Annotated in this window: 88 protein-coding genes, 1 tRNA gene and 2 pseudogenes (1 of these 91 running past the window's edge); 61 read left to right on the forward strand and 30 right to left on the reverse strand. The window is 72.7% G+C overall.

The window, feature by feature from the left end; translation table 11 throughout:
- Positions 1-460: 460 nt before the first annotated feature.
- Positions 461-1,834 (reverse strand): hypothetical protein, encoded by a 1,374-nt coding sequence (locus SNR22_RS07010; protein WP_320065659.1) that lies wholly within the window; start codon positions 1,832-1,834, stop codon positions 461-463.
- Between the two features lie 188 nt (positions 1,835-2,022).
- On the opposite strand from SNR22_RS07010, the gene ndhC reads away from it, so the two are divergent.
- Positions 2,023-2,400: an NADH-quinone oxidoreductase subunit A gene (gene ndhC / locus SNR22_RS07015; RefSeq protein ID WP_320065660.1), complete on the forward strand. Its 378-nt coding sequence runs from the start codon at positions 2,023-2,025 to the stop codon at positions 2,398-2,400.
- Between the two features lie 91 nt (positions 2,401-2,491).
- Here ndhC and folP read toward each other — a convergent pair whose 3' ends face one another.
- Positions 2,492-3,361 (reverse strand): dihydropteroate synthase, encoded by an 870-nt coding sequence (gene folP, locus SNR22_RS07020; protein WP_320065661.1) that lies wholly within the window; start codon positions 3,359-3,361, stop codon positions 2,492-2,494.
- Positions 3,362-3,521: 160 nt separating this feature from the next.
- Between folP and SNR22_RS07025 the strand changes: the two genes are divergently transcribed.
- The 5 genes from SNR22_RS07025 to SNR22_RS07045 all read left to right on the forward strand — a co-directional run bounded on the left by SNR22_RS07025 (position 3,522) and on the right by SNR22_RS07045 (position 6,943).
- Complete coding sequence (locus SNR22_RS07025) at positions 3,522-4,157, forward strand: DivIVA domain-containing protein (protein ID WP_320065662.1); 636 nt, start codon at positions 3,522-3,524, stop codon at positions 4,155-4,157.
- Positions 4,154-4,651: an SRPBCC family protein gene (locus SNR22_RS07030; RefSeq protein WP_320065663.1), complete on the forward strand. Its 498-nt coding sequence runs from the start codon at positions 4,154-4,156 to the stop codon at positions 4,649-4,651. The genes SNR22_RS07025 and SNR22_RS07030 overlap by 4 nt, the downstream gene beginning before the upstream one ends.
- Positions 4,652-4,802: 151 nt before the next feature.
- Positions 4,803-5,384 (forward strand): DNA-3-methyladenine glycosylase I, encoded by a 582-nt coding sequence (locus SNR22_RS07035; protein WP_320065664.1) that lies wholly within the window; start codon positions 4,803-4,805, stop codon positions 5,382-5,384.
- A 13-nt stretch (positions 5,385-5,397) separates the two neighbouring features.
- A complete protein-coding gene (locus tag SNR22_RS07040; protein WP_320065665.1) occupies positions 5,398-6,123 on the forward strand; it encodes a hypothetical protein in 726 nt (241 codons plus the stop codon).
- A gap of 67 nt (positions 6,124-6,190) precedes the next feature.
- Entirely contained in the window at positions 6,191-6,943 is a 753-nt protein-coding gene (locus SNR22_RS07045; RefSeq protein ID WP_320065666.1) for an SDR family NAD(P)-dependent oxidoreductase, read from the forward strand.
- 104 nt (positions 6,944-7,047) lie between these two features.
- Here the strand turns inward: SNR22_RS07045 and SNR22_RS07050 are convergent, their stop codons facing one another.
- Positions 7,048-7,839: an enoyl-CoA hydratase-related protein gene (locus tag SNR22_RS07050; protein WP_320065667.1), complete on the reverse strand. Its 792-nt coding sequence runs from the start codon at positions 7,837-7,839 to the stop codon at positions 7,048-7,050.
- Between the two features lie 3 nt (positions 7,840-7,842).
- Complete coding sequence (locus tag SNR22_RS07055; RefSeq protein ID WP_320065668.1) at positions 7,843-8,661, reverse strand: PaaX family transcriptional regulator C-terminal domain-containing protein; 819 nt, start codon at positions 8,659-8,661, stop codon at positions 7,843-7,845.
- A gap of 190 nt (positions 8,662-8,851) precedes the next feature.
- Here SNR22_RS07055 and SNR22_RS07060 point away from each other — a divergent pair, with 190 nt between their 5' ends.
- Together SNR22_RS07060 and SNR22_RS07065 are read left to right on the forward strand one after the other, a co-directional pair.
- Complete coding sequence (locus SNR22_RS07060; RefSeq protein ID WP_007455245.1) at positions 8,852-9,019, forward strand: DUF3117 domain-containing protein; 168 nt, start codon at positions 8,852-8,854, stop codon at positions 9,017-9,019.
- 137 nt (positions 9,020-9,156) lie between these two features.
- Complete coding sequence (locus tag SNR22_RS07065) at positions 9,157-10,638, forward strand: leucyl aminopeptidase family protein (RefSeq protein ID WP_320065669.1); 1,482 nt, start codon at positions 9,157-9,159, stop codon at positions 10,636-10,638.
- Positions 10,639-10,677: 39 nt separating this feature from the next.
- Here the strand turns inward: SNR22_RS07065 and SNR22_RS07070 are convergent, their stop codons facing one another.
- A complete protein-coding gene (locus SNR22_RS07070) occupies positions 10,678-11,298 on the reverse strand; it encodes an O-methyltransferase (protein ID WP_320065670.1) in 621 nt (206 codons plus the stop codon).
- Between the two features lie 285 nt (positions 11,299-11,583).
- Here SNR22_RS07070 and SNR22_RS07075 point away from each other — a divergent pair, with 285 nt between their 5' ends.
- Both SNR22_RS07075 and SNR22_RS07080 read left to right on the forward strand, forming a co-directional pair.
- Positions 11,584-12,918 (forward strand): trypsin-like peptidase domain-containing protein, encoded by a 1,335-nt coding sequence (locus tag SNR22_RS07075; RefSeq protein WP_413775606.1) that lies wholly within the window; start codon positions 11,584-11,586, stop codon positions 12,916-12,918.
- A 74-nt stretch (positions 12,919-12,992) separates the two neighbouring features.
- Complete coding sequence (locus SNR22_RS07080; protein ID WP_320065671.1) at positions 12,993-13,427, forward strand: preprotein translocase subunit TatB; 435 nt, start codon at positions 12,993-12,995, stop codon at positions 13,425-13,427.
- A 75-nt stretch (positions 13,428-13,502) separates the two neighbouring features.
- Here the strand turns inward: SNR22_RS07080 and SNR22_RS07085 are convergent, their stop codons facing one another.
- From SNR22_RS07085 to SNR22_RS07095, 3 genes are all read right to left on the reverse strand, one after another.
- Positions 13,503-14,651: an Mrp/NBP35 family ATP-binding protein gene (locus SNR22_RS07085; protein WP_320065672.1), complete on the reverse strand. Its 1,149-nt coding sequence runs from the start codon at positions 14,649-14,651 to the stop codon at positions 13,503-13,505.
- A gap of 85 nt (positions 14,652-14,736) precedes the next feature.
- Complete coding sequence (locus tag SNR22_RS07090) at positions 14,737-15,390, reverse strand: DUF1003 domain-containing protein (RefSeq protein ID WP_320065673.1); 654 nt, start codon at positions 15,388-15,390, stop codon at positions 14,737-14,739.
- Positions 15,383-16,669, reverse strand: a complete 1,287-nt coding sequence (locus SNR22_RS07095) for a magnesium transporter MgtE N-terminal domain-containing protein (RefSeq protein ID WP_320065674.1) — start codon at positions 16,667-16,669, stop codon at positions 15,383-15,385. Before SNR22_RS07095 ends, SNR22_RS07090 begins: the two co-directional genes overlap by 8 nt.
- A gap of 33 nt (positions 16,670-16,702) precedes the next feature.
- Between SNR22_RS07095 and SNR22_RS07100 the strand changes: the two genes are divergently transcribed.
- Both SNR22_RS07100 and SNR22_RS07105 read left to right on the forward strand, forming a co-directional pair.
- Complete coding sequence (locus SNR22_RS07100) at positions 16,703-17,572, forward strand: PhzF family phenazine biosynthesis protein (protein WP_320065675.1); 870 nt, start codon at positions 16,703-16,705, stop codon at positions 17,570-17,572.
- Between the two features lie 49 nt (positions 17,573-17,621).
- Complete coding sequence (locus SNR22_RS07105) at positions 17,622-18,155, forward strand: hypothetical protein (protein WP_320065676.1); 534 nt, start codon at positions 17,622-17,624, stop codon at positions 18,153-18,155.
- Between the two features lie 46 nt (positions 18,156-18,201).
- Here SNR22_RS07105 and SNR22_RS07110 read toward each other — a convergent pair whose 3' ends face one another.
- Positions 18,202-18,900: an HAD family hydrolase gene (locus tag SNR22_RS07110; RefSeq protein WP_320065677.1), complete on the reverse strand. Its 699-nt coding sequence runs from the start codon at positions 18,898-18,900 to the stop codon at positions 18,202-18,204.
- A gap of 97 nt (positions 18,901-18,997) precedes the next feature.
- Here SNR22_RS07110 and SNR22_RS07115 point away from each other — a divergent pair, with 97 nt between their 5' ends.
- The 3 genes from SNR22_RS07115 (at position 18,998) to SNR22_RS07125 (ending at position 25,766) form a co-directional block, all read left to right on the forward strand.
- Positions 18,998-19,981: a DMT family transporter gene (locus tag SNR22_RS07115; RefSeq protein WP_320065678.1), complete on the forward strand. Its 984-nt coding sequence runs from the start codon at positions 18,998-19,000 to the stop codon at positions 19,979-19,981.
- Positions 19,982-20,067: 86 nt separating this feature from the next.
- The gene (locus SNR22_RS07120) at positions 20,068-22,323 is read left to right on the forward strand and encodes an APC family permease (RefSeq protein ID WP_320065679.1); all 2,256 of its coding nucleotides are present in this window, start codon (positions 20,068-20,070) and stop codon (positions 22,321-22,323) included.
- 467 nt (positions 22,324-22,790) lie between these two features.
- Complete coding sequence (locus SNR22_RS07125; protein WP_320065680.1) at positions 22,791-25,766, forward strand: fibronectin type III domain-containing protein; 2,976 nt, start codon at positions 22,791-22,793, stop codon at positions 25,764-25,766.
- 672 nt (positions 25,767-26,438) lie between these two features.
- On the opposite strand, the gene SNR22_RS07130 is transcribed toward SNR22_RS07125, so the two are convergent.
- The 3 genes from SNR22_RS07130 to SNR22_RS07140 all read right to left on the reverse strand — a co-directional run bounded on the left by SNR22_RS07130 (position 26,439) and on the right by SNR22_RS07140 (position 29,013).
- The gene (locus tag SNR22_RS07130; protein WP_320065681.1) at positions 26,439-27,404 is read right to left on the reverse strand and encodes a hypothetical protein; all 966 of its coding nucleotides are present in this window, start codon (positions 27,402-27,404) and stop codon (positions 26,439-26,441) included.
- A 61-nt stretch (positions 27,405-27,465) separates the two neighbouring features.
- A complete protein-coding gene (locus SNR22_RS07135; protein WP_320065682.1) occupies positions 27,466-28,011 on the reverse strand; it encodes a hypothetical protein in 546 nt (181 codons plus the stop codon).
- Positions 28,012-28,188: 177 nt separating this feature from the next.
- Positions 28,189-29,013, reverse strand: a complete 825-nt coding sequence (locus SNR22_RS07140) for an SDR family NAD(P)-dependent oxidoreductase (protein ID WP_320065683.1) — start codon at positions 29,011-29,013, stop codon at positions 28,189-28,191.
- A gap of 129 nt (positions 29,014-29,142) precedes the next feature.
- On the opposite strand from SNR22_RS07140, the gene SNR22_RS07145 reads away from it, so the two are divergent.
- Positions 29,143-30,096, forward strand: coding sequence for a CoA ester lyase (locus SNR22_RS07145; protein WP_320065684.1), 954 nt, complete (start codon positions 29,143-29,145; stop codon positions 30,094-30,096).
- Positions 30,097-30,156: 60 nt separating this feature from the next.
- Here the strand turns inward: SNR22_RS07145 and SNR22_RS07150 are convergent, their stop codons facing one another.
- Positions 30,157-30,684 carry a DUF4190 domain-containing protein gene (locus SNR22_RS07150; protein ID WP_320065685.1) on the reverse strand — a complete coding sequence of 176 codons (528 nt, stop codon included), beginning with the start codon at positions 30,682-30,684 and terminating at the stop codon, positions 30,157-30,159.
- 137 nt (positions 30,685-30,821) lie between these two features.
- Between SNR22_RS07150 and SNR22_RS07155 the strand changes: the two genes are divergently transcribed.
- Positions 30,822-31,724 carry an SDR family NAD(P)-dependent oxidoreductase gene (locus SNR22_RS07155; RefSeq protein ID WP_320065686.1) on the forward strand — a complete coding sequence of 301 codons (903 nt, stop codon included), beginning with the start codon at positions 30,822-30,824 and terminating at the stop codon, positions 31,722-31,724.
- 24 nt (positions 31,725-31,748) lie between these two features.
- Here the strand turns inward: SNR22_RS07155 and SNR22_RS07160 are convergent, their stop codons facing one another.
- Positions 31,749-32,138 carry a DUF4190 domain-containing protein gene (locus SNR22_RS07160; protein ID WP_320065687.1) on the reverse strand — a complete coding sequence of 130 codons (390 nt, stop codon included), beginning with the start codon at positions 32,136-32,138 and terminating at the stop codon, positions 31,749-31,751.
- A gap of 178 nt (positions 32,139-32,316) precedes the next feature.
- Here SNR22_RS07160 and SNR22_RS07165 point away from each other — a divergent pair, with 178 nt between their 5' ends.
- Positions 32,317-33,513: an acyl-CoA dehydrogenase family protein gene (locus SNR22_RS07165; RefSeq protein WP_320065688.1), complete on the forward strand. Its 1,197-nt coding sequence runs from the start codon at positions 32,317-32,319 to the stop codon at positions 33,511-33,513.
- Positions 33,514-33,541: 28 nt separating this feature from the next.
- Here the strand turns inward: SNR22_RS07165 and SNR22_RS07170 are convergent, their stop codons facing one another.
- Complete coding sequence (locus SNR22_RS07170) at positions 33,542-33,949, reverse strand: CoA-binding protein (RefSeq protein ID WP_320065689.1); 408 nt, start codon at positions 33,947-33,949, stop codon at positions 33,542-33,544.
- 252 nt (positions 33,950-34,201) lie between these two features.
- On the opposite strand from SNR22_RS07170, the pseudogene SNR22_RS07175 reads away from it, so the two are divergent.
- Positions 34,202-34,591, forward strand: a pseudogene (locus SNR22_RS07175) (thiol-disulfide oxidoreductase DCC family protein); the annotation flags it as partial.
- A gap of 306 nt (positions 34,592-34,897) precedes the next feature.
- Here the strand turns inward: SNR22_RS07175 and trxA are convergent.
- Positions 34,898-35,260, reverse strand: coding sequence for a thioredoxin (gene trxA / locus SNR22_RS07180; RefSeq protein WP_320065690.1), 363 nt, complete (start codon positions 35,258-35,260; stop codon positions 34,898-34,900).
- 539 nt (positions 35,261-35,799) lie between these two features.
- Here trxA and SNR22_RS07185 point away from each other — a divergent pair.
- From SNR22_RS07185 to SNR22_RS07235, 11 genes are all read left to right on the forward strand, one after another.
- Complete coding sequence (locus tag SNR22_RS07185) at positions 35,800-36,315, forward strand: MaoC family dehydratase (protein ID WP_320065691.1); 516 nt, start codon at positions 35,800-35,802, stop codon at positions 36,313-36,315.
- 73 nt (positions 36,316-36,388) lie between these two features.
- Positions 36,389-36,925 carry a hypothetical protein gene (locus tag SNR22_RS07190; protein ID WP_320065692.1) on the forward strand — a complete coding sequence of 179 codons (537 nt, stop codon included), beginning with the start codon at positions 36,389-36,391 and terminating at the stop codon, positions 36,923-36,925.
- An 85-nt stretch (positions 36,926-37,010) separates the two neighbouring features.
- On the forward strand, positions 37,011-37,634 hold the full coding sequence (locus SNR22_RS07195) for an RNA methyltransferase (protein WP_320065693.1): 624 nt from the start codon (positions 37,011-37,013) through the stop codon (positions 37,632-37,634).
- A gap of 125 nt (positions 37,635-37,759) precedes the next feature.
- Positions 37,760-38,443 carry a DUF6758 family protein gene (locus SNR22_RS07200; protein ID WP_320066003.1) on the forward strand — a complete coding sequence of 228 codons (684 nt, stop codon included), beginning with the start codon at positions 37,760-37,762 and terminating at the stop codon, positions 38,441-38,443.
- Between the two features lie 116 nt (positions 38,444-38,559).
- The gene (locus tag SNR22_RS07205; RefSeq protein ID WP_320065694.1) at positions 38,560-38,718 is read left to right on the forward strand and encodes a hypothetical protein; all 159 of its coding nucleotides are present in this window, start codon (positions 38,560-38,562) and stop codon (positions 38,716-38,718) included.
- A 6-nt stretch (positions 38,719-38,724) separates the two neighbouring features.
- On the forward strand, positions 38,725-39,597 hold the full coding sequence (locus SNR22_RS07210) for a PH domain-containing protein (protein WP_320065695.1): 873 nt from the start codon (positions 38,725-38,727) through the stop codon (positions 39,595-39,597).
- Between the two features lie 104 nt (positions 39,598-39,701).
- Complete coding sequence (locus tag SNR22_RS07215) at positions 39,702-40,529, forward strand: SigE family RNA polymerase sigma factor (protein ID WP_320065696.1); 828 nt, start codon at positions 39,702-39,704, stop codon at positions 40,527-40,529.
- A 5-nt stretch (positions 40,530-40,534) separates the two neighbouring features.
- On the forward strand, positions 40,535-41,818 hold the full coding sequence (locus SNR22_RS07220; protein ID WP_320065697.1) for a hypothetical protein: 1,284 nt from the start codon (positions 40,535-40,537) through the stop codon (positions 41,816-41,818).
- A gap of 72 nt (positions 41,819-41,890) precedes the next feature.
- Complete coding sequence (locus tag SNR22_RS07225) at positions 41,891-42,772, forward strand: PHP domain-containing protein (protein WP_320065698.1); 882 nt, start codon at positions 41,891-41,893, stop codon at positions 42,770-42,772.
- A 31-nt stretch (positions 42,773-42,803) separates the two neighbouring features.
- Positions 42,804-43,418: a MarC family protein gene (locus tag SNR22_RS07230; RefSeq protein ID WP_320065699.1), complete on the forward strand. Its 615-nt coding sequence runs from the start codon at positions 42,804-42,806 to the stop codon at positions 43,416-43,418.
- A 104-nt stretch (positions 43,419-43,522) separates the two neighbouring features.
- Positions 43,523-44,434 (forward strand): PD-(D/E)XK nuclease family protein, encoded by a 912-nt coding sequence (locus SNR22_RS07235; protein ID WP_320065700.1) that lies wholly within the window; start codon positions 43,523-43,525, stop codon positions 44,432-44,434.
- Positions 44,435-44,450: 16 nt separating this feature from the next.
- Here the strand turns inward: SNR22_RS07235 and SNR22_RS07240 are convergent, their stop codons facing one another.
- Positions 44,451-45,311, reverse strand: a complete 861-nt coding sequence (locus tag SNR22_RS07240) for an oxygenase MpaB family protein (protein WP_320065701.1) — start codon at positions 45,309-45,311, stop codon at positions 44,451-44,453.
- A 166-nt stretch (positions 45,312-45,477) separates the two neighbouring features.
- Here SNR22_RS07240 and SNR22_RS07245 point away from each other — a divergent pair, with 166 nt between their 5' ends.
- A complete protein-coding gene (locus SNR22_RS07245) occupies positions 45,478-45,960 on the forward strand; it encodes a DUF2231 domain-containing protein (protein ID WP_320066004.1) in 483 nt (160 codons plus the stop codon).
- Positions 45,961-45,985: 25 nt separating this feature from the next.
- Here SNR22_RS07245 and SNR22_RS07250 read toward each other — a convergent pair whose 3' ends face one another.
- The gene (locus tag SNR22_RS07250; protein ID WP_320065702.1) at positions 45,986-46,363 is read right to left on the reverse strand and encodes a hypothetical protein; all 378 of its coding nucleotides are present in this window, start codon (positions 46,361-46,363) and stop codon (positions 45,986-45,988) included.
- Positions 46,364-46,427: 64 nt separating this feature from the next.
- Between SNR22_RS07250 and SNR22_RS07255 the strand changes: the two genes are divergently transcribed.
- On the forward strand, positions 46,428-46,610 hold the full coding sequence (locus SNR22_RS07255; RefSeq protein ID WP_320065703.1) for a hypothetical protein: 183 nt from the start codon (positions 46,428-46,430) through the stop codon (positions 46,608-46,610).
- Positions 46,611-46,712: 102 nt separating this feature from the next.
- Here SNR22_RS07255 and SNR22_RS07260 read toward each other — a convergent pair whose 3' ends face one another.
- The 3 genes from SNR22_RS07260 to SNR22_RS07270 all read right to left on the reverse strand — a co-directional run bounded on the left by SNR22_RS07260 (position 46,713) and on the right by SNR22_RS07270 (position 48,586).
- Positions 46,713-47,234, reverse strand: coding sequence for a flagellar biosynthesis protein FlgA (locus tag SNR22_RS07260; RefSeq protein ID WP_320065704.1), 522 nt, complete (start codon positions 47,232-47,234; stop codon positions 46,713-46,715).
- A gap of 212 nt (positions 47,235-47,446) precedes the next feature.
- Positions 47,447-47,860 (reverse strand): FmdB family zinc ribbon protein, encoded by a 414-nt coding sequence (locus SNR22_RS07265; RefSeq protein ID WP_413775610.1) that lies wholly within the window; start codon positions 47,858-47,860, stop codon positions 47,447-47,449.
- 39 nt (positions 47,861-47,899) lie between these two features.
- Positions 47,900-48,586, reverse strand: a complete 687-nt coding sequence (locus tag SNR22_RS07270) for a 5-formyltetrahydrofolate cyclo-ligase (RefSeq protein WP_320065706.1) — start codon at positions 48,584-48,586, stop codon at positions 47,900-47,902.
- A gap of 82 nt (positions 48,587-48,668) precedes the next feature.
- Between SNR22_RS07270 and SNR22_RS07275 the strand changes: the two genes are divergently transcribed.
- From SNR22_RS07275 to SNR22_RS07315, 9 genes are all read left to right on the forward strand, one after another.
- The gene (locus SNR22_RS07275) at positions 48,669-50,939 is read left to right on the forward strand and encodes a diguanylate cyclase (protein WP_320065707.1); all 2,271 of its coding nucleotides are present in this window, start codon (positions 48,669-48,671) and stop codon (positions 50,937-50,939) included.
- A 9-nt stretch (positions 50,940-50,948) separates the two neighbouring features.
- Entirely contained in the window at positions 50,949-51,908 is a 960-nt protein-coding gene (locus SNR22_RS07280) for a UTP--glucose-1-phosphate uridylyltransferase (protein WP_320065708.1), read from the forward strand.
- A complete protein-coding gene (gene glp, locus SNR22_RS07285; protein WP_320065709.1) occupies positions 51,905-53,215 on the forward strand; it encodes a gephyrin-like molybdotransferase Glp in 1,311 nt (436 codons plus the stop codon). Before SNR22_RS07280 ends, glp begins: the two co-directional genes overlap by 4 nt.
- A 206-nt stretch (positions 53,216-53,421) precedes the next feature.
- Positions 53,422-54,030, forward strand: a complete 609-nt coding sequence (locus SNR22_RS07290) for a GNAT family protein (RefSeq protein ID WP_320066005.1) — start codon at positions 53,422-53,424, stop codon at positions 54,028-54,030.
- A 179-nt stretch (positions 54,031-54,209) separates the two neighbouring features.
- Entirely contained in the window at positions 54,210-55,004 is a 795-nt protein-coding gene (locus tag SNR22_RS07295) for a hypothetical protein (RefSeq protein ID WP_320065710.1), read from the forward strand.
- A 356-nt stretch (positions 55,005-55,360) separates the two neighbouring features.
- Positions 55,361-55,434, forward strand: a tRNA-Ala gene (locus tag SNR22_RS07300).
- 481 nt (positions 55,435-55,915) lie between these two features.
- Positions 55,916-57,151 (forward strand): M23 family metallopeptidase, encoded by a 1,236-nt coding sequence (locus SNR22_RS07305; protein WP_320065711.1) that lies wholly within the window; start codon positions 55,916-55,918, stop codon positions 57,149-57,151.
- A 1,091-nt stretch (positions 57,152-58,242) separates the two neighbouring features.
- Positions 58,243-61,395, forward strand: coding sequence for an AfsR/SARP family transcriptional regulator (locus tag SNR22_RS07310; RefSeq protein ID WP_320065712.1), 3,153 nt, complete (start codon positions 58,243-58,245; stop codon positions 61,393-61,395).
- A 654-nt stretch (positions 61,396-62,049) separates the two neighbouring features.
- The gene (locus tag SNR22_RS07315) at positions 62,050-62,385 is read left to right on the forward strand and encodes a hydroxyisourate hydrolase (protein WP_320065713.1); all 336 of its coding nucleotides are present in this window, start codon (positions 62,050-62,052) and stop codon (positions 62,383-62,385) included.
- A 79-nt stretch (positions 62,386-62,464) separates the two neighbouring features.
- Here the strand turns inward: SNR22_RS07315 and SNR22_RS07320 are convergent, their stop codons facing one another.
- Entirely contained in the window at positions 62,465-63,838 is a 1,374-nt protein-coding gene (locus SNR22_RS07320; protein WP_320065714.1) for a condensation domain-containing protein, read from the reverse strand.
- Positions 63,839-64,348: 510 nt separating this feature from the next.
- Here SNR22_RS07320 and SNR22_RS07325 point away from each other — a divergent pair.
- The 9 genes and pseudogenes from SNR22_RS07325 to SNR22_RS07365 all read left to right on the forward strand — a co-directional run bounded on the left by SNR22_RS07325 (position 64,349) and on the right by SNR22_RS07365 (position 92,492).
- Complete coding sequence (locus tag SNR22_RS07325; RefSeq protein WP_320065715.1) at positions 64,349-72,067, forward strand: SDR family NAD(P)-dependent oxidoreductase; 7,719 nt, start codon at positions 64,349-64,351, stop codon at positions 72,065-72,067.
- A 38-nt stretch (positions 72,068-72,105) separates the two neighbouring features.
- A pseudogene (locus tag SNR22_RS07330) lies at positions 72,106-77,553 on the forward strand (type I polyketide synthase); the annotation flags it as partial.
- Between the two features lie 47 nt (positions 77,554-77,600).
- Entirely contained in the window at positions 77,601-86,642 is a 9,042-nt protein-coding gene (locus SNR22_RS07335) for a polyketide synthase (protein WP_320065717.1), read from the forward strand.
- Between the two features lie 94 nt (positions 86,643-86,736).
- Positions 86,737-87,582, forward strand: coding sequence for a 3-hydroxyacyl-CoA dehydrogenase family protein (locus SNR22_RS07340; protein ID WP_320065718.1), 846 nt, complete (start codon positions 86,737-86,739; stop codon positions 87,580-87,582).
- A 19-nt stretch (positions 87,583-87,601) separates the two neighbouring features.
- Entirely contained in the window at positions 87,602-87,847 is a 246-nt protein-coding gene (locus tag SNR22_RS07345) for an acyl carrier protein (RefSeq protein ID WP_320065719.1), read from the forward strand.
- Positions 87,848-87,854: 7 nt separating this feature from the next.
- On the forward strand, positions 87,855-89,006 hold the full coding sequence (locus SNR22_RS07350; RefSeq protein ID WP_320065720.1) for an acyl-CoA dehydrogenase family protein: 1,152 nt from the start codon (positions 87,855-87,857) through the stop codon (positions 89,004-89,006).
- Positions 89,003-90,079 (forward strand): HAD-IIIC family phosphatase, encoded by a 1,077-nt coding sequence (locus tag SNR22_RS07355; protein WP_320065721.1) that lies wholly within the window; start codon positions 89,003-89,005, stop codon positions 90,077-90,079. The genes SNR22_RS07350 and SNR22_RS07355 overlap by 4 nt, the downstream gene beginning before the upstream one ends.
- Positions 90,076-90,861 carry a thioesterase II family protein gene (locus SNR22_RS07360; RefSeq protein ID WP_320065722.1) on the forward strand — a complete coding sequence of 262 codons (786 nt, stop codon included), beginning with the start codon at positions 90,076-90,078 and terminating at the stop codon, positions 90,859-90,861. Before SNR22_RS07355 ends, SNR22_RS07360 begins: the two co-directional genes overlap by 4 nt.
- The gene (locus SNR22_RS07365) at positions 90,858-92,492 is read left to right on the forward strand and encodes an AMP-binding protein (protein WP_320065723.1); all 1,635 of its coding nucleotides are present in this window, start codon (positions 90,858-90,860) and stop codon (positions 92,490-92,492) included. The genes SNR22_RS07360 and SNR22_RS07365 overlap by 4 nt, the downstream gene beginning before the upstream one ends.
- Positions 92,493-93,155: 663 nt before the next feature.
- Here SNR22_RS07365 and SNR22_RS07370 read toward each other — a convergent pair.
- The 7 genes from SNR22_RS07370 to SNR22_RS07400 all read right to left on the reverse strand — a co-directional run bounded on the left by SNR22_RS07370 (position 93,156) and on the right by SNR22_RS07400 (position 104,265).
- Positions 93,156-96,917 (reverse strand): type I polyketide synthase, encoded by a 3,762-nt coding sequence (locus SNR22_RS07370; RefSeq protein ID WP_320065724.1) that lies wholly within the window; start codon positions 96,915-96,917, stop codon positions 93,156-93,158.
- 55 nt (positions 96,918-96,972) lie between these two features.
- Complete coding sequence (locus SNR22_RS07375) at positions 96,973-97,734, reverse strand: ABC transporter permease (protein WP_320065725.1); 762 nt, start codon at positions 97,732-97,734, stop codon at positions 96,973-96,975.
- Complete coding sequence (locus SNR22_RS07380) at positions 97,724-98,620, reverse strand: ABC transporter ATP-binding protein (RefSeq protein ID WP_320065726.1); 897 nt, start codon at positions 98,618-98,620, stop codon at positions 97,724-97,726. Before SNR22_RS07380 ends, SNR22_RS07375 begins: the two co-directional genes overlap by 11 nt.
- Positions 98,621-98,640: 20 nt before the next feature.
- Positions 98,641-101,133 (reverse strand): BTAD domain-containing putative transcriptional regulator, encoded by a 2,493-nt coding sequence (locus SNR22_RS07385; RefSeq protein ID WP_320065727.1) that lies wholly within the window; start codon positions 101,131-101,133, stop codon positions 98,641-98,643.
- Positions 101,134-101,214: 81 nt separating this feature from the next.
- Positions 101,215-102,432, reverse strand: coding sequence for a pyridoxal-dependent decarboxylase, exosortase A system-associated (locus SNR22_RS07390; protein ID WP_320065728.1), 1,218 nt, complete (start codon positions 102,430-102,432; stop codon positions 101,215-101,217).
- Positions 102,429-104,018: an acyl-CoA ligase (AMP-forming), exosortase A system-associated gene (locus tag SNR22_RS07395; RefSeq protein WP_320065729.1), complete on the reverse strand. Its 1,590-nt coding sequence runs from the start codon at positions 104,016-104,018 to the stop codon at positions 102,429-102,431. The genes SNR22_RS07390 and SNR22_RS07395 overlap by 4 nt, the downstream gene beginning before the upstream one ends.
- Entirely contained in the window at positions 104,011-104,265 is a 255-nt protein-coding gene (locus SNR22_RS07400) for a phosphopantetheine-binding protein (RefSeq protein ID WP_320065730.1), read from the reverse strand. Before SNR22_RS07400 ends, SNR22_RS07395 begins: the two co-directional genes overlap by 8 nt.
- Positions 104,266-104,603: 338 nt before the next feature.
- Between SNR22_RS07400 and SNR22_RS07405 the strand changes: the two genes are divergently transcribed.
- Positions 104,604-105,683, forward strand: a complete 1,080-nt coding sequence (locus SNR22_RS07405; RefSeq protein WP_320065731.1) for a hypothetical protein — start codon at positions 104,604-104,606, stop codon at positions 105,681-105,683.
- 28 nt (positions 105,684-105,711) lie between these two features.
- Here SNR22_RS07405 and SNR22_RS07410 read toward each other — a convergent pair whose 3' ends face one another.
- Positions 105,712-107,586: a condensation domain-containing protein gene (locus SNR22_RS07410; RefSeq protein WP_320065732.1), complete on the reverse strand. Its 1,875-nt coding sequence runs from the start codon at positions 107,584-107,586 to the stop codon at positions 105,712-105,714.
- A gap of 232 nt (positions 107,587-107,818) precedes the next feature.
- Here SNR22_RS07410 and SNR22_RS07415 point away from each other — a divergent pair, with 232 nt between their 5' ends.
- The 10 genes from SNR22_RS07415 to SNR22_RS07460 form a co-directional block, all read left to right on the forward strand.
- On the forward strand, positions 107,819-107,947 hold the full coding sequence (locus SNR22_RS07415) for a hypothetical protein (protein WP_320065733.1): 129 nt from the start codon (positions 107,819-107,821) through the stop codon (positions 107,945-107,947).
- A gap of 94 nt (positions 107,948-108,041) precedes the next feature.
- Positions 108,042-108,308: an acyl carrier protein gene (locus tag SNR22_RS07420; protein WP_320065734.1), complete on the forward strand. Its 267-nt coding sequence runs from the start codon at positions 108,042-108,044 to the stop codon at positions 108,306-108,308.
- Between the two features lie 31 nt (positions 108,309-108,339).
- Positions 108,340-108,948 (forward strand): acyl-CoA dehydrogenase family protein, encoded by a 609-nt coding sequence (locus tag SNR22_RS07425; protein WP_320065735.1) that lies wholly within the window; start codon positions 108,340-108,342, stop codon positions 108,946-108,948.
- Positions 108,945-110,075, forward strand: coding sequence for an acyl-CoA dehydrogenase (locus SNR22_RS07430; RefSeq protein ID WP_320065736.1), 1,131 nt, complete (start codon positions 108,945-108,947; stop codon positions 110,073-110,075). Before SNR22_RS07425 ends, SNR22_RS07430 begins: the two co-directional genes overlap by 4 nt.
- Positions 110,072-110,590 carry a hypothetical protein gene (locus SNR22_RS07435; RefSeq protein ID WP_320065737.1) on the forward strand — a complete coding sequence of 173 codons (519 nt, stop codon included), beginning with the start codon at positions 110,072-110,074 and terminating at the stop codon, positions 110,588-110,590. Before SNR22_RS07430 ends, SNR22_RS07435 begins: the two co-directional genes overlap by 4 nt.
- Entirely contained in the window at positions 110,587-111,048 is a 462-nt protein-coding gene (locus tag SNR22_RS07440; protein WP_320065738.1) for a hypothetical protein, read from the forward strand. The genes SNR22_RS07435 and SNR22_RS07440 overlap by 4 nt, the downstream gene beginning before the upstream one ends.
- Positions 111,041-111,490, forward strand: coding sequence for a hypothetical protein (locus SNR22_RS07445; protein WP_320065739.1), 450 nt, complete (start codon positions 111,041-111,043; stop codon positions 111,488-111,490). Before SNR22_RS07440 ends, SNR22_RS07445 begins: the two co-directional genes overlap by 8 nt.
- The gene (locus SNR22_RS07450) at positions 111,478-112,062 is read left to right on the forward strand and encodes a hypothetical protein (protein WP_320065740.1); all 585 of its coding nucleotides are present in this window, start codon (positions 111,478-111,480) and stop codon (positions 112,060-112,062) included. Before SNR22_RS07445 ends, SNR22_RS07450 begins: the two co-directional genes overlap by 13 nt.
- Positions 112,059-115,295, forward strand: coding sequence for a S41 family peptidase (locus tag SNR22_RS07455; RefSeq protein WP_320065741.1), 3,237 nt, complete (start codon positions 112,059-112,061; stop codon positions 115,293-115,295). Before SNR22_RS07450 ends, SNR22_RS07455 begins: the two co-directional genes overlap by 4 nt.
- Positions 115,296-115,299: 4 nt before the next feature.
- Positions 115,300-115,343, forward strand: the 5' end (the start) of a protein-coding gene (locus tag SNR22_RS07460) for a 4'-phosphopantetheinyl transferase family protein (RefSeq protein WP_320065742.1). Its footprint extends 736 nt past the window's final position; 44 of the gene's 780 nt are visible here — the first part of the coding sequence; its start codon is at positions 115,300-115,302; its stop codon lies off the right edge, out of view.

Raw genomic sequence — 115,343 nt, forward strand, 5'->3', positions numbered from 1 at the left:
CCGTCTCGGAGGTAAACCGATCACCGGTCAGCTGCATACCATCACCGGAATCCCCGGCGAACCGGATCACCACCCGGTCAAGTTGACGAATCTGCTTGGTCACGCCTGCACCTCGCTTCGCTCAGCGCGGTGGCGCGGGCGGCTGAAATTGATGGTGACCTCGCCTTGCCCGGCCACGTAACCTCCTTGACGCACCGCTGCCCCGCACCGCCCGTGGCTGGTCCGGTCCGCTGTAGTTCCTCACCCGAGAGCCTACGTCCAGCGGGATGTGGAACTTGCCCTCTGGTCCGTTGGCTGGGATCGAAATCCGGGTGCTTATCCCCAATTTAATGCCCTTTTGGCCCTGTCGCCGTAATCAGAATCACCAGTCGCCACCCCTGCCGTCTCTTGACCCACGGCCGTCGTCCGGCCCGACCGCCGAGGACGACGCGGGTCAGGGCGGACGGCGGCCGCGACGGGCTCATTCCGGCGGAGCCGGCGCGTGGGCGGGATCCGCCGGGCCGCCCAGCCGGCGGCGCAGCGAGGTGGTGGCCAGCACCAGGGCCAGCGCGACCAACAGCACGGAGACCACGATCAGGGCCATCGCGGTGCGTTGCACCGAGGTGAAACCGTCGTCGGAGTCCGAACCCGCGCCGGCCGCGGCGAGCACGCCCTGGGAGCCGGCCGGTGCGGGGGTGGCGATCGGGGTGGACATCGCGGCCGCTGCGGTGATCCGGAAGCTCATCTGGAGCTGCCGGGCCCGCCCGCCGCGCGGGTCGATCCGGCCGACGACGGCACCCGCGAGCGGGGCCTCCCGCTGCGCCTCGGCGGAGGCGTTCACCGGGAGCCGGAGGGTGACGGCGTCGCCGGCGGGCACCGTGCCGGCGTCGCACCGGGTACGCCTGGCGCTCAGCGCGACGCAGCCGGCGGGTGGCGTCGGGACGGTGACCCCGTCGGGCAGCACCACCTCGATCCGGCCGGCGGCGTCGACCTTCCCCGTGTTGCCCAGTCGTATGCCCAGCTCGCTGGGGCCCCCGCTGATGTCGAAGGTGACCTCCTCGGCGTCCAGGGAGATGCCAGGCACCGGCGGTCCCGGCGGGAAGAGCACCGCGAAGCCCTCGTTGTCGTCGGCCGAGCCGGTCAGGCCGGGGGAGGTCGCGCTCACCCTGACCGTGCCACTGAGCGGCATCTGTCGCCAGGCCGCGCCGTCGACCCGTACCTGCACCAGAGTGCTGAACCGGGACCCGGCCGTGGTGGTCCACTCGCCGCAGCGGTGCTCGCCGCCGCCGGCCGGGGCGCAGCCGACGGTGCCGGCGTCGGTCAGCCCGGCCGGGAGGGTGTACGAGAGCCGAATCAGCTCGGCCACCGTGCCGGTGTTGGTGACGGTGACCCGCAGCGTGGTCGTCGTGCTCTCCGCGTTCCAGTACGCCTCCGTCAGCGTGACGTCCTCGGTGCTGACCCGCACGCCCAGGGGGCTCGGCGCCGGCGCGCCCGGCCCGGGGGCCGGCGGGTGGACCGTCGGGCCGGAGGTCGGCGGCGGCACCGATACCGGGGGAGCGGTGGTGGTCGGCGGGGTGCTGACCGGGGACGGGTCGGCGGGGCCGGCCGGGGTGGTGGCCGCGGGCTCGGTGGGCATGGGCACCGGGGCGGTGGTCTCCGGTGGTGGCGGCTCGGTCGACGGCGCCTCGGTGGGGGCCGGCTCGGTCGCGGTGGGCTCGACGACCGGCGGCGTCTCGTCGCCGGGCTCGCCGGCCGGATCCACGGGGGCAGCCGCCGAGCGGGCCAGGGTGGGAGCGGCGGCGGCCCAGCCGGGCAGCGCCGCAACCCCGAGCGCGAGGGCCGTCGCGAGCAGCACGACGACACGTCGGTCTGCCGCCCGCCGAACGGGGGGTACGTCCACGCGGGCCAGCTCTCTTCCGTGACTTCAGGGCACATTCATTATTCGGCAATGATTGCCATGCAGCACCAGTTCTGCAGGGAAACAGTTCTGTAACGTGTCCGGTACGTGTCCGTGCCCAGCCCGGCCCGGTAAGCTGACCGACCGTGACCGGTTACCTGGGCTCGTACGCGACGCTCGGGCTGTTGCTGCTCGCCGGCGTCCTCTTCTTCGTCGTGGCGTTCTCCGCCAACCGGGTGTTGCGCCCCGCCCGGCCGGCCGACCCGATCGGCAAACGGGCCAGCTACGAGTGCGGCCTCGACCCGGTGGGCGGCGACTGGGCGCAGATGCAGATCCGCTACTACGTCTACGCGTACCTGTACGTGCTGTTCGCCGTGGAGGCGGTCTTCCTCTTCCCGTGGGCGGTGGTCTTCGACCGGCCCGGCTTCGGGCTGGTCACGGTCGCCGAGATGGGGATCTTCGTGGCCGTGCTGGCGCTGGGCATCCTCTACGCCTGGCGCCGCGACATCCTCCGCTGGACCTGACTCGGCAGACCCGCCCCGCCCCGCCCGCCCCGCCCGCCTCGCCTCGGGTGACCGGGACGGGCTGCCCCGCCCGGGCCGCGTCGGCGGGTGCTCAGGCCAGGCCGCGGCGGGTCAGCGTCGGCGGCCGGTCGCCCCGGATCGACGCCACCATGTCCAGCACCCGGCGGGTGGGCAGCACCTGGTGGGCGCGGAACACCCGAGCGCCCAGCCAGGCCGACACCGCAGTCGCCGCGAGGGTGCCCTCCAGCCGCTCGGCGACCGGCAGGTCCAACGTCTCGCCGATGAAGTCCTTGTTGGACAGGGCCACCAGCAACGGCCAACCCGTGCCGGACAGCTCGTCGAGCCGCCGGGTGATCTCCAACGAGTGCCGGCTGTTCTTGCCGAAATCGTGGGCCGGGTCGATGAGGATGCCGTCGGGGCGTACCCCCAGGGCGACCGCGCGCTCGGCGAGGCCGGTCACCGTCGCGACCACGTCGGCCACCACGTCGTCGAAGGCGGCCCGGTGCGGGCGGGTGCGGGGGGCGAGCCCGCCGGCATGCGAACAGACCAGCCCCGCCCCGGTGCGCGCGGCGACCCGGGCGAGCGCCGGGTCCGCGCCGGACCAGGTGTCGTTGAGCAGATCGGCTCCGGCGGCGACCGCCTCCACCGCCACCTCGGCCCGCCACGTGTCGATGGAGATCACCACGTCCGGGAAGGCGGCCCGAACGGCGGCGATGGTGTCGACGGTGCGCCGAATCTCCTCGGCCACGTCGACCTCGTCGCCGGGGCCGGCCTTCACCCCGCCGATGTCGATGATCTCCGCGCCCTCGGTCACCGCCCGCTCCACCGCGCGCAACGCGCTGTCGGCGGCGAAGGTGGCGCCCCGGTCGAAGAACGAGTCCGGTGTGCGGTTGACGATGGCCATCACCACCAGCTCGCCCGGCACGAACGTACGACTTCCGAGCCGAAACGCCCCGGTCATGCCCGCCTCCCGATCTCGCGTCGGCCGTACGACCCGGCCCGCCCTGCCGACGCTAGCCGGTCGGGCGACGCCCGGCACGACCGCACCGATCCGCACCGATCTTTGTCAGGACCGCCCGGCGGGGTCGCTCCGGGCCCGTTCGCATGCCACGATCTCCTACATGGCTCAGGTGCTGCTCCTGCTGGTCGTCGCGCTCACGGTCGCGGCGGTGGTGTTCGGGGTGACGGTGCTGGTCACCGGCCGCGATCCCGGCCTGGCGCCGGTCGAGCCGGACGGGCGGGCCGTTCCGCTGCCCGGCAGCCGGCCGCTGCGCGAGTCCGACGTGGGCGATGTCCGTTTCGACACGACGCTGCGGGGGTACCGGATGGCGCAGGTCGACCAGGCGATGCGTCGGGCGGCCTACGACATCGGGTACAAGTCCGAGCTGATCGGCGTGTTGGAGGCGGAGGTCACCGCGTTGCGCGAGGGACGGACCGCCGACGCCGACGCCCTGGCCCGCACCCGCGAGCAGGCGGCGGCCGCCGCCGAGTCGCCGGACGACGCCACGGGCGCCGACGGCCGCGGGGCGGATCCCGTCGACGCCCCTTCCGCCCACGAGCCGGGCACGGTGACGGCGCGCGACGCCGACGCGCCGAACGCCGACCCGCCGAACACCGACGGAACGAACGCCGACATGACGAACGCCGACATGACGAACGCCGACATGACGAACACCGACGTGCCCGGGGCCGGTGACGGCGGGCCGGTGGACCCGGCCGGGGGGCGGGGGCCGGCGGTCCGGTCGGAGCCGGCGTGACCGGCGGGGCAGACGCCGACGGCCTGCGCGAGGCGGCCCAACCCGGGGCGGGCGAGGTCTCCGCGACGGTCATCGTCAACGCGCCGGCCGAGCGGGTTTTCGCCGCCCTGGTCGCCTGGGAGCGGCAGTCCGACTGGATCCCGTTCACCAAAGTCAAGGTGGTCGAGGGCGACGGCGGGGAGGGCAGCCTCGTGGAGGCGGTCACCACGCTGGGGCCGGCGGTCCTGCGGGACGAGATGCGGGTGGTCCGGGTCGACGCGCCCTACGAGGTCGGCGTGGTGCACTGCGGCAGGCTGCTGCGCGGCCCCGGGGTGCTGCGCTGCACGCAGATCGCGGGCGGCCGGACCCAGGTGGTCTGGCACGAGTGGTTCCACGTTCCCGGCGGCGCTGCCGGCCGGATGGCCTGGCCGGTGCTCTGGCCGGGCTCCAAGGTCGGCCTGACCCAGGCGCTGAAGAGGTTCGGCCGGCTGGTCGAGCGAGGCCGCCTGCCCTGACGCCCGAGGTGCCGCCCCGTGTGCCGTCCCGGGCACGGCCCGCCAGGTCAGTGACTGCGGTGTCCCGGTGTCCCGGTGTCCCGGTGTCCGACCCCCCCGTCACCGCGTCACGGGGGCGGTGTGTCGGCGTCGGCGGTCTAGCGTGTACGCCGTGACTGACCTGGTGATCGGCGCGGACGGGCTGGCCCGTTGCGCGTGGGGGGCGAGCACCCCGGACTACGCCGTCTACCACGATCTTGAGTGGGGGCGGCAACTGCGCGGCGACGACGCGCTCTACGAGCGGATGACCCTGGAGGCGTTCCAGTCGGGCCTCTCCTGGCTCACGATCCTGCGCAAGCGCCCTGCCTTCCGGTTGGCCTTCGACGACTTCCGCATCGAGGCCGTGGCGGGCTATGGCGAGTCCGACGTGGCCCGGCTGCTCGCCGACGCCGGCATCGTCCGGAACCGGGCCAAGATCGAGGCGGCGATCGCCAACGCCAGGGCCGCCCTGGAGTTGCCCGAGGGGCTCTCCGCCCTGCTCTGGTCGTACGCGCCGCCGTCGCGGGTCGCCCGCCCGGAGTCGTTCGCCCAGGTGCCGGCGCTGACCGCGGAGTCCACCACGCTGGCCAAGGCGCTCAAGAAGCGCGGGTTCCGGTTCGTCGGCCCGACCACGGCGTACGCCCTGATGCAGGCCACCGGGATGGTCGACGATCACCTAACCGGCTGCCACCGCACCCCTGCGGGGCCGGCGTGATGGGATTGTCCGCATGACCGACACCGACCGCCGCGTGAGCGGCACGACCCACGCCCGGGGCGAGGACGGGCGGGTTGACGGCGCCTGGGCCGTGCTCCTTCCACCGGGGCGATACGACGCCGAGCGGCTCGTCCACCACGACACGCTGGAGCTGACCGGGCTCGACGCAGCCGCCGAGGCCAGCCCCCCGACTGGCGCGGCAACCCCGGGCGTGCTCGATGTTCCCGCCGCGCCGGACCCGATCGCTGCGGCGGGGACGCCCGTCGGGCCACGCCCGGGCGACCCGGTGGCGGTGCTGACCGAGGGGCCGCTGCGGCTGGTGGCCCTGGGCCGGGTCGCCCGGCCCACCGTCGAGCGCCGTGAGGACCCGGACGACCCCCAGTCCGAGCCGGTTTCCGACGCGCTGGTGATCGCGTACACCCGGCGGGCCTTCGACGAACCGGCACCGGCCGAGGAGCTGACCCTCGACGGGCCGGTCACCGCGCTGCCCGCCGAGGCCTACCGGGAACTGGCCGAGCGGCTCGGGCCCCCGCCGGCCCGCCGTTCGTGGCTGGTCAGCCTGGACCTCCCGATCGAGGCGGCCACCCCGGCCGAGGCGGTCCGGCTGTTCTGGTCGTACGCGCGTGACCTGGGCCCTCGCGAGTTGCCGGCGTTCGTCTCGCCGTCCGGTGACGAGCTGGCCATGCAGGCGTTCGTGCTCGGCGCCGAGGCCAACCAGGACCCGGAGGAGGACGACTAACCCCGGGCTCGCTGGGTAACGTGGGCTCGGGACGGGCCGCCGCCGACGCCGGCCCCCGGGAGGGGCGATGCGCTTCCAGGACAAGGTCGTGTTCGTCACCGGCGGCGCCTCCGGGCTCGGTGAGGCCACCGTGCGGCGGTTCGCCGCCGAGGGGGCCAGGGTGGTCATCGCCGACATCAACGCCCACGGCGCGCAGCGGGTGGCCGGCGAGCTGCCGGACGCCCTGGCGCTCACCGTCGACACCGGTGACGCCGCCTCGGTCGAGCAGGGCGTCGCGGACGCCGTGCAGCGGTACGGCCGGCTCGACGTGATCTTCAACAACGCCGGCATCGACGGCAATCAGCAACCGCTGCACGAGATGGACGTGGCGAACTGGGAGCGGGTCCGCCGGATCAACGGCGACGGGGTCTTCCACGTCCTCAAGTACGGCATCGAGGCGATGCTGCGGGGTGGCGGGGGCGCGATCATCAACACTTCGTCGACCACGGCCCTGGCGGCCCTGGAGAACATCTCCCCGTACACCTTCACCAAGGCCGGCATCATCGGCCTGACCCGCTCGGCCGCAGTCGAGTACGCGACGCGCGGCATCCGGGTCAACGCGGTCGCGCCGACCGTGGTGATGACCCCGCTGGTGGAGCACTTCATCGACAACGTGCCGGACCCGGCGCAGATGCGCCGGCAGATGGAGTCGTTCAACCCGAAGCCGGGCATCCCCACCCCGGACGACGTGGCCGGCGTGGTGCTCTTCCTCGCCTCCGACGACGCCGCCTGGATCACCGGCCACACCATCCCCATCGACGGCGGCTACCTCGCCCGCTAACTCCCCCCACCCCCCCACTCCCACCACCCACCCCCGCCGGGCGCTCTCTTTCCGTGAATTTGCGCGGGCCTTCGGGCGGGAGGGGGAGGGGAGGGGGGAGAGGGTCAGCGTCCTTCGAAGAGTGGCTTCTGTTTGTTGACGAAGGCCATGGTGGCGGCGCGGTGGTCGGCGGTGGCGCCGCAGATCGACTGGGCCTGCCCCTCGGCGGCCAGGGCGTCGGCGAGGGTGCCGGCGTCGGCGATGGAGAGCTGCCGCTTGATCGCCCCGTACGCGACGGTGGGGCCGGCGGCGAGCCGGGCGGCCAGTTCCTGCGCGGCGGGCAGCACCTGCTCGTCGTCGTCGACCAGGCGGGTCAGCAGCCCCAGCCGGTGGGCCTCCTCGGCGGGTACCGGCTCGGCGAGCATCAGCAGCTCGACGGCCTTGGCGTGGCCGACGAGCCGGGGCAGCGTCCAGGAGGCACCGGTGTCGGCGGCGAGCCCGACCCCGGCGAAGGCCATCAGGAAGCGGGTCGTCGGCCCGCCGACGCGGAAGTCGGCCAGGAAGGCCAGCGACGCCCCGGCCCCGGCGGCCATGCCCCGGACCGCGGCGACCACCGGCTTGGGCAGGCTGGCCAGCCGGGCCGCGATCGGGTTGTAGTGGGTCGCCACGGTGGCCAGCGGATCCGATCCGGCCGACTCCAGGGTCCGCACGTGCTCGCGCAGATCCTGGCCGGCGCTGAACGCCCCGCCGGCCCCGGCCAGCACCACCGCACGGCAACTGCGGTCCGATTCCAGCTCGGCCAGGCTGTCGCGCAGCGCCTCCTTGAGCGCCACGTCGAGCGCGTTCATCGCCGCCGGGCGGTTCAGCGTCAGGGTGACGACGGCGTCGGTGCGGTCGACGAGCAGCGGCTCGGTCACGATCTAACGACCCTTCTGTCGGGCGGTGCGGTTCGCGGCGTCGAGGCACTGCTCGACGTACCGGTCGGCGGCCGGACGCAGCCGGGCGGCGTGCCGGTCGAAGAAGCTCGCCGCAGCGGTGCCGGGCCAGCGCTCGGGCAGCAGCGACGGAGGTAGCTGCGGGTCCCGGAACAGGAAGGTACGCCACGCGTGCACGAGCCGGAACCGGGACGCGTACGCCTCCTCGTCGTCGCCGCGGGTGGTCACCTTGGCCAGCAGCGGGCGCTGTTCGGCGACGAACCGTTCGTAGGCGTGCCCGATCTCGGTGAGGTCCCAGGCCCGCCGGACCACTTCCGCCGCACCCGGGGTGCCGGCGGCGTGGGACGCGGTGAACCGTTCGTACCGCACGCCCGCCTCGCCGAGCAGCAGGTCGATGTCCTCCCCGGGCCGGGTGGCCACCCACGTCTGCTCGTCGAGGGTGCCGTAGCCGAGGTAGCTCAGGTTCGCGGCGAGCCGCTGCCGTTCCCGGCGGGGGGAGGGGGCCGACAGGACGAGCAGATCGAACCGTCCGTCCCAGTTGATCCGGCCGGTCCGGTAGATCCGGGCGGCCGCCTCGTCGAGCCGCCGGGCGGCTTTCGGTGTGATCGAATATCCCGGCCCGGAGGTCAGACGGAGTGGGTCGAGCCAGCCCTGGCGGACCATCCGGCTGACGGCCGTCCGGACCGCCGGGGGTGCGATCCCCAGCGGCGCGAGCAGCTTGACCAGGGCAGCGACAGGCGCACGACCACCCCGGGGCCTGAGGTGGTCGCCGTACAGGTCGAAGAGTGCCGACCGTGCCTGCATGACCGCACATTGTGACAGGCCTTCTCGGGATATGCTAGGCGCTGTTACATCAATGCTTCTTCGGTTTGGGTCCGGCGGTGTTCATCAGGGAAAATCGTTGGTCGGTACCGCCGCGCAGGATGCGGTGGGTGATGGCGAAGAGGCTGTGGGGCAACCCACCGACCCTGGCGCAGGTCTGAGGGGAGACAACATGGCGGCGATGAAGCCGCGGACGGGCGACGGTCCGCTGGAAGTCACCAAGGAGGGCCGGGGCATCGTCATGCGGGTCCCGCTGGAGGGTGGTGGCCGGCTCGTCGTCGAGATGACTCCCGACGAGGCCAACGCGCTCGGTGACGCGCTGAAGGCGGCCGCCGGCTGACCGAGGAGTGGTCCGGGCGGCGATCGTCGAACGGACGGTTCATCCAACCCTGAGCCACCGGCCTCGCCGGTGGCTCAGGGCCTTCATCTTCCGTACGGGCACCCGGCCCGTTCGATCGTTCTGGAGGTCGTTCCAGCGTGCTGGCGATCCGTCTGGTGAGCGGGCCCGAGCGGCCCGACGCCCTGGCTGTGCCCATCCACCCCGCCCGGGCGGCCGAGGCCGAGGGCGGGACCGGAGCGGCCACGCTGCCGGCCGGCCTGCCGGCGCTCGACGACGACGTGCTGGCCGAGGCGGCCGCCCTCGCCCCCGCGGCCCGGGCCACCGGGCGGGCTGGCGAGGTGCACGTTCACCTGCGGCCGGCGCGTACCCCGGGCCGGCTGCTGCTGGCCGGGGTCGGCGACGGCGACGAGGCCGGATGGCGGGCGGCGGGCGCCGCACTGGCCCGTGCGGCGGCGAGTGAGACACATCTCACGATCGTGCTGCCGGGCGACGTCGCGGCCGGGGCGGTGCGTGGCCTCACCGAGGGGCTGCTGCTGGCGTCCTACCGGTTCCGGGTGACCGAGGCCGGCGACCGACCGGCCCTGACCGACGTTGACGTCGTGGTGACCGACCCGGCCGGGTTCGCCGACGTGGTGACCGCGGCCGAGGTCACCGCCCGGATGACCCACCTGGCCCGGGACCTGACCAACACCCCGTCGTCGGTGAAGAACCCGCAGTGGTTCGCCGAGCAGGTAGAGGCGGCCGTGGCCGACCGGCCCGACCTGCACCTGCGCGTGCGGGAGCCGGATGAGCTGGCCGCCGAGGGCTTCGGTGGCATTCTCGCCGTCGGGGGCGGCTCGGCCAGTGGGCCCCGCCTCGTCGAGCTGGACTGGCGGCCGGCCGGCGCGCGTACCCACGTGGTGCTGGTCGGCAAGGGGATCACCTTCGACACCGGGGGCATCTCGATCAAGCCGAGGGCGGCGATGAAGCTGATGCGCAAGGACATGGCCGGCGCCGCCGCAGTGGTCGCCGCCACCCTGGGCGCGGCGGCGCTGCGGCTGCCGGTCCGGATCACCACCCTGGTGCCGCTGGCGGAGAACGCGATCAGTGGATCGGCGTTCCGCCCCGGCGACGTCATCACGCACTACGGCGGCATCACCAGCGAGACGACCAACTCCGACGCCGAGGGGCGGCTGGTGCTCGCCGACGCGCTGGCGTATGCGGTCGCCGAGCTCAAGCCCGACCTGCTGATCGACCTCGCCACTCTCACCGGCGCGAACGCGGTGGCGCTCGGCAAGCGCACCGGCGCCCTCTACTCCGACAACGACGAGTTGGCCGCCGACCTGCTGGCGGCGATTGACGCGGCCGGCGAGGCGGCCTGGCGGATGCCGCTGCCGGCCGACTACGTCGAGCACCTCGGCAGCGAGGTGGCCGACCTGTACAGCGCCCCCAGCCAGGGTGCCGGGTCGGTGCTGGCCGCGCTCTACCTGCGCGAGTTCACCGGCGACCTGCGGCAGCGCTGGCTGCACATCGACATGTCGGCGCCGTCCTGGGCCGACGGGGACGCCGGCGAACTGTCCCGGGGCGCCACCGGCTGGGGCGTCCGGGGCCTGCTGCGCTGGCTCGGCACCCTGGCCTGACCGGCCCCGCCCCGCCCCCGCTCGGTGTCGAGCGGGGGCTCAGCACTTGACGGCGGCGAGCAGGCCGTGACCAACCGGGAGCAGCGCCGGCGTCCAGTGCTCCGACTCCCGAATCGCCTTGATCGTCTCTCGGGTGGCGACCGTCTCCACGTCCCGGGCGGACGGGTCGCCGATCCGGCCGTCAGCCAGGCTCCCGTGGAGGGTGAGCACCCCGCCGGGACGCAACAGGCGCAGCGCCGCATCCACGCACGAGCTGAAGCTGGTGGCATCGGTGTCGACGAAGACCAGGTCGTACGCGCCGTCGGCGAGCCGGGGGAGGACCTCCAGCGCCCGGCCGGTGATGATTCGGGTACGCCCGGCGGCGAAGCCCGCCTCGGCGAAGATCCGGCGGGCGATCCGCTGATGCTCCACCTCCACGTCGATGGTGGTGAGGACGCCGTCCGGGCGCATGCCGCGCAGCAGCCACACCCCGCTGACGCCGGTGCCGGTGCCGATCTCCACCACCGCCCGGGCGCTGCCGGCGGCGGCGAGCAGCCGCAACGCCGCGCCCGTGCCCGGGGTGACCGCGTCGAGGCCCACCTCGTGGGCGAGGCTGCGGGCGGTCCGCAGCACGAGGTCTTCGGTGACGTACGACTCGGCGAACTGCAACGCCTGGGTCATCGGACTGCCGGAACTGGCGGCCGTAGCGATGGGACACCTCCGGTCAGGGGCGGGTTGGCGGTATGAGCCTAGAGGCGGGGCGGGACGGACGCAGCCGCGAGTCCGGTGCCGGACGATCTTCGTTGAGCCGTGGGGCGGGAGGTTGCCGTCGGGCGATCACGAACGGCAACACTGACGGCACTCGCGGCGTTCGTGTAATCCTGGATGCGGTATCCCGCGTCGTCGGGACCGGCCGCCCGTGCCGGTCCGCCGGACGAGGGAGCCGGGGACGACTGGGAGGCCTACGTGACCGACGGCTGGGACTGGCGCCGGCCGGGGGGAACCCCGACGCAGGCGGGACCGCCGGGGGCCGGTGCGATGCCAGCCGGGCCACCGACGACGTCCGCCGAGGCTCGGGGCGTCCCGACGGCCTCGCCGTGGTGGTCCGACGCGCTCGCCGACCCGTGGCGGGACCCGCGCGCCGCCGCGGCGGTGGTGGTGCCCGGCCTGGCCGGGGGCCCCGAGGTCGAGCCTGAGCAGGTCACCGACCCGGACGCGCCGGGCCGACCCGGCCTGCGGCAGTTGCTGCTGATTTCGTTGATCACCGCGCTGCTCGCCGGTGCCCTCGGCGGCACCCTCGGGTACACCTTCGCGGTGCGTGGTGGTGTCACGGGCGGGACGATGCTCGGCGCCGGTCCCGTCGACCCGCCCGCGCTCGCCCAGCGCCGGCCGGAGTCGCTGGCCGGGGTCGCCGAGCGGGTTCTGCCGAGCGTGGTGACCGTCCGGGTGGCCAGCCTGGGCGGGGCGAGCGAGGGCTCCGGATTCATCGTCAGCGCCGAGGGCCACGTGGTCACCAACGACCACGTCGTCGCCGGTGGCACCGGCAAGGCGACGGTGCTCTTCAACGACGGCAGCAGCGCACCGGCCACCGTCGTCGGCCGGGACCCGGAGTCCGACATCGCGGTGATGAAGGTGTCCCGCAGCGGCCTGCGGCCGGTGGAGTTCGGCGACTCCGAGGCCCTCGCCGTCGGCGACCCGGTGTTGGCCGTCGGCTCGCCGCTGTCGCTGGCCAACACCGTGACCGCCGGGATCGTGAGCGCCCTGGACCGGACGATGCAGGCCGGCGAGCCGGGCGGCCCCACCCGCTACTACGCGGCGATCCAGACCGACGCCGCGGTCAACCACGGCAACTCCGGCGGCCCGTTGGTGGACGGTGCCGGTCGGGTGATCGGGGTGAACTCGACGATCAAGTCGCTGGTGGCCGACGGCCAGGAGGCCGGCAACATCGGGCTCGCCTTCGCCATCCCGATCAACCAGGCGAAACGGGTCACCCAGGACATCATCGGCACCGGCAAGGCCCGCCGTACGGTCATCGGCGCGCAGGTCGGCGGCACCGGCTCGGCCATCGGTGGCGCCGACGGCGTGCGGCTGGCGGCGGTGGAGCCGTCGGGTCCGGCGGCCGGGGCGGGGTTGAAGACGGGGGACGTCATCCTGCGGCTCAACGGTCGCCCGATGACCAACCCGACCGACCTGATCGCCCTGGTGCGCAAGTTCGCCCCGGGATCCGTGGTGACGGTGGAGTACCGGCGCGGGTCGAACCGGCAGAACGCCTCGGTGACCCTCGCCGCAGACGCCAAGTGAGCACCGGTCACCCCTCCCGGTCGGGCACCCCGGGTGCGTAGTCTTGCTCTGACGCCGACGAGGAGGTCGAGGCAGTGTTCGAGAACCTTAACTGGTGGGAGATCGGTGCGCTGCTGCTCCTGGCGTTGCTGATCTTCGGCGACCGGCTGCCCAACGTGATCAACGATGGGCTGCGGATGGTCCGGAACCTGCGTGCCATGGCCCGCAACGCCACCGGTGACCTGAGCCGTGAGCTGGGCACCGACATCCAGCTGGAGGACCTGCACCCGAAGGCGTTCATCCGTAAGCACCTGCTCAGCGAGGAAGACGAGCAGGCGATCCGGAAGCCGCTCCAGGGCGTCTATGACAACCTGCGGGCCGACGTCACCAGCGTGCACGACGACCTCAGGGACGTGGCCGCCGCGGCGGACCTGCGGACGAAGACCCCCGGCGGGACTCCCGTGACCGCCCCCGGCGGCGTCCCGAGGGCCCCGGCGCCGCGCACGGCCAGCTACGACGACGCGACCTGAGCCGCCCGTTCCGAACGGCAGACCTGGGCGGCGCCCCGAACGGAACGCCACCCAAGTCGTACGAGAGGCGGCCGGTCAGCGGCCGGCGGGCTTGAGGCCGAGCGGCTTGCCGAGCAGCGACTCGCGCCGTACCGCCAGCCGGTCGGCGACCTGGCACATGGCCTGCGCGGCCGGGGACTCCGGCGCGGCCAGCACGATCGGGTTGCCGGCGTCGCCGGCCTCCCGGACCAGGGTGTCCAGCGGGATCTGACCCAGCAGCGGCACCTGCGCGCCGATCGTCCGGGTCAGTGACTCGGCGACCGCCGCGCCGCCGCCGGAGCCGAAGATCTCCATCCGGGTGCCGTCGGGAAGTTCCAGCCAGGACATGTTCTCGATTACGCCGACGATCCGCTGGTGGGTCTGCACCGCGATCGCGCCGGCCCGCTCGGCCACCTCGGCGGCGGCAGCCTGCGGGGTGGTCACCACCAGGATCTCGGCGTTCGGCAGCAGCTGGGCCAGCGAGATGGCCACGTCGCCGGTGCCCGGGGGCAGGTCGAGCAGGAGCACGTCCAGCTCGCCCCAGTAGACGTCGGCGAGGAACTGCTGCAACGCCCGGTGCAGCATCGGGCCACGCCACACCACGGCGGCGTTGCCGGCGGTGAACATGCCGATCGAGATCATCTTCACGCCGTGCGACTGCGGCGGCATGATCATGTCTTCGACGCGGGTCGGGCGGGCGTCCGTGCCGAGCATCCGGGGCACCGAGTGGCCGTAGATGTCGGCGTCGATCACGCCTACAGAGAGGCCGCGGGCGGCCAGCGCGGCGGCCAGGTTGACGGTGACGCTGGACTTGCCGACGCCGCCCTTGCCGCTGGCGACCGCGTACACCCGGGTGCGGGAGCCGGGCTGGGCGAACGGGATCACCGGCTCCTCGGTGGCGCCGCCGCCGCGCAGCTTCGCCTGGAGGCCCTGGCGCTGCTCCGTGCTCATCACCCCGAAGTCGATCTCCACGCCGGTCACCCCGGGCACCGCGCCCACGGCGGCGGTGATGTCGCTGCGCAGCTTGTCCTTCAGCGGGCAGCCGGCCACGGTGAGCAGCAGCTCGACCCGGACCACGCCGTCGTCGCCGATCCGGGCGGAACGGACCATGCCGAGGTCGGTGATGGGCCGGCGGATCTCCGGGTCGTCGACGGTGGCCAGGGCGGCCTGGACGGCATCCTCGACGGTGCTGACAGGTGCTGACATACCCGCAATGCTACGTCGGGGGGTGATCGTGCCGGCCGTTGGCGGACCCGGTGTGAGCGAATCGATCGCCGCCCACCGGGACCGGTCAGCGCTCCCGGGCCGGTCCCTGCGGGCGGCGGCCCCGGGCCGGTCCCTCCGGGCGGCGGCTCCGGGCGAAGTCGTCGTCCCGCTCGTCGAGCGGCTCGTCGAGCGGCTTCCCGCCGCCGTCTGAGGGCGGCGCCGGCCGCTCCTGCTGGCGGCGCTCCAGCTTCTGCCGGCGCTGGGCGGCCTCGTCCAGCTCCTCGGCCAGCCGGGCCAGCTCCGAGCGGAGGAAGTCCCGGGTGGCCACCTCGCCCAGCGCGATCCGCAGGGCGGCGACCTCCCTGGCCAGGTACTCGGTGTCGGCCTTCTGCATGGTCGCCCGGCGCCGGTCCTCCTCCAGCGCCACCCGGTCCCGGTCCGTCTGCCGGTTCTGCGCGAGCAGGATCAGCGGCGCCGCATAGGAGGCCTGGAGGGAGAGCAGCAGGGTCAGGAACGTGAAGGTGTACGGGTCGAAGCGCAGGTTCGCCGGGGCCAGGGTGTTCCAGGCGAACCAGGCCGCGATCACCACCGTCATGTAGACGATGAAGTTGGCCGTGCCCATGCCGCGCGCGGTCGCCTCGGACCACCGGCCGAACGCCTCCGCGTCGAACCGGGGCAGCTTCATGCCCCGGGGCTCGCGCGGCTGGTCGAGCCGCTCGGACCGGCGCTGCTCACTCATCGGCGTCGTCCGGCGCCTCGTAGGCGGAGGCCGCGATTGACCCGGCGTCCCGGTCCCGCCAGTCGGGCGGCAGCGAGTGGTCCAGCACGTCGTCCACGGTGACCGCGCCGACCAGCCGGTTGGTCCGGTCCACCACCGGCATGGCGACCAGGTCGTAGGTGGCCATCCGGCGGGTGATCTCCGGCAGCGGTGTGGCCGGGCGCAGCGGGTCGATGTCGTTGACCACCACCCCGCCGAGCAGGTCGGCCGGGGGCTCGCGGAGCAGCCGCTGGAAGTGGACCATGCCCAGGTACCGGCCGGTCGGGGTGGTCATCGGCGTGCGGGCCACGAAGACCTGGGCGGCCACCGCCGGCGAGAGGTGCTCCTCCCGGATCCGGGCCAACGCCTCGGCGACCGTGGCGTCCGGGGGCAGGATCACCGGCTCGGAGGTCATCACGCTGCCGGCCGTGCCGGAGCTGTACTTCAGCAGCTGGCGTACCGGGTCGGCCTCGTCCGGCTCCATCAGGTCGAGCAGCATGTCCTGCTCCGGCGGAGGCAGCTCGTTGAGCAGGTCGGCGGCGTCGTCCGGGTCCATCTCCTCCAGCACGTCCGCGGCCCGTTCTCGGTCCAGCGCGGCGAGGATCTCCACCTGGTCGCGCTCGGGCAGCTCGCTGAGCACATCGGCCAGCCGCTCGTTGTCCAGCGCCGCCGCCATCTCGTTGCGCCGGGAGTCGGGCAGGTCCTGGAGGGCGTTGGCCAGGTCTGCCGGGCGCATGTCCTCCAGCACGGCGAGCAGGTTCGCCGTGCCCCGGTTCTCGCCGATGCCGCTGAGGCCGCGCACCCGGTCCCACTCGACCTGGTGCAGGTGGCCGCGCCGGGTGAGCCGGCCGGTGTGCTCGCGTACGGCGACCCGGGTCAGCGACCACTCGCCGCCCCGGCTGTGCTCCATCGCCACGTCGACCACCGCGCCCGGCTGGCCGCTCGGCTCCAGTTGCACCCGCCGGTCCAGCAACTCCTGGAGCACCAGCAGCTCGTTGGGGCGCTTGGAGAACCGGCGCAGGTTGAGGGTGCCGCTGCCAAGGACCACCGCGTCGGCATCGATGGAGGTGATCCGGTTGATGGACAGGAAGATCCGCCGGCGCATCGGCATCTCGGCGACCAGCCCCACCACCTCGGGCGGGCGCTGGGTCGGACGGAGCCGGGCGACCGCGTCCCGCACCCGGCCCACCTGGTCGCCGTTCGGGTCGAAGACGGCGACTCCGGCGAGCCTGGCGATGTAGACCCGGTTCGGCGTGCTCACGGGCACCAGCCTAAGCGCCTACTGTTTATCAACATGTCGACCTTGGCCTACGAGATCGTGGACGTCTTCACCGATCGTCCCTTTGCCGGCAACCCGCTGGCTGTGGTGTTCGGCGCCGAAGGACTGGCCACCGAGCAGATGCAGTCCCTCGCGCTGGAGTTCAACCTCTCCGAGACGGTGTTCGTGCTGCCGCCCACGCAGGTCGGGGTCACCTACCGGGCGCGGATCTTCACCCCCACCGACGAGCTGCCGTTCGCTGGGCACCCCAGCGTCGGCGCGGCGGTGACCGCGAGCCGGCGCGGGATGTTCGGTGTGGGGCAGATCACCCAGGAGTGCGGGGCCGGGGTGCTGCCGATCGAGGTGACCGCCTCGGGCGCCACCCTGACCGGCAGCGTCCCCACCCTCGGTCCGGAGCTGGACCTGGAACCGCTGCTGGAGATGGCCGGCCTCGACGCCGAGGACCACGCCGGCCCGCCGCCCCGGGTGGCCGGCTGCGGGCTGGAGTTCCCATATCTCCCGGTGCGCCCGGAAGCAGTGGTTCGCGCCCAGTTGAACGCCGCGGCGGCCCAGCGGTACGGAATTGAGCACGTCTGCGTCTTCTCCTGGGACGCCGACGCGCAAACCGCGCACACCCGGGTCTTCGTTCCCGGCCATGGCGTCCCAGAGGACCCGGCGACCGGTTCGGCCGCCCTCGGGCTCGGCGTGTGGCTGGTCGCCAGCGGCCTACTCCCCGGGGAGGGCCGTGCCGAGTACTCCGTCCGACAGGGCGCCGAGATCAACCGTCCGTCCTTCCTGGCGTGCACGGTCACCGCGGCCGACGGCGCCGTGGTCGGGACGACGGTGACCGGTCACGTGATGGCGGTGGCTCGGGGCGAGATCGCCGTCCCGCCCTTCGTGGGCTGAGCCGAGCTGAGGCGATGGGCGGCCCGTGCGGTCGCGCGGGCCGGCGGGAATGCGGGAGGATGTCGGGATGACTGACGAGGTGGACGGGCTGGTCGCCACGCCCCTGGTCGACGAGGCGGTGAAGAAGGCCGCCGTCGCCTGGGTGGGCGTCGCGGGCGGGCCGGCACGGGCGCTGTGGTGCGTGCCGTCGGACGGGGCGCTGCTCGTGGTGAGCGGCCCCGGCGAGCAGGCCGCGCCCGGCCTCGCCGACGCGGTCGAGGCACAGGTCACCCTGCGCGGCGACCACGGCGGGCGGATCGTCACCTGGCCGGCCCGGGTGACCCGGGTGGCCCCCGACACCGAGGAGTGGGCGGCCCTGGCTCCCTCGGTGGCCGCCAAGCGGCTGAACGCGCCCAGCCCGGCGGCCGAGCTGATGCGGCGCTGGGCCGCAGAGGGGTGCGCGCTGGTCAGGCTGACCCCCGCCGGCGAGCCGGCGGCCGGCGACCGGTTGCCCGACGGCTCGCTCGCTGAGCCGCCCCGGGAGGCCCCGGTGGTCCGGGTCACCCGCAGGCCGTTCCGGCTGCACCGGGTCCGCCGCCGCTGACCCCACCCGGTGGTGCCTGGCGCCGTGGGCCGGCACGACCGGCGGGTCAGGCCGGCACGATCGCCGGGGACACCAGGTCGAGCACCTCGTCCAGCGAGCGCAGTGTCGGCCCGGTCCAGTCCGGCTCGGCGTTGAAGACCAGGTGCTCGGCGAGGTCCGGGGCGGCCAGCCGCACCGCCGTCATGCCTGCCCGCTGCGCGCCGGTGAGCTCCTGGCTGCCGCCGTCGCCGACGTAGAGGCAGGCGTCCGGGGGGAGCTCGAGCCGCCGGCACGCGGCCAGGTAGAGCGCCGGGTCGGGCTTGCAGCGCCCGACCTGCACCGAGAACACCCACACGTCGAGCAGCGGGGCCACGGCCAACTGCGGCAGGAACACCGGCAACTCGTGGGTGCAGTCGCTGACCAGGCCGGTGCGTACGCCCCGGCGTTTCAGCCCCGTCAGCACCGGCACCGCCTCGTCGCGCAGCCGGGTGTCCGCCCGGACGGCCCGGTGCCGGGAGGTGACGGCCGAGCGCAGCACGCTCTCCGGCGGGTGTACGCCGACCTGCTCGCACACCCAGCGCAGGGTCGCCTCGGCGTCTCCGAACCGGCCGCTGGCGCGTTGGTAGTAGCTGCGGTCGAGCACGGCGGCGAGGACGTCGACGGGACAGCCGAGCAGTTCGGCGGTGAACCGGTGGGCCACGCCACGCTTTACGGGTTGGGTGAGCGTGCCGAAGAAGTCGAACAGCACCGCCCGAAACTCGGGCATGGGAGTACCTCCGGGCGTCGAGGGGGAGGGTCGCCGGCGGAATGGTCATGATCGTAACGGAGTACTGACGTTCGGTGGTGCGGATGTCGTGTGAGGATTGCTTCCCGTGTCCGTACCTCCGCACCACCGACCGTCGCTCCACCCGCCGACCGTCGGGGTGGTCGTCCTGGCTGTCCTCGCGGTCGCCTCGTCCGCGCCGCTGGTCGCCTTCGCCGCCGCGCCGGCCCTGGCGATCGCCTTCTGGCGCAACCTGCTCGCGGTCGGTGCGCTCGGTCCGTTCGCGCTGGCCCGGCGGCGGGCCGAGTTCCGGGCGCTGGTCGGCGGCGCTCGGCGGCGGGAGGGCTGGTACTGCGTGCTCTCCGGGGTGGCGCTCGCTGCCCACTTCGCCACCTGGATGCCGAGCGTCAAGCTCACCTCCGTCGCCGCCGCCACCGCCCTGGTCGCCACCCAGCCGGTCTGGCAGGGGCTGATCGCCCGGGGCCAGGGGCGCCGGCTGCCGCCGGCCGTATGGGCGGGCATCGGGGTGGCCGTCGGCGGGGCGGTGCTCGCGTCGGGGGCCGACTTCGCCGTCTCCGGCCGGGCGTTCGCCGGCGACCTGCTCGCGGTGGCCGGCGGCCTCTTCGCCGCCGTCTACACCGCCTTCGGCGAGCGGGCCCGGGTCAGCATCAGCACCACGACGTACACCACGGTCTGCTACGGGGTCTGCGCGCTGATTCTGCTGGTCATCTGCCTGGTCGGCGGGGTGCCGCTGGGTGGCTACGACACGACGACCTGGCTGGCGATCCTCGCCCTGGTGGGCGGGGCCCAACTCCTCGGCCACTCGATGTTCAACCACCTGCTTCGGCGCATCCCGGCAACCACGGTCAGTGTGCTGATCCTGCTGGAGGCCCCCGGGGCGGCGTTGATCGCCTGGGCCTGGCTCGGCCAACTGCCCCAGGTCGCCGCGCTGCCCGGGCTCGGGCTGCTCCTGGCCGGCATCGTCGTGGTGGTGCTCGGCGGAGTCCGCGCCGGTCGCCGGGCCGTCCTCGCCCCAGCCCCCGCCGACGCCGCCACCCCGCTGCCGGACCGCCCGGCCGGCTGAGCTTCGGCGCTCAGGATCGCCGTTCGGCCACCGGCGCGGGCTTCTTCGGTGAGAGTGCGAGGGGAGAAGGGTGGTGGGGTGGCGCGATGAGCGAGGGAGGCGCGGAGGGGGCGGGGGTCACCCCCGCGGCCGAGTTTCCGGCGCTGGGGCCGGAGGAGGTCGCGGCGCTGCGGCAGATCGGGAACCGGTGGCGGGAGGCCCGGCGGGAACCGTCCGGTCACACTGACGAGCTGCCGCTGGACCCCACGCTCGGCCGGTACCGCCGCCGTCCCGCGCCGCGCCCGTTCGGCCGGCTCGCCCCGATCGAGATGTTCCGGCCCGGAGAGCCGGACGAGCTGGTCGCGACCGAGCCGGCGAACCTGCCCGGGTCCCGCCCCGGCCGTGCCGTCACCCGGTTCCGCCGGGCGGTGCTGGGGCCGCCGCTGACCAGCGCGGCGGTGCTGTACGAGCGGATGCGCAAGCTGGTCGCCCTGCCGGTGCTCTCCTCCGACCTGCTCAGCTCGGTCGCGTACGGGCCGGAGGCGATGCTCACCGTGCTGCTGCTGGCCGGCGGCGCCGCGTTGGAGCTGTCCCTGCCGCTGGCCGCGCTGCTGGTGCTGCTGATGGTCGCGGTCGGCCTCTCCTACCGGCAGACCATCCCCGCCTACCCGCACGGTGCCGGTTCGTACCTTGTGGCCGGTGACAACCTGGGTGCCGGGGCGGGGCTCACCGCGGCGGCCGGGCTGATGATCGACTACGTGCTGACCGTGGCGGTGTCGGTGGCCGCCGGGGTGCGCGCGGTCACTTCCGCGCTGCCGGGGCTCACCGGTCTCACCCTTCCGCTCGGCGTGCTGGTGATCGTGGTGCTGCTCGCCGGGAACCTCCGCGGCGTCCGTACCGCCGGGAACCTCTTCGTGCTCCCCACGTACGCCTTCATCGTCGCGCTGCTGGCGGTGCTCGCCGTCGGCTTCCTCCAGGCGGCCGGCCGGGGGTTCGTGGCGCTGCCGCCGCCGGACGTGCCGGCGGCCGAGGGGCTGGGCCTGCTGTTGGTGCTGCGGGCGTTCTCCTCCGGGGCAGTGTCGATGACCGGCATCGAGGCGGTGTCCAACGCGGTGCCGGCGTTCCGCCCGCCGGAGTGGCGCAACGCGCGCACCACCCTGAGCTGGATGGTCGCCATGCTGGTGCTCCTCTTCGCCGGCATCGTCGTGTTGATCCACCTGGACGGCGTGGTGCCCTCGCCGGGTGAGACGCTGCTGTCCCAACTGGCCCGGACCAGCTTTCCCACCGGCCCCTGGTACGTGCTGGTGCAGGTGGCCACCGCGCTGATCCTGCTGCTGGCCGCGAACACCGCCTTCAACGACTTCCCCCGGCTGCTGTTCTTCATGGCCCGAGCCGGGCACGCCCCGCGCCGGTTCCTGCACATGGGGGACCGGTTGGCCTTCAGCAACGGCCTCGTCGCCCTCTCCGTCACCGCGGCGCTCGTCTTCGTCGTCTTCCGGGGGCACACCGAGTCGTTGATCCCGCTCTATGCGGTGGGGGTGTTCCTGGCGTTCACCCTTTCCCAGGCCGGGATGGTGGTGCACTGGCGTCGCCGGCGCGGGGCACGCTGGCAGCGTCGGCTGGCGCTCAACGCGGTCGGCGCGACGCTGTCCGGGTTGGTCCTGCTGACCGCCGCGGTCGCCAAGTTCGCCGAGGGCGCCTGGGTGGTGGTCGTCGCCGTGCCGCTGCTGGTGCTGCTCTTCCACCGGGTGCAGCGGCACTACCGGCAACTGGACCGGGCGCTGGCGCTACGTCCGCCCGGGACTGCCCCGGCATCTCCCGGGCTGCCCCGGGGAACCGCGGGGGACGGAGAGCCGGCGGACGGAGCTGCACCGCAGCCGCCGGCAGGCGGTCTCTTCGCCGGCAGCAACGGAGACGGCGCGCCCCTGTCGGCCGAGGGGCAGGAGGTGCCACAGCAGATTCGGCACCTGGTGGTGGTGCCGGTGGCCCGGCTCAACCGGGCCTCGCTGCGTGCCCTCGCGTATGCGGCGTCGCTCGGGCAGCCGACCCTGGCCGTGCATCTCGCCCCGAACGAGGAGGAGGCCGACCGGTTCCGTGGGCAGTGGGAGGCATGGGGGGACCACCTGCGGCTGGAGACGATCGTATCGCCGTACCGGGCGGTGATCGGGCCGCTGGCCCACTACCTGGAGGCGCTGCACGCCTCCGGGGCTGATCTGGTGCTTACCGTGATCGTGCCCGAGGTGGTGTTGCGCCACCGCTGGCACCGGCTGCTGCACAGCCAGGTGGAGCGGCGGCTGCGCCGGGCGCTGCGGGCGCTGCCCGCTGCGGTGGTGACCAGCGTTCCGGTGCACCTGTCCGAGTGACCGGCACCCGCAACAGCGGCGCCAGGCGCTGACCGACGTCATCGGAATCTGGGTGGAACACTCCTCGTTACTCGGCGACATCCACCACGGCCCCCCGGGACTGGCCGGAGTGCGTATTCGTCTGGCGTGGGTTTGCCAGCCGCCTGGCCTCGGCGGCTACGGATGGTTGCCATCCTCGGTGAGTGGTGGGATGAGATGACGCGGGCGGACGATCGCCCGCCCTGTCTGGATCTGCTCGATATTGACGTCAGCTCCATTCCTGGGCGATGACCCTAAATGTTCTATATGGTGCATAGGGCAGCATGAGTTGGTTGTATTAAGAGAGATATTCAGAATCGCCATCACCTTTCGCGTGGCTGAGCGTGTCCTACTGGTGGCGACGCCTTCGTGGATTCGCTGACGAGCCTTCGAGGGTTTCGATTGGGCCTGGGAGCAGGATGTCATTCTCACGTCACCCCCGTGTGTTGGTGGCTGTCGCGATGGCGGTCGCCCTGACCGCCGGCATCCTGGTGGTCGCGCCCGGGGTGGCTGTGGCGGTCGGTTCGATCCTGTTCAACCAGCCGTTCCATAACAACACCGCAGACGGTACCGGTGCGGTGGCGCTGCCGGCTGTGCCTGCTGGCGTTGGGGGCAACGCCGCCTGCTTGACTGCCGCGGGGAACTCCACGGTGGGTCCGCTGACCAGCTGTCCAACGTCTAACGATCCGCAGGGTGCGGGCAAGCTCCGGCTGACGGACACCGGTTTGTTCAAGGAGGGCGGGGTTTTCGGCGCCGTAAGCGTGCCGACCTCGCAGGGTTTGGATGTCACGTTCAACACCTACCAGTACGGCGGCAGCAGCACGCCCGCTGACGGGCTCGCCTTCGTGCTGGCTGCGGTTGATCCCGCCAATCCGTTGTCGCCGTCCGTCATCGGACAACCCGGAGGGGCGCTCGGCTACTCGGCGGCGTCCAGCGGCGGCACTGCGGGCCTGTCGAACGGCTATCTGGGTATCGGCATCGACGTCTTCGGCAACTTCAGTAACAGCACCTATCAGGGCACCGGCTGTACGAACCCGCCGTACATCTCCACCACCGGCGGAAAGGTACCCGGCCAGGTCGTGATTCGTGGGCCGGGCCGGAATTCGGTCGGCTACTGTGCGGTCAGCAGCACCGCCACCACCACGTCGTCGCCGGCACTGGCGTTGCGGGCGACCACCCGGGCGGCCTCCCTGGTGCCGGTCGAGGTGGTGATCAACCCGACCGCGGCGGCGTTCACCACCGTCTCGGGGATCACGGTTCCCGCCGGCCGGTATCTGGTCAGGTTCACACCGGTGGGTGGGGCGTCGAGGACCCTGTCAGGGGTGCTTCCGGTGGTGTCGCCCACGCTGTATCCGTCGGCGAGTTGGCTGAACGCCAACGGCGTTCCAAAGCAACTCGCGTTCGGGTGGGTCGGTTCGACCGGTTCGCTGACCGACTTCCACGAGGTGGACAACACCGTCGCGACCACGTTCAACCCGGTGCCCGATCTGAACGTGTCGCAGACCAGCTACACCGGCCCGTCCCCGCAGCGTGGGGATCCGGTCACCTACTCCATCACCGCCGGCGTCGACGCCGGGGTCAACGAGACGGCTCCGATCTCGGTTACCCAGACGCTGCCGGCCGGAGTCGTCCCGGCCGGGGCGTTCGGTTCCGGTTGGGGGTGCGGAGCACCGGCCGGACAGACCATCACCTGCACCAACAGCAACGGGCCGTTCGCCAACGGCACCTCCCTACCGCCGATCACGGTGGTGGCGATCGTGACCGGTACGGGGGTGACACCCACGCTGATCCAGACCGCGTCGGTAGCTACCTCGTCGTCCAACGACGCGAACCCGGGCTACTCGTCGTCCACCACCCCGGGCATTCCACCCGCCGCGCCGAGCGGCGTCATCGTCACCCCGGCGTCGAGTCCGATCGCGGGCGGCATCGCGGTGACCGTCGGCGGCAGCAACATCGCCGGGGCAACGGCGATCGAGATCGGCACCACCGCTCAACAGCAGGCCGGCACATCGGTGGTACTCCTGCCATGTCCGTCCGGCCCGGCTGCCGGGTGTTTCACCGTCAACACCGACGGCACCCTCGGCATCTCCTCGATGCCAGCCCGGGCGTCCGCGGCCACGGTGAACGTCACCGTCGTCACCCGGGGGACAGCGGGATCGGCGAGCTACGTCTACACCTCCCCGCCTGCTGCGCCCGCTGCGCCGACCGCGACGGCGGGGATCACCAGCGCCACCGTGACCTGGACCGCCCCAGCCAGCAACGGCAGTCCGATCACTGGGTACGTGATCACCCCGACCCGCAATGGAGGGACGCAGCCAACGCAGTCGTTCGACGCCCTCACCACCACCCGCACCCTGACCGGACTTACCGCGGGAGCGTCGTACACCTTTCAGGTTGCGGCGGTGAACGCGCTCGGCACCGGCGCGAACAGCCCGGCCTCCGCGGCGGTCGTCCCGTATGCGCTGCCCGCGGCGCCGACGATCACCGCGGTCAGCGCGGGCAGCAACGCCGCCACACTCAGCTGGACCGCCCCGGCCAACAACGGATCGGCGATCACCAGCTACCTGGTCACCCCGTACATCGCCGGGGTCGCCCAGCCGAGCCGGAACTTTCCCGCCTCGCCCACCACCCAGACGATCACCGGGCTGGCGGCCGGCACCACGTACACCTTCCGGGTGGCCGCGACCAACGCCGCCGGCACCGGCCCGGCCTCCGCCGCCTCGTCCCCGGTGACGGTCAACGCCCCACCGGCCCTGGCCTTCCCGCCGCCGCCGCTCGGCGAGGTCGGTGTCGTCTACAGCGACCAGTTGACCGTGACCGGTGGCACCGCGCCGTTCGTCTGGTCGATCAGCGTCGGTGCCCTGCCCCCCGGTCTGACCCTCAACCCGGCAACTGGGCTGTTGTCCGGCACGCCGACCACCGCCGGCACGTTTCCGTTCACCGTCCGGGTGGTCGACTCGTCCGGGCAGAGTGCCACCCAGGCGGTCACCTTGCTGATCAACCAGCTCGGCGGCCTCACGATCAGCGTGCCCGACCTGGCCTCGCTGGGAACGGTCAGCGCCGATGCGGGATCGAGGTCAGGCCGGCTCGGCGTCGTCACGGTGACCGACGACCGTGGGCCGGCGTCCGGCAACTGGACCGCGACCGTGTCCATCACGAACTTCACGACGGGCGCGGGCTCCACCGGTGAGGTCATCCCCAACGGCAGCGTCACCTATTCCTCGGGACCGGCGCTGGCGACGACCGGCACTGGCATCTTCGTACCCCAGCCGGGTGTCGCCCTCGCCACGAGCCAGACCGCCGGTCGCTGGTCCGGCCAGGCCGCCACGAACTCGGCCTCCTGGAACCCCACTCTGCTATTGACCTTTCCGTCGGCCCTGGTAGCAGGCAGCTATACGGCCACGGTGACGCATTCGGTGGTGTAGGCCGCATCCCCGCTGCCGACGTACGAGCTGTGGCGGCGGGGTCAGGAGTGCCGTCGGACGTGCCGGCGCACGCAGGCGGTGATCAAGGCGCCGCCGAGGACAAGTAGGGCACCAAGGGCCAGCAGCCAGCCAGGTTCCGGGTCGCTTCCGGTAACCGGCAGGTGCCCACCGGACGAGCTCGGGCTGGGCGTCGGCGAAACAGGCGGCTGCGTCGGTGGGGCCGGTGGCTGCGTCGGCGGAACAGGCGGCTGCGTCGGAACCACTTCGAAAGTGACGCCAGTGGATGCCGGCGGTGGGGTGGCGGCCTGGGCGGCCCTGGGCCCGGCTGGACGGCCTGCCGTGACAGGCGGGGCGCTGGAGGTCGTTACGGCCAAGGCCAGGGCCACAACCACGACGGCCGGCCGGAGGAGGTTCCTCCGGCCGGCCGCGCGGCCATTCCTGTCTTGGGCGATCATCGGTCCTCCATCCGAGCTTGGCGTCGGGGTTGCCCGCGCCGGAGTTGCGTCCGTAGCCCGGGACGACGCGAGAGCCCGTAGGAGCGTCGGGCCGACCAGCAGCACCAAGGGAACATGAAAGTCACCCTATACGCTGTTTGGGAGATATGACCGATATTCAGATGGAGGGAGCGCTTTTGCGGCCAGGTCGCGTCTCCCCGGGGTGGACAGCCCTGGGTCAGGCGATCCGGGCACCGACCCGGAATGGGCCGCGCCGACGGGCGAGGTACCAGAGGATGGCCGTGACGAGTGCCAGCAGTGCCGTGCCGGCGCCGAGGGACAACGCGATCCAGCGCGACATGGCGGACTTCACCGGAACCACATCCGCCGCGACCGGCAGGGTGATGCGGCCCTCCGCGGTGTGCTCCACGGTCCCGCTGACCAGCGTCAGCCGCACGTCCCACCGGCCCGCCGGCAGGGTTTGGTTGAGTTCCACGCCGACCTGGCCATTCTCGCCGGGGAGGATGGTCACACCCTTCGTCACGGTGAACGGACCGGCCCGGACCGCACCCGACTCGTTCGCCAGGGACAGGGTTCCGCCCATGTCCAGCGCCCGGCCGCCCGTGTTGGTGACCCGGGCGGTGACCATGGGCCACGGCCCGGTGCCCCGCTCCGCCGCCAGGGCGTCGATCCGGAAGTCCGTTGGCGGTTCACCACCAGGCCCGATGTCGAGATACATCCGGATGCCGACTCGGTGGATCTGGCTGATGTTGCCAGCATCCTTCGGCCGACTGGTGATCTGCGCCCAGACCGCCCCGTACCGCTCACCCTTCGACGCGGATTTCGGCACGGCGATGGTGACCTCGACGGGTTCGCTCCCACCGGGTGGCAGGTCGACGCTGGTCGACTCCAGGGTCACCCAACCGGTGAGCTCGTTGCCGGTGCGACCGTCGGAGACGGTGAACGCGTTCCCCTCGACCGCCGCGGCGCCGGCGTAAAGCGCGACGCGCTGGCGCTCGGCCGAGGTGTTGCGGACCTCGACCCGCCGATGGATGGTTGTACCCGGCTTGAGGTGATCCACGATGTAGGCCCGCGCCCGCGGATCCTCGACGCGGGCGACCGGAATGTCCAGGAGTTGGATCCCCAGCCCCGGGATGTCGTCTTCCCGCTGGTGCGGCTCCCCGCGCACGGCGTCGGCCGGCACCGCCGGCACCCCGAGCGCCAGGACGGCGACGGAGGCCAGCAGTGCCAGCCGACGGGCGGGGTCAGAGCACCGAATGTGTCACCGTCCCGGTGTAGAGACCGCCGACGGTGCCCGAGGGAATCGCGACCGCCACCGTGGGATTCCAGGACGCGAAGTTGCTGCCGGTGCCCCCGGTGTGGCTGAACGCCGTCCGCGGAACGTTGATGATCACCGCGTCGGCTGCCGTCTGCTGGCCGGGCGTGAAGGTGCCGGTGCCAGAGGTGGCGGTGGCGGGCCCGGACCAGTAGGTGACGTTGATGTTCGGGATGGTCTCCGAAGCGGTGCCACCACCGGTGGTGAAGTCGGTGGCGATGACGCTGGCGGTCCAGTTCGGGGTCAGCGACGCCCGCTGGTCCAGGACGGTGACCGGCCCCAGCGGCCCGGACACCGTGCTGCTCTCCGTTCCGGTGCCCAGGTTCGCCGAGGCGGGAACCGTGATCGTGAGACCACCGGCACCGACGACGGTGAGGGTGACGATGGTGTCTCCCGGAGCCGCGGATGCCGGAGTGGCGAGCCCGGCGGCCAACACCACACCGGCCAGGGCAACGGGGAGAAGCCTCTTCCTCATGAAACCTCCTGAAATGCGAAATGTGGTCATCTAATGCATTTAAAATCCTATCCACCCAAATAGGGCACTATGGGAGAAATGGGTGAATCGTGTTGGCCGGGGCCGGCTCCTGGCTGCCCAATGGGCGCACGCGGCGGGTCCTGACGGCGGGCGGGTCCTGTTCGCCCGCCCCGGTCGTCACGCCGCTATGCCGACTGCCTTCGCGCTGGCCGTCCAGAGGCGGGCGGCGAGCTGCGCGTCAGCGGCCTTGCGCAGCGGGCGGCGGGGCCGCCGGTCGGCGTAGTAGCCGCCGTTGACCAGTCGGGCCGAGGGCTGGTCGGCGAGCCAGACCAACGTCTCCGCGCCCTTCTCCGGGCTGCGGAACGGCAGGACCCGCATGCCGAGGGCCACCAGCCGGCTGTCCGCGCCGAACCGGGTCCGCACCACCCCGGGGTGGAAGCAGTACGCCGGGATGTCGGCCCAGCGCCGCGCCGCCTCGGCGGTGAACAGGATGTTCGCCTGCTTACTGGTGCCGTACGCGCGCATCGGGCGGTAGCCGCGCAGGGTGGCGTTGAGGTCGCCCGGGTCCAGTACGCCGCTGCGGTGCGCCCCGGAGGCGGTGACCACCAGCCGGCCGACCCGGTCCCGCAGCAGGGTGCTGAGCAGGAACGGGGCCAGGTGGTTGGCCTGCATCGACAGCTCGAACCCGTCGACCGTGGTGACCGGGTGCAGCACGATCGCCCCGGCGTTGTTGGCCAGCACGTCGATCCGGTCGTACGCGGCGCGCAGCCGTTCGGCCAGCCCCCGTACGTCGTCGAGGACCGCGAAGTCGGCCCGGAACAGTTCGGGCCGCTCGCCGCTGGCGTCCCGTACCTGGTCGCCGGCGGCCTGGAGCCTGGCCGGATCCCGGCCGACCATCACCACCCGGTCGCCCCGGCAGGCCAGGTACACGGCGGCGGCCAACCCGATGCCGGAACTCGCCCCGGTCACCACCACGGTTCGACGCCCAGTGAGATCTTCCACAGGTCCATTCACCTCGGTCACGGCACGAGGTTACCGTGGCGTCACCATCACCTTTGGGATCGTTAAGTTCTCCGGTTGTCATTCAGGTGGCGTCGGCATGCCCCGCCGGACGTCGGAAGGAGCGCATCCATGGCCGCTGTCGGTCGTCCCCGCAGGTCCTGCCTCGCCGTGCCGGGCTCCAACGTCAAGATGCTCGGCAAGGCCCAGGGGCTCCCCGCCGACCAGGTGTTTCTCGACCTGGAGGACGCGGTCGCCCCGCTGGCCAAGCCGGACGCACGCAAGAACATCGTGGCCGCGCTCAACGAGGGCGACTGGGCCGGCAAGACCCGGGTGGTCCGGGTCAACGACCTCACCACGCCGTGGACGTACCGGGACGTGATCGAGGTCGTCGAGGGGGCCGGCGCCAACCTGGACTGCGTCATGCTGCCCAAGGTGCAGAACGCCGCCCAGGTGCAGTGGCTGGACCTGACGCTCACCCAGATCGAGCGGACCCTCGGCCTGGAGGTCGGCCGGATCGGCATCGAGGCGCAGATCGAGAACGCCGCGGGCCTGGTGAACATCGACGCCATCGCCGCCGCGTCGCCCCGGGTGGAGACCATCATCTTCGGCCCGGCCGACTTCATGGCCTCGATCAACATGAGGTCCCTGGTGGTCGGCGCGCTCATCCCCGACTACCCGGGCGACCCGTACCACTACATCCTGATGCGCATCCTGATGGCTGCCCGGATGCACGACAAGCAGGCCATCGACGGCCCGTTCCTGCAGATCCGGGACGTCGACGCGTTCCGGGAGGTGGCCAGCCGGTCGGCCGCGCTGGGCTTCGACGGCAAATGGGTGCTGCACCCGGGGCAGATCGACGCCGCGAACGAGGTCTACTCGCCGGCTCAGGCCGACTACGACCACGCGGAGCTGATCCTCGACGCGTACGGGCACTACACCTCGGAGGCCGGCGGCCGGCTCGGCGCGGTGATGCTCGGCGACGAGATGATTGACGAGGCGTCCCGCAAGATGGCCCTGGTGATCGCGGCCAAGGGCCGCGCGGCCGGGATGACCCGCACGTCCAGCTTCACCCCGCCGGCGTAGTGAGCCGGTGCCGCCCCGGAGTCCTCGGGGCGGCACCCCTCGCCGGGCCGGCCGGCCCGGTCAGTAGCCGCTGGTGCTGCTGCTCGTGCTGCCCGAGGAGACCGCGATGACGATGATCACGATGTAGAAGATGATCCCCAGCACCATCAGGCCGGTGAGGATCCAGCCGATGATGATGGCGGCCTTCGCCATCCCCTCGCCGCCCTCGCCGGTCTGCCGAATCTGCTTCTGGGCGACGTGACCGAGGATCGCGCCGATCGGCGCGGTGATGCAGGACGCGATGCCGACCAGGGCGAGCACCAGCGCCGCGATGGCCATCCCGTTGGTCTTCTGCGGCGGCGGGTAGCCGTAACCGGGGTAGCCCGCAGCCGGGTAGCCCGCAGCCGGATAGCCGGCCGGTGCGTAGCCGGGCGCGGCGTACGGGTCGACGTGGGCCGGGGCAGCCTGCTCCGACTTCATCCCCGCGTACGGGTCGATCCCCGTGTACGGGTCCGGGCCCGTCGGCTGCCCGCTCACCGGCAGGGTGGGGTCGACCGGCGGGGTGGGCGGGGACCAGGGGTCATTGCCGGGCGGCGGCGGATATGTCATCGGTTCTCTCCGTCTGTCGAGGGTGCGCGGTCAGGGTAGCCAGGCCCACCCACAACCGGTGCGCCCGTCAACGGGTGCCGCCTCGCCCGGCGGGGTGCCGCATTGCCCAGCGGGGTCCGAGCGGGCAGGATCGCGGCATGGCGACAGACACGCGGGCAGCGGACCTTGCCGGCAGCCGACCGCGACAGGACGTGAGCCGACCGGCGGCCCGACACAACCGGGCCACCGCCGGGACGGCCCGCACCGACCAGGACGCGCCGGCGCCGCTGACCGATCCGGTCACCATGCGGCTCGACGGCAAGGTCGCCCTGGTCACCGGGGCTGGAAGCGCCGACGGCATCGGGTACGCCACGGCCCGCCGGCTGGCCGACCTGGGTGCCCGGGTGGCCATCGTCTCGACCACCCGGCGCATCCACGACCGGGCCGGCGAGCTGAAGGTGACCGGCTTTGTCGCCGACCTCACCGACGAGTCGGAGGTCGGCGCTCTCGCCGACGCGGTCACCGAGCAGCTCGGCGACGTGGAGGTGCTGGTCAACAACGCCGGCCTGGCCAGCCGGGCCAGCCCCGAGGTGCTGCGCCCGGTGGCCCAGCTCAGCTACGAGGAGTGGCGCGGCGAGATCGACCGGAACCTGAGCACCGCGTTCCTGTGCAGCCGGGCGTTCATCGGTGGGATGGCCGAGCGGGGCTGGGGGCGGATCGTCAACCTCGCGGCCACCGCCGGCCCGGTCAACGCCCTGCCCACCGAGGCGGCGTACGCGGCCGCGAAGGCGGGAGTCGTCGGGCTGACCCGGGCACTGGCGATGGAGATGATCGCCGACGGGGTCACGGTGAACTCGGTGGCCCCGGGGACGATCCACACGGCGGCCTCCACGGTGGCGGAGATCCGGCAGGGGCTCGGCACGCCGGTGGGCCGCCCCGGCACCCCGGACGAGGTGGCCGCCGCCATCGCGTTCCTCTGCTCGCCGGCCGCCTCGTACATCACGGGTCAGATGCTCGTGGTGGACGGCGGCAACAGCGTCCGGGAGGCGCAGTTCCGCTGACCCGCCAGGGGAGTCGCCCCGGCGTCAGCGGTACGAGCCGCCGTCGGAGCCGCCCCAACTCAGCAGCGCGATCCAGCCGCAGCAGGCCACCAGGCCGATCACGGTGAACAGGTACCCGAGGATCAACCCCCAGGTGGCGAGCTGGTCGCCCTCCTCGCCGGTGCGCCGGATCTGCCGCTTGGCCACGTGACCGAGCACGATGCCGGCGGGCGCGAAGACGAACGCGAAGACCAGCGACAGCACGGCGAGGATGTTCGTCCCCCGGACAGGGCCCGACTGCTGGCCGTACTGCCCGTAGCCCGGCGGGGGGCCGTACTGCCCGGGCTGTACGTGCGGCCCGTACTGGGCGGGCCCGCCCGGCGGAGGCTCGTACGGCGACGGTGGCTGGTCCGGCTCCTGCGGTGGCTGACTCATCCCGTACCTCCCGCACACCCGCCGTGACCTGGCCTGTATTGCGGACGCTACCGGCAGCGGTGAAGCTTTTCACAGCGGTTGGGTGGACCGGCCACCTTGGCCTCGCCGGTCCCGGAGGTCGATACTTACCGAGCGTTCAGTTACCCATGAGTAATGCGCCGATCCCCTGGAGGCTGAGATGGCCCGACTCGCCCAGACGCCCGGCCTGACCGACGTGCAGCGGTCGATCCTGGAAACCGTCCGGGAGTTCGCCGACAAGGAGATCATCCCGCACGCCCAGCGGTTGGAGCACGCCGACGAGTACCCCACCGACATCCTTGACGGCATGCGCGAGATGGGGCTCTTCGGCCTCACCATCGCCGAGGAGCACGGCGGCCTCGGCGAGTCCCTGCTGACCTACGCCCTGGTGGTCGAGGAGCTCTCCCGGGGCTGGATGTCGATCTCCGGAATCGTCAACACCCACTTCATCGTGGCGTACCTGATCTCCCAGCACGGCTCCGCCGAGCAGCAGGCCCGGCTGCTGCCGAGGATGGCCACCGGCGAGGTGCGCGGCGCCTTCTCCATGTCTGAGCCGGAGTGCGGCTCCGACGTCTCGGCGATCAAGTCGAAGGCGGTCCGCGACGGTGACGACTACGTCCTCAACGGCCAGAAGATGTGGCTGACCAACGGGGCGTACTCCTCGGTGGTGGCCACCCTGGTCAAGACCGACACCGGCGCCGACTCGGTCTACGGCAACATGAGCACGTTCCTGCTGGAGAAGGAGCCCGGTTTCGGCGAGACCGCGCCGGGCCTCACCATCCCCGGCAAGATCGACAAGATGGGCTACAAGGGCGTCGAGACCACCGAGATGGTCCTCGACGGGGTGACCGTGCCAGCCTCCGCCGTGCTCGGCGGCGAGGAGAAGGTCGGCCGCGGCTTCTATCAGATGATGGACGGCATCGAGGTCGGCCGGGTCAACGTCGCCGCCCGCGCCTGCGGCATCTCCATCCGCGCCTTCGAGTTGGCCGTCGCCTACGCCCAGCAGCGGAAGACCTTTGGCCAGCCGCTGGCGAAGCACCAGGCGATCGCCTTCAAGCTCGCCGAGATGGGCACGAAGATCGAGGCCGCGCACGCCCTCATGGTCAACGCCGCCCGGCTCAAGGACGCCGGCCAGCGCAACGACGTCGAGGCCGGAATGGCCAAGCTGCTCGCCTCCGAGTACTGCGCCGAGGTGGTCCAGGAGGCGTTCCGCATCCACGGCGGCTACGGCTACTCCAAGGAGTACGAGATCGAGCGGCTGATGCGGGAGGCCCCGTTCCTGCTCATCGGCGAGGGCACCTCGGAGATCCAGAAGACCATCATCTCCCGCGGTCTGCTCAAGGAGTACAAGCTCTGAGCCGGCCGATGGCCGGGTGAGGCGGGGGTCAGCCGAGGCGGGTCAGCCCGGCGGCGGCGCGCTCGACGATGAGGCAGCGGTCCTCGACGTAGTCGATACCGGCCTCCTCGGCGATCCGCCGCGCCTCCGCCGAGACGATCCCGAGCTGCAACCAGACCGCGGGCGCTCCGATCGCCACCGCCTCGCGGACCACCTCGATCGCGTCCCGGGCCGGGCGGAACACGTCGACCAGGTCGACCGGGTGCGGGATGTCGGCCAACGACGCGTACGCCCGCTCGCCGAACAGCTCGTCGACCGTCGGGTTGACCGGGATGATCCGCCAGCCATGCCGCTGCATCTGTGCCGGCACCTGGTGCGCGGCCTTGCCGGGATCGCGGGACGCGCCCACGACGGCGATCACGGCGGAGTCGGTGAGGATCTGCTGAGCGGTGCGCACCCGACGACTCTAGCCCCGCCGCTCAGCCGCGCGTGCGGTGACGACGTAGCAGTTCCTGCGGTGACGACGTAGCGCCGGGCAGCGCCAGCGGCAGGGGTGGCGTCGCTGGCGCTGCCCGCTCGGGACCGCCCTCGTCCGGGGGAGCGGAGAGGGGCGGCCCGGCGCACGACCATCATTCGAACATGTGTGCGAACGAAGCGCAAGCGACCTGCCGGACATCCGGCGTGTCGACCGCCGGGGGAGGATGGAGGCATGGAGACGTCGAACTTCGTCTACGACGGCGACTGCGCGTTCTGCACGACGTGTGCGGAGTTCATCTCGCGGCGCATCCCCACGAGGGCCCGGGTGCTGCCCTGGCAGTTCGTCGACCTCGACGCGCTCGGCCTGACCGCCGAAGAATGCGAGCAGGCCGTGCAGTGGGTCGGCGCGGACGGCTCCCGGGCCGCCGGCCCGGACGCGATCGCCCGGTTGCTCGGCGACAGCGGGCCGCTCTGGCGGGTCGCCGGGGCCGGCCTGCGGTTCCCACCGGTCCGTGCGGCGGCCTGGCCGGTGTACCGCTGGGTGGCCCGCAACCGGCACCGGCTGCCGGGCGGGACCGCCGCGTGCTCGCTGCCGCAGGAGGCGCGGGAGCGGCTCTACGGCCCGGCGGGTCGCCCCCCACTCCAGGTAGAGCGCGAAGACCGTCCAGCCGAGCAGCCGGTGGGCGCGCCCGGTCGCGGCGAGCACGGCGAGGACCCGAGCAGCACGGCGAGGCCCAGCGCGATGGCACCCAGCCGGATCGCCCGGCCACGGCGGGTCAAGGTTTCCATCGGTTCAGGACGATACGGGGTGGAAAGAGCCGCAGGGATCCCTCCGACGGCCGGGGTGCACCGGCCGTACCGGTGACTTCGCCCGGGCACGACAATGGCCGGACCCCCAGGTCGGGGCCCGGCCGTCGGACGGCTCAGCTCAGTGGCTGTGCTCGGCCAGCTTCTTGCGGACGTCGTCCATGTCGAGGCCCTGAACCTGCTCGATGAGGTTCTCCAGGGCCGACTCGGGCAGGGCACCCGGCTGGGCGAAGACGATCACGCCGTCCCGAATCGCCATGATCGTCGGGATCGACTGGATGTCGAACTTGGCGCCCAGTTCCTGCTGCGCCTCGGTGTCGACCTTGCCGAAGACGATGTCCGAGTGCTTCTCCGAGGAGCGCTCGTAGACCGGGGCGAACCGCTTGCACGGACCGCACCATTCGGCCCAGAAGTCGACGAGGACGATGCCGTCGTTGCCCGCCACCTCGTCGAAGTTCGTCGTGGTCAGCTCAACGGTTGCCATTGCACTCTCCGATCACCGCGGAATCACGTACGTCCCCTGGAACCAGGACGGGTCCTGACGAATTCCCGGCCGGTCGGCGGCGAAACCCGCCGACCGGCCGGGTGGTGACCCAGGATATCGACTTCTATCTGTCAGTTCCGATCTGCAGGACGCACATGCAGGACGCAATTGCGTGACGAGCCGTGATGGGAGCGCTTCCAGGGCTGGTGGCGTAGTCGGCCGGAGGTCATTGGTGATCTGAGGCCTGACAAGCGACTATCCGACCTGCAAAGATCGCTCCCGACCTCGTCAATAATTACGCAGAGTATTGTTACGAAAAGGTAAATGTGACGTCGGTCTCTGTTCGCGGGGCACTGCTGTGCGGCAGAATCTTCCCCATCAGAGCGTGGGCGGCGGGTGCCGGGGAGGGCCCCGCCGCTCATTGCGTCTCCCCCCGGGTGCCGACGGTGTGACATTTCCCCACCTCGCTCCGCGCCCCGCCTTAACAGTCGATAAGGCATGCTGGCCCGAACTCCGTCGCCGCCGTGAAGGGGGCATCGATGCAGTTCGGCCGTTACTACGAGGAGTTCGAGGTCGGCGCGGTCTACCGGCACTGGCCGGGCAAGACCGTCACCGAGTACGACGACCACCTCTTTTGCCTGCTCACCATGAACCACCACCCTCTGCACCTGGATGCCCACTACGCCGAGTCGGCCAGCCAGTTCAAGCGCAACGTGGTGGTCGGCAACTACATCTACTCCCTGCTGCTCGGCATGTCGGTGCCGGACGTCAGCGGCAAGGCCATCGCCAACCTCGAGGTCGAGTCGCTACGGCACGTGGCCCCGACCTTCCACGGCGACACGATCTACGGCGAAACCACCGTGCTGGACAAGCGCGAGTCCGGGTCGAAGCCGGACCGGGGGATCATCTCGGTGGAGACCCGTGGCTACAAGCAGGACGGCACCATGGTCTGCGTCTTTCGCCGGCGGGTGATGGTCCCCAAGCGGGAGTACGCCGAGACCGCGGTCGCCGAGGGCATCGACCCCGAGCGGCCGAGTTTCCCCGAACCGCGCTGACCCTCCCGTCCGACACCGGGTTGCTTCCCCGCCGTCTTCCGTGGCTGGGGACACTTCCCCTGGTCGGGGGCATATGCTGGCGCCGGAGGTCCCCATGAGCCACTCCGTCGCCGGAGAGCCGCCCTCTGCCGGCCGCCGCGCCGCGCCGCTGACCACCGCCGTCTACTCCGTCGCCGAGTGGGAGCTGCTGACCGGCCTCCCCGGCCGGGTGCTGGTGGCCGCGGCCAGGCACTCCTCCGGGCGTCCGCCGCGGGGTGTCGCCGCCGGGCTCGCCGGCCTGGAAGCCGTCGCGGCGGGGCGAGCCTCCGACAGCGACCTGGTCCGCGCCGTGGTGGCCGACATCTACGCCCGACCCGACGGGCCGACCGCCCCGGCCGACCGGCTCGCCGACCTCGTCGACCTGTTGGCCGCCTGTCGGGCCGCGGTGCGGGTGCTGCGCCGGCGGGCCGACCCGGCAGACTCGGCCGCGTACCGGCAGTGGGCGCAGTCGGTGGCGGGCCGGGTCTGCCGGGTCGGCACCACCGGCGCACCGGCCCCGGCGGGCGGCCCCGTCGCGCCGGCCGACCGGCGTTTCCTGGACCGGCTCGGCGGGGCGCTCGACCTCGGCTGAGCAGGCCGCCGGCCGCCCGTCCGCGCCCCGGTCGGGTCACCCCACGGCACGCAGAGGGCGCGGCGGACCGTACCCTCTTCAGACCGTGACCGGTGACCAGCTCGACGTCGGTGTGGGGCCGTGGCCCGGCGACCTCCCGGACGATCCGCGGTACGACCCGGAGCTGCTCGCCGAGGGCGACCGGCGCAACGTGGTCGACCGGTACCGGTACTGGCGGCGAGAGGCCGTGGTGGTCGACCTCGACCGGCGCCGGCACGACTTCCACGTGGCCATCGAGAACTGGCAGCACGACTTCAACATCGGCACGGTGGTCCGCAACGCCAACGCCTTCCTCGCCGCCGAGGTGCACATCGTGGGGAGGCGGCGGTGGAACCGGCGGGGCGCCATGGTGACCGACCGCTACCAGCACGTCCGGCACCACGAGACGATCGAGGAGTTTGTCGGCTGGGCGGCGGGGCGGGGCCTGACGGTGGTCGGCATCGACAACCTGCCCGGTTCCCGGCCGCTGGAGACGACCACCCTGCCGCGTCGGTGCGCGCTGATCTTCGGTCAGGAGGGGCCGGGGCTGTCCGAGGCGGCCCGGGCCGCCTGCGACCAGCTCTTCTCGATCGCCCAGTACGGCTCGACCCGGTCGATCAACGCCGGCGTGGCCAGCGGCATCGCCATGCACGCGTGGATCCGAGCCCACGCCGGTCCGCCCCCCGACTGAGCCCGGCAACCCCCCGCCCGCGGCTGCACCCAGCCGGAGGAAATTGGGCCCGGCCCGCCGGGGAATCGGCTGCCCGACTTGACGGACCACCGTCGGGGGGCGACGGTGGGAACGTGAGTGTCGCGGTGAGTTGTCCGAGGTGTGGCGGTTCGGTGCGGGAGCCCGACCTGATGAACACCGAGTGGCGGTGCCTGCGCTGCGGGCCGGTCCCGCCGCTGCACGTGCCCGAACACATCGGCGCGGAGATCCTGGCCAGCGTGGTGGACCGGATCGCCGCCGCCGCGCCCGGTACGGGGCCGGCCACGCCGGTCTGGTGCCCCTGGCCGCTGCCGCCTGGCTGGACGCTCACCGGCCTGGCGTACGCCGGGGACGAGCGGACCGGGGTGCGGGCCACCGCCCTCGCCTGCGCCGGGCCCGAGCCGTTCGGTGGCGGCCCGGCCGACGTGGTCTTCGTGGCCGAGGAGCCGGGCGTCGGCCTGGGCACCCGGCTCGCCGGGATGGCGGGCCCCGACCCGGGCCCGGAGCTCGCCGAGGCGCTCAACGAACCCGGACCGGGGCACCCGGAGCACGTCGGGCAGGCCAGGATCCGGGTGGCCGGCCACCCGACTCCACTGTGGCTCGTGAATTCGCCGACGGATCGAAGCGCGTACGCCGGCGAGGCTCGGGGATTGTGGCTTCATGCGATAGCCTGGCCGGCGAGTGCGGGGCATCTGCTCGCCGAGGACGTGGAGCTTCACGACCTCACGCAGTGGCGGCCGTCCGAGCTCGTGTACGGCGCACCGTCTCCGTACTTGCACGGGAAGGCCTGACAAGTCTCCCGTTCTGTCAGGGAACGGACGCAAAGATTCACTGTACGACATCTAACTGATACTCTGGGTACCGCTGCGGTAAATGGACCCGGCGCCGCGCGAGAGGATGGCCCGCCATGGTCAAGAAGGTCCTCACCTGGGCCGGTATCGCATTCTTGATCTTCTTTGTCGCCTACCGGCCGAACTCGGCGGCAGACGTCTTCAAGTCGATCGGTGGCGGCATCATGGACATCGCCCAAGGCTTCGGCGACTTCTTCACCAACCTCATCGCCTAGCCTCCGATGGGAAGCCCCTCCGGTCCCCCCTTCGACCCCGACGACCCTGACCGGGCGCGTCGGGATCGAGACACGGAGCCGATTCCCCGAATCCGGCCCGACGGCGGGCCGAGTTCACGCCCGGGCCCCTCCGACGGCCCCTCCTTCTCGGACGACGCCGGCTACGGCGACGGCCCGTACGCGAGCGAGCAGCCCGCCGGGCGTGCCTGGGTCCGTGACCCCGAGGCCACCTACCAGCCTCCGCAGATCTCGGAGGACGAGCTGGCCGGCCTTCGGGTCGACGCCTCCGGCATGCCGCTCGGCCCTCGGCGGGTCCTCCCGCTGGAGGACGAGCCCAGCTCGCTCGTGGCTCGCTACCTCTTCCCCACCGAGCGCTACCGGGGCGAGTGGAAGCGGCACTGGATTCACCTCACCACGCCGATCCTCGTGGGCATCGCCGCGACCTTCGTCCTCGGCTACCTCTCCGGCTTCCTCGCCGGACAGGACGTGGGCGCGCTGACCACCATCGCGGTGCTGCTCTGGTTCGCCGTGATGGGCTGGGTCGCGTGGAAGGTCGCCGACTGGTGGTACGACCGCTTCATCCTCACCAACAAGCGGGTGATGGTCGTCACCGGCATCATCACCCGCAAGGTCGCGATGATGCCGCTGGCCCGGGTGACCGACATGAAGTACGAGCAGACCCCGACCGGGCGCGCGCTCAACTACGGCACCTTCGTGCTGGAGTCCGCGGGCCAGGAGCAGGCACTCCGTGAGATCAAGAACCTGCCCAACCCCAACGAGCTCTACCTGCGCGTCGTCGAGGAGATGTACGAGCCGCAGGCCGTCGAGGCGAGGTTGGGCAAGGAAGCGGACGAAGCGAAGGCCGACGACGGGGCGTGAATTTCCGTCCGAACATCGACGGAACAGCGTCCCAACCGCCGTCGCCCGGCTTGCCACGGCGTGACAGCCTGCCAACAGGCACACGGGGGCGCGGGAGGTGGCCGGTGGTCGACAGGGACCCGCTGGAGGAGGAGTTCCGCGAGTTCGTCGCGGCCCGCTCCGGTGCCCTGCTGCGCACCGCATACCTACTCACCGGGGACTGGGCCACCGCCGAGGACCTGCTGCAGACGGCGTTGACCAAGACGTACCTGGCCTGCAAGCGGCTCGGCGGGATCGAGGCGATCGAGCCGTACGCCCGCCGGGTCATGGTCAACACGTCGACGAGCTGGTGGCGGCGACGCTGGCACGGTGAACGTCCGACCGAGGTGCTGCCCGAGCGGGCCGGGGTCGACCAGATGGAGCAGCAGCTCGACCGGGACGTGCTCTGGCGGCACCTCAGGGCGCTGCCCAGCCGGCAACGGGCGGTGCTGGTGCTGCGCTTCTACGAGGACATGTCGGAGGCGCAGACCGCCGCGCTGCTGGAGATATCCCCGGGCACGGTGAAGAGCCAGACCTCCCGGGCGCTGGCCACCCTGCGCCGCCGGATGGGGGAACAGGCCGCCCTCGACCTGCCCGACACGCCCGGCGGGACGCGGGCCTCCGGTCGGCAGGCGACACGCCGGGACGCCCGGACGACGGCGTCCGACGCCGTCGTGCCGGGCCGCGACGCGACGCGCCCCGTCGAGGCCCGGACGCCGCGGCGTCGGCCCGATCCCGCGCCAGAGCAGCCCCGCGTCCCGGCCGAGGTCTCCCGCACCGCCTCGTACGGCAGGGGCCGCCCGCGGGACGCCGTGCCGCTGCCCACCCCTGTCCCGTCGACCGTCGACCCCGGCGTTCACCCGGTGGCCGCTGTCGGGGCGTCTGTCCGGCCCGTCGGTGCGGAAAGGCGGTGAGCGGCATGGTTCCCGCAGACAACCGAACGGCCACCCCGGGGCGTCCAGTGGACGTGCCGAGGGACGAGTTGGAGCGGGCGGTCCGGGAAACCCTGTCCCGGCAGGTCGCCACGCCGCGCCCCCTCGCCGTGGACCCGGCCGGAGTGGCCATCCACCGCGCCGCCCGTACGCGCCGCCGCCGCACCCTGACCGGCCTCGCCCTCGCCGGGGCGGCCACTGTGCTGGTCACCGGCACGATGGTGCAGATCGGCGCCGGGGGAGGCCACCCGACCACCCCGACCGTGGTGCTCGGCCACCCGCGCGAAACCACCGCCGGGCCCGCCCCGGACCCGGTGACGACCTCGTCGGCCGGGCCCGCCCGATCGGTCCCCGGGCGGAACGGCACCGCCGTGGACCTGATCGTCGGCGACACCCTGCGCACCACCCGGGACACGGACATCTCCCTCACATCGAACGCGGTCGACCGGGCCCAACGGGTTCCCGACCAGGGTGGCTGGCTGATGGTGGGCGTGCCCACCACGGCGGGGCGGACCCTGGCCCTCGTGGGGCCGAACGGCAGCCGGCAGACCCTCCTCGCCGGCGCGGAGGCGATCGTCGTCGCCGGCACCGGGCGAGAGGTCGCCTGGCGGGACGGCGGCCGGATCACCGTCGCCGGGCTCGTCGGCGAGCGGCTGGTCGCCGTCACCAGCACCCCAGCCCCGGGGCCGGCCGTTCCCGTGGGCTTCGTCGGCGACGCCGTCCTGGTGCGCCTCGACCCGGCCCGGCCCGGGTACGCGTTGTGGCGTCCGTCCGTGGGCGGGATCTCCGCCGGGGCCGGGCGTGACGTCCTCGCCGTCCACGGGACGCTGCCGGACGGCCGGGCAGTCGGCCTGGTCACCGCCGGTACGCCCGGTCGACCCTGCCTCGCGCTGCTCGATCCCGCCCGGAACCTCGCGGTGAGCCGTACCGCCTGCGGGCCCACCGTCGCCGTCGACGGGGCCGGCGCGGTCTCCGCCGACGGTCGCTGGCTGCTGGTGAACGGCCGCACCGGTTCGTCGAAGGCCACCGGGGCGCTTCTGATCGACCTGGCCACCCTCGCCGGGACGCCGGTCGCCCGCGCGGCCGGCCCGGCGCTGACCGGCGCGGTGGCCTGGACGCCGGCCCGGACCGCCTGGTACGTCGACGGGCAGGGCTCGCTCGTAACGGTGCGGACCGACCGGGTGCTCGCCGGGGAGCAGGCAGACACCAACGGTGTGCCCGGCGTCGAACCGGGCGGGCGCCCGGTGGTCGTCACCGACGCGCTGTCCTGACCACCCCCGGACGCGTGGCCCCACGGGTGGGACGCGGCGGATACCGACGCCGGCGACGGGTAGCGTCGGGCGATGACCCCGCCCCCCGCGCCGGCCGCCGCCCGGATCGACCTGCACACCCACTCGACGGCCAGCGACGGCACCCTCACCCCGGCCGAGCTGGTCCGGGCCGCGGCCGATGCCGGGCTGGACGTGCTGGCGATCACCGACCACGACACCACCGACGGGTGGGCGCCCGCCGTGGCGGCGCTGCCCCCGGGGCTCACCCTGGTCCGCGGCGCGGAGATCTCCTGCCGCTGGTACGCCACCGAGCCGGCGGTGGCGCTGCACCTGCTCGCGTACCTGTTCGACCCGGAGGAGCCGGAGCTGGTCGCGGAGCTGGCCCGGGTGCGGGCCGCCCGCGAGGTACGCGGGGAGCGGATCGTCGAGCTGCTGCGCGCGGACGGCATCGACGTGAGCTGGCCGGAGATTCTGGCCAGGGCGGCCGGCGGAACGGTGGGCCGGCCGCACATCGCCCAGGCGCTGATCCGGGCCGGGCTGGTGGCCACCACCACCGAGGCGTTCGGGGCGGCCTGGCTTGGGGAGCGCTACCGGCTGCCCAAGGCCGACATCGACGTGTTCCGGGCGGTCCGGCTGGTCCGGGCGGCCGGGGGCGTCCCCGTCTTCGCCCACCCGAGGGCCAGCCGGCGGGGCCCGATCGTGTCCGACGAGCTGATCATCGAGCTGGCGGCGGCCGGGCTCGCCGGCCTGGAGGCCGACCACGAGGACCACTCCCCGGCCGAACGGGCCCACGTGCGGGGCCTCGCCGCCGAGCTGGGTCTCTTCGTCACCGGCTCGTCGGACTTCCACGGCACCCACAAGACCGTCCGGCTGGGCGCGTTCACCACCGCCGTCGAGGCGTACGAGCGGATCGTGGCCGATGCAACCGGGGTGACGCCCGTCGCTTCAACCTGACCCGTCTTCGCCGCACCGCTACCGTGACCGAGTGGATCTCAAGCTCTTCGGCGAGGTCTTCGTGACCCTGCTGGTCATCGTCGACCCGCCGGGCATGATGCCGATCTTCCTCGCACTCACCGGGCCGCTGTCCGCCCGGGACCGGCACCGGGCTGCCTGGCAGGCCGTGGCGTTGGCGCTCGGGGTGATCGTGGTCTTCGCCGTGGCCGGGCAGACCCTGCTCGCGTACCTGCACGTGGATCTGCCGGCGCTGCAGGCCGCCGGTGGGCTGCTGCTGATACTCGTCGCCCTCGAGTTGATGACCGGCAAGACCGACGACCCCGCCCAGCAGGCAACCTCCAACATCGCCCTGGTGCCGCTGGGCACGCCGTTGCTGGCCGGGCCGGGCGCGATCGTCGCCACCATGCTCTTCGTCCAGCAGGCCGACCGGGCCGTCGACTACGGTGCCATCGCGACGGCCATCGTCGCGGTGATGCTCACCGTCTGGATCGTGCTGCGCTTCTCCGGCGGGATCGTCAAGATCCTCCGCCCCGGCGGGATCGAGGTGCTGACCCGGATCGCCGGCCTGCTGCTCGCCGCCATCGCGGTGCAGCTCATCGCGGACGCCATCGCCGCCTTCGTCACCCAGTACGTGAACATGGCCTGAGCCGAACCGCCACCCACCGGTCCCGCCCGCCTCCCGCCTGCTCGTCCGCCTGTCCGGCGACCTGGTCCGCCGGTTGGTCGTACCGGGGTGGCAGGATCGGCAGGGTGCGACGAGCCTCCTCATCCGGACGATCCGCCACCGGTCGGACCCCACGGGCCCGCTCCGGCCAGCCCGAGCAGCTCGGCTTCGACGGCATGCCGGAGCGGCTGTTCGTCTGTACGCCCAGCAAGCTCGGCGCGTACGCGGACTGCCCCCGCCGCTACCGCTACTCCTACGTCGACCGACCGGCGCCCCCGAAGGGCCCGCCGTGGGCGCACAACTCGCTGGGCGCGAGCGTGCACAACGCCCTGAAGAACTGGTACGCGCTGCCCGTCGACCGCCGCCGCCCGGAGGCGATGCCGGGGCTGCTCAAGGGCACCTGGATCCGTGAGGGATACCGCGACGACGAGCAGGAACGGCAGGCGTACCGGCGGGCGCTGGCCTGGCTGGAGTCCTACGTGGACACTTTGGAGTCCGGGCCCGACCCGGTGGGCGTCGAGCGGGTGGTGGCCGTCAAGACGGCGGTGCTGGCGTTCAACGGCCGGGCCGACCGGATCGACGCCCGGCCCGGTCCCGACGGCTCCGAGCTGGTGATCGTGGACTACAAGACCGGCCGCGCCGGGCTGGACGCCGACGACGCCCGCGGCTCCCAGGCGCTGGCCCTCTACGCCTACGCCGCCGAGCGGGTGTTCCGCCTGCCGTGCCGCCGGGTGGAGCTGCACCACCTGCCCACCGGCACCGTAGCGGCGCACGAGCACACCGCCGAGTCGCTGACCCGCCAGCTCACCCGCGCCGAGGAGACCGCGCGGGACATCATGGCCGCTGAGCGGGCGGTCGTTGACGGGGCCGACCCCGACGAGGCTTTTCCCACCACGCCCGGGCCGCGCTGCGGCTGGTGCGACTACCGCCGCACCTGCCCCGCTGGATCCCAGGTGCCCGGCAAGGAGCCCTGGGCGGCGATGGAGCGCGCCGACTGACCGGGCCGGGCGTCGCTCAGGCGGCGCCGGCCACGGTGAGCCGGGCCGCCCGGGCCTTCCCGGACTGCTGCAACTCGCCCTCCCGCCAGCGGCGTGGCACGGCGGCCAGGGTGAGCCGCAGGGCGCGCACGGCCAGGTCCGCCGACAGCTCGGTCGTCGGCAGGCCCAGCCCGCCGTACATCCGCCGGGCCCAGGGCGGTAGCAGCGCGAACGCGGTGCCGGCGATGCCGAAATACGCGAACCGGGCCGGCCCGAGGTTCAACCCGACCCGGGCCGGGAGGTTGAGCTTCCACGGCAGGGGCGGCGCGGTGAGGAAGACGGCCGTCTCCGCCGCCTCCCGGGTGATCCGCAGCTCCGGCCGGACCTGCCGGTAGTACTCCGCCACCTCCGCCGCGGTGCCGGGCACGTCGGCCGGGTCCAGCCCGACCAGGGCCGCCACCCGGCGTTGCTCGGTGTAGTAGCCGTCCACCTCGGCATCGGTCAGCCGCAGCCCGGCCCGGCGGGCGGTGCTCAGGAACGACTCCACCTCGGCCACGTGCACCCAGCGCAGCAGGTCAGGTTCGTCGACGCGGAACTCCTCCCCGGTGGACGGGTCGGTGGCGCGCAACCGGGCGTGCAGCCGGCGTACCCGGGCGCCGGCGGCCTCGGCCTCGGCGGTGGTGCCGTAGATGGTGGTCCCCACATATGTGGCGGTGCGGACCAGTCGCCCCCACGAGTCGGCGCGGTAGTCGCTGTTCTGCGCCACCCCCGCAACGGCCCGGGGATGCAGCGCCTGAAGGTAGAGGGAACGCAGGCCGGCGACGATCAGGATCGGCTCCTCGTGCACCTTCCACGTGACCGAACCCGGACCGAAGAGGCCGAGGTCATCGGAGTTCACCCCACCAAGGGTGCCACGCCCGGGGCGCGACCGGCAGGTGGTGTCAGTCGTCTCCGGGGCTGAACCGGACATCCGCCCGGTGCGTGTACCCGATCGTCAGCACTGTCGTGGGGCCGGATCGTCGTACGCTGGCTGCCGCAGACCGCGTCCACTACCGGAGGTGTCGGTGTTCAGGGAGATCAACGGACTGCCAGTTCACGTCCTGGTGATCCACGCCGCAGTGGTGTTCGTTCCGCTGCTGGCCGTGCTGGCCGCTGCGTACGGGTTGCTGCCGAGGTGGCGCCCCCGGTTCGGCTGGGCGGTGGCCGTCCTCGCCGTGGTGACCCCGATCGTCACCTGGGTGGCAACCCAGTCGGGCGAGACGCTGGAGAAGGCGCTGCGGGAGAAGGGCTACGGCCCGGAGCTGCTCCAGAAGATCCGCGAGCACTCCGAGTACGGTGACCTGCTGCTCTGGTTCACCGTCGGCCTCGCCGTGGCCGCCATCCTTCTGCTGCTGGTGACCCGCGACGACGAACGGGTCTCCCGCCTGCCGTCCTGGGTGTCCCTGCTGCTGACCGTGGTCGTGCTGGTGCTCGGGGTGACCTCGCTGGTCTACGTCTACCTGACCGGGGACACCGGCGCCGAGGCGGTCTGGAGCGGGGTGCTCTGAGCCGTCCCGGGGTGGGCGGCACGGTTCAGAAGAGCGCGCGGGAGCAGAGCAGGCAGAGCAGGGCCACCAGCACCAGCGCGGCGCTTCCGCCGACGCCCCAGGTAACCCACTGGCCGCGCTGTTCCTCCGCGTCCAGCCCGCTCATGTCCTGCCGGGGCAGTTGACGGGGCGGTGCCACCCGCAGGTGCACCGGGGGACGCCAGCCGGGCGGCGGGGGCGTGGTGGGCGGCGGCCCGCCGTATCCGGCCACGGGGCCGACGCCGGTCGACGCAGCGCCCGGGGACACCGGGCCGGAGCCCGCGCCGCCACTGCCGTCGCCGTCGCTGCTGCCGTCGCCGCTGGGGGCGTTTGGCGGGCGCCGCCAGTAGTCGTCCTCGGGGCGGTCACCGCTGGGCGTCGTCACGCCGTCCGACGCTACCAACCCCGGGGGCCGGCGGCGGGCCGGACGCGGGCCGGAACGGGTAACCTTGCCGTTCGTGAGCATCGACCCCGGGCCTCAGGCGCGCGACGACGACCGCGCCGTCGACCTGAGTGACGACTTCGTGGTGCTGCCCGAGCAGACGGCCGACGACACCGACCGGGGCTGGGGCGAGCGGTCCGGCGGTAACGACGACTGGTTGCTCGCCGAGCGCCCGCCGCACTGGGGCTGAGCCGTACCGACGCTGAGCCCGCTCTGAGCGCACCGCGGCCGGCCCGGGTGCCGCCCCGGCGCTGACCCCTCGCCGGCCGGTTGCACCCCTCGGCCCCGGTCGTCAGCCGCGGACCACGATGGCGAACCTGCTGCCCTCCGGCTGCCCGACGGCGCGCTGCGCCTGCTCGGGGAGGAGCGCCAGGTAGAGCGCCGAGGAGCCGTCTGCCGCGCCGACCCCGACCACGTCGAGCACCAGCGCGCGGGGTGCCAGCAGGTCGGCCTCGGCAGACCTGCCGTCGGCCGGCACGGCGAGCAGGTCGACCCGGGTGCCGGGGCGGACCACGGCGAGCGCGGCCGGCTCGGCCAGCCGGATCGGGACGCCGACCGCACCGTCGGGCAGCGGCAGCGGAGACGGCGGTGAGCCGGGACCGGACGTCGCGCCTCCGGTGGGCGTCAACGGGGCCGGGCCGGGGGTGCCGGAACCGCCCGGTGGCGGTGGGCAGCCGGTCGGGGTCTGGAGGATCGCTGCGGCGATCCCGAGCAGGGTGGCCACGAGCGCGGCGCGCAGCAGCGTCGACCGCCCGGGGAGCCGGGGCCGGCGCACCGGCCGCAGTGTTCCCGTGCCAGCCCCGGTCTTCGCCATCGGAGTCCTCCCGCCTCGTCCGGGCCGCACTGGCACCCGGGTCGTCCCGCCTCGCCCGGTGCCACGGTGGTGCCGGGAGCAGCAGGTTAGGCCGGAAAGGGCAGGCCCCGCCCGGGTCGGGGCGGGGCCTGTGGACAACCGGACCGCCTGTGGAAAACCCCCACGGGGGGACGGCGGTCTGCTAAGGCGTCGGGTCCGGGTGGGGCGTCGGGTCAGGAGCCGCTGGCTGCCGGCGCCTTCCCCGCGCCGCCCGAGGACGACGACCCGGACGCGGTCGACGAGCCCGAGGACCCGCTCGACGCGCCGGACGTGCTCGACGACGAGCCGGAGTCGCTGCCGGAGGGCGAGTCGGACTTGGCCGGCTTGCCGGAGCCGCCCTTGGTCGGGTCGGCGCCGGAACTGCCCTTGGCCGAATCGGCGCCGGAACCGCCCTTGGCCGAATCGGCGTCGGAGCGGGAGTCGGTGCGGTAGAAGCCGGAGCCCTTGAAGACGACGCCGACGGAGTTGAAGACCTTGCGCAGCCGCCCCTCACACGCCGGGCACTCGGTCAGCGGCTCGTCAGCGAAGGACTGCACCGCCTCGAGCTGCTGACCGCACGCGGTGCAGGCGTACTGGTACGTGGGCACGTTCTCCTCCGGATCTGGCACGGCCGGTTGGCACTCGACTTATTCGAGTGCCAATGGTGCGTCATCGGACCCGGGTTCGTCCAGCGGAAGTGCCGCAACCGCCACGGAGCCGCCCGCCAGCGTACGCAGGCCCGCCCCGGGGGTGACCACCGCGCGGACCGGCCGGTCGTGCGGCTCGGCCGGGAGGCGTTCGCGCAGCTCACCGTCGTGCAGTAAGGCGACCGTGAGGGCCTGGTCGCCGACCCGGGCCAGCGCCCGGTCGTACGAGCCGCCGCCGCGGCCCAGCCGCCGGCCGCGCCGGTCCACCGCCAGGGCCGGCACCACCACCAGTTGCGCGTCGGCGACCGCCATTCGGCCGAGCCGGGGGCCGGTCGGCTCGCGCAGCCCACGCCCGGCCGCGACCAGGCAGCCGGGGCCGGTGTACGCCGCCCAGTCCAGGTCGAGGTCGTCGCGGAGCACCGGCAGCAGCAGCCCGGCCCCCGGGGGCAGCGCGGCGCGCAGCGCCTCCGGCAGCTCCGGCCCGCCCGGCTCGGAGCTGACCGGCACGTACGCGGTCATCCGGGTCGGGCGCAGCCGGCGTACCAGCTCGACCAGCGCCGCCCGCACGCGCGCCGCCGCCTCCGCCCTGGCCGCGGCGGGCAGCGAGCGGCGGCGGGCGAGCAGCTCCACCCGGGCGATTCGCTTCGCCAGATGGGTCGCTTCCGCTTGATCAGAAAAATCAGGCACGCAACACTCCTGACGCAACGCTTGCCCAACGGTTGCACTGTGTCAGCATCGCTGGCATCGGGCGGAACTTCCGGGGGGAACGTTGACGCTACGCGGGCGGTTGACGGCAGCCTTTCTCACGGTGGTGCTCGGCCCGGTCCTGCTCGGCGCGATCTTCGTCGGCTCGACCATGGCGGCCGTCGACCGGGCCCGCTCGGCGGAACGGCTCGGGCTGGCCGCCGGTACGGTGCGCACCTCGGTCGACGCCCTCTGCCAGCAACTGCGCGCGGCGGCCGACGCCGTCGCCCTGGCCGCCGACCCGGCCGGCCGGGTCGGCGCGGCCGGGCAGGTGGTCAACCGGGGCCTGGCCGCCGCGGTGCTGGTCACCGACGTGGCCGGCGCAGCCCTCTACGCCACCCCCGGCGCCCCGGCGGGGCCCTGGCGGGACTGTTCCGCGCCGAGCCCCACCGCCGGCCCGGCCCACGCGCTCACCGCCCGGGTCGGGCTGCGCGACCCCGCCGGCGCCGACCTGGGCGCGGTCGCCGCAGCCCAGCCCCTCGACCCGGACTTCGTGGCCCGGCTGGCGGCGGTCACCGGCGTCGCGGTCACCCTCCTCGACGACGACGCCGACCGCGTCGCACACACCACCGAGGCCCCGGAGGTACGCGACGCGGTGCTCGCCGCCGCGCGGACGATCACCGGGGACCGGGTCACCGAGACCGCCGACGGCCGGTACGTCCGCCGGGTGGGCCCGTCGCCGGGGCAGCCGCTGCCGCTGGTGCTCTCGGTCCCCAGCGCGCAGCCCCCCGGCCTCTACCTGGGGCTGGTCGGGGCGGTGGTGCTGGCGGGGCTGCTGGCGGTGGCGGTGGCCTGGCGGCTGGCCCGGGTGACCACCCGACCGCTGGTGGAGTTGGCCGGCGCCGTGGACCGGGTGGCCCACGGCGACCTCGACACCCGGGTGCCGGTGCGCAACCGCGACGAACTGGGCCGGCTGGCCGGCGCGTTCAACCAGATGATTCGGGAGACCGGCGCTTACGTGCAGGCGCTCACCAGCAGCCGGGACCAGCTGCGCGGGCACCTCGCGGTGCTCGGCGACACCCTGGCCAGCACGCACGACCTGCAACGCATTCTGCGGGTCATCCTGCACAGCTCGATCGCCACCACCGGGGCCCGGGCCGGGGCGGTGCTGCTGGTCGACGGTGGGGTGCTGGTGGGGCAGTGCGCCGAAGGGCTGGACGGGCGCTGGCCCGCCGACGGGGACCGGCCGGACCCGGCCGACGCGGCGACGCTGCGGGTGCCGGTGGGGCGTGGGGTGGTCGGCGCGGTGGCGGCCACCGGTGAGCCGTGCCGGGGCCGAGTCGACCCGGCGGCGGAACCGACCGGGGAGCCACACTGTGAGACATACGTCGCTGTGCCCTTCGCCACCCCCGGCGGCCCCGCCGATCCGCCCTACCGGACGGCCGCGGACCTGGCCCGCGGCGGGCCGGAGCCGGCGGCGGCGCTCGGGGTGCTGGTCCTCTACGACCGGCTCGGCGGGGACGAGTTCGACGACGACGACCTGGTCACCCTGCGCACCTTCGCCGGTCACGCGGCGGTGGCGGTGGAGAACGTCCGGGTGCACGAGGAGGCCCAGCGACTGTCGCTGACCGACCCGCTGACGGGGCTGTGGAACTACCGTTACCTGCGCGAGTCGATCCGTCGGGAGGTGGAGCGGGCCAGCCGGTTCGGCCGGATGCTGAGCGTCCTCGCCCTGGACCTGGACCGCTTCAAGACGGTCAACGACACCTGGGGACACGCCGCCGGGGACGCGGTGCTCGTCGAGTTCGCCCGCCGGGTCCGGGGCGAGATCCGCGAGGTGGACCTGGCCTTCCGCCAGGGCGGGGAGGAGTTTGTGCTGCTGCTGCCGGAGACCGACGCGCGGGGGGCCACCATCGTGGCCGAGCGGCTCGGCGCGGCCATCCGTGACACCCCCGTCCCCGTGGACGCCCCCGGCGGGGCGGCCATCAGGATGACCGTCTCCGTCGGCATCGCCGTCTATCCGGACCACGCCACCACCGGCCGACAGGTCCTCGACGCCGCCGACGACGCCCTGTACGCGGCGAAGAGAGCCGGCCGGGACACCTGGCAGCTGGCGGAGGCCCGGCCGTGGCCACCGGTGGAGGAGATCGCGGTGCCGGTCGCCGCGGTCAGCCCTCCCGACGGTCTGCCCCGGGCGGGCGCGGCGATCGACGGACGGGACTCCCCTGCCCACGCCGCGGCGGCGGTCGGCCAGGTGGACCTCGACGTCGGGTGGCCCGACCCGCAGGCCGGGCGGTCCGGTCCGGGCGGCGCGTCTTCCGGTCCTCACCCGTCGCGGCACGGCCGTGGCCGATAGTCTCGCGACATGTCGGAGCACTCAGCGAACCCCTCAGCGGCCGCCGCGCCCGGTCGTTTCCGCGCCGTCAAGGCCGTCATCCCGGCCGCCGGCCTGGCAACCCGGTTCCTGCCGGCCACCAAGGCGGTGCCCAAGGAGCTGCTGCCGGTCGTCGACCGGCCGGTCTTGCAGTACATCGTCGAGGAGGCCGCCGAGGCCGGCATCGGCGACGTGCTGCTGATCACCGGCCGGGGTAAGACATCGATGGTGGACCACTTCGATCGCCGGCCCGACCTGGAGGCCCGACTGGAGGCCAAGGGCGATGCCGAGCGGCTGGCCGCGGTGCGCCGTCCCAGCGAGCTCGCCGAGATCTACACCTGCCGCCAACCGGAGCAGCTCGGCCTGGGCCACGCCGTCGGGTTTGCCGAGTCACACGTCGGCGACCAGCCCTTCGCGGTGCTGCTCGGCGACGAGTTCGTCAAGCCGTCCGAGCCGCTGCTGCCGGCGATGCTGGAGCTCCAGGCCCGCACCGGTGGCGTCGTACTGGCCTTCTTCGAGGTCGACCCGGCCGAGACCACGCGGTACGGCATCGCCTCGGTGCAGCCGGCCGAGCCGGAGCTGACCGACATCGGCGAGGTCGTGAAGGTCACCGGCATGGTGGAGAAGCCGAAGCCGGAGGACGCGCCGAGCAACCTCGCCGTCCTCGGCCGGTACGTCCTCCCTGGACGGATCTTCGACGCGATCCGGCGGACGAAGCCGGGCAGCGGCGGGGAGATCCAGCTCACCGACGCCATGGAGCTGCTGCGCACCGAGGGCGTCCCGGTGCACGCGATCGTCTACCGGGGCACCCGGTACGACACCGGGATGCCGCTGGGGTACCTCCAGACCGTGGTGCAGATCGCCGCCGAGCGGGAGGACCTCGGCGCGGAGTTCCGTGCCTGGCTCGGCGAGTTCGTCAACGCCGGCGCGTCGGGCGGTCCTAGTACATGACCGCAACGGCCGACCCCGAGGCGGCCGCGAACGAGTTGACGCCCCTCGCCGACTACCTGGGCAGCGTGCTGCGCAGGTTACGCGCGCTGCCTCCGCTCGACCTCGACCTCACCCAGGCGTACGGCAACGTCCTCGCCGAGGATGTCATCGCGCCGCACTCCTTCCCGGCCTTCGACCAGTCGGCTGTGGACGGGTACGCGGCCCGCTGGGAGGACCTCTCCGGCGCGGGCCGGGCAGCCGGTTACCAGGCCCGCTCCGGCCCGCCCGGGTCCCGCCCGGTGCGGCTCAACGTGGTCGGCGACCTCGGCGCGGCGAGTTGGCGTCCGGTCCGGCTGACCCCGGGCTCCTGCTTCTCCGTCGCGGCCGGCGCGCCGCTGCCGATCACCGCCGACGTGGTGGTGCCGGTGGAGTGGACCGACCAGGGCATGGCCGCCGTGGAGATCTTCCGCACCCCCAAGCGGGGGTACGGGGTGCGCCGCGCCGGTGAGGAGTTACCGGCCGGCACCCTGCTCGCCCGCGCCGGCACGTACGTCTCGCCGGCCCTGGTCGCGGTCTTCGCCGCCACCGGGATCGGGCACGTGGTGGTCCGACCCTGCCCCCGGGTGGTCGTCGTGGCCACCGGCGACGAGTTGGTCGACGTGGGCCGGGCCAGCCAGCCCGGACAGGTGGTGGACGCCAACTCGCACGCGCTGACCGCCGCCGCCGCCGAGGTCGGGGCGCTGGCGTACCGGGTGGGGATCTGCGACGACGACCCGGACGGGCTGCGTGGGCTGCTGGAGGACCAGACGCTGCGCGCCGACCTCATCATCACCACCGGTGGCACCGGCACCGGGCCGGGCGACATGGTCCGCCGGATCCTGTCCCGCCGGGAGGGTGGCCGGGCCGGGCCGGTCAGCTTCACCGAGGTGGCCCTCTATCCGGGCACGGCTCTGGGGTTCGGTACGGTCGGGGCGGAGGAGGTGCCGGTGGTCTGTCTTCCCGGTGAGCCCGGCGCGGCGCTGATCGGCTTCGAGGTGCTGGCCCGGCCGGCCATCAACCTGTTGGCCGGGGCCGAGCCGGTGTTCCGGCCGAGCGTGCGCGCGCACCTGTTGGAGACCATCACCTCGCCCGGTGGGCTGCGCGAGTTCCGCCCCGCGCACGTCGCCGAACGGCGCGGCGGCGGCTACACCGTCCAGCCACTGTCGGGTGGGCCGTTCACCCTCTCCGGGTTGGCCGACGCCAACGGGCTGATGGTGCTCGGCGAGCGGGTCACCGCCGCCGCCGCCGGCTCCACCGTGGACGTTCTCCTGCTGGACCGGCGCCGGTGAGTGTGAGGAGTGAGCTTGCGAGCCCCGCAGTCGTGAACGGAAGGCAGGCTCGGTGAGCGTGAGGAGTGAGCTTGCGAGCCCCGCAGTCGTGAACGGAAGGCAGGCTCGGTGAGCGTGAGGAGTGAGCTTGCGAGCCCCGCAGTCGCGAACGGAGGACAGACTCGGTGAGTGTGCTGTGGTCCGGGCGGTCTTCGGCCTGGCCGGTGGTGTTGGCGGACGGCCCGGTGCTGCTGCGGCCGTACCGGCGCTCGGACGCGGCGGCCTGGTCGGAGGTGCGTCGCGCCAACCAGGAATGGTTGGCCCCCTGGGAGTCCGTGCTGCCGGGAGACTGGCACACGATGAACTCGCCGGCCGCGTTCCGCTGGGTGCACCGGGACCAGCGCCGCTCGGCGCGTACCGGCGAGGGGATGCCGTTCGCGGTCTGCCTGCGTGAGCACGGGCGGGAGCGGCTGGTCGGGCACCTCAACATCGGCAGCGTCGTCCGGCGGGCGTTCTGCTCGGCGTACGCCGGGTACTGGGTGGACTCCCGGGCCGCCGGGCAGGGGGTCATCCCCACCGCGCTGGCGCTGGCGGTGGATCACGCCTTCGGACCGGGCGGGCTGCACCGGGTCGAGGTGAACATCCGGCCGGAGAACAAGCCGTCCTGCCGGGTGGTGGAGAAGCTGGGTTTTCGCGAGGAGTCGTACCACGTGCGTTACTTGCACATCGACGGCGCCTGGCGTGACCACATCGGATACGCCATGACCAGCGAGGAAGTGGCTGCGGAGGGCGGCCTGCTGGCCCGCTGGCACCGGCTGCGCGCGACCGCGGGGTGAACCGTCCCACCCGTGCCTGATCGGCGCGCCGCACAATCAAGACGGTCCACGGCCCGTAACCTCAAGTAACTGCAAGCTGTGGCAAGCGTCGCCCGCCCGCATGATCGACCGCCCGGATCGGGGTTCGTCGAAGATTCTGCGGCCGTGCGGCGGTTGCCCCGAACTCGGTGACGGGAGGGGTGAGGGTGCCGACCTCGGTGCTGCTCGCCGTCCTCGCCGCCGCCGGTCTGCTCGCCCTCGCCCCGGCGCTGGTTCGCCGGTACGACGCCACCGAGAGGCTGGTGGCGGAGCGGGCGCAGTCGACGGCGCGGGTGCTCCAGCGCCGCAGGCGGGGCCGCACTGTCCCCGGCCGGCGACCGGTCAACCCCTCTCGGGCGCTCGTAGTTACCCTCAGTGAAGATGTAAACACGGGGGGTCTCGTCGCCCCCGTCTCCGCCCCGCCCGTCCAGGCCCGCCGGCGGCGCCGACTGCGTGCGGTGCCGCCGGCCCGAAAGTCCCGTCGACGGGCCGCTCCCCGGCGCCGCCAGCACACCCCGGCGGTCTACCGCCGCCGCCGCGTTCTGGCCGCACTGCTGCTGCTCAACTTCGTCGAGCTGATCGGCGTGGTCGTGGTCGGCCCCGGGTTCTGGATCAGCTTCTCGGTGACCGCGACGCTGCTGATGACGTACGTCGTACACCTGCGCAAGCTGGCGCTGGCCGAGCGCCGCAGGCTGCGGGCCCAGGCCCGGGAAACGGCCTGGTTGGCCGCCCGCCAGGCCGATGTGCGCCGCGAGCAGGCCCGCCGGGCGGCGGCCCGCCGGGAGGCGCAGCGCCGCCTGGCGGCCCAGCGCGAGGCGGTACGCCGCACGGCGATGGGCCTGGACCGTCCGGCCGACCTGCCGCCCGCGGCCAGCGGCGGCTCGGTGTCGTACCGGCGGACGGGGGGACTGCGGGGACGTCCGTACCAGTCGGGCCGCACCTCCCACTCGGCCTGACGCCTTGTTGCGCCCGGCTGGCCGGTAGCGTGCTTGCGGGCCGTGCGCTGCTTGATCGGGCGCGCTGCCTGTGAGGGTGAGCTGCCTGTGAGGGTGAGCCCGGTGGGGCGCGCGGCTTGATCGACTTCGTGTCGTTGGCATCCCGCTCCCCGGAGCCAGCCAGGTCACCGACCCGGCGAGCGGCCTTGGTCGCTCTGGAGAGATCTTGGAAGACTCCGGCCCTCCGGGGGGGCGTTTCCTTCCAAGATCGGCAGGGCGGGTGGGGCGGATTCGCTCGGCGGGCGGGTGTGCTGTTATTCTTGCGGCCGGCCCGCCCGGTGAAAGCCGGGTGGGACCGATGCCGGTTCGCCGGCGGAGGGGCTGTGGCGCAGTCTGGTAGCGCACCTCGTTCGCATCGAGGGGGTCAGGAGTTCGAATCTCCTCAGCTCCACCCAGTTCAAAGGTCGCTTCCGTCAGTCGGAGGCGACCTTTTTCGATCTTGTATAGCAGCGACTCAGGTGTCGAACTGCTCGCCGAGGCGCTTGAGGGCGGATTACTTGATCAAGGGCGGGCCGGTGCCCGCCGCCGTGCCAGCGCCGGGGCGAGGGTGCGGCCTTCGGCCGGTCAGGTCCCGGCGCGCACGGCGTTGCCCTGGCGTGGGCCGTCTCCGTGTCGAGTGTGACCTGCTTAGGGGCCGTGCAGCTGGCTGCTGGGGTGATCTTCCGAATCGAAGTCTGACAGTATGACCGACATCCATGTAACTCCTAGCCCAGTTCGGAGGAAACTCCTCAATGACGGGTCTATTCGCCCGGGTTCTCACGTCGGCTTGCCTGGCGCTGGCGACCGCCGGTGCCTCGGTGCTCGCGGTCACGGGTACCACCGTTGTCGTGGCCACTGCGGCCCAGGCCGCCGGTCCGCGGCCTAACTTTCAGATGCCGGTTCCCTGCGGCGAGACCTGGCGGCTGGCCACCTACTACGGCCACGACGACTACGACATCGACCTGACCTTCACCGGCGGGGCCAGTAACGGCCGGCCGATCCTCGCGTCCCAGAGCGGCACCGTCACGTTCGCGGGCTGGGGGAGCGGCGGCGGCTGGTACGTGATCATCGATCATGGCGGCGGTTGGCGGACGTTCTATCTGCACATGATCGAGTCGCCGATGGTCGGTGCCGGGCAGGGGGTGTCGACCGGCCAGCAGATCGGCCGGGTCGGCAGCACCGGTAACTCCACCGGCCCGCATCTGCACTATGAGCAGGTGCGCGACGGGGTCAAGACGGAGTCGTACTTCAACGGGGTGGCCTCCGGCATCACCTCTGACGGCAGCCCGTCCACCGGGCCGCTGTACATCTCCGGCCCCACCTCACCGGCCCGGAACATGACCAGCCAGAACTGCGGGCAGGTCAACACCAACCGCCAGGTGTACGAGTCCGGCAGCCACAGCGGTTGGCAGATGCTGCCGGTCAACAGCATCACCGGCTCGGCCACCGCGTCGATGGTCATGGGCACGAACAAGCTGCTCTACACGGTCAATGACGGCAGGGTGTACGAGGCGTCCAGCGACACCGGGTGGCGCAATCTCTGGACCGGCATCTCCGGTGTCAGCAACAACGCCCTCGCCGTGGTCAGTGTCGACGGTGTCAAGTACGTCTACACCGTGGTCGGCGGGATGGTGCACGAGGCGTCCAGCGCCAACGGTTGGCGGAACCTGAACACCGGTGTCTCCGGGGTCAGCGCCAATGCTCTGGCGGCGATCAACCTCAACGGGGTGAAGATCGTTTACACCGTGGTCGGCGGGATGGTGCATGAGGCAGCCAGTAACAACGGTTGGCGGAACCTGAACACCGGTGTCTCCGGGGTCAGCGCCAATGCTCTGGCGGCGATCAACCTCAACGGGGTGAAGATCGTTTACACCGTGGTCGGGGGGATGGTGCATGAGGCGGCGAGTAACAGCGGTTGGCGGAACCTGAACTCCGGTGTCTCCGGGGTCAGTGCCGAGGCCTTGGCGGCGATCAACTTTGACGGGGTGAAGATCGTTTACACCTTGGTCGGGGGGATGGTGCACGAGGCGGCGAGTAACAACGGGTGGCGGAACCTGAACACCGGTGTCCGGGGCACGGACGTCTCGGCGACGAGCCTCGGCGGGGTGAAGATTCTCTACACCGTCTGACGGCCACCTCGGCATGTCCGGACCGTACTGTCCGACGCCGTCTGCCTGGCGACCACGGCCCCGGATCCCCGGGGTACCGGAGCGGGTCGCCAGGCAGATGGGGCCCGTTCAGGCCGACCCGACACGGCCGAGCGCTCGACCCACGTGGTCTACGGCGTCATCACCATCGGTTCGGCCGACGACGGGATTGCGGACAGGCGTTGCCGCGACCCGCTGTCGACGTGACTGAATCGTTTTCTCTCCTACCACGCTCCAACCAGGATGGTAGCCCCCCGATTATGTACGGGGTGCCGGGAGGGCTCAGATATCCAGGTGATGTAGAGCGACTGCGGCGACGGTAGTGTTTCGTAGCCATCAGCCGATTTGTGAGCCCAAATGAATGCACGTCGCATCGCCGCATCTGTCGTAACAGGAATTGCCACTGTGGTCAGTGCAGGTGACCGGATTGAGTGGTCGACGACGGCCGATGCCGGTCTGGGGCTGGCACCGGAAGAGGCGAAACACATTCAGGTTCTCTGGCCCACGTACTATTTTTCCTGACTATCCCGCTCCAGTTTCGGGCGTATCCCAGGTTTTCAGGTCACCGCGCTGGCCCCAACTGGGGCCGGCCGCGGGTCAGCTTCGCGCGCCCTGCGTGGAACGGGGTGACCTGTAGGGTTCTGGCTGCTTTGGTGATTATATCCTTTTTATGGCTAAAGTAGCGGTAGTGGCATTGGTAATTCGCCACGGTGTCGAAGGCGTAACTGATAGCGATCGTTCTGCGGCGAGTTAGGGGGGTAGCTGTCCGTTTGGGTGATGTTTCGGAGAGACGCCGTGGCCCGAGACTGGGCGAGTCACAGTGTCGTGGCTGGCAAATGGTCCCTGATTTCGATCTATGGTATTCATGCAGTGGGCGTGCATTGCGCGGGCGATTGTGGCGATTTCCGGAAAGGGTGGGAGCACCCGGTGTCCCCGAGCGACGGGTCGGTTCGTTGCTTGCGGGCGCGTCCTTTCCGGAGCCGACCACGCGGCGGCCCGGCCGTCGGATGACCGCCGGCCGATGACCCCATGCGGCCTCGGCTGCGATCGCGCGGAGCACGAAGGGACGTTCGGTGGAGTACGGCATCTTGGGACCGCTGGAGGTAATCCACGGCACCGAAACGGTGCAGCTCGGTGGCCCGCGCGACCGAGTGATCCTGGCGATGCTGCTGCTCGAGGCCAACCAGGTGATTCCGGTGGACCGGCTGATCGACGCGGTCTGGGACGAGGACCCGCCGTCGACGGCACGCGGCCAGGTGCAGATCTGCATCTCCAACCTTCGTCGGCGGATCCAGGCGGTCAGCGGGCAGGACCTCATTGGCACCCGTAGCCCCGGCTACCTGCTCCACGTCGGTGCGGACGAACTCGACCTGCGGGTTTTCGACGCCCGGGTGGCCCAGGCCCACAACACCGGTGGCCCGCTCGCCGCCTCCGCACTGCTGCGCGGTGCCCTGGCCCTCTGGCGCGGTCCCGCCCTGTCCGGGATGGACAGTCGGGTGGTCACCTCGTACGTCAGCCGGCTCAACGAGCACCGGTTGGCGGTGCACGGCGAGTGCATCGACCTGGAACTACAGGCGGGCAAGCACTACGAGCTGATCGGCGAGCTGATCGAGCTGGTGGACCGGCACCCGCTCCAGGAGCACTTCCGGGCGCAGCTGATGATCGCCCTGTACCGCTCGGGCCGGCAGGCCGAGGCGCTGGAGGTCTACCGCCGCGCCCGCGAGGTGCTGATGGACGAGCTCGGCATCAACCCCGGCGAAGAGCTGCGTCGACTGCACCAGGCCATTCTGGAGGGCGAGTTCCCGTTTCGGCTCCCGATCCAGGGCTCCGCTGTCGAGGAGACCGCCGTCCCGGTGGTGCAGGTACAACCCCCGGTGCCGAGCCTGCTGCCGGCGGCGATTCCGGACTTCACCGGCCGGGCCGCGATGGTCGACACGATCTGCGGCCAGCTGGGGGAGCAGGGGCAGGTCAGGGCCAATGGGCCGGTGGTACGGGTCGGGGTGATCGTCGGGCCGGGCGGGGCGGGAAAGACCACGCTGGCCGTCCACGTCGCGCACCAGCTCGCCGTGGAGTTCCCCGACGGGCAGCTCTTCGCCCGGCTGCGGGTCGGTGACCGTCCGGCCAATCCCGCGGACATCCTGGAGCGCTTCCTGCGGGCCCTCGGCGTGAGCGGTGCGGCAATGCCGGAGGGGACCGAGGAGCGGGCCGAGCGCTTCCGTGACCTGCTCGGGGGTCGTCGGATCCTGGTCGTGCTCGACGACGCGATGACCGAACAACAGATCGCGGTGCTGTTGCCGGGTACCGCGCAGTGCTCCGTGATCGTGACCAGCCGCCGCCGGCTCACCGGGTTGCCGTCGGTCGGCCGGGTCGAACTCGGCGCGCTCAGCCGGGGCAACGCCGCAGAGCTGCTCACCCGGATCGTCGGTCCGGAGCGGGTCGCCGCCGCGCCGTCGGCCGTCGACGAGTTGTGCCGGCTCTGCGGCGACCTGCCGTTGGCGCTGCGCATCGCCGGTGCCCGACTCGCGGCCCGGCCGCACTGGAGCGTGACCGACCTGCTCGAGCGGTTGGTGGACGAGTCCCGCCGCCTGGACGAGCTCAACCACGGCGAGATGGGGGTCCGGGCCAGCATCTCGATGACCTACGAGGGGCTCTCGGGGGACGCGAAGGTCCTGCTGCGCCGACTCGCCCTGCTTGAGTCGCCCAGCTTCGCGTCCTGGGTGGGCGCGCCGCTGCTGCAGGCCGACCATCTGCGGGCGCAGGACGCGCTGGAGGAACTGACCGAGGCGTACCTGATCGACACCGAGCCGGGGCCGGTGGCCGGTCAGCTGCGCTACCGCTTCCACGACATCATCCGCCCGTTCGCCCGCGAGCGGTCCGTCGAGGAGGGGCCGGAGCAGCGGCGGGCAGCTCTGGAACGCTGGTTCGGCACGTTGCTGGCACTGGCCGGTGAGGCGCACCGCCGGGAGTACTCCGACGACGTCCTCGTGCGGGAGAGCGAGGCCAGCCGTTGGCCGCTGCCGGCGCCGTTGGTGGACCGGTTGCTGGCGGATCCGCTGGCCTGGTTCGAGCAGGAGCGCACCACCATCGTCGCCGCGGTCGCCCAGGCCGCCGCCGGTGGGATGGTGGAGCACGCCTGGGACCTGGCGTTGACCGCGGTCACGCTGTTCGAGTCCCGCTCGTATCTCAACGACTGGCGGCAGACCCACGAGATCGCGCTGAAAGCCGCCTGCCGCGCCGGCGACGTGCGCGGAGAGGCGGCGATGCGCTACTCACTCGGCTCGCTGCACATGTTCGCCCAGCAGAGCGCGCCGGCGGCCCGGCAGTTCACGCGTTCCTACGCCCTCTACGAAGAGTTGGACGACCGGCACGGGATGGCACAGGTGCTGCGGAACTCGGCCTACCTCGACCGGGTCAACGGCGACCTGGCCTCGGCCCGCGACCGTTGGGGCCGGGCACTGGAGGCGTTCCAACTGCTCGGCGCCCGGATCGCCGAGGCGTACGTGCTGCACAACCTGGCCCAGATCCACCTTGACTACGGCGAAGAGGACGCGGCCCACGGGTTGCTGGTACGGGCCGGGCACATCTGCGAGGAGGTCGGCAACCGCCGGGTCGGTGCGCAGGTCCGGCACCGGCTGGGTGAGCTACTGCTGCGCCGGGGCGACGTCGAGGGCGCCGGGGTGGCCTACCGCGGGGTGCTCGACTCGGTTCGGGCCGCAGGCGACCAGATCGGTGAGTGTTACGCCATTCTCGGGCTGGCGGCGGTCGACCATCGACGTGGCGACCTGGCATCCGCCGCCGGTTGGTTGGCCCGGGCCCAGGCGCTCGCGGTGGTGGCCGGTGACCGGATGGCCGAGAGTCGAGTGGCGCACGCGCTCGCCGAGGTCGACCTGGATGCCGGGGACCTGAGTTCGGCCGCCGAGCACGCCGATCATGCTGTGCGGGTCTTCGGTGAGATCGGGGCGGCGCTGCTCGGCGCCAGCGCGATGGCGTTGCGTGGGCGAGTCCACCTGGCCGCCGGGGAGCCGGCCGCCGCCCGGGCCGGTTGGGAGTCCTCCAGCGCGGTGCTGTCCGGGCTCAGCCTGCGCGGTGCGGTCGCGCTGCAGGACCAACTGCGACGGGATCTGTCCGCGCTGGGCGCCGAGGATGCCGACCGGCCCGTGCCACCGGTCGCCGCCGCCGGAGACGGAGACGAGGCGACCGGTTCCGGGCCGGCCCCGCGGGCCTGAGCGCCGTCGCCGCGCCGAGGCGGGCCTACCGCGACCGCCCCGGCCGTCCGGGTCTCAGCCCCAGATCGTGTTCTTGTTCGGCCCCGCGGGCGGGGTGGGAGACACCGTGACACCCGCTGGCATCAGGGGTGCCGTGAGAGGTGCCGACGGGGCGGGGAGGTGACCGTGGCCGAGATCGGCCGGGGTGGGTGAAGCGGTCCAGGAGAGGCCGACGTGCGCCACCGGCCCGGCCGCCACGGCGCCGAGCAGCACGATGCCGGCAAGAGACCTTCGGGAAACGGTGAACGTCATCGTGACCAACTCTCTGTGACAATAGCCGGCGTTGCTTCCCGACGGCCCGAACTAGATTGGCCCAGACGCTAGAAAAGCTGGCTATGGTCTCGCTAAAGATTGGGTTTCGGTCCGGTATTGCCGGCGTCGGTGATTGCTGTCGCCCGCCAGGTGGCCCACTGGCTGGGGTTCGACGCGGCCCCGACGACCAACCCAATATCCATAAGGGAAAACGAACGGCCAGTGTTTGTTGTCCACCCGGGTATCGATACCGAATCGATGAGCGAACGATACCGGCGTAACCGACCATCTTTCCTGCGGACGCCACCGGCGGCCGACCCGCCTGCCAGACCGGCTGTCGGCAACGAGAGGTGGTCATCGCCCATGGTGCTCTCCGTCGAGGTCGTCGACTGCTCGTTCGGCATGGCCGCGGCAGACGTCGGCGTCGTCCTCACCCGGCAGGACGAGCTGCAGTGGCGGGAGCTGTCCAGCGGCCGTACCGGGACCGACGGTCGGCTGGCCATCTGGACCGAGCCGACCATCGACGCCGGCGTCTACCAGCTGTTGTTCGACCTGGACGGCTACTACTCGATCCTCGGCACCGTACCGCTGCACCCGAGAGCGGTGGTGGAGTTCCGCGTCGCGGATCCGGACGCCGATCTGCACCTGCCGCTGATGGTCACCTCGAACTCGTACCTGACCTATCGGGGTCGCTGCTGACAGTGCCGGTTGTCGAGCCGGCACCGCGAGCTGCGGTACCGGGGTCGGCGGTGCTCGACGGGGCGTCGTTCGCCAACGCTCAGCGCTCGGCCGGGTCGGCCGGCGGCGGGACCTGGTCGGGGAAGAGCATCGGTGCCGGTACGACGGTGCCGGCGTCGTCCAGGCTGCCGAGGAGGGCCTGCGGGTCGGTGACCGAGCGCCGCACGGTCTCGGCGATCACTCGTAGGGCCCGCACGACCGCGTCCGCGCTGAGCACGTCGGGATCGACCCGCAGGGTGACGCCGATCCAGTGCTGCCCGTCGCCGTGTACCCGGGCGTAGAACGGGTGCCCGGCGTTTCGCGGCGGAGTGTCCCAGCTCAACTCGGCGGTGCCGGCGGAACGGACGTCGTCCGGTACCTCGCGCGGCGGCTCGGCGATGTAGTTGAACCAGCAGTCGTGCTCGAACCGGACGCCGTCCGGGCTGCCGATCTCCTTGGCCAACTCCTCGGCCCGGTCCACGTCGTAGCAGCCGCTGCGGTAGGCCAGCATCGCGTTGAAGTGGGTCCGCTTCAGGTACTGGGCCAGCGGGGTGTCCGCATCGACCCGGCAGACCAGCGGGACCAGTTGGTTGAGGGTGCCGATCAGCGGCTGCCACTCGGGATCGAACCGGTTCGCCGACATCAGACTCATCATGATCCGGTCCCGGTCGACGAACTGGGCGAGCGCGACGGCGGTCGCCGCCATCACCACGCTCTGCTGCGAGACACTGTGCGCCTTCGCCGCCTGGGCCACCAGCACCGCGAGGTGGTGTGACCGGAGGGTGGCCTGGATCCGTCGCTCGGCCGCGCGGCCTGTCGGCGGGTCGGGCAGGTTGCGTACCGGACCGTCGGTCAGCAACCGCCGCCAGTAGGTCTCGGCACGTCGGCGACGGGACTGCCAGGAATCGCCCCGCTGCACCACGGCCAGCTCACGGCTGCGCGGTGCCGGTGCCGAGCTGGCACCGGGGTCGGCGACGATGGCCCTGAACTGCTCCTCCAGCTCCTGGATCGCCCACAGGTCGACGACCATGTGCGACAGCGACAGGGCCAGGAACTGCGGCTGCCCGGCCACGCTGACCAGCCGGCCGTGCCAGCCGGGGTCGTCGAGCACCGGGAACGGCAGCTGGTGCAGCTCGCGCAGGGTGGCGGCCGGATCCGCCGGGTCGGGCACGGCGCGGTCGACGTGCTCGATCCGCAGCGGCAGCTGGTCGTGGATCCGCTGCACCGGCTGGTCGGCTACGACGTGATAGGTGGTCCGTAGCGACTCGTGCCGCTGCGCCAACCTGCCCAGCGCGCCGAGTACGGCGTCGGTGGTGAGGCCCCGGACGTCCCAGGTCGCCGGAACGTTGACCTCCATCAACCGGTCGGCGGCGAACGTCTCCATCGACCGCCAGGTCGACAGCTGCCCATAGGTGAGTGGAGCGTCGATCGCCACGGTGACTCCTTCGAGGTCGGGGGTGGCCGCGCCCGGTCGAGACCGGGGCCTCGCCGGGCGCGGCGACGAGGTGCGACGGTCACCCGGCGAAGCCGGTTGACCGTCAGGTGCAGACGACCAACGACCGGTGTCCGGCACTGCGCATGTTCATCACCTCCTCCGCGGTGATCCGTCTCCGGGAACCGGACCGGCCACTACGGCCGGCGGTATCCCATCGGCGGTGCGATACGCATGTTAAGACCTACTCATAAGCCGTCCAGTGAGGTCAACAGTTGCACTCTGACAGCTTGTTACCGTCGCTTAATTGCCACTCGGAATAGGGCTGTACCAGCCTTGACGCCCACGCCGGCAGGGCAGACGATCTAGTCGCGTCTTCCAGGTCGGAGATACGGCCGGCGCGAATCATCTCCTCGGTATGGCCGGATCGGCGCGGCGTCCTCCTGGCCGCAATTCGGAAATGAACCGGGGTGGTGGCTATCCACGAATGCACTGCGAGGGGTGGGTGAGCGGATGTCTTCCTCGGTCAGCGGGTCTGCGGCCATGGAGCCGGTGGCCGTAATCGGGATGTCCTGCCGGCTGCCCCGGGCCGGGGACGCCGACCAGCTCTGGCAGCTGCTGCGTACCGGTGGGGACGCCGTCGCCGATGCTCCGGCGCACCGCTGGGCCGAGCAGTCCGAGTTCCGCCGTGGTGGCTTCCTCGACGAGGTCGACCGGTTCGACGCCGGCTTCTTCGGCATCTCACCGCACGAGGCGGCGGCGATGGACCCGCAGCAGCGCCTGATGCTCGAACTGTGCTGGGAGGCGTTCGAGCACGCCCGGATCGCGCCGAGCGTGCTTCGGGACACCGCCGTCGGGGTCTTCGTCGGTGCGATCGCGGCAGACTACGCGAACCTGCACGACCGGCTCGGCGCCCGTACCCTCGGCCCGCACACCCTCACCGGCACCCAGCGCGGCCTGATCGCCAACCGGCTGTCCTACCTGTTCGGACTGCGCGGGCCGAGCCTGACCGTCGACGCCGGTCAGTCCTCGTCACTGCTCGCCGTGCAGCTGGCCTGCGACGAGCTGCGCCGCGGCGACGCGACGGTGGCGATCGCCGGCGGGGTCAACCTCAATCTGCTGCCGGAGACCAGCGCGGTGATCGGCCGGTTCGGCGCGCTCTCCCCGGACGGCCGTTGCTACACCTTCGACCACCGCGCGAACGGCTACGTCCGGGGCGAGGGCGGTGGGCTGGTCGTACTCAAGACGCTCTCCGCGGCGCTCGCCGACGGCGACCCGGTGCACTGCGTGATCCTCGGTGGCGCGGTCAACAACGACGGCGGCGGTGCCGGGCTGACCGTCCCGAACGCGGTCGCCCAGACCGAGGTGATCCGGTCGGCCTGCCGCCGGGCCGGGGTTGCCCCGGCCGACGTGCAGTACGTGGAGCTGCACGGCACCGGCACCCCGGTCGGCGACCCGATCGAAGCGGCGGCCCTCTCCGCCGCGCTTGCCGCCGGCCGGCCGGCCGGCCGACCGCTGCTGGTCGGTTCGGTCAAGACCAACATCGGTCACCTGGAGGGCGCCGCCGGCATTGCCGGCCTGCTCAAGACCATCCTCGCCATCAGCCACCGGCGTCTGGTGCCCAGCCTCAACTTCGAGGCCCCGCACCCGCGGATCCAGCTCGACGAGCTGAACCTGCGGGTAGTCTCCGCTGAGCAGGACTGGCCCGCCGCCGACCGGCCGCTGGTCGCCGGGGTCAGCTCCTTCGGAATGGGTGGCACCAACTGCCACCTGCTGCTGGCCGAGGCACCACCCCGCCATCCGGTGCACTCCGACCGCCCCCCGAGCGCCGACGCGCCGTGGTTGCTGTCGGCCCGTACCGCACCGGCGCTGCGCGCCCAGGCCGCCGCGCTGTCCGGCCACGTCACCGCCGACCCATCGGTCGAGCCGGCCGACGTCGCGTACTCGCTGGCCCGCACCCGGGACCGGTTCGAGCATCGGGCCGTCGTGCTCGGCGCCGACCGGGACGAGCTGCTCGCCGGCCTCGACGCGCTCGCCGCCGGCCGTCCCGCCGACGCCGTCGTCGCCGGCCGGGTGGCCACCGGCCGGCGGGTGTTCGTCTTCCCCGGCCAGGGCTCGCAGTGGCCGGCGATGGCCTGCGAACTGCTCGCCAACGCGCCGGTCTTCGCCGACCGGCTCACCGCCTGCGCGCAGGCGCTCACGCCGTACGTCGACTATTCGCTGCTCGACGTGCTGCGCGAGGTGCCCGGCGCACCGAGCCTGGACCGGGTCGACGTGGTGCAGCCCGCGCTCTGGGCGGTGCTGGTCTCGCTGGCCGAACTCTGGCGCTCACACGGGGTCGAACCGGACCTGGTCATCGGTCACTCGCAGGGCGAGATCGCGGCCGCCACCGTGGTCGGCGCGCTGTCGCTGGCCGACGGGGCGCGGGTGGTCGCGCTGCGCAGCCGGGCCATCGCCGCGGTCTCCGGCGGCGGCGGGATGGCCTGGATCGGTGCCCCGGTCGACCTGCTCGTCGAGCGGCTGCGGGCCACCCCCGGGGTGAGCCTGGCGGCGGTGAACGGGCCGCGCTCGGCGGTCGTCTCCGGCGACCTGCGACAGATCGGGCGGCTGCGCGAGGCGATCGAGGCCGACGGGCACCGGACCCGGGACGTACCGGTGGACTACGCGTCGCACTCGGCCGCCGTCGACGGTCTGCGCGACGAGATCGTCGCGGCGCTGGCCCCGATCCGGCCGCGCTCCACCACCGTCCCGTTCGTCTCCACGGTGACCGGCGAGCCGATCGACACCGCCGAACTCGACGCCGAATACTGGTTCCGCAGCCTGCGCCAGCCGGTTCGGTTCGACCAGGCGACCAGGACCGCGCTGCGCCTCGGCGGCGCGCTGTTCATCGAATGCAGCCCGCACCCGGTGCTTACCGCCAGCATCGAGGAGACCGCCGAGGAACTGGAGTCCGACGCGCTGGCCGTGGGCACCCTGCGCCGCGACGACGGCGGCCCGGCCCGCCTCCGGCACGCGCTGGCCCACGCGTACGTCGGCGGGGCCGACGTCGACTGGGACGCGCACTGCGTCCGGCCCGGTGCCCGGCCGGTCGACCTGCCGACGTACCCGTTCCAGCGGGAGCGGTACTGGCTCGGCGACGCCGCCCGCCCGACCGGGGAGGACGTCGCCACGGCGGTGCCGCAGAGTGCCGCGCCGGCCGGGACGGTACCGCCCCCGGCGTCCCGGCGGGAACTGCGTGACCTGGTGCTCACGACCGCGGCGGCCGTCCTCGGACACCGCGACGCCGCCGAACTCGACCCGGGGCGCACCTTCAGGGAACTGGGCTTCGACTCGGTGAGCACGGTCGAGCTGCGGCACCGGCTGCGCGCCGCGACCGGGCTGCGCCTGCACACCACCGTGGTCTTCGACCACCCCACCCCGAGCCGGCTCGCCGAACACCTGCACGCCGCGCTGGGCCGGCCCTCGACGGGTACCGGCGGGGCCCGGGTCGACGCCGGCCACCAGGCCGGGCGGGACAACGAACCGATCGCCATCGTGGCGATGGGCTGCCGCTACCCCGGCGGGGTCAGCTCCCCGGACGAGCTGTGGCGACTGGTCTCGACCGGTACCGACGCGATCTCCGCGCTGCCCACCAACCGGGGCTGGGACCTGGACACCCTCTACGGCGCCGGCCCGGAGCGGCCCGGCACCTGCGCCACCCGGTACGGCGGCTTCCTGCACGACGCGGACCTCTTCGACGCGGCGTTCTTCGGCGTCAGCCCCCGCGAGGCGCTGGCCATGGACCCCCAGCAGCGGCTGCTGCTCGAGGTGGCCTGGGAGGCGTTCGAGCGGGCCGGCATCGACCCGACCGACCTCGCCGGCTCGTCGACCGGGGTCTATGTCGGCGCGATGGCCACCGACTACGGTCCCCGGCTGCACCTGCAGACCGGGGCCGCCGAGGGGCACCTGCTCACCGGGACCGCGCTGAGCGTGGCCTCCGGTCGGATCGCCTACACCTACGGTTTCCAGGGCCCGGCGGTCACCGTCGACACCGCCTGTTCCTCGTCACTGGTCGCCATCCAGCTCGCGGTGGAGGCGCTGCGTCGCGGCGACTGCCCGCTCGCCCTGGCCGGCGGGGTGACCCTGATGGCCAACCCGGGCAACCTGGTGGAGTTCAGCCGGCAGAACGGGCTGGCGGTGGACGGCCGGGCCAAGGCGTTCGCCGGTTCGGCCGACGGGACCGCCTTCGCCGAGGGCGCCGGGGTGCTGCTGCTGGAACGGCTCGACGACGCGCGCCGCAACGGGCACCCGGTGCTCGCGGTTCTGCGCGGATGCGCGGTCAACTCCGACGGTGCCAGCAACGGCCTGACCGCGCCGAACGGCCTGGCCCAGGAACAGGTCATCCGGCGGGCGCTGGCCGACGCCGGGCTCGGCACCCAGGACGTGGACGTCGTCGAGGCGCACGGCACCGGCACCGTGCTGGGCGACCCGATCGAGGCACACGCGATCCAGGCGACCTACGGCGAGAACCGGCCCGGCCAGCAGCCGGTGTGGCTGGGCTCGGTGAAGTCGAACATCGGGCACACCCAGGCCGCCGCCGGAGTGGCCGGCGTCATCAAGATGGTGCAGGCGATGCGGTACGGCGCGCTGCCCCGCTCGCTGCACTGCGAGCAGCCGACCACCAAGGTCGACTGGGACTCCGCCGGGGTCAGGCTGCTGACCGAGGAGCGGTCCTGGCCGGAGACGGGGCGGCCGCGGCGCGCCTCGGTGTCGAGCTTCGGCATCAGCGGTACCAACGCGCACGTCATCCTGGAGTCGGTCGAGCCGGCCGAGCACCCGGCCGAGGCCGGGCCGACGACCGGCGAACCACTGCCCTGGGTGCTCTCCGCGCGGACCGGTGACTCGCTGCGCGCGCTGGCCGAGCTGCTGCGCGGGCCCGCCACGGACGTCCCGGACGCTGATCTCGGTGCCGCCGCCGCCGTACTCGCCGGCCGGGTCGCCTTCCCGCACCGGGCGGTCGTGTTCGGTGCCGACCGGGCCGGACTCTGCGCCGCGCTGGCCGATCTCGCCGCCGGCACGCCGAACCCGGCAGTGCTGACCGGTGTCGCGATGCGCCGCACCGGCTCGGCCGCTCCGGTCGCCCCGGCCGCTCCGGTCGCCCCGGTCGCTCCGGTCGCTCCGGTCGCCGCGGTCGCCGCGCACGGCCAGCCGGCCGGTGCCGAGTCGGGCGTCGGCGGTGCCGGTCTCGACGCCCTCGACGCCGCCGCCCGTGCCTGGGTCGACGGCGCGCCGGTCGACTGGGCACGGCTGCTCGGTGCCCCGACGCACCGCCCGGAGCTGCCGAGCTACCCCTTCGAACGTCGGCGGTACTGGCTCTCCGACACGGCCCAGCCGACCACCGAGACGATCCGGCACCCGCTGCTCAGCTCGGCGGTACCGGTGGCCGACAACGGAGGGCTGCTGCTCGGTGGGCGGCTGTCCGACACCGACACGCCCTGGCTGGTCGACCACATGATCGCCGGGCGGGTGCTGCTGCCCGGCACCGCCTTCGTGGAACTCGGGCTCGCCGCCGCCGCCGCGGTCGGCGCCGACCGGCTCGCCGAGCTGACCCTGCACGCCCCGCTGGTACTGGCCGAGGCGGCAGCGGCGGAGCTGCAGGTCTGCCTCGGCGAGGCCGAGGCGGACGGTCGTCGTACGCTCAGCATCCACTCCCGGCCGGCGGGTGAGGCCGAGGCCGAGTGGGCCCGGCACGCCAGCGGATCGGTGGCCCCGGCGACCGCCGATCCGACGCCCGAACCGCTCACCGTCTGGCCGCCGGCCGGTGCCGAACCGATCGAGCTCTCCACCGCGTACGCCGACCTGGCCGCGAAGGGCTACCAGTACGGCCCGGCGTTCCGGGGACTGGTCGCCGCCTGGCGGTGCGGCGCCGACCGGTACGCCGAGGTGCGGTTGCCCGAAGTCGGCGGCGCGCGTGACTATCGCATCCACCCGGCTCTGCTGGACGCTGCCCTGCACCCGCTGGTGCTCGACACCGAGGCCGGCGACGGTGGGCTCCGGCTGCCGTTCGTCTTCTCCGACGTGCGGGTCACCGGTACCGACGTCGACCGGCTGCGGGTCCGGCTGAGCCCCGGTGCGGACGGCTCCGTCACGCTGACCCTGCACGACGGAACGGGCCGGCCGATCGGTGCGGTGGCCGCGCTGAGCATGCGCACTGTGCCGCCGGGCACCGAGCTGACCGCGCCGGGCAGCTCCGGGGCCGGCCTGCACGATCTGCGCTGGGTCCCCGCCGGTACGCCGCAGGCGCCGCTGGCCGGCCGGAGCTGGGCGGTGCTCGGCGACACCGGAGCGGCCGACGCGATCCGTGCCGAGCTGACCGCCGTCGGGGTGGCCGTCTCCCGGCACCACGGGCTCGCCGCGCTGGCCGGGCCGTCCGCCGGTACGGTGCCGCCGGTCGTGCTGGTGCCGCTGTCCGCCGGCACCGACACCGACGACCTCGACCCGGTGGGCCGGGCCCGGACCCAGCTGCACCACGCCCTCGGGCTGCTGCGCCAGTGGCTGGGCGAGCCCCGGTTCACGGGCGCCCGGCTGGTTTTCCTGGCCGGGCACCGGTCGGTGAGCACGGCCGGGGTGTGGGGACTGGTACGGACCGCTCAGGTCGAGCACCCCGGCCGGTTCGTGTTGGTCGACCTGCCCGGCGGCACCGACTCCGCCGCCCGGTGGCAGCGGCTTGCCGGCGCGCTGGACGCCGGTGAACCGCAGTTCGCCGTGGCCGCCGAGGCCCTGCTGGTGCCCCGGCTCGCCCGCCGGGAGTCCCGGCCCGGCCCGCTGGTGGACCTCGGTTCGGGCACGGTCCTGGTCACCGGGGGCACCAGCGGCCTGGGCGCGCTCGCCGCGGCCCGACTGGTCGAGCGGCACGGCGTACGCGACCTTTTGCTGACCTCCCGCCGGGGCGAGAGCGCCGACGGCGCGGCCGAGCTGGTACGGCGGCTGACGGGCCTCGGTGCGTCGGTCCGGGTGGCGGCCTGCGACGTGGCCGACCGGACGGCGTTGACCGGGCTGCTGGCCACGATCCCGCCGGGGCGACCGCTGGTCGGCGTGGTGCACGCGGCCGGGGTGCTCGGTGACGCCACGGTGGACCGGCTCGACCCGTCCGTGCTGGACCGGGTGCTCCGCCCGAAGCTCGACGCCGGGTGGCTGCTGCACGAGCTGACCGCCGAGCTTCCGGTACGGATGTTCGTGCTGTTCTCCTCGGTGGCCGGCCTGCTGGGCAACGCCGGACAGGCCAACTACGCCGCCGCCAACGCCTTCCTCGACGCCCTGGCCGGTCACCGCCGCGACCTCGGTCTGCCGGGCACCTCGATCGCCTGGGGCCTGTGGGGGGTCCAGACGCAGATGACGAAGGGCCTCTCGGCCGCCGACGAGGCCCGGCTGGCCCGCGCCGGTCTGGCCGGCCTGAGCCGGCGGCAGGGACTGGAACTGTTCGACGCCGCGCTGCGCGACGCCGGGCAGGGCGACCCGCTGGTGGTCGCCGCCCGCTGGGACCCGGCCGGCCTGCGGGCCCGGCTGGACGCCGGTGGCGATTCACCGGCGATCCTGCGGCACCTCCTGGGTACCGGCCGTCGGGCGGTGCCCGCCGGCCCGGCCGGCACCGTCGCCGGCACCGTGCTGGCGAGTACCGCCGGTACCGTGCTCGGCGCCACCGGCCCGGCGGTCGTCGCCAGCCTGGCCGACCGGCTGACCGGGCTGGACCACACCGAGGGCCGCCGACTGGTGCTGGACCTGGTCGGGCGGAACGTGGCGCTGGTGCTGGCCTACGGCCCGCAGGACACCGTCGAGGCCGACCGGCCGTTCACCGAACTCGGACTCGACTCGCTCTCCTCGATGGACCTGCGCGACCGGCTCGCCGCCGAGAGCGGTCTGTCGCTGCCGGCGACGCTGGTCTTCAACGAGCCGACCACCGCGGACGTGGCCGACTGGATGCTGCGCGCGCTGATGCCGGCGCCGCCGGCAGCCGACGAGCTGCTGCGTGAGGCGCTGGATCGGGTCACCGCCCGCCTGGCCGACGCCGGCCCGGACGAACAGGCCCGGGTGACGGCCGTGCTGCAGGCCGCGTTGCACCGGTTCGACGGTGGGCGCGACCAACAACCGAGCACCCCGGCCCTGACGCCGACCCTGGCGCCGGTACTGACGTCGGCCCGCCTGGGCACGGCATCTGACGAGGATCTCTTCAATTTCATTGACAGCCAGCTCTGATTTTCACACCGAACACATAAAGAAGGGGAGGGACAGCCATGGCGATCGAGGACAAGCTCCGTGACTATCTCAGGCGGGTCACCGCTGATCTGGCCGATGCTAAGCACCAGCTGGCCGTGGCCGACGAACGTCGCCACGAGCCCATCGCGATCATCGGCATGGCCTGTCGCTACCCCGGCGCCGTGACGACCCCCGAGCAGCTCTGGGACCTCGTCGCCGGCGAGGTGGACGCCACCGGCGAGTTCCCGACCGACCGTGGCTGGGACGTGGAGAAGCTCTACAACCCGGACCCGGACGTGTTCGGTACCTCGTACACCCGCCGGGGTGGCTTCATCGACGACCCGGCCGGCTTCGACGCGCCGTTCTTCAACATGAGCCCCCGGCACGCCATGGCGACCGACCCGCACCACCGGCTCTTCCTGGAGATCACCTGGGAGGCGTTCGAGCGGGCCGGCATCGACCCTGCCGCAGTCCGCGGCGACCGGGTGGGGATCTGGTCGGGGATGATGTACGACCACTACTCGACCCAGTTCCTCGGTGACATGCCCGAGAGTGTCGAGGGCACCCTGATGGTCTCCAGCGTGCCGAGCGTGCTCTCCGGCCGGGTGGCCTACACGTTCGGGCTGGAGGGCCCGGCGGTCACCCTGGACACCGCCTGCTCGTCCTCGCTGGTCGCGCTGGACCTGGCCGTGCAGGCGCTGCGGTCCGGGGACTGCCCGATGGCGCTCGCCGGTGGGGTCACCGTGATGGCGGTACCCGACCCGTTCGTCGAGTTCTCCCGCCAGCGGGCCCTGGCCACCGACGGCCGGTGCAAGGCGTTCTCCGACGACGCCGACGGCGCGGTGTGGGCCGAGGGAGCCGGCGTGCTGCTGCTCGAACGGCTCTCCGACGCGCAACGCAACGGCCGCCGGATCCTGAGCGTCATCCGGGGCATCGCGGTGAACCAGGACGGTACGAGCAACGGGATGACCGCCCCCAGCGGGCGGGCCCAGGAGCGGGTCATCCGGCGGGCGCTGGCCGACGCGCGGCTGGAGCCGGCCGCTATCGACCTGGTCGAGGCGCACGGCACCGGAACGCCGCTGGGGGACCCGATCGAGGCGAATGCCATCCTCGCCACCTACGGACAGGACCGTCCGGCCGACCGGCCGCTGCGGCTGGGCTCGCTGAAGTCCAACATCGGGCACAGCCAGGCCGCGGCCGGCGTTGGTGGCCTGATCAAACTGATCATGGCGATGCGGCACGGCACGATGCCCCGGACGGTGAACGTCACCGAGCCGACGCACCACGTCGACTGGGCCGCCGGTGCGGTGGAACTGCTCACCGAGGCGCGGCCCTGGGCCCGCCAGGACGAGCAGCCACGCCGGGCTGGGATGTCCTCGTTCGGCATCAGCGGAACCAACGCACACGTGATCCTGGAGGAGCCCACCGAGGCGCCGGCGCCCGCACCGGCAGCCGGGCACTCCGGCCCACAGGCCTGGGTGATCTCCGCCCGGACCCCGACCGCGCTGCGCCGGCAGGCCCGGCGGCTGCACGACCGGGTGCTCGCCGACACCGCCGTACGGCCGGTCGACATCGCCTTCTCGCTGGCCAGCACCCGGGCCCGCTTCGACCACCGGGCGGTCGTCGTCGGCCGGGACTCCGCCGAGCTCGTCGACCGGCTGGCCGGCTACGTCGACGGCCGGCCCGACGCGGTGGTACCGGCCGGTGCCACCCGGGCCCGGGTGGCGACCACCTTCCTCTTCACCGGGCAGGGTGGCCAGCGCCCCGGCATGGGCCGGGACCTGCACCGGGCGTTCCCGGTCTTCGCGGCGGCCTTCGACGAGGCCTGTGCGGCACTCGACCCGTACCTGGATCGGCCGCTGCGCGAGGTGATGTGGGCCGAGCCGAACACGGTCGGCGCGGTGGCGTTGAACCAGACCCTCTACACCCAGCCGGCGCTCTTCGTCTACGAGGTGGCCGCCTTCCGGCTGCTCACCTCGCTCGGGGTACGCCCGACCCGGCTGGCCGGGCACTCCGTCGGCGAGATCGCCGCCGCGCACGTCGCCGGCATCTGGACGCTGGCCGACGCCGCCCGCCTGGTCGCCACCCGGGCCCGGCTGATGCAGAACCTGCCGTCCGACGGCGCGATGGTCGCGGTGGCGGCACCGGCCGCCGAGGTACGCGCCTCGCTGGCCGGGATGGAACACCTGGTGGGGATCGCCGCGATCAACAGCCCGGGCGATGTGGTGATCTCCGGCGACGAGCAGTCCTGCCTCGCGGTGCAGGCGCACTGGCGCGCGCTCGGCAAGCGCACCGGACGGCTGCCGGTCAGCCACGCCTTCCACTCGCCGCTGATGGAGCCGATGCTCGATGAGTTCGCCCGCGAGCTGAAGGCGACCAGCTTCGGTGCTGCCCAACTGCCCTACGAGACCAACCTCGGGCCGGAACGGTTCTGGACCGACCCCGACTACTGGGTCGACCAGATCCGTCAGACCGTCGGCTTCGCACCGATGATCGAGCTGCTGGAGACCGCCGGCACCGATGTCTACCTGGAGGTCGGCCCGCTGCCGGTGCTCTCCGGGATGGCCGGTAACTGCCTCACCGACCAGCGGGCGGTCGTCACCGCGATCTCCCGCCGCAACCAGGAGGAGCTGGACGCGCTCTACGGCTGCCTCGCCGAGGCGTTCGTGGTCGGCGTGCCCGTCGACTGGGCCGCCCTGGCGGCCGGCGGCCGCGCCGTCGACCTGCCGACCTACGCGTTCGAGCGGGAGCGCTACTGGCTGATCCACCGGCGGTCCGGGGCGGACGTCGCCTCGGCCGGGCTGCGCCCGGTCAGCCACCCGCTGCTGCGCGCCGCGGTCGACATCGCCGACGGAACCCGGGTGGTGGTCACCGGCCGGGTGTCCCTGACCGAACTGCCCTGGCTCGCCGACCACGCGGTCGGTGGCGGGGTGGTCGTGCCCGGTGCCGCCCTGCTCGACGTGGTCGCCCAGGTCGGTGCCCAGGCCGGGCTGGCCCAGGTGGTGGAGCTGACCTTCGAGGCACCGCTGGTGCTGCCCGCCGACGGTGGACTCTCGCTGCAGGTGGTGGCCGACGGTGGCGACGGCACGGTGAGCGTCTACGCCCGCGCCGACGGCGACGACACCTGGGTACGGCACGCCAGCGGCATCCTCGCCCCGGACGACGGCGGTACCGACGGCCGGTGCGGCTGGGCGACCTCCTGGCCGCCGGCCGGTGCCGTCCCGATCGCCTTCGACGGCGCCTACGACCGGCTGGCCGAACTCGGCTACGAGTACGGTGACGCGTTCCGCGGCGTACAGGCCGCCTGGCGGGCCGACGACGCACTCTACGTTGACGTCGCCCTGCCGCAGGCCGCCGAGACCGAGGGCTTCGGACTGCACCCGGTCCTGCTGGACGCGGCGTTCCACCCGTACATCTTCGAGGGTGGCTCGGACGAGCTGCGGTTGCCGTTCGTCTTCCGCGGGGCCCGGCTGGTCGGCCACGGCGCCTCGGCGCTGCGGGTCCGGATCAGCTCAGACGGTGCGGACAAGCTCTCGGTCGAGGCCGCCGACGCGGACGGCCGGTTGGTGCTCGCCATCGAGGAACTGCGGGTCCGGCCGGTCTCCGTCGCCTCGCTGGTCACCGCGATGGGCCGAGCCACCGGGCCGGCCGGGTTCTTCGGCCTGGACTGGGTGAACCTGCCGGTCGCCGGCGCCGACGCGGCACCGACCTGGCGGTACCTCGGCGAGCCGGTCGCCGGGCTGCCGGGTCACCCGACGGTGGCCGCGCTGGCCGCTGCGGTGGCCGGCGGCGAGCGCTGCGACTTCGCGGTCTTCTCCGACGCCGGTACCGAGCCGGACGTGCCGACCGCGGCCCGCGAGCTGACCGGGCGGGCGCTGGAGGCCATGCAGCAGTGGGTCGCCGACGAGCGGCTGACCGGATCCCGGCTGGTCTTCCTGGCCGACCCGGGTTCGGTGCGTACCGGCGCGGTGTGGGGACTGGTCCGCGCCGCGCAGGTCGAGCACCCCGGCCGGTTCGTGCTGGCCGACCTGCGGGCTCACGCCGATACCGCGCCGTGGGGCCGGCTGGCCGCCGCAGTCGGCAAGGGCGAGACGCAGTGCCTGATCGAGGCGGAGCGGATCCTGGTGCCCCGGGTCAGCCGTCGCTCGCCCGCCCCGGTGGACGAGCTGGACTTGGCCGGCGGAACGGTGCTGGTCACCGGCGGTACCGGCGGTCTCGGCGCACTGGTCGCGACCCGGCTGGTGCAGCGCTTCGGCGTACAACATCTGTTGCTGACTTCCCGGCGTGGTCCGGCGGCCACCGGCGCAGCCGAACTCGTCGCCCAGCTGGAAGGCCTCGGTGCCTCGGTCCGGGTCGCCGCCTGCGACGTCGCGGACGCCCCGGCGCTGGCCGACCTGCTGGCCTCGGTGCCGGCCGACCGGCCGCTGACCGCCGTGGTGCACGCCGCCGGGGTGCTCGACGACGCGCTGCTGGAAGGGCTCACCCCACAGCGGCTGGAATCGGTCTTCCGGCCCAAGGCCCAGGCCGCCTGGTTGCTGCACGAGCTGACTGCCGACCTGCCCCTGCGGGCCTTCGTGATGTTCTCCTCGATCGCCGGGGTGCTCGGCAACGCGGGGCAGGGCAACTACGCGGCGGCGAACAGCTTCCTCGACGCGCTCGCCACCCACCGGCGGGCGTCCGGGCTGCCGGCGGTCTCCATCTCCTGGGGCATGTGGTCGATGTCGACCGGCATGGCCGCGGAGCTGACCGCGGCCGACGAGGCCCGGTTGTCCCGAGCCGGCGTGGCGGCGATCTCGGCCGAGCAGGGCCTCGACCTGTTCGACACGGTGCTGCGCGAAGGACCGACCGGTGACCCGCTGGTGGTGGCCTCCCGCTGGGACCTGGCGGCGCTGCGTTCGCGGGCCGAGAACGGCGACGACATCCCGGTGGTACTACGCGGCCTGGTCCAGCCCTCCCGGCGGCCGCTGGGCGGCAACGCGGTGAGCACCTTCGGCCCGATCGCCCGGCTCGCGGTCCTGCCGACCGCCGAGGCACGGGCGGAGATCGTGGAGGCGCTGCGCTCGTACGTCGCCCGGGTGCTGGCGCACGGCTCGGCCGCCGCGGTGGAGGTGGACCGGACCTTCAGCGAGCTGGGCTTCGACTCGCTGACCGCGGTCGAACTGCGCAATCGACTCAACTCCGAGCTGGGCATGCAGTTGCCGGCGACGCTGGTCTTCGACCACCCCACGGTCGACGCGCTGGCCGACTATCTGCTCGGCGAGCTGGTGCCGGTGGCACCGGCGGTCAACGACGTGCTGACCGAGACCCTCGACCGGATCACCGCGCAACTCGCCGACGACGACACCGGGGAGCGGGACCGGGTGGTGGCGACCTTGCAGGCGGCCCTGCTCCGGCTCGGCCTAGGGGCCAGTGCGGAGGCGTCGATGGCGCAGCTGGATGCCGCCTCGGACGAAGAGATCTTCCAGTTCATCGACACCCAGCTCTGACGATCCAGCTTCTCACCACCCACGCGCTAGGACAGGGGATTTGACAGATGGCAGCCGAGAACAAGCTCCGCGATTATCTCAAGCGGGTCACCGTCGACCTGACTGAGGCGCGCCGGCAGCTCGCCGAAGCCGAGGCCGGCCGGCACGAGCCGATCGCCATCGTGGGCCTGTCCTGTCGACTGCCCGGCGCGCAGAACGTGGACGCCTACTGGGAACTGCTCCGCGACGGGCGTAGCGCGGTGCTCGACGACGCACCGGACGACCGGTACGACCTCGACCCGTACGTCGCCGACTACGGCGTCTACACCCGTCGCGGAGCCTTCCTCTCCGACATCACCCGCTGGGACTCCGAGTTCTTCGGCTCACCGCCCCGCGAGGCGCTGCGGATGGACCCGCAGCAGCGGCTGCTGATGGAGCTGACCTGGGAGGCGCTGGAGGACGCCGGTACCCCGCCGGCCCGGGTGGCGGGCAGCCGTACCTCGGTGATGATCGGCTTCTCGGACACCACCCAGTACGGCCGGTTGCAGTCCGACCGGCTGGGCCCGGCAGCCTTCACCGACCCGTACGCCGGGCAGGGCAGCTCGGCGAGCGTGGCCGCCGGCCGCCTCGCGTACCACTTCGACCTGCGCGGCCCGACCGTCACCCTGGACACCGCGTGTTCGTCGTCGCTGGTCGCGGTGCACCTCTCCAGTGAGGCGCTGCGCCGCGGCGAGAGCGATCTGGCGGTGGCCGGGGGCGGCTTCCTGCTCATCCAACCCGACATGTACGTCAACGCCTGCGCCACCTCGATGCTCTCCCCGGACGGGCTGAACAAGACCTTCGACGCCAGCGCCGACGGCTACGTGATGGGCGAGGGCGCCGGAGTGGTGGTGCTGGAGCGGCTCTCCGACGCGCTACGCAACGGCCGCCGCATCCATGCGGTGATCCGCGGCTCGGCGGTCAACCAGGACGGTCACAGCAACGGGATGACCGCGCCGAACCGGATTGCCCAGGTGGATGTCATCCGCCGGGCGTTGGCCGCCGCGCGGACCAGCCCGGACGAGATCTGCTACGTGGAGGCGCACGGCTCCGGCACCCGGCTCGGCGACTCGATCGAGCTCGGCGCGCTCGGCGACGTCTTCGGCGGCCGGTCCGCAGCGACGCCGCTGCACGTCGGGGCGGTGAAGACCAACATCGGGCACACCCAGGCGGCGGCCGGCATCGCCGGGCTGATCAAGACGGTGCTGGTGCTCAAGCAGGGTGTGATCCCACCGAACCTCAACCTGGTCAACCCCTCCGAGGCGGTACTGGCCAGCGACACCGTGCAACCGGTGACGACGACGCTGACCCTGCCCGAGCAGGACCGGCCCCGGGTGGCCGGGGTCAGCTCGTTCGGCTGGTCGGGCACGAACGCGCACCTTGTGCTGGAGGCCGCCCCGCAGGTCGAGCCGGTCGCCGAGGCACCCGGCCCGTACCTGCTGCCGGTCTCCGCGCACCACCCGGCGGCGCTGCGTGAGCAGCTCGTCGGGCTGGGCGGTGCGCTCGACGGCTGCTCCGCCGCCGAGCTGGCGTACACCCTGCAGAGCGGGCGGGCCGAGCACCGCTACCGCCGGGCGGTCCTCGCCACGGACACCGCCGACGCCACCGAGCGGATCACCGCCGCGGCCGGTGTGGCCGGTGTGCACAGTCTGCGTGACCGGCCGCGGGTGGCCTTCCTGCTGCCCGACGCCGGTGCCGGTCACCGCGGGCTCGGGGGCGGGCTCTACCGGCGTGAGCCGGCCTACGCCGCCGCGGTGGACAGCTGCGTCGAGATCGCCGCCGAGCGGTGCGGGCTGGACCTGCGGCCGCTCCTCGACGCCGGCCCCGGTGCCGAGGCCGACCCGCCGGAACTCGCCGAGTCGTTCCACTTCGTCGTCCAGTACGCGCTCGCCCAACTGCTGCTGCACCGCGGGGTCCGGCCGGACGTGCTGGTCGGCCAGGGGGTCGGCGAGCAGGTCGCGAACTGCCTGGCCGGGGTGCTCACCCTCACCGACGCGCTCCTGCTGACCAGCCGGCGGGCCCGGCCGGCCGGCAACACGGCGAGCGGCACCGAGCCGGCCGAGGTGCTCGACCCGGTGACCCGGCAGACGCCGGCGATCACCGTGGTCACGGTCGCCGCCGACGGCACCGACCTGGCCCGGCAGTTGCCGCACGACCTCGACGTCCTGGTGGAGCTGGGCGCCGGTACCGTCCTCGGTGAACTGCTGGCCAGCCAGCTTCCCGGCCAGCTGGACACCGTCCTGCTCGGCACCCTGCCCGGGGTGCCGGGCGACGGCGACGCGGCCGACGTGGCGAGCCTGCTCGACACCTGCGGACGGCTGTGGGAGATCGGGGTGACCCTCGACTGGTCCGCGCTGCGCGGTGGCCCGGCCCGGCTGGCGGACCTGCCGACCTACCCGTTCCAGCGGCAGCGGCACTGGATCGAGCGGCCGGCCGGCCCGGCTGTGGTCCCGTCGGGCACCGAGGCGGTCGAGGTTGAGCCCGCTTCGGGCGACGCGCACGTGCGATTGCTGACCCAGCACTGGCGAGCGGCGCCGGCCGGTGCCGCCGCCGTCGGAATCGCCGGGCGCTACCTGCTGCTCGCGCCGGCCGGTGCCGCTATCGCCACCGAGGTGGCCGACGAACTCGCCACCCGGCTGCGCCGCTCCGGCGGCGACGTGGTGCTGGCGACCTGCCCCAGCGATCTCGTCGCGCTGCTCGGTGCCGGCCCGAACACGGTGGTCGACCTGTCGATGACGCAGCCGGTGTCGGCTGACGCGGACGCCGCCGCGGTACACGCCGCTTCGCGGGTGCTCGCCGCCTGCGGCGGTAGCGGCCACAGTGGTACCCGGGTACTGGTGGTCACCCGGGGCGGCCAGGCGGTGCCGGGCACCGCCGGGGTGACCGTCGGTGGTGCCGCGCCGGCCCAGGCCGCGGTCGCGGCGCTGCCGGTGGTGGCCAACCAGGAGTATCTGGACCTGGAGAGCATCGGCGTCGACCTCGACCCGGACTACGGCGTCGGCGCGATGGCCGACGCGCTCGCCGCCGAGCTGGGCCGCCGCCCCGACGGGGTGCACGTCGCCCACCGGGGCGGCACCCGGTACCTGCCGGCGTACGAAGCACTGGCGACGCCGGCGCAGACCCACCCGGTGGCCAGCGGCGGCACCTACCTGATCACCGGCGGCCTCGGCGACATCGGCCTCACCCTCGCCGGGCACCTGGTGCGCAACGGCGCGGCCGGGCTGGTGCTGACCAGCCGGCGCGGGCTGCCCGACGACCCGGACGACCCCCGGCACGCCGCCGTGGCGGCCCTGCGGGCGCTCGGCGCGACGGTGCGCACCCCGCGGATCGACGTCACCGACGAGGCGGCCATGCGGGCGCTCTTCACCGACGTCCGGATCGATGGCGTGGTGCACGCGGCGGCCGACGCCGGCACCGACACCTTCGTGGCACTGCGGGATCTCGACGAGGCCGCGGTGGCCCGGCAGTTCGGGGCCAAGGTGGACGGTGCCCGGGTGATCGCCCGGATCGTCGCCGGGCTGGACGACCACCTGGTACCGGAGTGGTGCCTGCTCTTCTCCTCGACCTCGGCACTGCTCGGCGGGGTGACCTTCGGTGGCTACGCCGCGGCGAACGCGGCACTGACCGCGCTCGCCCACGTTGGCGCCGACGGGCGCAGTCGGTGGATCTCCGCCGGCTGGGACACCTGGGCCTGCACCCTGCAGCGGCTGCGCGACGGGATCGGCGCGAGCATGGTCAGCCACTCGATGAGCGACGCCGAGGCGCTGGCCGCCTTCGACCGGCTGGTCGGCGCCGCGCTGCCCGCTGTGGTGGTCGCCGCCGGCGGCCTGGACGACCGGCTGCCCCGCCTCGGCGGCGTGACCGTCGAACCGGTCGGAGGGGACGCGATCCGCCACCCGCGTCCGGACCTGCCGCAGCCCTACACCCCGCCGCTGACCGGCACCGAACGGGCGCTGGCCGAACTCTGGTCCGACGTGCTCGGCATCGAGCCGGTCGGCATCCACGACAACTACTTCGACCTCGGCGGCACCTCGCTGCTGGTGCCCCGGCTGCTGGGGCTGGTCAAGAGCCGGTTCGCGGTGGCGGTACCGACCGTCTCGCTGTTCGAGGCGCCGACCGTCCGATCCTTCAGCACGCTGCTCGACCAGCAGCGCGGCTCGACCCCGGCGGAGCCGGCCCGGGCCGGGAAGCCGGTCGGCGCACCCGCCGTCGGCGCCCGGCCGGTGCTGCCCGCGTCGGTGCTGCCCGCGTTCAACGGTGCCGAGCCGGCCCTGGCGTCGCCGGTTCCGCCGGCCCTCGCCGGCGAGCAACTGGACCGGCAGATCGCCATCGTCGGGATGGCCGGACGGTTCCCGGGTGCCGAGGACGTGGCCGCCTTCTGGCGCAGCCTCTGCGCCGGTGAGGAGCTGATCAGCTTCTTCACCCCCGAGGAACTGGTCGAGGCGGGCGTGCCGAGCGAGCTGGCGCACGACCCGGCCTACGTACCGGCCCGCCCGATCCTCGCCGACATCGCCGGCTTCGACGCCGGGTTCTTCGGCATCAGCCCGCGAATGGCCGCGCTGACCGATCCGCAGCAGCGGCTCTTCCTCGAGGTCTGCTGGGAGGCGCTCGAACAGTCCGGCTACTGCCGGCCGGAGCACCGGGGGCGGGTGGGGGTCTTCGGTGGCACCAACATCAGCACCTACCTGCTCGGCGCGCTCAGCCAGCTGAGCATGCACGAGGACCTGAGCGAGTACGAGCTGATCATGGGCAACGACAAGGACGCCCTGACCACCACCGTGTCGTACCTGTTCGACCTGCAGGGTCCGAGCGTCGCGGTGCAGACCTTCTGCTCCACCTCACTGGTCGCGGTGCACCTGGCGGTGCGCAGCCTGCGCAGCGGTGACTGCGAGATGGCACTGGCCGGCGGTGTGTCGATCCGGGTACCGGACAAGCAGGGCCACCTGGCCACCCCGGGCGGCATGGAGTCGCGCGACGGACACGTGCACACCTTCGACGCGCAGGCCAGCGGGACGATGTTCGGCGACGGCGCCACCGTGGTGGTGCTCAAGCGGCTGGACGCCGCGCTGCGCGACGGCGACCACGTCTACGGGGTCATCCGCGGCTCGGCCATGAACAACGACGGCGCACTGAAGGTCGGTTACACCGCCCCGAGCGTCGCCGGGCAGGCCCGGGTGATCGTCGACGCGATGGCCGACGCCGGGGTGAGCCCCGAGGAGATCAGCTACGTCGAGGCGCACGGCACCGCGACCGAACTGGGCGACCCGATCGAGGTTGCCGCGCTGACCCGGGCGTTCGGCGCCACCGAGCAGCGGCAGTACTGCCCGATCGGCGCGGTCAAGACCAACGTCGGACACATGAACCACGCGGCCGGTACCGCCGGCCTGATCAAGACCTCGCTGGCCCTGCAGTCCCGGGTGATCCCGCCGACCCTGCACTACACCAAGGCCAACCCGGCGATCGACTTCGAGAACAGCCCGTTCTACGTCAACGTCGACCTCGCCGAGTGGCCGACCACCGAGGACCGCCCGCGCATCGCCGGGCTCAACTCCATCGGGATGGGAGGCACCAACGTGCACGTCGTCGTGCAGGAGCCACCGGTACGCCCGGAGGTGCCGGAGACCGACGAGCTGACCGGCCCGGAGCACACCCGCCGGTACCAGGTGGTACCGGTGTCGGCCCGGACCGTGAGCGCGGCGGACCGCACGGTACAGCGCCTCGGCGAGCACCTGGCCGACCAGCCGGGGACGAGGCTGGCCGACGTGGCGTTCTCGTTGCAGGTCGGGCGCAAGACGTTCGAGCACCGGCGGGTGGCGGTGACCGCCAGCCTGGACGAGACGGTCGGCACGCTGACCGGACGCGACGGTGCCGCACCCCCGATGGGCCGGGTGGAGGCGGTGCAGGGCCGGCCGGTGGCGTTCCTGCTCGCTGGCGTCGGCGAGCAGTACCCGGGACTGGTCGGTGAGCTGTACCGGCGCGAGCCGGTGTTCCGCGCCGCGCTGGACGAGTGCCTGGCCCCGATCGCCGCGGCACTGCCCGAACTGGACCTCGCCGACCTGCTCACCGGGGCCCGGGGTGGCGGCGCCGACCTGGCGGCGCTGCTCGGCCGGGGCGGCGGCACCAACCCGCGTACCGCCGTGCTGCGGCGCACCGAGGTGGCCCAGCCACTGCTCTTCGCCGTGGACTACGCGCTGGCCAGCACGTTGCTGGCCTGGGGGCTGCGGCCGACCGCGATGCTCGGCTACAGCCTCGGCGAGTACGTCGCGGCCTGCCTGGCCGGGGTGCTGTCGCTGCCCGACGCGATCTCCCTGGTGGTGTACCGGGCGAAGCTGATCGGAGAGCTGGAGACCGGTTCGATGGCTGCGGTGCCACTCGCCGCCGACGAACTGCGCCGCCGGTTCCGGCTGGAGCAGCGTGGGCTGGACATCGCCGCGATCAACGGGCCGGAGACGGTGGTGGTGGCCGGTCCGACCGCCGCGCTCGATCAACTCGCGGCCGACCTGCGCCAGGCCGAGATCCCGTGCCGGCCGCTGGAGACCAGCCACGCGTTCCACTCCCGGATGCTGTCCGGCATCAGCGACCAGCTGACCGCCTGGGTGGCCGCGAACATCCGGCTCAACCCGCCGCAGCTGCCGTACATCTCCAACGTGACCGGCGCGCTGGCTGACGCCGCGCTGGTCCGCGATCCGGCCTACTGGGCCCGGCACATGTGCCAGCCGGTGCAGTTCGAGGCGGGCGTACAGGTGCTGCTCGCCGACCCGGAACTGGCCCTGGTCGAGATCGGCCCCGGACAGTCGCTCGGCGCGCTGGTGCGCTCCGCCGGCTGCCCGCCGCAGCGCTGGCCGCTGATCACCGCGACGCTGCCGGCCGGTGGCGACCCGCGCCCCGCCGACCTGGTGCTCACCGACGCGTTGGCCCGGCTCTGGCTGACCGGTGTCGAGATCGACTGGGCGGCGTACCACGGTCGCGGCGACGGGGCGACCCCGGTCTACCGGGCCGCCCCCGGCCGGATCCCGCTGCCCACCTATCCGTTCGAGCGGCAGCGGTACTGGATCGAGCAGTCGCCGGCGACCGGCGGGCGCGGGCCCGTCGCCGAGCTGCCGGCCGAACCGACCAGTTTGGCCGAGATCGGCCGGATTCCCCGGCTGCCCGAGGAGCAGTGGCTGCACCTGCCGGTGTGGCGGCAGACCGCGGCGCTGGCCGCCGACGAACGGCAGCCCGACTCGTGGCTGGTCTACGCCGGCTTCGGTGCCACCGCCGACGGGGTGCTCGCCGAGTTGGCGCGGACCGCGACGGCCACCGGCGCGCGGCTGACCGTGGTGCGGGCCGGCGTGGACTACCGCGCCGACGGCGACGGCTACACCATCCGGCCGGGAAACCCGGCGGACGCGCTCACCATGCTGCGCGCCCTGCGGGCGGCCGGGGTGGGGCTGGACCGGGTGGTGCACCTGTGGACCCTCGGTGAGCTGCCGGACGACGACCGGACCGTGTCGCTGGGCCTGCACACCCTGGTCGCACTGGCCCGGGCGGCGGCCGAACTCGGCCTGGACTCCTGGGCCCTGGACATCGTCAGCACCGGCTCGCAGCAGGTGCTCGACGGCAACGAGGCGCGACCGGCCAGCGCCACGGTGCTCGGCCCGGTCCTGGTCATCCCGCTGGAGTACCCGTCGGTCAGCACCCGGCTCGTCGACGTGGAGCCGGCCACCCCGGCCGGCGCGATCGTCGCCGAGCTGCGCCGCCCGCGGACCGAGCCGACGGTGGCGATCCGCGCCGGCCGGCGCTGGGTGTGCGGCTACGAGTCGATCCCGCCGGCCGACCTGGACACCGCCCGCCGGGTGCTCCGCGACGACGGGGTGTACCTGATCACCGGTGGGCTGGGCGGCATCGGGCTCGGCCTGGCCGGGCAGCTGACGCAGGACTGCCGGGGGACCCGGCTGGTGCTGTTCGGGCGTACCGGCCTGCCGGCGGCCGAGCGGTGGGCTGGCATCCTGGCCGGCTCCGACGAGGTCGACGAGAGCACCCGCAGCCGGGTGGAACGGGTCCAGGCGCTCGTCGAGGCCGGGGCCGAGGTCGAGATCGTGGTCGGTGACGTCGCCGACCCGGCCGACGTCCGGCGGGCGGTCGACGTCGCCCGGGAGCGCTTCGGCGCGCTGCACGGCATCCTGCACACCGCGGGCGTACCCGGCACCGGTTTGATGCAGTTCAAGCTGCCTACCGACTCCGACCTGGTGCTCGCGCCGAAGGTCGCCGGCACCCGGGCGATCGTCGAGGCGCTGCGGGTCGGTGCCGACGACGAGATCCGGCTCGACTTCCTGGTGCTCTTCTCGTCGATCACCTCCGCCACCGGCGGTGGCCCCGGCCAGGTCGACTACTGCGCCGCGAACGCCTATCTGGACCGCTACGCCGGCATGCTCACCGCCGCCGGACGGCCCACCCTCTCGGTGGACTGGGGCGAGTGGGCCTGGAACGCCTGGGACGGCGGGCTGGGTGGGTTCGACAGCGAGGTGCAGACGTTCTTCTCGGAGAACCGGGCCCGTTTCGGCATCACCTTCGAGGAGGGCTGGCGCACCCTGCTGCGGGCGCTCGCCTCGGGCGAGTCGCAGTTGGTCGCGGCGACCCAGGACCTGGCCACCATGGTCCGGTTCAGCCGGTGGTTCAACGTCGAGGCGGTGACCGCGCCGACCGGTACGGCCAGCTCCGGGGCGCGCCACCCACGGCCGGAACTGGTGACCCGCTACCAGGAACCGGCCGGGCCGACCGAGTTGGGCGTGGCCGGGGTCTGGTGCGACTCGCTCAAGCTGGAGCGGGTCGGCGTCGCCGACAACTTCTTCGAACTCGGCGGTAACTCGCTGCTCGGCATCGCGCTGCTCAACACGCTGCGCCGCCGGTTCACCGAGGCAGAACTGCCGCCACACATCCTCTACGAGGCACCGACGGTGGCCGCGCTCGCGCGAGTCATCGACGGCACCGCCGCCCGGGCCGCCGCCGCAGCCGAGGACGACGGTCAGCTACGGGCGCAGCTGCGCCGATCCGGTCTGAAGACCGCGGCGGCCCGCCGCCGCGCGTCGTGACGACGGGGCCCATCTCCGCCAACCGGCACACGCGACCTGTCGGCGGCGGGCGCTCGGCAAGCTCAGTCAACCAGGGTACGGAAAGGGAGAAGTCATGACCGTCATCGGCGTAGTCGGCGCCGGCGTCATGGGCGTCGGGGTGGCACAGAATCTGGCCCAGTACGGGTACGAGGTCGTCCTGGTCGACCGGACCGAGGAGATCCTCGCCGGGGCCCGGGCCGTGATCGCCCGTAACTGTCGGATGAGCCGGCTGATGGGCGGACCGGCGCTGGACCCGGACGCCATCCTGGCGAAGATCACCACTGCGGTGGGGGTCGAGGCGCTGGGCAAGGCCTCGGCCGTGATCGAGAACGTCACCGAGAACTGGGACGTCAAGCGCGAGGTCCACCTGGGCCTCGACGAGGTGTGCCCGCCGGAAACGGTGATCATCGTGAACACCTCGGCGATCCCGATCACCCGGGTCGCCGCGGTCGGCAAGCACCCGGAGCGGGTGATCGGGGTGCACTTCATGAACCCGGTACCGGCCAAGCCGGTGGTGGAGATGATCCCCGGTTTCCACACCTCGGCGTCGACCATCGAGCGCACCCGGGAGCTGCTGAGCGGGATGGGGAAGAAGGCGGTCGACGTCAAGGACGCCTCCGGCTTCGTCTCCAACCGGGTGCTGATGCTGACCGTGAACGAGGCGGCGTTCCTGGTCCACGAGGGCGTCGCCACCGCCGAGTCGGTCGACGAGGTGTTCCGGGGCTGCTTCGGACACCCGATGGGTCCGCTGGAGACCGCCGACCTGATCGGCGTCGACACGATCCTCTACAGCGTCGAGGTCCTCTACGAGCACTACGCGGACAGCAAGTACCGCCCGTGCCCGCTGCTCAAGCAGATGACCGACGCCGGACTGCACGGCCGGAAGACCGGCCGTGGCTTCTACAACTACGAGAGCTGAGGACGACACCATGTCGGAAATGGTCAGCACCCAGATCCTGTCCTTCATCCAGGGTCGCTTCCCGCAGGCGCAGATCGGCGAGACCGACGACATCTTCGCCTGCGGCTACATCAACTCGCTCTTCGCGATGGAGCTGGTGATGTTCCTCGAGAAGACCTTCGAGTTCATGATCCCGAACGACGAGCTGAGCATCGACAACTTCCGTACCGTCAGCGCGATGACCGCGCTGGTGGGCCGGCAGCGTCGCGGCGTGACGGTCGGGTAGTGCGGCGATGACGATCCTCATGCAGGCGCCCCTGCCGCTGGCCGAACCGATCACCCGGGCCAGCACCCGCGCCTTCGTCGACGAGCACATCTCTCCGCACGCCGACACCTACGACCGGGCCGGTGCCATCCCCGAGGAACTGCTGGAACAGATCGGAGACGCCGGGCTCTGGGCGCCGTTCCTGCCTCAGGCGGTCGGCGGCGCCGGGCTGGACCTGGTGACCCTCGGCGAGGTGCACGAGGAGGTGGGCCGAGGCTGCTCCTCGGTACGCAGCCTGCTCACCGTGCACACCATGGCGGCCTGGACGGTGCAGCGCTGGGGCAGTGCCGAGCAACTCGCGCACTGGGGGCCGGAACTGGCCAGCGGGCGTACCCTCGGGGCGTTCTGCCTCTCCGAGCCGGGCGCCGGCAGCGACACCTCCAACCTGGCCACCACCGCGGTCGCCCGGGGCAGCGGCTGGTTGCTCAACGGGGTGAAGACCTGGACCACCGGTGGCCAGCGGGCGGACCTGTTCCTGGTCTTCGCCCGGACCGCGTCGAGCATCGTGGCGCTGCTGGTGCCACGGGACACCCCCGGGGTGTCGGTGCGGCCGATCCACGACATGCTCGGCACCCGGGCGTCGATGCTGGCCGAGATCACCTTCACCGACGTGCTGCTCGGCCGGGAGGCCCAGCTCGGCCCGAGCGCCTTCGCCTCCGGGATGGTACTCACCGGCACGCTGGACCTCGGCCGGTACAGCGTCGCCACCGGCAGCGTCGGCATCCTCCAGGCATGCCTGGACGCCTGCGTCGGGTACACCTCCCGACGCAAGGTCGGCGGCTCGCCGCTGCGCGACCTGCCGCTGATCCAGGCCAAGATCTCCGACATGGTCACCGACGTCCGGGCGGCCCGGATGCTGGTCGCCGAGGCCGGTCGGCTCAAGGACGCCGGCGACGCCTCGACCATCATGGCGACCTGGGTGGCGAAGTACTTCGCCTCCACCGCCGCCGCACGGCACGCCGCCGAGGCGGTGCAGGTGCACGGTGCCAACGGGTGCAGTCCGGACTACCCGGTCGCCCGCTACTACCGGGACGCGAAGGTCATGGAAATCATCGAAGGTAGCAACGAGATCCAGCGGATGACCATTGCTGGTGAGGCGTACCGGGGGTGGGCGGCATGAGCGTGCTCGCGCCGGCTGGACCGCAGGGCCCACCCACCAAACCGAAGCAGGGCCGGATCAAGTGCGTTGTCTGGGACCTGGATCACACAGTCTGGGACGGGGTGCTGCTGGAGGACGGCGAGGTGACCGTCCGGCCGGCCGCGGTCGAGCAGATCCGCGCGCTGGATGCGATGGGGGTGCTCAACTCGATCGCCAGCAAGAACGACCACGAAGCGGCCATGACCAAGCTGCGCGAACTCGGCCTGGACGAGATGTTCGTGTACCCCCGGATCGGCTGGGACGCCAAATCCGAGTCGATCCGGCAGATCGCGGCGAAGCTCAACCTGGGCCTGGACGCGTTCGCCTTCGTCGACGACCAGGAGTTCGAGCTGGCCGAGGTGGCGTACGCGCTGCCGGAGGTGACAATCGTGGACACCGCCGACATCGAGCAGGTGCTGACCGGGACGGAGTTCCGGCCGCGCTTCATCACCGACGAGTCGGCCCAGCGCCGGGGGATGTACCAGAGCCAGCTGACCCGCGACGACGTGGCCGCCGACTTCGTGGGGACCAGCGAGGAGTTCCTCGCCACCCTGAAGATGACCTTCACCATCGAGCCGGCCCGACAGGAGGACCTACAGCGCGCCGAGGAGTTGACCGTCCGCACCAACCAGCTCAACTCGACCGGCAAGACGTACTCCTACGACGAGCTCGACGCGCTGCGCGAGTCGCCGGATCACCTGCTGCTGGTCGCGACGTTGACCGACCGGTTCGGCTCGTACGGCAAGATCGGCGTCGCGCTGGTGGAGAAGAGCCGGCCGGACTGGCGGCTGCACATGATCCTGATGTCCTGCCGGGTGATGTCCCGGGGCGTCGGCTCGGTGCTGCTCGGGCACATCATGGGCCAGGCCAAGGCGGCCGGGGCCGGCCTGCGGGCGGACTTCGTGGAGACCGGGCGCAACCGGATGATGCAGATCACCTACGCGTTCAGCGGCTTCCGCGAGGTCAGCCGGGACGGTTCGCACCTGGTGCTGGCGGCGAACCTGGACAACCTGCAGGAGCCGCCGGACTACGTCCGGATCGAGGTGCTGCAGTGACCCGGACGGTCGACGACGGCCGGCTGCGCCGCTGGCTGCCGTTCGGCATGTCCGACGGCGGCGTGCGGCTCTACTGCCTGCCGCACGCTGGCGGGTCGGCGTCGGCGTACCGGCCCTGGTTCGACAAGCTGGGACCGGTGGCGGTCTGCCCGGTGCAACCGCCGGGTCGGGAGACCCGACTGCGGGAGACCCCGTTCTCCGACGTGGAGTCGCTGGTCGGCGAGCTGGCCGAGGTGGTGCTCACCTCCGACGACCGCCCCTACGCGGTCTACGGGCACAGCCTGGGCGCAGTGGTCGGGTTCGAGCTGCTGCGCGAGATCCGCCGGCGCGGCGGCCCGGACCCGGTGCACCTCTTCGTCTCCGGTAGCCCGGCACCCGGCACGCCGGACACCGACCCGCAGGTGACCGGGTTGGACGACGAGCAGGTGGTGGCGATGCTGCGCCGGCTCGGCGGCACACCGGACTGGATGCTGGCCGACCCGAGCGTACGGCGGATGATCCTGCCACCGTTCCGTGCCGACTTCGCGCTCAAGGAGAACTACCGGTACCGGCCCGAGCCGCCGTTACGGGTGCCGATCACCGCGATCGCGGCCAGCCACGACCCGCGCGCCAGCGCGGTGTCGATGCACGGCTGGCGCGAGGAGACCACCGGGCGGTTCCGGGCGCACAGTATCGGTGGCGGGCACTTCGCCGTCCTCGAACAGCCCTCGGTGACCCACCGGTACATCGGCGCGGCGCTCGGTGTGCTCGCCGACGCCGGGTCGGTGGGCGGGACCCCGTGAGCACCACGCAGAGCGAGACACGGCCGCCGGTCGCCGAGCGGTCGACCGACGATCCGCCCTGGCCGGCCCCGGCGCCGGCCGGGGCACCGCCCCGGGTGCTTGCCGAGTGGTTCGACCGAGGGCTGCGGGTCGACCCGACGGCCGAGGCACTGCGGGTCGGCGGGCACGGCTACAGCTACCGCTGGCTGCACGAGCGGGCGTTGGCGTTGGCCGGCGACCTGGTCACCACGGCCGGCACCGCACCGCGCCGGGTCGGGCTGCTGGCCAGCCGCACCGCGCAGGCGTACGCCGGGCTGCTCGCCGCGGTCTACTCCGGTGCGGCGGTGGTGCCGCTGCACCCCGACTTCCCGGCCGAGCGGACCCGGCAGATGATGGTGGCGGCCGGGGTGGACACGCTGATCGTGGACGAGCACGGCGAGCGGGTGCTGCCCGAGTTGGCCGCCGAACTCGCCGACGTGGTGGTGGTCCGCGAGCCGGGCGGCACCCCGCTGGCCGCGCCCCGGCAGGTCGGTGCCGACGAGGTTGCCTACATCCTGTTCACCTCGGGCTCCACCGGCCGGCCCAAGGGCGTACCGGTGCTGCACCGCAACGTCGACGCGTACCTGCGGTTCGTGCACGACCGGTATGGCTTCACCGCCGCGGACGTCTTCTCCCAGACCTTCGACCTGACCTTCGACCTGGCGATGTTCGACCTCTTCGCGGGGTGGGGCTGCGGCGGCACGGTGGTCACCGTCCCACCCACCGGCTACGCCGGCCTCGCGGATTTCCTGACCGAGCACCGGATCACCGTCTGGTTCTCCTCGCCCAGCGTGATCTCGCTGGCCCGCCGGTTGCGCCGGCTGGCGCCCGATGCCTTTCCCAGTCTGCGCTGGAGTCTGTTCTGTGGTGAGCCGTTACTGGCGCACGACGCCGCCGACTGGCAGGCCGCCGCGCCGGGCAGCCGGGTGGAGAACCTGTACGGCCCGACCGAGCTGACCATCTCGTGCAGCGTGCACCGGTGGGACCCCGACTCGTCGCCGGCCCGCTGTGTCAACGACGTGGTGTCGATCGGCACCATGCATCCGGGCATGCGCCACCTGATCCACCCGGTCGCCCGGGAGGCGGCCGACGACGCCGGGATCGAGCTGCCCGGCGCCACCGCCGGTACCGTTGGTGAGCTGTGCGTGACCGGGGACCAGATGTTCCCCGGTTACCTCGACCCGGCCGACGACGAGGGTCGGTTCCTGCGCCACGGCGGCGAGCGCTGGTACCGCACCGGCGATCTGGTCCGGCCGATCGACGCCGGCGAGCTGGCCTACCTCGGCCGGGTGGACCACCAGGTCAAGATCCGCGGGGTACGGGTCGAACTGGCCGAGATCGAGTGCCGGCTGCGCGCCCTGGACGGCGTCCAGGACGCGGTCGCGGTGGTGGTCGCCGACGAGCTGGTGGCGTTCTGCGTGGGGGTACGCCGGCCGGCCGCCGCGCTGGCCGCGGAGCTGTCCGCCACCCTGCCGCGCGCCCTGCTGCCCCGGCGCTTCGTCTTCCTGGCCGAGTTCCCGCTCAACGCCAACCGCAAGACCGACCGCCGGGCGCTGGCCGCCACCGCCACCGCCACCGCCACCGGCACCGGCACCGGATCGGTCGGCAGCTGACCGCGCCCGAGCGACGGGGGTACCGGGGCTATCCGGTGCCCCCTTCGCTCGTCGCCAGGCCCGTTCGCCGGACCGGGAAACCGACCGGGCCGTCCCCCGGATCGATCCGGCGGCCGGGCGCGGACGTCCCAGCGGTTGCCGAGCGGGCCCGCCGTGGCCGAGGAGGGGCGATCCGCCGCCCCGGCCAGAACTGTCCCCACACAGCCTTTGCTCTGCTGCAGCCGAGGCAACAGCCACCGAGGGTGACCGGCGCGAGCGCCGTTCCACATCCGGGTAGCCATCCGAATGCCTGGTCAACACCGGTGTAGCCGTGGCTGCAGCAAAGCAAAGGGTCGGGTGGGAGTGGTGGCCCGGCATAGCGGAACCACGGTCAGTGACGATCTCTCTGCGCGGTGCCCGGAACGCGTGCCGGTCTTGCCCGCGCTCCGGAGGCGTGCAGGCTCTCCCGGCTTCGCAGGCTCTCCCGGCTTCGCAGGCTCTCCCGGCTTCGCAGGCTCTCCCGGCTTCGCAGGCTCTCCCGGCTTTGCAGGCGACGCAGGATCCGTAGGCGGCGCACCGCTGAGTGGCGTAACCCCGGTGGCCCGGACAGGCCGGAGTCCCCGGGGGGGGGGGGGGGCCCCCCCCCCCCCCCCCCCCCCCCCCGCCCCCCCCGCCCCGCGCTGCTCAGTCCTGGCTGACCAGGGAGGCGAGCTGGCGGACCGTGGGGTACTCCACCAGCGCGGTGACCGGCAGCTGCGCCGAGACGTTGCTGCGCAGCTTGGTGGCGAGCGAGATGGCGATCAGCGAGTGTCCGCCCAGCTCGAAGAAGTTGTCGGTGGCGCCGACAGTCTCCAGACCGAGGGTGGCCGCCCAGATGTCGGCGATCGTGCGCTCCACCCCGGCCGTCGGCTCGACGTACGTGGTGGCCAGCGCGGGCCGGGGATGGCGCTCGCGCTCGATCTCCTCGGCGCCGCCGGCCGCCGGGTCGTTGGTCACCCACTGCGCGATCCGAGCTTCGATCGGGCCCGTGGAGATCACCAGGTGACCGAGGTGCCCGGCGGCGGCGAGGGCCCGACCGAAGATGTCGACCCCCTCGGCCGGCGACATCTCGTACTCGCGGACCGTCTGCCCGGTCATTCCGTCCGGTCGGCTCGGATCGATCGCCCAGGTGTCCCAGTCGACGGTGATCCAGCGGCCCTCGCCGCGCAGCCGGGCCACCCGGGCGTACGCGTCAAGGCCGGCGTTCGCCGCCGAGTACGGTCCCAGCGCGATCCCGCCCAGCACGGCGGAGACCGAGGAGAGCGTGATGCGCCGGTCCGGAGCGTGCTGGCCGAGCACCGCCTGCAGCACGTGGAAGCCGTGGATCTTGGCGTTCAGGTGTGCGTCGCAGGACGCCCGGTCGGAGAGGTGGGCCAGCCCGAAGTACTCCGGGCTCTGGATGCCGGCCGCGTGCACCACCACATCGATGCCGCCGAACTCGGCCACCGCAGCGCCGACTACCTCGCGCATCCGCGCCTCGTCCCCGACGTCGGCGGCCATCGCGAGCACCGCGGCGCCCTGCCGCTCCAGGTCGAGGATGTTGCGGATGTGCCGGGCGACCCGGTCGTCGCCGTCCACCCGCGCCGGCCACTGCTCGCGCGGCGGCAGCGCGGTCCGGGCGGTGAGCACCAGTCGGCAGCCGTAGCGCTCTGCCAGGTGCCGGGCCAGCACCAGCCCCACGTCGCCGAGCCCGCCGGTGATCAGCACGGTGTCACCGGCGCTGACGATCGGCCGGTCCGCCGTCGGGGCGGGCAGCGGGTGCGGTCGGTAGTGTCGGCACCAGGCCTCGCCGTCCCGGACCGCGACCGGGCCTTGGTGCGTATGCACACTGGCGGCGAGCGCCTGCTCGACGTCGACGGTGCCGGCCACGTCGACGTGCCGGCAGGCCAGGAACGGGTTCTCCTGGGCCAGGCTCGGGGCCAGCGCGGCCAGCGTGGCGTGCTCGGGGTGGCGCAGATCGGCACCGAGCACCCCGAGCGCCCCGGAGGTCAGCAGCACCAGCTCGGTCGGCGGGGTGTCCGGGTCGTCGGCCAGCGCCCGTACCAGGGCGAGCGCGGAGCGGAATCCGCGGTCCTGCTCCCGCTCGAAGTGCTCGCCGCCGGTGCCCTCGGAGGAGCCCAGGCTGAACCCGTGCACGATGGTGCGCGGGGCGACGAAGAGGGCACGAACCAGCTCGGCCAGGTCGTCCGGCGCGTCGGCGCGGACGGTGAAGTCGCCGGACTCGTCCTGCGCGAACGCCTCGCCCGGCCGGGCCGCGCAGGCCTCGGCGCCGGCATCGGCCAGTCGGGCGAGCAGCGCCTCGCCGCACTCGTCGGCGGTGAGCACCAGCCACGGGCCGGCGGCGCGCAGCCGCTCGTCCAGGTCGGCGGTGTCCAGCGGGCGCGGTGTCCAGGTCGGCAGGTAGGTCCACTCCGCTGGGTCGTCGACCCGGCCCTCGACCGGCCGGGCCGCGGTGGCCTGCGTCGGGCGGGGCTTGACCCAGTAGCGGCTGCGCTGGAACGGGTAGGTCGGCAGCTCCACGCGCCGCCCGGCACCCCCGTGCAGCGCCGCCCAGTCCACCGTCGACCCGGCCAGCCAGAGCTGGGCCAGGGTGGACAGCACCCACGCGGCGGCGTCCTGTTCACCGGGGGCGACCAGCACCTCGACCGGGTTGGCGGAGTCGGCCGGCTCGCCGGCCAGCACCACCCCGAGCCGGGCCAGCCCGGTGCCGAGGTCGGCCAGCACGCTGTTCCGGTCGGTGCCATGTGCTGCGCCGTCGGTCAGCAACAGCGTGCCGACCGCTGCGGACAGCTCGGCCCACCAGGCGTCCGGTGCGCCGTCTGTGGTGCGTAGCAGCACCGCCGGGTCTCGCCGCCGGGTCTCGCCGTCGATCCAACGGCCGGGGTCGGCCAGCGCCGCGATCGCGTCGTCGTGGTCCCGGCAGACCACCGCCCGGCGCAGCGCGAAACGCCCACGGGACACCTGCAGGGTGTACGCGACGTCGGCGAGGTCGGCCTCCGGGTGCTGGACCAGGTGCTGCCGCAGCCGGTCGGTCAGCGCTGCCAGCGCCGTCGGGTCACCGGCGGAGAAGCTCAGCAGTTGCGGACCGGCCGCAGCCCGGGGGGTACGCGTCGGCGCCTGCTCCAACACCACGTGCGCGTTGGTGCCGCCGAGCCCGAAGGAGCTGACCCCGGCGCGGCGCGGGTCGGGCCCGGCCGGCCAGGGGCGGGGCTCGGTGAGCACGGTGAACCGGTCGGCCGCCGCGGCGAGCGTCGGGTTCGGTGTGGTGTAGCCGGCGACCGCCGGCAGGATCTCGTGGCGCAGGCTCAGCGCGGCGCGCATCAGGCCGGTCACCCCGGCCGCGCGGTCCAGGTGGCCCACCGACGGTTTGACCGAGCTGAGCACGCACGGGGTCGGCGGGGTCGCCTGGAACACCCGGCTCATCGCCGCCAGCTCGATCGAGTCGCCCAGCGGCGTACCGGTGGCATGGCACTCGACGTAGCCGATGGTCTCCGGCTTGACCCCGGCGACGGCCAGCGCCGTCTCGATCACCCCGGCCTGGCCCTCGACGCCGGGCGCGGTGTACCCGACTCGCTCCGGGCCGTCGTTGTTGACCGCCGAGCCGAGGATCACCGCGTGGATGACGTCGCCGTCGGCGAGGGCGTCGGTCATCCGCTTGAGCGCCACCACCCCGACCCCCGAGCCCATCACGCTGCCGTTGGCCGCCGCGTCGAAGCTGCGCACCCGGCCGTCGGGGGAGAGGATCCCGCCCTGTTCGTAGCGGTAGCCGGCGGGCTGGGGCAGCGGCAGGAAGGCACCGCCGGCCAGCGCCACGTCACAGTCGTAGGTCAGCAGGCTCTGGCAGGCCAGGTGCACCGCGACCAGCGAGGTGGAGCAGAACGTCTGCACGGTCACGCTCGGCCCACGCAGCCCGAGCTTGTACGAGACCAGCGAGGTGAGCGAGTCCCGCTCGTTGCCGACCGCGAAGAGCAGGCCCTCACCGGGTTCGTTGGCCATGTGCCCGACGTTGTTGATCATGTAGTCCGGGAACGCGCAGCCGGCGAAGACACCGACCCGGCCGCCCGGGTCGACCGGCTGGTAACCGGCGGCCTCCAACGCCTGCCAGGAGCACTCCAGGAAGAGCCGGTGCTGCGGCTCCATCGTCTCGGCCTCGCGCGGGCTGAAGCCGAACGCGCCCGCGTCGAACAGGTCGAGATCGTCGACCGGGCCGCCGACGCGTACGTAGTCCGGGTCGGCGGCCTGACCCGGATCGACACCGGCCCGGGTCAGCTCGTCGTCGGTGATCGGCCGCAGCCCGGGCACCCCGGCGCGCAGGTTGCGCCAGAGCTCGCCGACGTCGGCCGCCCCCGGAAAACGCCCGGCCATACCGATGAGCGCGACTGCGGAGTCGTAGTCAGTTTCAGTCACGATGACCTCCAGGTACACCGGATCGGGGGGTTCAGACGGGTTGCTCGGATGCCGCTCACATCAGTCGGCTGCGGCCCCAACCCCGGGCCAACCGCCAGGAGGCAAGCCCACCGGCGACGAGGGCGATGCCCAGGCAGACCAGCGCCGGGCGGAGCATCCCGGCGGGGTCGCTGTCGACGGCGGCACGCAGCATCGACATGGCCCAGTAGCCGGGGGAGATTGGCGCGATGTGCTGCGCCCAACCGGGCATCAGCGACACCGGTACCAGCGCGCCGCCCAGCGCGCTGACCATGATCGCTCCCAGGTCGGAGGCGACGCTGAGTTCGCCGCGGCTGCGTACCACGGTGGCCAGGGCGGCGCCCACCGCGAGCAGGGTCAGCCCCCAGATGCCGACCGCGAGGGCCAGGTAGCCGACCGCGGAGGGCCGGGGCAGCGGCAGCCCGACGACCAGGCAGCCGAACGTGAAGAGCACGGCCTGCTGCAACAGCAGCAGGACGAGCACCGGACCGGTCTTACCGAGCAGCAGCTCGACCCGGCCGGCCCGGCTGGCCCGCAGCCGGTCCCAGGTGCGCCACTCCCGCTCGACCAGGATCGAGTTGCCGACGATCGACAGCGCGAAGACCGAGAACATCACCAGCGGCCCGGTCACCGCCTGCAGCGTCCCGCCGTCCAGCGCTTCCTCGTAGAGCGGCTTGAGCACCAGCATCAGCACCATCGGCAGGGCGATGTAGCTGATCAGCTGGGCGGGGTCGCGGAGCCGGAGCACGGCGTTGTGCCGGACCAGCAGGCCGGTACGGCGAAAGGCGTCAGTCGACATCGGTTACCGCCAGCGAGTGGTAGAGGTCGTCAAGGTCAGGACGGCGCAGCTCGACGGACTCGACCTGACGGTCGGTGCCCTTCAGTAGCTCGACCAGGGCGGTGGTGGGGTCGGTGGTGGAGACCTGCACCACCTCGTCGGCGAAGGCCACCCGGACCTCGCCGGGCAGCCCTTCCAGCAGTTCGGCGCTGCTGCCGCGGGCGATGATCCGGCCTCGCCGGGCGACCGCGATGGTGGCCTGCAGGTCGGTGAGTTCGTTCAGGTAATGGGTGGTGTAGATGATCGCCGCCCCCTCGCCGGCCCGCTGCTTGACCACGTTGAGCAGCGCCTGTCGGGTCTCCGGGTCGGCACCCGCGGTCGGCTCGTCGAGCAGCAGCAGCGACGGTCGGTGGATCAGGGCCACCGCTGCCTGGGTCCGGCGTTGCTGCCCGCCGGAGAGCACGCCGGCCGGCCGGTCCAGGAACCCGGTCAGGTGCAGACCGGTGGCGAGGTCGTCGATCTCGGTACGCAGTGCCTGGCGCCGCAGCCCGGCGATGCCGCCGAAGAGCCGTAGGTGCTCCCGGACGGTGATCGGCGGGTACAGCGCGATGTGCTGCGGCGAGATGCCGATCTGACCGCGCGCCTGCGCTGGCGGCCGGCCGTCGATCAGCACCACCCCGCTGTCCGGCCGGATCAGGCCGGAGACCACCTCGACGAAGGTGGTCTTGCCGGCACCGTTGTGCCCGACCAGCCCGACGATCTCGCCCCGGGCCACGGTCAGGCTGAAGCCGGCCAGCGCGGCCACGTCGCCGTAGCGCTTGGTGACCTCGATTGCCTCCAGCGACGTCCACTCCCGATCCTGGTCCCGGGTCGGCGATCCGACCGGCTGCGCTTTGATCGTGCTCACATCAGCGTCCCTTCCCTGGGTCATTGGTCCTCCGCCATGCCGCTGGCCAGTCCGAACTGGTGCTGCCGGAACGGGATGTGGGCGACTGCGACCCGGTGCTCGGGATGCCGGTCGTCCCGGCGCGACGCCCCGGTGTCGGGCACCAGCTGTGCCGGCCGGCTGCTCATCCGGTGCACCGCGCTCAACGAGCGCAGCGTGATGGCCCGCCAGTCCAGGGCGCCGAGCTGGTCGAACGCGTCCAGGGCCACCCCGTGTCGGGCCGCGGCGTGATCCAGCCGCTGCTCGCAGAGGTCGAGCCGGCCGAGCCCGTACAGCATCACCGCCTCACCGAGTCGGTCCTCGGCCCGTACCGCGGCCTCCAGGGCGCAGAGGTTGCTCTCCCGCCACTCGCCGAAGCGGGACTGCGTCTCGGCGAGCGCGGCGACGGCGGCGGCGAGGTTCCAGCAGTACGCCACCTCGCCGACGCGGGACGCCTGCCGGACCGCGGCCAGCAGCGCGGTGCGTTCCAGTTCGTACCAGGCCAGCGGATCGGTCAGCGCGGCGTCGACGAGCGGCTCGGCCAGCGGCCAGGCGGCCGCGGCCGGATGGCGGGCGATCCGGTGGCCGCCCTGCCGCAGCCGGGCCTCATCGGCCAGGAAGAGCCATCCGCCGAGCATCCGCCGGGTCGCGGCGGCCCGGTCGGCCGCGCTGCTCTCGGTCAGCGCCAGGTCGCGGGCGTGCAGCCGGACCAGGTCACGCAGCCGGTAGCGGGTGGCTCCGCCGGTGCCACTGAGCACGTCGACCAGCCGGGCGTCGATGAGGGTCTCCAGTACCTCGGCGGCGGCGTCCGCGTCGAGTTGCAGCAGCGGGGCGGCCACCCAGGCCGCGAAGGTGTCGGTCTCCAGCTCGCCGAGGTGCCTGAACAGCAGTTGCGCCGCCGGCGGCAGGGCGTCGTAGGTCCCGGTCAGCCCGGCCCGTACGTCCAGGCCCTGGTGGACCAGCCCACCCAGCCGCTGCCCGGGCTCGGCGAGCCGGGCGGCGAGCTGTCCCAGACTCCAGTGCGGACGGGCGGCCAACCGGTTCGCGGCGATCCGCAGCGCCAGCGGCAGACCACCGCAGAGCTCGACCAGCTCGATGGCCTTGCTCGGCTCGGCGGCGACCCGGTCCCGGCCGACCATGGCGGCCAGCAGCTCGATGCCGTCGTGGGCGTCGAGTCGGTCGATCTCGAAGACGTGCGCGCCGGGCAGCCGCGCCTGGCGGGCCCGGGTGGTCACGATCAGCCGACAGGTCGGCGTGCCGGGCAGCAGCGGGCGGGCGTGGATCGCGTCGGCGACGTCCTCGATCACCACCAGCATCCGCCGGTCGGCAATGGCGCTGCGGTAGAGCGCCTCCCGGCCGTCGAGGCTGTCCGGAATGGCCGACCTGGTGAAGCCGAGCGACCGGAGGAACCGCTCCAGCACCTCGGCGGCGCCGTCGGGGCCGGGCGGCATCCGGGCGTAGAGCTGGCCGTCGGGAAACTCGCAGGCCAGCGCGTGCGCGGTCTCGATGGCAACCGTCGATTTACCGACCCCGACGAAGCCGGTGATCACCGCCACGTCGAGCGAGTGGCGGTCGCGCTCCGCCCCGGTGGTGCCGCCGAGCCGGTGGCGCAACCGGTGCAACATCTCCGCTCGGCCGGTGAAGTCCGGGGTCCGGGCGGGCAGCATCCGGGGTACCGGCATCTGCAGCTGCGGCCCGGGCCCGGCCGTCGGCGGCGCTGCCAGCTGGTTGGTGCCGGTCAGGATGGCCAGCTCCAGTCGGTGCAGCGCCGGGCTCGGTTCGAGCCCCAACTCGTTCACGAAGGTCTTGCGGACCGCCTGGAAGATGGCCAACGCCTCGGCCTGCCGGCCGGATCGGTACAGCGCTGTCATCAACTGGCCGGCCGGTCGCTCGCGCAGTGGGTACTCGGCGACCAGGGCCCGGATCTCGCCGATCACCTCGTGGTGCAGGCCCAGGTCGAGTTCGGCCTCGATGCACTCCTCGAGCACCTCGACGCGCCGTTCGGCGACCCGGACCAGCTTCGCCCGGACCACGTCGCTGTCCACGTCGCAGAGCGGCTCACCACGCCACAGCGCCAGCGCGGCGCGGAACGCCGTCCGAGCCGCCTCCGGATCCCGGGCAGCGCTGGCGGCCCGGCCCCGGGCGACCAGGTCGGCGAAGACGTGCAGGTCGAGTTCGCCCGGTGCCAGGTCGATCAGGTAGCCGAGGCCCTGCATCCGGATGCGCTCGCCGAGCCCGGCCCGGGCCAGCGACCGGCGCAGTACCGAAACGGCGGTCTGTACCTGGGCCCGGGCGGTGGTGGGCGGCGTGTCCCCCCACACCGCGTCGATCATCGACTTCAGCGCCACCACCTGGTTGGGGCTGAGTAGCAGCAGGGCCAGCACCACGCTCTGTCGGCGCGCCGTGACGGTGACCGGCTCGCCGCCCTGCACCTGCAACGGTCCGAGGACCCGGAAGCAGAGCGTGCCGTGTTCGTCGTCTTCCTGCCTGACCAATGTGATCCACCTGCCTCATTCAGTGGTACTGCGACGACGGTTCGGGGTGTCGGGCTGCTACGGCGGTGTGCCGGTGCCCGCTCAGAGCAGCACCTCGGTCGGCGGTGGGTGGCCGAGGAACGCGGTCGGGCTCGCGGTCAGGCCGTACGCGCCGGCCTGGAAGATCGCGATCAGGTCGCCGGGCTCCGCCCGGGGCAGTGACACGTCGTTGCCGAGCAGGTCCAGCGGGGTGCAGAGGCAGCCCACCACGGTGACCGTCTCCTCCGGCGCGGCGTCGAACCGGGTGGCCACCGCGAGCGGGTAGTTGCGCCGGATCACCTGGCCGAAGTTGCCGGACGCGGCGAGCTGGTGGTGCAGCCCGCCGTCGACCACCAGGAAGGTCTTGCCACGGGAGGTCTTCCGGTCGACGACTCTGGTCAGGTAGACACCGGCCTCGCCGACCAGGTAGCGGCCCAGCTCCACCGCCACCCGGGCCTGCGGCAGGTTCGGGCGGATCCGGGTGTCGAGCAGGTCGGCCAGGTTCTCGCCGATCGGGGCCAGCTCCAGCGGCTGGTCCCTGGCCGAGTACGGGATACCGAAGCCGCCGCCGAGGTTCAGGTAGCGGATCGGTGCCGGGGTCAGCTCGGCCAACGTGAGGATCATGTCGACGGTGCGCCGCTGCGCCTCGCAGATGTTCTCGGCGTGCAGGTTCTGCGAGCCGGCGAAGACGTGGAAGCCGTAAAAGTCGATCTCGTCGACGGCCAGCTCGGGCAGCAGGTCGGGGACGGACTCGACGTCGACGCCGAACTGCTGCGGACCGCCGCCGAGGCGCATGCCGGAGGCCCGTACCGCGAAGTCGGGGTTCACTCGCAGCGCCACCCGGGCCTGGATGCCGAGGGTCTTGCCGACCTGGCGCAGCCGGGCGAGTTCGCCGGCCGACTCCAGCTCGATCAGCACACCGGCGGCGACCGCCCGGGTGAGTTCGTCGGTCGTCTTGCCCGGGCCGGCGAAGCTGACCTGCTCGGCCGGCATCGGGGTGTCCAGCGCGTGCCGCAACTCGCCGGCGGAGGCCACGTCGAAGCCGTCGACCAGGCTGCTCAGGTGGTGCAGCAGCGCGGGCATCGGGTTGGCCTTGACCGCGTAGCTCAGCCGGATGTCCGGCGGCAGCGCGGCGCGGACCTCCGCGACCCGCTCGGAGACCAGCCGGCGGTCGTAGGCGAAGAACGGTGTGCCGCCGACCCGGGCGGCCAGCCGCTCCACCGGTACCGTGCCCACGGTGAGCTGGTCGCCGGTGGCGGTGAACCCGATCGGCGCGCTCACGAGCCGACCTCCACCAGTCGGCGCAGCTCGACCCGGTCGAACTTCCCGTTGACCGAGCGGGGCAGCTGCGGCAGTACGACGGTCCGCTGCGGCAGCATGTACGTCGGCAGGTCGTGCGCCAGTGACTTGCGCAGCACCTCGGTGTCGCAGTCACCGCCGACGACCAGCACCACCTGGTGCCCGAGTCGTTCGTCGCCGACGCCCAGCGCCACCGCCTCGCCCACCAGCCCGGTCGCGTAGGCTGCCTCTTCGATCTCGGTGGGGCTGATCCGGTAGCCGGAGGTTTTGATCATGTCGTCGGTACGTCCGACGAAGTACAGGAAGCCCTCGGCATCGCGGTAGACGGTGTCGCCGGACCAGACCGCCAGCTCCGGCTGGATCGCCGGATTCGCGCCCGGGACCGGCCGGAACCGCAGCGCGGTGCGTTCCGGGTCGTTCCAGTAACCTCGGGCGACCAGGGCACCTCGGTGTACCAGCTCACCGTGTTCGCCCGGCCCGCAGTTCGTGCCGTCCGGGCGTACCACCAGGATCTCGGCGTTGCCGATCGCCTTGCCGATCGAGTCCGGTCGTCGATCCACCTCGTCGGGGTCGAGGTAGGTGGAGCGGAAGGCCTCGGTCAGCCCGTACATCAGGTAGGGCCGGGCGTTCGGCAGCAGCGCGCGCAGCCGGGTCAGGGTGGCCAGCGGCATCCGGCCACCGGTGTTGGCGAGATAGCGCAGCCCGGCACTGGCCTCCGCCGGCCAGTCCAGCGCCGCGAGCTGTATCCACAGCGGAGGTACACAGGTCAGCGCGGTCACCCGGTGCCGGGCGCAGAGCCGCACCACGTCCCGCGGTACCAGGTAGTTGGTCAGCACCACATGCGCGCCGACGATGAACGAGGTGGTCAGCTGGCTGAAGCCGGCGTCGAAGCTGAGCGGCAGCACCGCCAGCACCGTGTCGTCGGCGGTGTGCCCGAGGTAGCCGGCGACGCTTGCCGCGCCGGCCAGCACGTTGCGGTGCGACAGCACCACGCCCTTCGGGCCGCCGGTACTGCCCGAGGTGTAGAAGATGGCCGCGAGGTCTGTGTCGATCACCGCGACGCCGTCCGGTACCGCGTCGGCGGCGGTTGCGGCCAGCCGCTGCCAGCGGGTGATCCGCCAGTGCACCGCGGACTCGGCGTCGGCGTCGGCGCCGATGAGCACGATGTCGGTGACCGAGCTGCCCTCGCCCAGCGCAGCGCGTACGGTCTCGAACCGCTCGGCCGTGGTGATCACCATGCGGGCCGCGCAGTCGGCCGTGACGTGCGCCAGGTGTCGCGCCTTGAACAGCGGGTTGACCGGGACGAACACCGCGCCGGCGGCCGAGATCGCCAGCATCGCGACGACCGTCTCGATCCGCTTCTCGGCGTAGACGGCGACCCGGTCACCGCGGCGTAGCCCCAGCTCGTGCAGTCCGCGGGCGACCCGGGCGACCCGGTCGGTCAGCTCGCGGTAGTCGATCGTCTCGGACCTGAAGGTGACCGCGGGCCGGTCCGCTGCGCCGTACCGGGTCAGCTGGTCGACGCGGACCAGTGGGGTGCCGGGAGCGACGATGAGCCGCTCACTCACCGGTGACCGTCTCGAGGGTGACGAACTCGGCGACCGTCGTCCACAGCGACCCGACCGTCGCGAACGTCTCCTCGGTCAGCCGCTCGTCGGGCAGCTCCAGGCCGTACCGGTCCTCCAGGTCGGCCAGCAGCTGCACCACGCCCATCGAGTCGAGGCCGAGGGCCGCGAGGTCGTCGGTCGGGGCCAGTTCGCCGCCCTCGGCGTATGGAAGGTGGGGGAGCAGCGTCTCCTGGAATGAGCGAGGCATGTCCGCGTTCGTCACCGTGGTCCCTCTCGATCGCTAAGCGTCGTCACGACGCGTCGGCCGGCCGCCTGCCTGGGCCGGATGACGGGTCCGGCCCGCCGACGGAGGAACCTCATCACGGTGTTCTCTCAACCTGCCATCGTCCGGCTCTTGGTCCGGTTGCCGTCGCGGGTCGTCCGATCGCCCCGGTGGTGCCGGTGATAGCGGGATGAGAGCGACGGTGGGGCGCGACCGGGTGGGCGGTACGCCGGTGAGGTTGGCGTGATTGCCGCTGCTGTCACCGTGGAGCCCCGGCGGTGAACCGCCGGGAGAACTCGGGAAACATGACCGGGAGGCAGCGGATGTCGACAGAGGCTCTGTCGCGGATCAGTTGGACGCCCAGCTTCGGTGGACGCCTTGTCGAGGACGACAGCATCGACGCCCAGCACGGTGTGGACGCGCAGTGTATCGAAGTATACCACTATATAGTGCGACACGGCGCAATCGCGCCGTCCGGATTCGACCGGGTAGCGATGGAACTGGGCCGGACCGGACACGAGGTGGTCTCGGCGATCATGCAACTCGTCGAGCTGCGCCTGTTGCGTACCGACGGCGCGGTCGGGGAGCGGCTGGTCCCGGTCGACCCGCAATATGCCGCCACCCTGCTGGTGTCACCGATCGAACGCTCGATCTACCAGCAGCGGGAGCTGGCCGACCAGCTGCGCGAGCGGATCGACTCGATCGCCGGCGCGCGGGACTCCGCAGTGGTCTCCGGCGGCTCGATCGACCGGCTCGAAGGCGTGGCGGAGCTGCGCGGCCTCCTCAAGCAGGCCGCTGACGTGTGTCGCGACGAACTCCTCGTGCTGCGGCCGAGTCACGACGACAACGAGGTCCTCGACCGGCTCTTCGAGGCCTGCTACGGCGTACTCGACCGGGGCGTCTCCGTCCGGGTCGTCTCGCCGCACCGCAGCCGGGCCGGTTTCGCCTCCCGGGCCAAGTCCCGGCGGTTGATCGACGGCGGTGCGGCGATCCGGACCATCAGCCAGGTCCCGCAGGCATCGGTGGTCTTCGACCGCTCGCTCGCGGTGGTGTTCGGGGCATCCGCCGACGGCCTGCTGCCCACCGGGCATCGGGTCCGCGACGAGAACGTGGTGCGGTACCTGATCGAGATGTTCGACCAGCTCTGGGAGGGCGCGGCACCGCTGGCCGCGGACGAGGCCGGCTACGCCGACGAGGTCGCCGACGACCTGCAACGCTCGATCGCGCTGCTGATGGCCCAGGGCCTCACCGACGAGGCTGTGGCCCGCCGGCTCGGGATGTCGGTGCGCACCTGCCGCCGACACATCGCCGCGCTGTTGCGCAGTCTCGGCTCGGTCAGCCGCTTCCAGGCCGGCGTGCAGGTGGCCAACCGCTTCGCCACCGAGACCGCACTCGGTACCTGAGGCTGGCCGGGCCGGCGCGGGAACCGACTCAACCCACCTGAGTCAGCTGGCCTGCCAGCGTCCGTAGCGGCCGGGCGCTGGCCAGCTCGTCCGGGGAGATCCCGAACCAGCCCTGCTCGCGCAGCGCGTCCAGGGTGCGCGGCACCCGCAGTGCCCGGCCACCGGCGACCGTGTAGCTGTCCGAGCCGTCCACCGTGGCGAGCCCGTTTACCAGGGCGACCACCCCGGTGAGCAGCTCCTCGCCGGGTGCCGGCTGCCGACCAGCGGGGTCGAGCCCGGCGGGCGTCCCGGGTCCGACCGGGCAGTCGTCGTCGGCGGACCCGGTCGAGGCGTCGACGATCTCGAACCGGTCGGGGCAACGCACCGCCGGCCGGTCGTACATCGCGCCGAGGAGATGGGTACGCAGCTCGGACGGCGTGAGTGGAGCTCGGGTCCGCACCCGGGCGGCCAACTCGCCCGCGCGTACCCGCAGCTGCGCCTCGACCACGGCGGGATGCGACCGCAGCACCGCCTCGGTCGCCTCGACGGACACCGCGTCCGACCCGATCCGGACCAGCTCCCGGCGCGTCGGCGGGGCGAAGCCCACCTCCCGGGCCACCTCGCTGACCCGCAGGTCCACCGAAGGGTCGCGGTGCGCCTCGACCAACCGGACGTGACCGCGCAGGAACCGCTCCACCGCGTCGGCGGGCAGCACCGCCGACTGGGCGTGCAGGGCCACCGTCACCCCGTCGCGCCACTCGTAGATGCCCAGGTAGCTGTCCGATCCGGCCTGCGCCCAGGCGGCCGGTGGGGTGTTCCAGGCGAACCGGTCCCGGCGGGCCCCGCAGGAGCGTGGGGCGTAACTCAGGAAGTTCACCTCCGAGGCGATCCGCACCGGCTGGCCCCGACGGAAGCTCTCGGCGGTAACCAGCTCGGCGATCTCGTCGTACGGCACGTAGGCGTGCTGCTGGGCCTGCTCCACCCGGGCCGCCGTGCGGCGCAGCAACTCGCTGAACGGCGGATCGTCGGCCAGCTCCACCGAGACCAGCGTCGGGGAGAACATGCACGTCATCACGGACATGTGCTGGCTGGCCTCCCGGTGGCTGGTGAGCCAGCGCAACGGGACCGACGCCTCGCCGGTGTAGCCGGCGGTCAGTGCCGCATAGCAGGCCAGGTGCACGGTCGACGGCCAGCAGCCGTGCCGGGCAGCGATCTCCCGGCTCGCCGCCAACAACGCCGGTGAGGTGATCGACGCGCTGTACGCGGTACCCGGCCCGGGCTCGGTGACCCGACGGGAGGCGAAGACGTCCGCCGGTAACCGCTCGATCTCGCGGCGCCAGTGCTCCAGCTCGGCGGCGTTCGCCGCGGCGTCGCGGTTCGCCTCGTGGCGGGCGAGGTCCACCGGCTGGTGCACCACCGGCGGCAACACCGCCCGGCGACGGGTGGTGATCGCGGCGAGCATCGCCTCGAACTCACGCCGGAAGGTGTTCAGGCTCCAGTCGTCGAAGGCGATGTGGTTCAGCACCACCACCAGGCGTCGGGGCCGGCCACCGGTGGTGACCACACAGGCCCGGATCGGCCAGTCCCGGGTCAGGTCGAAGTCGGCGACGGTCAGCTCCGCGACCACCGCGGCCGGCGCCGGGGTACCGTCCTGCTCGGTCGACACCAGCCGTACGGGCAGCGGCGCGGGCGATTGAACCCGCTGCTGCGGCCAGCCGGCCGGGTCGGTGACGATGACGGTACGCAGCGCCTCGTGCCGGCGGACCAGGTGGTTCATCGCGGCGCGCAGGTCGGCGACCGAGATGCCCTCCGGCAGCGGGCAGTTGGCGACGATGTGCGCGTCGTGCCGAGCCCCGGCGGGTACGTGCTGGTACCGGAGCCAGTGGTAGCGCTGACCCCAGCAGAGATTTGCGCTCTTCTCCACAGAAACGACTCCTCTTCCCGCGTTCGTCCGCCCATATGGTCGACCGTCGGAAACGTTTCGGCTAGTCAGTGCCGGTGACAATAATTGACGGCAAAGAGCTGCCATCGGCCGCAGTCAGGCAGTTTCCCTGGCGCTATTGACACCGGGTGTCCCGGTCGGCAAATCTCTGCGTACCGAGCCAACTGGTTCGGGGAACTGGTGCAACAAAACACCCCCAGAAGGAGTGATTACCATGGCGAAGAACGCTGTCAAGGCCGCTTCGAAGGCCGCCTCCAAGGCCGCCTCCAAGGCCGCTGTCAAGGCCGCTGTCAAGGCCGCTGTCAAGGCTGCCTCGAAGGCCGCGACGAAGAACTCCCTCTAAATCTAAAGAGGGCTCGGTGGCATGGTCGGCGAGCTGCCGCAAGGCGGCTTCGCCGGCCATGCACCATCAATTCGCACAAGGAAGGGCTGGGTCAATGGAACGCTCGGAGATTATCGAGCACCTGCGGATCTCGCTGTCGGTGGTGCTCAATCGGGAGCTGCCCGAGTTCTCCGCCGAGACGCAGATCCTTGAGGACCTGGAAATCGACTCGATTCGTTTCATTGAACTGATCATGAGCCTTGAGGACACCCTCCAGCTCGACGTCGATCCCGAATCGCTGGAGCCGGAGGTGTTCCAGTCGGCCGGCTCCCTCGCCGACTACATCCAGACCCGCCTGCAACAGGTGGACGTCGCCCGGTAGCCGTTCGCGGCCAGGCACAGGAGAGGACCGCATGCGGGACATGATCGACGAGTGCGAGCAGACGGCGTACTCTGCCGGGCTGGCCGCCGGGCTGGCCGTGGCACTCGCCGAGGCTCCCGGCATCACCCCGCCGGGCCGGGTCGCCGCCGTCCCCACCGCCGCCCTGCCCCCCGGTTGGGCGATCACGCCCGCCTCGACGGTCGGGCACCGGATGGCCGGTCAGGAGGGCATCAGCTTCGCCACCACCGGCGGCCCCATCGGCCCCGTCGACGGGCAGCTCACCCAGTTCTGCGCGCACCTCGGCGCGGTCCGGCTGGGCGTCACCCGACGGCTGCTGGAGTGGGCCGTGGAGTACCTCTCCGGCCGGACGGTCGGCGGCGAGCCGACCATCAGCAAGCAGTTGGTGCTCGGCGTACTGGCCGACGTGCAGACCGCCGTCGAGGCGGCCCGCCGGTCCCTGCAGGTCTCCGGCACGGTCCCGGCGGCGGTCGTCGACGTGCACGACCGGGTGACCACCCTGGACTGGGAGGCCGCCAAGCTGCTGGGTGCCAGCGGGTACGTCGCCGGCACCCCCACCCGCAGCGCGTACGTGGCCCAACTGACGGCGAACTGCTGGCTTCCCCGGGAAGGTGTCTCATGATCGAGCTGGATCCGCCACTGCGTGCCCTGCGGGACCGGTGTCGGGACGCGGCGGCGGACCTGCGCTCGCGAGCCCTGTCGGTCGACGCCGACCCGGCGGACATGGCCGATCACCTGGACTCGCCGACGCTGGCGATGGTCCGGGCGGCCAGCACCCCCAAACGCTTCCAGGACCCGTCCGGGTGGCAGGGCGAGTACACCGACAGTTGCCTGTCCCGTGCGGTGGCCAGCCTCGAACTGGCCGGCGGCGACGCCGGACTGCTGACCGCGAACACCGGTCCGGCGCTTGCCGGCATCGCCGTCGACGCGCTCGGTAGCGAGACCCAGCAGGAGTTCTTCTACGGGTCCATCGCCGACGGCCGGACCTGGACCTTCTTCGCGATGACCGAGGACGCCCGGGGCAGCGACGCGACCGCGATGGAGACCCGGCTCGACCCCGACCCCGACGGCGGCTACCGCCTCTTCGGCGCCAAGCGGTACGTCGGCAACGGCTCCCGGGGCGCGACCGGTGTGGTGTTCGCCCGGACCGGCCGGTCACCGCTGTCCATCAGGGCGGCCATCGTGCGCTGCCCGACGCCCGGCTTCGCCGGCCACGCGCTGGAGATGACCGGGCTGCGCGGCGCGCTGATCAGTGAGCTCTCCTTCGACGGGGTGCACGTACCGCGCGAGATGCTGCTCGGCGCTCACCTGCCGGCGTCCCGACGCGGGATCTGGGGCGCGAGCCGGACCTTCAACGTGATGCGGATCCAGATCGCCGCGATGGCGCTCGGGGTGGCCTTCGCCGCCCGCGACTACGTCTGCGATCAGCGGCCGGGCTGGTCCGGGCACGAGCTGACCACCGCCCGCCTGGCGGCGGCGCGGGCCCTGCTCTACGACGCCGCGAACGAGGTCGACCTCTCGCCGGACGACCGTCGGACGCCGTCGATCGCCAAGCTGCACCTCACCGACCTGGCCGTACAGGTCACCGGCTGGGCGGCGAACGCGCTCGGCCCGGGCTCCCTGCTGCTGCACCCGCTGCTCGAGAAGTGGTGCCGCGACGTGCGCGCCTTCGAGTTCATGGACGGCACCAGCAACATCCTGCGCCTGCACATCACGCACGGCATCGCCACCCGGAGGCCGACGTCATGACGCTGACCGCGACACCCCTCGACGGGGTACGCACGCCGTGTTGGTCCGCCCGGGCCTACGCCGAGGCGGACCGCGACCAGGTGCTGGCGATGTTCACCGAGCCGGACTTCTACTTCCGCACCGCGCAGCCGGACACCCGCCCCGAGTGGGAGATCCTGGACCTGCTCGGCACCGATACCGAGGTGCTGCTCGCCGACGGCGAACCGGTGGGCCTCTTCGTCATCGAGGCGCAGGGCGCCGAGCACGGCGGCCACTGCCACGTGCACCTGCGACTGCGCTCCGATGCCCCGCTGAGCTGGTGGTGCCAGGCGTACGACGAGGCGGTGCGGGCGCTGCGCTGGCGGCGCGAGGTGGTTCGGATCTCGCTGCTGATCGGCGAGTACGACCAGGCCGGGCTCCGGATGGCCCGGGCGGTCGGGCTCACCGAGGAGGGCACCCTCGCCGAGGTGGTCGTGCACGAGGGCCGCCGGTACGGGTACGTCTTCTTCTCGCAGATCTGGGTGCCGACATCATGACATTGCGTGGGTATCGCAGTGCCGACCTGCCACTGCTGAGCGGGCCGTGGCTGGCCGGCGAACTGCTCGGCCTGCCGCTGGAGCAGCCACCGGCGATGGTGGCGCCGGCGGCCGTCGAGGCGCCGAAGGACAACACCGTGGAGCTGTGCGTGCTGCCGGGAGCGGCCTTCGTCTGCTTCACGGAGCTGGACTGGGTGCACCGCCGGGCCCGGCTGGAGATCGGCGTGCAGCCGGGAGCCGAGGATGTGGTGACGGCGCTGCTCAAGACCGCCGTTTCGCACGGCTTCCGGGTGCTCAACCTGCACCGGCTCTACGGCTGGGTGACCCCGGCGGCGGCCGTGCCGGTGGCCCTGTTGCAGGACGCCGGGTTCTCCTGCGAGGCCACGATCCCGGCCGGTCGGTGGATCGCCGGCCGACCCGTCGACCGGCAGATCTGGGGAGCGGTACGCCATGACTGAGATCCAACTACTCGACACCGCCGCCGCAGCCTCGGCGCTGACGGCGGTACCCGGTTCGGCCCGGGGTTTCCTCGGCGTCGACCCGGTCACCCAGAACCATGCCCTGCTGGTACGCGAGCTGACCCGGCTGGGCGCGCAGGTCTTCCGGACCGGTGACACGTTGCTGGGCTACCTGCCCAACGAGGTGCAGCCGCGCCAGGCGTACGTGGCGAGCACCTCGCCCGATCCGGAGCCGCTGCGCGGTTTCCTCGATTTTCTCGGTACCTACCAGCGGTGCACCTCGTTCGTCGCCCTGGTGCCGGCGGACAGCCCGCCGGTGGTGGCGTTGCGTGACTGTGGCTTCACCCAGGTCGGTACCCTGCGCGAGCACCGTTACCAGTCCGGTGCCTACCAGGATGTGTCGGTGTACTTCGTCCGTGGGGAGGACACGTGCCGTTCGTGACGGTCAGGCATCTCACCGAGGCCGAGATTCCGATCCGGACCGCGCTGATGCGCGAGTCGCGGTTCCAGGCGAACCTCACCGACTACGCGGTCGTCACCGGTGACGACACGCTGACAGAGCGCCAGCGGCTGGGTATCACCGAGGAGTACCACATCAAGCGGCACTTCACCCTCTGCGGCCCGCGCGAGGAGGTGGTGGGGTTCGCCTGGATCACCAGCATCGACTGGCGCAGCCAGTGCTGTGAGCTGTCGTTCGGGATCCTGCCCCGGTTCCGGGGTGCCTTCGGGGCGACGGCGGTCGCCGCCGCGCACACCTTCGTGCGTACCGAGCTGAACATGCGGGTCGTGGTGAACCAGGTGCTCGAACACAACACGATGCTGGTCTCCTCGGAGAACCTGGCCGCCCAGCGCCGGGTGCGCTGCGACTACGACTCGTACACGGTGGGGCAGTGGCGTACCGCGTGCTACTGGTCGGAGAACGAGCAGGACGCGCAGGCGCAGCGGTCCCAGGTCGAGGACCGCAGGGCCGCGGTCGCCGAGCGGATCCGCGCAATGAGCCTGCGCGCCCAGTGAACGCCGACGTCGCGCCCGGCGGCTACCTGCGGTTCCCCAGCATCGCCGGGGACACCGTGGTGTTCACCGCCGAGGACGACCTGTGGCGGGTGCCGCTCGCGGGCGGGCCGGCGAGCCGGCTGACTGCCGGCGGCACCGAGTACGCCCACCCCCGGTTGTCCCCGGACGGCAAGCTGGTCGCGTTCGTCGGCGCGGACGACGGGCCGAGCGAGGTCTACCTGCTGTCGGTGGCCGGTGGGCCGGCCCGCCGGCTCACCTTCCAGGCCGCCCGGTGCGTGGTGGTCGGGTGGCACCCCGACCGCGCCGAGATCATCTACGCCAGCACCGCCGAGCAGCCCACCGGCTTCGGTTACCGGCTTTTCGCGGTCGGGGTCGACGGCGGACCGACCCGGCTGCTCGACCACGGGGCGGCGACCAGTCTCTCGTACGGCCCCGGCGGAGCGCTGGTGATCGGGCGCAACCTCGCCGACCCGGCCCGCCGCAAGCGGTACACCGGCGGCGCGGCCGGCGAGTTCTGGGTCGACCGCGACGGCAGTGGTGCCTTCACCCGCCTGGCGCTGCCCGGCAACGTGGCCAACCCATGCTGGGTCGGTGACCGGATCTTCCTGATCAGCGACCACGAGGGCACCGGCAACGTCTACTCGTGCCGGCCGGACGGCACCGCGCTGACCCGGCACACCGAGCACGAGGACTTCTACGCCCGCGGGCTCAGCACCGACGGGCGGCGGCTCGTCTACCACGCCGGTGCCCAGCTGTACACATTGGACGTTGCCGGTGGTGCACCCCGTCGGCTCGCCGTCTCGCTGGCGGGTTCGCGTCGCCAGCAGGCCCGCCGGATCGTCCCCGCCGCAGACTTCCTCGACAGTGCCCGACTCAGCCCGGACGGCACCAGCCTGGCCATCGTCGCGCGGGGCAAGGCGTACACCATGGCGCACTGGTCCGGTCCGGTGCGCCGGCACGGCACCGCCGATGGGACGCGACACCGGCAGCTCAGCTGGCTGGCCGACGGCCGCCGGCTGGTCGCGGTCGCCGCCGACGACCGACCGGACGAGCGACTGGTGCTCTTCCCGGCCGAGGGTGGGGCCGCCTCGGCGGAGATCCCGCTCACCGACATCGGCTGCGTCACCGAACTGGCCGCCTCGGCGGTGTCCGGGCAGGTGGCCTTCGCCACCAACCGCCAGCAGCTGTGGCTGCTGGACACCGACGGGGTGCTGCCGACACCGCGGTTGCTGGACAGCAGCGCGTACGAGCGGATCGAGGACCTGACCTGGTCGCCGGACGGCCGCTGGCTCGCCTACACGTTCCCGGACACGCCGCGCACCTCGGCGATCAAGCTGGCCGAGGTGGCGCTGCGACGCTCGTTCCAGGTCACCCGGCCGGTGCTGCGCGACAGCCGTCCGGCGTTCGACCCGGCCGGGCGTTACCTCTACTTTCTCGGCCAGCGCGACCTCACCCCGGAGCACGACCAGGTGGTGTTCGACGTCGGGTTCCCGTTCGGCAACCGGCCGTACCTGGTGACCCTGCGGGCCACCGAGCCCTCGCCCTTCGTGCCCCGGCCCGCCGACGGAGCCCGGCGGGGCACCGAGGCCGACGCCGGCCCCACGTTCGTCGAGATCGACCTCACCGACATCGACCGCCGGATCGTCCCGTTCCCGGTGCCGGAGGGGCGGTACGCCAGCATCGTCGGACTGCCCGACAAGGTGTTCCTGCACACCGTGCCGGTCACCGCGCCGGACCCGGTCAAGCCGGACTCGTCCCCGGTCGGCATGGTGACCGTGGTCGACCTGGAGACCGTGGAGGTCACCGAGGAGCAGCTGATCGGGGTCGACGACATCAGCGCCAGCCCGGACGGTGGCACGCTGCTCTGCCAGGTGCGGGACCGACTGCGGGTGCTCGTCGCCGAGGACGCGGAGGACGCCGACGACGACCCGTACGCCCGGTGCGCCCCGCCGACCCGGAAGAACGGCTGGATCGACCTGACCCGGCTGCGGGTGTCGATCCGGCCCGCCGCGGAGTGGCGGCAGATGTACCGCGAGACCTGGCGGTTGCAGCGGGAGAGCTTCTGGCACGCCGAGATGTCCGGGCTGGACTGGGACGGGCTGTACCAGCGCTACCTGCCCCTGGTGGACCTGGTCGGATGCCGCTCGGAGCTCTCCGACCTGCTCTGGGAACTGCAGGGCGAACTGGCCACCTCGCACGCCTACGAACAGGGTGGCGACTACCGCCGGCCGGTCGAGCAGGCACAGGGATTCCTCGGCGTGGACTGGAGCGCCACCACCAGCGGGGTCGGCGATCCGCCGGCACAGTGGCGCATCGAGCGGATCCTGCGCGGTGACCCGTGGAACCCGGAGGCCACCTCGCCGTGCAACCGGCCCGGTACCGACCTGCGACCGGGTGACGCGGTGGTGGCCATCGACGGGCAACCCGTCGGCCCGGCCGGGCCGGGGGAGCTGCTGGTCGGGCAGGCCGACCGGGAGGTCGAGCTGACCGTGCTGCGTGACGGCGCCACCCCGCGCCGGGTGAGCGTGCGGGCGGTCCGGTCGGAGGGCCGGGCCCGCTACCGGGACTGGGTGGAGGGCAACCGCGCCCTGGTCGGATCCACCTCGCGGGGCCGGCTCGGCTACCTGCACGTGCCGGACATGTTCCGGACCGGCTACTCCGACTTCATCCGGGGCTTCCTCTCCGAGCTGGACCGGGACGGGCTGGTGGTGGACGTGCGCTTCAACGGCGGGGGACAGATCTCGCCGCTGCTGCTCGACCGGCTCGCCCGGCGTCGTGGTGGTGCCGAACACGGGCGCTGGAGCGGTGCCACCCCGTACCCGGCCGAGTCGCCGCGCGGCCCGATGGCGGTGCTGATCAACGAGCACACCGGGTCGGACGGGGAGATCTTCAGCCACATGTTCCGAGCGCTCGGTCTGGGACCGCTGATCGGGAACCGGACCTGGGGCGGCACCATCGCCACCTGGCCGCGCCACGAACTGGTCGACGGCACGGTCACCACCCAACCGGAGTTCTGCTACGTCTTCGACGGGGTCGGTGCCGGCCTGGAGAACCACGGCGTCGAGCCGGACGTCGCCGTGCCGGATCCGCCGCAGGGCATGCTGGCCGGGCCCGACCCCCAGCTCGCCGCCGCCGTCGCGCATCTGCTGGCCGGCCTCGGGCAGCCGTCCCCGGCCCGGCCGATCGGGCGACCGCTGGCGGCGCTGTCGACCCGATCCAGGCTGGTCGGGTGACCCGGTGACAGTCGGAGAACTCGGAGCGCTGACGGCAACCGCCGTGCT

The sequence above is a fragment of the Micromonospora sp. RTGN7 genome, from assembly GCF_033804645.1.
GTDB lineage: Bacteria > Actinomycetota > Actinomycetes > Mycobacteriales > Micromonosporaceae > Micromonospora.

What these genes read in the sequence shown, in the direction of transcription:
- SNR22_RS07405 (WP_320065731.1), top strand. Translation starts at nt 104,604, where the DNA reads ATGTCGACAGAGGCTCTGTCGCGGATCAGTTGGACGCCCAGCTTCGGT.
- SNR22_RS07280 (WP_320065708.1), top strand. Translation starts at nt 50,949, where the DNA reads ATGTCGGAGCACTCAGCGAACCCCTCAGCGGCCGCCGCGCCCGGTCGT.
- SNR22_RS07225 (WP_320065698.1), top strand. Translation starts at nt 41,891, where the DNA reads ATGACCCCGCCCCCCGCGCCGGCCGCCGCCCGGATCGACCTGCACACC.
- SNR22_RS07355 (WP_320065721.1), top strand. Translation starts at nt 89,003, where the DNA reads ATGAGCGTGCTCGCGCCGGCTGGACCGCAGGGCCCACCCACCAAACCG.
- SNR22_RS07340 (WP_320065718.1), top strand. Translation starts at nt 86,737, where the DNA reads ATGACCGTCATCGGCGTAGTCGGCGCCGGCGTCATGGGCGTCGGGGTG.
- SNR22_RS07120 (WP_320065679.1), top strand. Translation starts at nt 20,068, where the DNA reads ATGAGCGAGGGAGGCGCGGAGGGGGCGGGGGTCACCCCCGCGGCCGAG.
- SNR22_RS07435 (WP_320065737.1), top strand. Translation starts at nt 110,072, where the DNA reads ATGACGCTGACCGCGACACCCCTCGACGGGGTACGCACGCCGTGTTGG.
- trxA (WP_320065690.1), bottom strand. Translation starts at nt 35,260, where the DNA reads ATGGCAACCGTTGAGCTGACCACGACGAACTTCGACGAGGTGGCGGGC.
- SNR22_RS07025 (WP_320065662.1), top strand. Translation starts at nt 3,522, where the DNA reads ATGGCTCAGGTGCTGCTCCTGCTGGTCGTCGCGCTCACGGTCGCGGCG.
- SNR22_RS07165 (WP_320065688.1), top strand. Translation starts at nt 32,317, where the DNA reads ATGGCCCGACTCGCCCAGACGCCCGGCCTGACCGACGTGCAGCGGTCG.
- SNR22_RS07345 (WP_320065719.1), top strand. Translation starts at nt 87,602, where the DNA reads ATGGTCAGCACCCAGATCCTGTCCTTCATCCAGGGTCGCTTCCCGCAG.
- SNR22_RS07400 (WP_320065730.1), bottom strand. Translation starts at nt 104,265, where the DNA reads ATGCCTCGCTCATTCCAGGAGACGCTGCTCCCCCACCTTCCATACGCC.
- SNR22_RS07135 (WP_320065682.1), bottom strand. Translation starts at nt 28,011, where the DNA reads ATGAGGAAGAGGCTTCTCCCCGTTGCCCTGGCCGGTGTGGTGTTGGCC.
- SNR22_RS07220 (WP_320065697.1), top strand. Translation starts at nt 40,535, where the DNA reads ATGGTTCCCGCAGACAACCGAACGGCCACCCCGGGGCGTCCAGTGGAC.
- SNR22_RS07190 (WP_320065692.1), top strand. Translation starts at nt 36,389, where the DNA reads ATGCTGGCGCCGGAGGTCCCCATGAGCCACTCCGTCGCCGGAGAGCCG.
- SNR22_RS07425 (WP_320065735.1), top strand. Translation starts at nt 108,340, where the DNA reads ATGCGGGACATGATCGACGAGTGCGAGCAGACGGCGTACTCTGCCGGG.
- SNR22_RS07335 (WP_320065717.1), top strand. Translation starts at nt 77,601, where the DNA reads ATGGCAGCCGAGAACAAGCTCCGCGATTATCTCAAGCGGGTCACCGTC.
- SNR22_RS07445 (WP_320065739.1), top strand. Translation starts at nt 111,041, where the DNA reads ATGACTGAGATCCAACTACTCGACACCGCCGCCGCAGCCTCGGCGCTG.
- glp (WP_320065709.1), top strand. Translation starts at nt 51,905, where the DNA reads ATGACCGCAACGGCCGACCCCGAGGCGGCCGCGAACGAGTTGACGCCC.
- SNR22_RS07415 (WP_320065733.1), top strand. Translation starts at nt 107,819, where the DNA reads ATGGCGAAGAACGCTGTCAAGGCCGCTTCGAAGGCCGCCTCCAAGGCC.
- SNR22_RS07070 (WP_320065670.1), bottom strand. Translation starts at nt 11,298, where the DNA reads ATGACCCAGGCGTTGCAGTTCGCCGAGTCGTACGTCACCGAAGACCTC.
- SNR22_RS07260 (WP_320065704.1), bottom strand. Translation starts at nt 47,234, where the DNA reads ATGGCGAAGACCGGGGCTGGCACGGGAACACTGCGGCCGGTGCGCCGG.
- SNR22_RS07440 (WP_320065738.1), top strand. Translation starts at nt 110,587, where the DNA reads ATGACATTGCGTGGGTATCGCAGTGCCGACCTGCCACTGCTGAGCGGG.
- SNR22_RS07185 (WP_320065691.1), top strand. Translation starts at nt 35,800, where the DNA reads ATGCAGTTCGGCCGTTACTACGAGGAGTTCGAGGTCGGCGCGGTCTAC.
- SNR22_RS07060 (WP_007455245.1), top strand. Translation starts at nt 8,852, where the DNA reads ATGGCGGCGATGAAGCCGCGGACGGGCGACGGTCCGCTGGAAGTCACC.
- SNR22_RS07040 (WP_320065665.1), top strand. Translation starts at nt 5,398, where the DNA reads ATGACCGACACCGACCGCCGCGTGAGCGGCACGACCCACGCCCGGGGC.
- SNR22_RS07045 (WP_320065666.1), top strand. Translation starts at nt 6,191, where the DNA reads ATGCGCTTCCAGGACAAGGTCGTGTTCGTCACCGGCGGCGCCTCCGGG.
- SNR22_RS07350 (WP_320065720.1), top strand. Translation starts at nt 87,855, where the DNA reads ATGACGATCCTCATGCAGGCGCCCCTGCCGCTGGCCGAACCGATCACC.
- SNR22_RS07160 (WP_320065687.1), bottom strand. Translation starts at nt 32,138, where the DNA reads ATGAGTCAGCCACCGCAGGAGCCGGACCAGCCACCGTCGCCGTACGAG.
- SNR22_RS07090 (WP_320065673.1), bottom strand. Translation starts at nt 15,390, where the DNA reads ATGAGTGAGCAGCGCCGGTCCGAGCGGCTCGACCAGCCGCGCGAGCCC.
- SNR22_RS07110 (WP_320065677.1), bottom strand. Translation starts at nt 18,900, where the DNA reads ATGCCCGAGTTTCGGGCGGTGCTGTTCGACTTCTTCGGCACGCTCACC.
- SNR22_RS07315 (WP_320065713.1), top strand. Translation starts at nt 62,050, where the DNA reads ATGGTGCTCTCCGTCGAGGTCGTCGACTGCTCGTTCGGCATGGCCGCG.
- SNR22_RS07155 (WP_320065686.1), top strand. Translation starts at nt 30,822, where the DNA reads ATGGCGACAGACACGCGGGCAGCGGACCTTGCCGGCAGCCGACCGCGA.
- SNR22_RS07205 (WP_320065694.1), top strand. Translation starts at nt 38,560, where the DNA reads ATGGTCAAGAAGGTCCTCACCTGGGCCGGTATCGCATTCTTGATCTTC.
- SNR22_RS07325 (WP_320065715.1), top strand. Translation starts at nt 64,349, where the DNA reads ATGTCTTCCTCGGTCAGCGGGTCTGCGGCCATGGAGCCGGTGGCCGTA.
- SNR22_RS07085 (WP_320065672.1), bottom strand. Translation starts at nt 14,651, where the DNA reads ATGTCAGCACCTGTCAGCACCGTCGAGGATGCCGTCCAGGCCGCCCTG.
- SNR22_RS07210 (WP_320065695.1), top strand. Translation starts at nt 38,725, where the DNA reads ATGGGAAGCCCCTCCGGTCCCCCCTTCGACCCCGACGACCCTGACCGG.
- SNR22_RS07420 (WP_320065734.1), top strand. Translation starts at nt 108,042, where the DNA reads ATGGAACGCTCGGAGATTATCGAGCACCTGCGGATCTCGCTGTCGGTG.
- SNR22_RS07150 (WP_320065685.1), bottom strand. Translation starts at nt 30,684, where the DNA reads ATGACATATCCGCCGCCGCCCGGCAATGACCCCTGGTCCCCGCCCACC.
- SNR22_RS07105 (WP_320065676.1), top strand. Translation starts at nt 17,622, where the DNA reads ATGCGGGAGGATGTCGGGATGACTGACGAGGTGGACGGGCTGGTCGCC.
- SNR22_RS07305 (WP_320065711.1), top strand. Translation starts at nt 55,916, where the DNA reads ATGCCGGTTCCCTGCGGCGAGACCTGGCGGCTGGCCACCTACTACGGC.
- SNR22_RS07430 (WP_320065736.1), top strand. Translation starts at nt 108,945, where the DNA reads ATGATCGAGCTGGATCCGCCACTGCGTGCCCTGCGGGACCGGTGTCGG.
- SNR22_RS07375 (WP_320065725.1), bottom strand. Translation starts at nt 97,734, where the DNA reads ATGTCGACTGACGCCTTTCGCCGTACCGGCCTGCTGGTCCGGCACAAC.
- SNR22_RS07145 (WP_320065684.1), top strand. Translation starts at nt 29,143, where the DNA reads ATGGCCGCTGTCGGTCGTCCCCGCAGGTCCTGCCTCGCCGTGCCGGGC.
- SNR22_RS07055 (WP_320065668.1), bottom strand. Translation starts at nt 8,661, where the DNA reads ATGCAGGCACGGTCGGCACTCTTCGACCTGTACGGCGACCACCTCAGG.
- SNR22_RS07100 (WP_320065675.1), top strand. Translation starts at nt 16,703, where the DNA reads ATGTCGACCTTGGCCTACGAGATCGTGGACGTCTTCACCGATCGTCCC.
- folP (WP_320065661.1), bottom strand. Translation starts at nt 3,361, where the DNA reads ATGACCGGGGCGTTTCGGCTCGGAAGTCGTACGTTCGTGCCGGGCGAG.